Source organism: Actinoplanes oryzae (assembly GCF_030757795.1).
Classification (GTDB): domain Bacteria; phylum Actinomycetota; class Actinomycetes; order Mycobacteriales; family Micromonosporaceae; genus Actinoplanes.
This window is the reverse complement of sequence record NZ_JAUQWH010000008.1, coordinates 1-105132: the sequence shown is the minus strand read 5'-3', so window position 1 is coordinate 105132 and position 105132 is coordinate 1. Positions and strand designations below refer to the sequence as shown.

The window sequence follows — 105132 nt, the reverse complement described above, 5'->3', positions numbered from 1 at the left end:
GTACGGCCCGGGTGTCAACGGTCCGCTGGTGGTCGTCGTCGAGGGGGCCGGGAGCGGCGCCACCGCGGAGGCCGTCATGGACAAGGTCGGGACCATGCCCGGGGTCGCCGAGGTCAACGGGCCCATCCTGACCGGGGACGAGCGGGCCGCCCTGGTCCGCATCGTGCCCACCACCGGACCCCGGGACGGCGCCACCGCCGAGCTGGCCGACGACGTCCGCGCCGCGATCCAGCCGATCGGGGCCGGGACCGGTCACTACGTCGAGCTGACCGGCCTCACCGTGGTCAGCCTCGACGCCGTCGAGCAGATCGACAACGCCATGCTGCCCTTCGCGGTCGTGGTGGTCGGGCTGTCCCTGCTCCTGCTGCTGCTCGCCTTCCGGTCGTGGACCGTGCCGCTCAAGGCCACCGCGGGCTTCCTGCTCTCCGTCGGCGCGGCCTTCGGCGCCATGGTGGCCGTGTTCCAGTGGGGCTGGCTGGCCGGGCCGCTCGGCGTGCCCCTGGTGGGCCCGGTCCCGAGCTTCGCGCCCATCATCGTGATGGCGGTGCTCTTCGGGCTGGCCATGGACTACGAGGTCTTCCTGGTCTCGGCGATGCGCGAGCACTACGCCCGGCACGGCGACGCCCGGGAGGCGATCCTGGCCGGCAGCCGCGACGCCGGGCGGGTGGTCGTGGCGGCGGCGGTCATCATGATCACGGTGTTCGCGAGCTTCATGTTCTCCCACGACCCGAACGTGATGCCGATCGCCCTGGCGCTGACCGTCGGCGTGCTGGTCGATGCGTTCGTCGTCCGCCTCACGCTCGTACCGGCGGTGCTGAGGCTCCTGGGTGACCGGGCCTGGCGCCTGCCGCGCTGGCTGGACCGGATCGTGCCCAAGGTGGACATCGAGGGCCACCAGGTGGCGGAGACCAAGGACATCGAGATCCGCGAGCCCGAGCCCGAGCTCGTCTGAGAGGGGAAGACCGATGGACCGCGTGCTGGTGGTCGACGACGATCCGGGGATCCGGGGCCTGCTGACCTCCGCACTGCGGTTCGCCGGCTACGAGGTGGACGCGGCGGCCGACATCCCCGAGGCGCTGGAGGCCGTCCGCACCGCCCTGCCCGACGTCATCGTCCTGGACGTCATGCTGCCGGGCGGCACCGGTTTCGACGTCCTCGCGCTGGTGCGGGCGCAGTCGATCGGGGTGCCGGTGCTGTTCCTGACCGCCCGCGACGCCGTCGAGGACCGGGTGCGCGGGCTGCAGCTGGGCGGCGACGACTACGTGGTCAAGCCGTTCAGCGTCGTGGAGATCGGGGCCCGGATCGAGGCACTGCTGCGCCGGTCGCGCGGCGCGGCGGTGCCGGTCGGGTCGGCCCTGAGCTTCCGGGACCTGTCGGTGGACCCGCAGCGGCACGAGGTGCGCCGCGGCGACCGGCTGATCAAGCTGTCGCCGACCGAGTTCAAGCTGCTGCACCTGCTCATCACCCGGCCGGGCCAGGTGCTGTCCAAGGCGCAGATCCTCGAGCAGGTCTGGCAGTACGACTTCGGCGGCGCCTCGGTCGTCGTCGAGCGCTTCATCTCGAACCTGCGCCGCAAGGTCGACGAGGGGCACGAGCCGCTGATCCACACCGTCCGGGGCGTCGGCTACACCCTGCGGTCCGAGCGATGAGCCGCTGGTGGGCCGGCATCCGCGGCCGGCTGCTCGCGGGCTTCCTGATGCTCTTCGTCCTGGCCCTCGCCGCCAGCGGGATCATCACGGCGTTCCTGGTCGACGACTACATCAACGAGCGGTCCGTGACCAAGCTGCGCGACGACGAGCGGCGGATCACCGCCCTGGTCGGCTCCGGCCCGCAGACGATCAACGCCGACCAGTTCGAGACCATGCTCGGGCCGCCGCTGGGCATCATGGGCCAGGACCGGGGCGGCGACATCCTCTTCGCGATCGGGTCCAGCGCCGGCCGCGAGTACGAGCTGGCCCGGCTGGCGAGCACCGCCGCCCCGGGACAGATCCTCAAGACCAGCGACGACGTCGTCGCCGTGCGCATACCCACGCCCGGCATGCGGATGACCTACGACGACCGGGACCCCGACGCCGTCGCGCAGCTGATCCTGGTCAACGACGCCCAGGTCGACAGGCGGACCATCCTCGGCTACGTCGGCAGCATGGCGGTCATCGCGTCCGTCGCCGTGGTCGTCCTGATGGGCCTGGCCGTGGTCGTCCTCCACGTCGGGCTGCGGCCGCTGGCGGAGATGGCCCAGGCCGCCGACGCCATCGCCGAGGGCTCCAGGGACGAGCGGCTGCCCGTCTCCGACCGCCGCACCGAGACCGACGTGCTGGCGGCGGCGGTCAACCGGGCCTTCGACGCGCAGGCCCGCGCCGAGGACCGGGCACGGACCTTCGCCGCCGACGCGTCGCACGAGCTGCGCACGCCGCTGGCCACCATCTCGGGATGGCTCGAGCTGCACCGCCAGGGCACGCTCGGCGGGCGGGACCTGGACCAGGCCGTCGCCCGCATCGAGGACGAGGTGGGCCGCATCCGGCTGCTGGTCGACGAGCTGGGGTTGCTGGCCCGCCTCGACACCGGGCGGCCCCTCGACAGCCGGCCCCTCGACCTCGCCGAGCTGGCCGACAGCGTCGTCGAGGACGCGCGCGTCATCCACCCCGACCTCGACATCGAGCTGCAGGCGCCACCCGCCGGGCTGCCCGCGACCGGCGACACCGCCCGGCTGCAGCAGGTCCTGCGCAACCTGGTCGGCAACGCCGTGCAGCACAACCCCGCGGGGACGAAGATCCGCCTGACCCTGTACGCCGACCACGCCGGCGCCCGGGTCGACGTCACCGACGACGGCTCCGGCATCCCCGCCGCCGACCTGCCCCGCCTGTTCGACCGCTTCTGGCGCGCCGAGGCCAGCCGCAGCCGCGACTACGGCGGCTCGGGCCTCGGCCTGGCCATCGTCCAGGCGATCGTCCGCGCCCACGGCGGCCGGGTGACCGTCGACTCCCGCGTCGGGCAGGGCACCACGGTCAGCCTGCACCTGCCCGGGCCGCCGGTTCAGGGAGTGGTGCGTGCCGGGGCGGACCGGCCTCCCTCGGGTCCGACCGCCTCCACCTCGACGGTGCCCGGTGTGTCGAACCCCGCGACGAAGTAGGCGTCGTTCGTGGTGCCGCCGAGGTAGGTGCGGGTGCCGTCCGGGGCGCGGCGGAAGACGTCGTAGTGGTGGACCGGCCCCGGGGCGGGAGTCCAGGCCAGGCGCAGGGACCTGCGGCCGGCGGACACGTCGGTCGCCCCGATCACGGCCGGGTCGGCGGGGGCGGCGACGGCGTCCACCGCACCGTCGTACACGGCGAGTCTGCCGACGCGGACCGCGTAGTCGTCGACCGGCTCGGGGGCTGCCACGTGCAGGCCGAGCTGGGCGATCGTGCGGCCGGCGTACGGGGAAAGGTCGAGGGTGGTGGTCTCCCACCCGGTGCCGGCGGCCGGTGCGAGGTCGAGGGTGGTGAACGTGGTGGGGTCGTCGGTGAAGGACACCGCCGCAGCGAGGTGGGTGGCGCCGGGCTGCGGGCTCTTGACGGTGACGGCGAGCCTGGTGTCCGCGGTGACCGGCAGGCGGGTCTGATAGAGCCGGACGGTGTTCGCGGCATCGAGGCGGCCGGTCAACTGCAAAGAGCTGCCCCCCTCGTACGCGTCGGAGAAGTCGGCGGACGGCGTCAGCTTCGTGCCGGAGGACTGCACAACCCACCGGTACGTGGGCGGCACGTCCTGCAGCGACAGGTTGTTCCAGCCGCCGGTGCCCAGCCGCTCGCCGGCGATCGCGTAGAAGTCGCCGTGCCCGGCGTTGAAACTGGTCACGAACGGCTTCGCGGTCACCGGGCTCGACTCGGCGACATAGCTGGCCAGCCCCTTCCACGCCGAGGTGGTGGACGTGTCCGAGGGGTCGCCGTGGGCCCCGACCCAGTAGCGCGCGTCCCGGGCGTAGAAGTCCGCGCGCGAGGCCGACGACTTCCACGTCCACTCGGGGCGGTAGAGGCCGAGCCCGGTGACGTGCGGCTGACCGTCCGGGAAGACGGCGCTCCACGGCACCGAGGTGTTGTAGCCGTTGGCCTCCGTGTCGATGCCGGCGTAGAGGTCGTACTCGCTGCGGCCCAGCGCCCGGGCGTTGGCGCGCGAGGCGTTCTGCTTGCCCGCACTCCAGCCGAAGTCGAGGAACATGGAGTCGGCGCCCTCCTGCAGGAAGGCGTCGTTCGCCGCGGTGAGGCCGTCCTGCCAGGACACCGCGCCGCTCTCGGTCATGGCGTCGTACCACATGAAGTCGATCGGGCCCTTGCCCTTGGCGTAGGTCATGGCCCGGCGCAGCTCGGTCGCGAGGGCCGCGTCGCCGCCGCCGGTCTCCTGGTTGATGAACCAGCCCTCGAAGCCGTAGAACTGTGCGACCTGCACGAGCTTGTCGGCCACGGGATAGGTGTCACCGTCCTTGCGGACGAAGTCGCGGACCCACTGCAATTGGCCCCCGTACGCGGCGGGCGGGAAGAACACCGTGCCGTAGACCCGCACGCCGTTGCGGTGTGCGGCGTCGATGACCGTGGGATTGGGAGCGAGAATGAGCCCTTCACCCGCCGAACCGCCCCAGAACACGAGCGTGTCGATGTATTGCCAGTACGGAAAGGCGTAGTAGTTCGCGTCCGCCGAGCCCTGCGACGGATTGCCGGAGGTCGGCGCGAAGGACACCAGCGACGCGATTTTCCCCTCGCCGGAGCGGGCATTCGGGTTCGCCTTGAGCGCGGAATCGGCGGTCCGTGGGGCGAGCGGCACCCGGGACCGGTTGAAGCGGGCGTCCGGGTCGGTGGCCGGGTCCCAGGCGAGGATGCTGCTCGGATACCAGTAGGAGGCGAACGGCTGATCGCCCGGCGCCGCGGCGGGTCGGGTGCCCGGCGCTGCGGTGGCGGGACCGGGTGGCGCGCCCGCCAGGGCCAGCAACGCGATCAGGCCGGGCACCAGCAGGCGAAGCGCTCTCATCGGCGTCCCCTCCACTGTGGCAACGATGTCAACGCTGCGCCCCACGCTAGGGATCACATGCATGTCGGTCAATGTCAGTACTCGGGCAACTTGTCCCGGCCCCCGCATGGTGACGCAGGGCGCGGCGAAGGGCCGCGGCGAAGGGTCGCCGCGGCCCTTCTTGGACTACTTGAGGCCGAAGGCTCGGGTGATCGTCTGGGTGACGCTGTTGCCGTGCGTGTCCTTCGCTCCCGCGCGCAGCGTCACGTACTGGGCGTGGAGCGGGGCGTGCAGGTTCGCCGTCCAGCCGTTCCCGGTCCTGCGGAGGGGCTGGCTCAGCCAGGTGGCGCCGTCGTCGTAGGAGACGTCGAGGGTCGCCGAGGTGATCGAGCGCGAGCTGGGTGCTCCCGGCAGGTGCGACGGCAGGAGGGTGATGCCGGTCGAGCGCGGCGCCCGGTGCTCCGGGTCGGTGTCCACCTCGTAGTCGAGCTGGATCAGCGGGAGCCGGGTGGTCGTGGCGTCCGACTGGAAGTCCCACGCCGTCCGGGTCTCGTGGGAGTCGGTGGCGTTCTGCTTCGTCGTGGTGACCAGTCGGTAGGGGAGCCGGCGAGGGCTCAGCCCCGAGTTGCTGTCGATCCAGTTGTACGCGTTCTGCTCGATGATCGAGTCGCCCTGGGTGAGAGTGGCGGTCATCTCGCCGCCCTCGGGGAAGGCGACGCCGGCGTGGTCGGCGCCGGAGTCGCCCCAGCCGGGGATCTCGGCCACGATGCGGTCGCCGGCGCGGTACGGGAGGGTGACGGCGTCGTTGATGCGGGGGCGCTGGATCGCGCCGAGCCACTTCTCGGTGGTGCGGGTGCCCGGCCGGTAGGTCTTGGTGCCGCCGAGCTGGAACGAGTACAGGTCGTCCATGTCGGTCGACCACGTGACGCCGTCCTGCACGGTCACCCAGTCGGTACGGAAGCGGTCCGAGCGCATCAGCAGGGTGGTGCCCGTCTTCACCGGCAGGTCCGGATTCTGGTCGAAGCGCTTCTCGGAGATCTCGCGGCCCGAGGTGCGCTGGAAGTCGACGTCGACGCGGGCCAGCTCGCGCTCCGACGGCCGGTAGGTGACCGACCCGGGGACCGCGTTCTGCCAGTGGCGTACGAGGTCGTACAGGTAATCGGTGGTGGGGTGGGAAGTGACGCGCAGGGTCACGGGACCCTTGCCGAGCCTAGTGATCAGCCGTTCGCCCTCGTCCTTGGTCACCGACACGACCGCGAGCGCCGTCCGGGAGGTGGCGTCGAGGTAGCGGCCGGGTTCGTCGTTGACGATCAGGAGCACGGCGGCGCCCGCCTTCTCGGCCGCTTCCACCTGGGCGTCGAGGTCGCCGCGGCGGACGACCGCGATCTTACCGCGCAGATCGCCGGTGAGGGCGGCGCGGAGCAGCTCGGTGCCCTCGGCCGGTGCGGTCGAGCCGGGCAGCAGCGCCAGGTCGTCGTAGCCGTCGATGGCCAGCACCGGCTGGATCTTGCGCCAGCGCGCGGTGATCGACATCGTGCCGTCGCGGGACTTCTGGCCGGGGACGACCCACATGCTGTCGTACCAGCGGGAGAGGATGTACGAATCGGTGGCCGACGCCGTGTCGCCCAGCTCGCGGTGATAGTCCAGCCGCACCTCGGCGTCCGCCGTCTCGCGAGGCGTGACCGCCTTGAGCTCGCGGGTCGCCGCGGCGTCGAGCGACAGGGTCATGTCGTCCTCGACCGTCACGGTCGGCGCGGTCAGCAGCGCGACGCCCCGGGAGTTCGGGCCGTGCGTGCCCTCCACGTCGCCGTACATCCACACCGCGTAGCGGCCCTGCGGGAGCAGCACGTCGATCGGGCTGCCGTCCTGCGTCCAGAAGTTGTAGTAGCCGCCGGCCGGGTCGCCCTCGCGGATCAGGTTGATCGAGCCGGGCATGGGCTCGCCGTTCCGGCCGGTGGGCTTGATCACCAGGTGCCGCGGCTGGTCCTCGGTGCTCACGCCGACGATCGTGTCGGCCAGCCGGCTGCCGTCCGCGCCGGTCGCGACGACGCTGCCGGTGAAGTGGCCCTTCTGGGTGATGCGGCCCAGGTCGGCCGACACCGTGACCGAGGCGGTCCCGCCCGCGGGCACGGTCACGCCGGGTGCCGACAGCGCGAGCAGGTCGGTTCCCTCCAGGCCCAGCTCGAGTACGACGTCAGCGGCGCCCGTGTTCGTGTAGGTGATCTGCCGCTCGGCGGGCCCGGCCGGCTCCTCGTCGAGCGGGTGGATGCCCAGGTACGCCGACGCGGTGGCGAAGAGCGTCGCCCCGGTGGTCGCGGCGATGTCGAGGCGGCCGCTGCCCCCGTCGTACGGGCCGTAGTCCGGCGTTTCCCGCGCCGTGCTCACCAGGGCGTCCTTGAGCTGCGCCCCGGTCCAGTCCGCGTGTTGCGCGGCAAGCAGGGCCGCGGCGCCGGCCACGTGCGGGGTGGCCATCGACGTGCCGCTCATCGTGCGGTAGAGGCCCTCGCCCTCGGTCGAGAACTGCGAGCGGGCGGCCAGGATGTCCACGCCCGGCGCGGTGATCTCGGGCTTGAGCGCGCTGTCCACCAGGCGCGGGCCCCGGCTGGAGAAGTCGGCGACGTGGTCGGCGGCGTCCACCGCGCCCACGGTCAGCGCGGCGTCGGCGGCGCCGGGCGAGCCGACGGTCGTGGCGTCCGGGCCGCTGTTGCCCGCCGCGATCACGAAGAGGGCGCCGGTCTCGGCGCTCAGCTCGTCGACGGCCGCGCTCATCGGGTCGGTGCCGTCGGTGGGGCTGCCGCCGAGGCTCATGCTGACGACCTTGGCCTTGCGCTCGCGGGCGGCCCACTCCATGCCCGCGATGATCCACGAGTCCTGGCCGGAGCCGCCGTTGTCGAGCACCTTGCCGATCTCCAGGTCGGCGCCGGGGGCGACACCGCGCTCGAGGCCGTTCGAGCCGGCGCCCGTGCCGGCGATGGTGGAGGCCACGTGCGTGCCGTGGCCGTGGCGGTCGGTGACGTCCTCGCCCGGGACGAAGCTGACGCTCGACTCGACCCGGCCGGCCAGGTCCGGGTGTGCCGCGTCGACGCCGGTGTCCAGCACGGCGACGTCGACGCCCGCGCCGGTGTTCCCGCCGGCCCAGACCTGCGGGGCGCCGATCTGCGCGACGCTGTCGGCGAGGGCGGCGTGCACCTTGCCGTCCAGCCAGACCTTGTCGATCCCGTACGCGAAGCTCGTGCTCGTGCCGGTCAGCGACGTCCAGAAGTCCGCGGCGCGGCGCCGGTCGGTGGTCACCGCCCGGCCCCGGATGCTGGGCAGCGCGCGTACCTCGGTGCTGGCCTCCGGCAGCGTGTCGGCGCGCCGGCTCGTGGCCGCCGCCCGATAGCCGAGGATGACCGGCAGCTTCCCGGTCGCGCCGTCGCCGTAGCCCTCACGCAGCAGATAGGTGACGTTGAACAGCCGCTTGTCCAGCAGACCCTTGCCGACGTACGGCAGGGCGCTGTCCGGATACACGTAGGTGTCCGTGCCGACCGTGGTCACGTGCGCGCCGACCTGCTCGCCGTCCGGGCCCTGCACCGTGGTGACGCCCGGCCGGACCGTGACCTTGTCACCCGTGATCAACGTGATGGTCGTCCCGGCCGCTGCGCCGGCGCTGCTCGCGGCGGCGGGGGCAGTGGTGGTTCCTCGCGCGTGTGCGGGCGCCGGCGTCACGGCCAGCGCGGTGACGGCCGCCACGGTGAGCGGCACGGATCTGCTGAGGGAAAAGAGCGTCAACGGAACACCCCGACTCGATCAGAGGCTGGAAGTGCCGCTGACGCTACAAGCACGACCATCGATGTCCGTGGGCCCGAGCGGGACCCTTAACGGCCCCGAAACCGAACGTGTAGCCACCCGGAACATCCGGCGCCGGACCCGTGCCGGATCATTTCCCGCATGGCTGTGCTGGTGGAGATCCACGTTCCGTTGACCGGCGACGTCGTCGACTGGGTCGACGACATCGGCGACTACCTGATCGACCTCGAGGAGGAGCTGGGCATCGAGGAGTACGACGACGGCGAGGAGTACGGCGACGTCTACATCTTCTTCATCGCCGGCGTGAACGAGCGGACGCTGCTGAGGGCCGCCTCCCGGGTGGCCACCCGGAAGGGGGTGCCGGCCGGCGCCTTCGCCATGGTGACCAACACGAACGCGCCGCAGTTCGGCATGGGCCGCAAGGTGCCGCTGCCGGTGCGCTGAGCCCGGGCCGGGTTGATTAATCGACGTACGTTGATTTAATGGCGGGATGGGAATCGCGCGGAGAAGCGTGCTCGGTGCCGCCCTCGGCGGCGCGACGACGACGGTCTGGGGGCTGCCGGCGCGCGCGGGCGGGCCCCGGCGGACGGTCTTCGTGGCGGGGGACTCGACCGCCGCCACGTACGCCACGGCCGACGTCCCGCGGGCCGGCTGGGGGCAGGCGCTGCCGGTCTTCCTGCGGCCCGGGGTCGCCGTGCACAACGCGGCGCTGTCCGGGGCGAGCTCCAAGAGCTTCGTGGACCTCGGCCGGCTCGACCTGATCCTGGACGCGATCCGGCCCGGCGACACGCTGCTCGTGTCCTTCGGGCACAACGACGAGAAGATCGAGGATCCCGCCCGCTACACCGAGCCGTGGACGACCTTCCAGGACCATCTGCGGCTCCACGTCGACGGCGCCCGGGCCCGGCGGGCGCACCCCGTGCTGGTCACGCCGGTCGAGCGGCGCCGGTTCACCGCGGACGGCGAGCCGTACCTGTCGCACGGGGAGTACCCCGACGCCGTGCGCGCCCTCGCGACCGAGACGCGGACGCCGCTGATCGATCTCACGGCGCTGTCGTTCGAGCGGTGGGGCAGCCTCGGCACGGACGGGACCAAGGACGACTTCCTGTGGCTGGACCCGGGCGAGTCGGTCAACTATCCGGCCGGCGTGGCGGACAACACCCACTTCCAGGCGCACGGCGCGATCGAGGTGGCCCGGCTGGTCGCCGCGCACGGGGTGACGCTGCCCGGCCGCGACCTCCCGGCGATCCGCGACCAGCACATCCCGGACGACGTCCTGGTGTGGCCGGCGACCCGCCCGGCGGAGCGGGAGCCGGCCCGGTGACCAGGCCCGTTGCCGCCGGGCCCGGGAGCGACCGGCTTGGGTGACATCGTCATCGGGGCCGACGCCGGGGGCACGTCGACCCGCGTCGCCGTGGCCACGCCCGCCGGCGAGTGGCTGGCGACGGCGGAGGGCGGCGGCGCGAACCCGACCACGCACGGTCCCGACGCGGCCGCGCGGGAGCTCGGCGGGGTGGTGCGGCGGGCGCTGGCCGGGCTGGAGGCGCGGGACGTACGCGCCGTGGTCGTGGGGATCGCCGGGCGGGCCACGCTGGACGACCCGGCCGTGGCGGACCTGTTCGCCCAGGCTGTCGGGGTGCCGGTACGGCCGGTCTTCGTGGCCGACACCGAGGTGGCGTTCTGCTCGGCGACGCCGGCGCCCGACGGGACGGTGCTGGTGGCCGGGACGGGGGCCATGGCCGTGGGAATCCGGGACCGGACGTCCGCACGGACCTCGGACGGCCTCGGCTGGCTGCTCGGCGACGAGGGGTCGGCGTTCTGGCTGGGCCGGGCGGCCGTCCGGGCGAGCATCGCGGACCTCTGCCGGACCGGCCCGGCGACGGCGCTGACCGCGGCGGTGGCGAACCACCTGCTGGAAACGCCGCCGGGTGGCGGGCCGGCGGGGCGGTCGGCGCTGATCCGGGCGGTGGCGGCGCGGCCCCCGATCGCCCTGGCCGAGCTGGCGCCGCTGGTCACCGCGGCGGCGAGCGCCGGCGACGCGGTGGCCGGGCTGATCTGCGACGACGCGGCCGGGCGGCTGGTCCGGCTGGTCCGCGACGTGCGCGAGCCGGGGGAAGAGACACCGATCGTGCTCCACGGAAGTGTGGTGCGCGACCCCGGCTCACCGATCGGGCGCCGCGTCCGCGACCTGCTGGCGAAGCGGGCCGACGAGGCGGCGGCGAACGACGTGCCGGCGAGCGACGTGCCGGCGAGCGACGTGCCGGCGAGCGACGTGCCGGCGGGTGACGTGCCCGCGGGTGACGCGGTGGCGGGTGACGTGCCGGCGGGTGACGTGGTGGCGGCCGCGGACGGCGTCGTGGGGGCGGCGTGGCTGGCCGTGCGCGGCATGCGGCCCGGCTGGGCAGAGGACCGCCTGGCCGAGGTGCACGCCCGGCTCAGGAGCGGGGCTGCGTAGGGCGGCGCGGGGTGTGGCGGGTGCCGACGGCGGTGCGGGTGGCGTCGAGGGCGGCGACGGTCTGCCCGTACGAGCGCTGCGCCACCCCCACGAACAGATAGTCCACGACCGTGAGCTGCGCCAGCCGGCTGGCCATGGCCCCGGACCGGAACGTGGTCTCCCGGGCCGCGGTGGTGAGCACGTGCTCGGCGGCCGCGGCGATCGGGGAGCGGGGGAAGTTGGTCAGCGCGACCGTGGTGGCGCCGTGGGCGCGGGCCTCGGTCAGGCAGTCGATCGTGTCGGTGGTGGTGCCGGTGTGCGAGATGCCGAGGGCGACGTCGCCGGGGCGCAGCAGGGCGGCGCTGGTCAGGGCCACGTGGGTGTCCGCCGAGGCGAAGGCGACCCGGCCGATGCGCAGCAGCTTGTGCTGGAAGTCCAGGGCGACGAAGGCGCTGGCGCCCACCCCGTAGAGGTCCACGCGCTGCGCCCGGACCAGCGCCTCGACGACGCGCTCGAGGACGGCGAGGTCCATCTGGGCGCCGGTCTCCTCGACGGCGCGGGCGTCGGCGAAGGTGATCTTTTCGACCACGCGGGCGAGGTCGTCGCCCGGCTCGATGTCGGCCGCGAGCGCCCGGCCGTCGTGCCCGGCCCGGCTGTTGCGCCCGGACTCGGCGGCCAGCGCCAGCCGCAGCGGGGGATAGCCGGAGAAGCCGATCGCCTTGCAGAAGCGGATGACCGTGGCCTCGGAGACGCCGGAGGCGTGGGCCAGCTCGGTGACCGTCAGCGCGGCGGCGGCGTCGGTGTCGGCCAGCACCTGCTCGGCCACCTGCCGCATGGACGGCTGCAGGCTGGGCAGCAACGCCCGGATGTGGACGGCGGTGGCGGCGCCGGGCTCGGCCGCCTCGGGAACTCGTGCCATGGCGCTCAAAGCTAGCCCAAGCGCCCGCGCGGATGGGCGAAGGTGCTGCCCATCCGCGGGCCCCCGATGCCGATCACTGTCCCCCCGTCGACCCCTGAGCCGACAGGTAGGAAGGTTACGGACAGCCGCCGAGGACAGTCAATAAATTTCCTGCGCCGGATCGCCGACTGGTAAAACATTGACTCATTCGCGTCGATGGTGGGAAGTTTTCTACGTGACCGCGCAGACGCCTCCCTGGGTCGTCGCTCCGACCGAGGAGCGCCACCCCGGCACGGTCGGCATCGACCTGGCCGGGACCCTGGACATGCTCCGGATGATCAACGACGCGGACGCCACGATCGCCGCCGCGGTCCGCGCGGTCCTGCCGGCCCTGGCGACGGCGGTCGACTACGGGGTCGCCACGCTGCGGGGCGGCCGGCGCGTGCACTACTTCGGGGCGGGCACCTCGGGGCGGATCGCGGTGATGGACGCCGCCGAGCTGCGCCCCACCTTCGCCCTCGACCCCGAGCTCGTGGTCGCCCATCACGCCGGCGGCACCGACGCGACCGTCCGCCCGATCGAGAACCTCGAGGACGACGAGGCCCGGGGCGCCACCGACGCCGGCGGCCTGCAGCCCGGCGACCTGGCGCTCGGGCTGACGGCGAGCGGCCGCACCCCGTACGTCCTCGGGGCCTTGCGCACGGCCCGCGCCCGCGGCAGCCGCACCGTGCTGATCTCCGCCGATCCCGGCGCGCGCTTCGGCGCCGAGGTCGACGTGCACGTCGGCGTGGCGACCGGCCCCGAGGTCATCGCCGGGTCCACCCGCATGAAGGCCGGCACCGCGCAGAAGATGCTGCTCAACGCCTTCTCGACCGCGCTCATGGTGCGCATGGGCCGGACGTACTCCAATCTGATGGCCGCGGTCGGCGCCCGCAACGACAAGCTCCGCGGCCGGGTCGTGCGCATCCTGGTCGAGGCGACCGGCCTCGACCCGCGGGTCTGCGCCGACGCCGCCGACCGGGCCGGCGGCGACTGCCGCGTCGCACTGGTCTGCCTGCTCGCCGGCGTGCCCGTGGACACCGCGCGCCGGGCGCTCGCCGAGTCGGGCGGAGCGGTGCGCCAGGCGCTGACCCTGGTCGGCTGACCGAACCGACGGCTGCATCACCGAACGGAGATGGCCACGATGAGAACGCGCAACGGGTTCGCGGTTCTCGCGCTGGCGGCCACCCTGGCCGCCTCCGCCGCCTGCACCGCGACGGGTTCCCCCGACGACCGCACCACGCTCACGCTGTGGTCGTGGCGGCCGGAGGACGTCGCCGCCTACGAGCGGATCCTCGACACCTTCCACGACGCGCACCCGGACATCCGGGTCGAGGTCAAGGCCTACAAGTCCACCGAGTACAACACCATCCTGGCCACCGGGCTGACCCAGGCCGGCGGCCCCGACGTCATGCAACTGCGCGCCTACGGCGGCCCGCAGCCCCTGATCGACGCCGGCAACCTCGTGCCGCTCGACGACCGGGTCACCGGCCTCACGAACTTCGAGAAGAGCTCGCTGGACGGCGCCCGCGGCAAGAAGGACGGCAAGGTCTACGGCGTGCCGCTGGAGATGTCCACGTTCCAGATCTACTACGACAAGGACCTCTTCGCGAAGCACCGGATCACGCCGCCGGCCACCTGGGAGCAGCTGACCACGGCGGCGCGGAAACTGCTCACGCTGGGCATCACCCCCTTCGCCACGGCGGGCAAGGACACCTGGCTGCTTCCCCTGTACGCCGACACGTTCGCCGCCACCCGCTACGGCGGCCCGGCCTTCGAGAAGAAGGCGCTGGCGGGCGAGGCCACGTTCACCGACCCGGACTATGTGGCCGCTCTGGACGTACTCCAGCAGTTGAAGCCGTTCTTCCCCGAGGACATGATGGCGCTGGGCGAATCGGATGTGCAGACGTTGTTCGCCACGGGCAAGGCGGCCATGATCCCGGAGGGCTCCTTCGCGCTCGCCCCGCTGAAGGCCATCAACCCCCGGCTGAACCTGGGTGTCTTCAACGCACCGCCCCCGCCCGGCGCCGTGCTGGCCGAGCCGCTGCAGGTCGGCTGGGTGGACGCCTCCTACGGGCTCAACGCCAGGTCGGAGCACCAGGCCGAGGCGCTGCAGCTGCTGCAGTGGATGACCACCGCCGAGTTCGGGCAGCTGGTCGCCGACACGCTGAAGCAGCTGTCGCTCGTCAAGGGCGTCCGGCCCGCCGACCCGCTGCTGGCCCAGCTGGCCGAGGCCTACCGGGCGGCCCCGACGCCGTACCTGATGCTCGTGGACTTCCGCTACGGCACCCCGACCGGCAGCGACCTGCAGGCGGCCGGGCTGCAGAAGATGCTGCTCGGGCAGCAGACCGCCGCGCAGGTGGCCGCCGACATCCAGACCGGCGTCGCGCAGTGGTTCCGGCCGTGAGACGAAGGCTGATCGCCTTCTGGTTCGTGCTGCCGGCCTTCCTGCTCTACACCGTCTTCGCGGTCTACCCGCTGCTGTCGGCCCTGGCGAACAGCTTCTGGCGCTGGGAGGGCACCGCCCGCGCCGGGTTCGCCGGGGCCGGCAACTTCACCGGCCTCTTCACCACCTTCCCGCTCGACCAGCAGCTGTGGCCGGCCTTCTGGCACACCATGGCCTTCTTCGCGGGCACGATGCTGATGCAGAACACCGTCGGCCTGCTGATCGCGGTGCTGCTGGCCGAGCTGCCGGTCGCGCGGAGCTTCCTGCGTACGGTGTTCACCGTGCCCTACCTGATCGGCGCGCTGGTCGTCGGCTACCTGTGGAGCCTGCTGCTGAGCCCGGTCTTCGGCCCGGTCGGCGCGGGACTCGAGGCGGTCGGGCTGGACACGCTGGCCCGCCCCTGGCTCGGCGACCCGGCCACCGCCCTGCCGGCCGTGATCCTGGTCAACGCCTGGCACCACCTCGGCTTCCCGATCCTGCTCTTCGGCGCCGCGCTCGCCGGGCTGCCACCGGAGTACGCCGAGGCGGCCCGGGTGGACGGCGCCGGCGCGTGGCAACGCTTCCGCCGGGTCACCCTGCCGCTGCTCCTGCCGTCGATCGGCGTCGTCTCGATCCTCACGTTCCTCGGCTCGATGAACACCTTCGAGCTCGTCTACGCCCTGTCCGGCGCCCAGGGCAACCAGCCCACCGGGCCCGCCGGCGCCACCGACGTGCTCGGGCTGCTGTTCTACCGGATCGCCTTCGCCGAGGGCGGCAGCAACGCGATCGGCCAGTCGTCCGCGCTGGCCGTGCTGCTCTTCGTGGCCACCTTCGCCGTCGCCGTGCCGGCCGACCGGATCATCCGCAAGCGCTCATGAACCGGGCTCTGCGCCTGGGCGGCTACCTGCTGCTGTGGACGTACGCGGCGGTCGCGCTCGCCCCGATGCTCGTGATGGTGCTCAACTCGTTGCGCCCCAACGCCGAGGTGCTGTCCGCGCCGCTCGGGCTGCCCGACCGGGTGGACCTGACGAACTACGCGACGGCGTGGACCGAGGCGTCCTTCTCGACCTACGTGGGGAACTCGGTGCTGGTGACGGCCGGTGCCGTGGCGCTGGACGCGGCGGTGGCGCTGCCGGCGGCGTACGCGCTGGGGCGGATCGGCTTCCGGGGCCGGGGCGTGCTGATCGCGTACTTCCTCGCGGGTCTGATGTTGCCCGTCCGCCTCGGCATCCTGCCGACCTTCCACCTGCTCGGCACCCTGGACCTGATCGACTCGAGGCTCGGCCTGATCCTGGTGTACGCCGCCGGCGGCATCCCCTTCTCGCTCTTCGTCATGACCGCCTTCTTCCGCGGCCTGCCCGCCGAGCTCGACGAGGCGGCCCGCCTCGACGGCGCCGGCGAGCTGCGCATCTTCGCCCGCATCATGCTGCCCCTGGTCAAGCCCGCCGTGGCCACCGTGGTCGTCTTCCGCTTCGTGCCCCTGTGGAACGACTTCTTCTACCCGCTGGTCCTGCTCCGCGGCTCGGACCGCTACACCCTCCCGGTCGGCCTGACGCAGTTCTTCGGCGAGTTCCAGACCAACTGGTCGGCGCTCTTCGCGGGCCTGGTCATCACGACGGTCCCGCTGATCGTCCTCTTCGCGGTGGCCACCCGGCAGATCGTCGAGGGCCTGACCGCCGGGCTGCACCGCTGAACCCTGCGCTCAGAGCCTGCGGATCTCGGCGTCGCGGAAGGCGACGGTGCCGTCGGGGCTCTGGTCGTCGGTCTCGAGGCCGAGCTCGACGTGGCCGGTGCGCAGGCGGCGGTCGGTCACCGGGGCCCGGCCCACCGGCAGGCCGTCGACCTCGACGGTGGCCACGCCGCCCCGCAGGCGCAGCTCGACGCGGTGGTCGCCGCCGCCGGCGAGGACGGGGGAGCGCACGGTGCTCAGCGTCGACCGGTTGTCGTCGGCGTCGCGGGAGAGGGTGACGTGGCCGGCGCAGAGGAAGAGGTTGTAGCCGAGGTCGTCGCTGACCCGGCGGAAGCCGATCCAGCCGCAGCTGTGCGCCCCGAGCAGGGCGACCGTGACGGCGATCGACTGGTCGCCGGCGATCCGGTCCGCCGGGCCGGGGCAGGAGTTGGCGCCGGAGCCACGGGCGGTCACCACCATCCGGCCGTCGGCGAAGGCGCAGGTGCCCAGCTCGTCGGTGGCCGCGGACCAGCGGCCCGGCTGGTCGAGCCGGTCGCCGATCAGCAGCCGGCCGGCCGGTGTCGCCGACGGGGACGGTCCCGCCTCGGGGACGGGGGCGGCGGCCGGGTGGCGGTCCTTGAGGGCCCAGGCGCCGGCCGCGGCGAGCGCCACCAGCGCCGCGGCAGCCACCGTGAGGCCCCGGCCGCGGCGCCGGCGTGGGGCGGCGCCGGCCCGCGCTGCCTGGGCTGCCCGGCGCAGGTCGGTGCCGCCGGTCAGCTCCGCCGTGCGGTGCGAGCCGGTGTCGAGCAGCAGCTCCAGCAGCTGGGCCGCGGTCGGCCGGTCGGCCGGGTTCTTCGCGAGCGTGCGGGCCACGATCCCGCGCAGCGGCGCCGGGAGCCGGCCCAGCTCCGGCGGCTGGGTGAGGATGCGGGCGGCGGTCGCGGCGGGGGAGTCCGCGGCGAAGGGGGTACGGCCGGTGCCCGCATAGGTGATCAGCACGCCCCAGGCGAAGACGTCGGCGGCCGGCCCGGTGCCGGGGCCGTCGGTGTCGAAGCGCTCCGGCGCCATGTAGGACACCGTGCCCACCATCTGGTCGGTGCCCGTGTGATTGCTCGTGGCCTCGAACGGGCGCGCGATGCCGAAGTCGATGACCTTCGGGCTGCCCAGGGCGAAGAGCACGTTGCGCGGCTTGAGGTCCCGGTGGATGACGCCGGCGCCGTGGATCGCGGCGAGGGCCGTGGCGACGCCGATGGCCACGCTGTCCAGCTCGCCGCCGGACAGCGGGCCGCGATCGTCGATCACCTCGGCGAGGTCGGGGCCGTCCACGTACTCGACCACCAGGTAGGGCGTCGCGTGGTCCGGGTCGGCGTCGAGCACCGGCGCCGTGCAGAAGGACGGCACCGCGCGGGCCCGGTTGACCTCGCTGCGGAAGCGGCCCCGGAACTCGGCCTCGCTCGCCAGATCGGGCCGGATGACCTTGACCGCGACCGGCCGTCCGTCGCGGCCGCGGCCCAGGTAGACGGCGCCCATGCCGCCCGCCCCGAGCCGGCCGAGCAGACGGTAGCCTCCCAGCTCCGCGGGGTCACCGGGCTGAAGCGGTTGAGCGGGCATGACCCGGTACGGTACCGCCGCTCCACACCGGACGAAAGGTCAGAAGATGGCCAGCGGGTTGACGGGCAGGCCGGTCGTGCCGGTGATGCGGGGGACCGCGACGACGAACTGGAAGGTCCAGCGGCCCAGCCGCTCGCAGGTCTCCGCGAGCCCGGAGGGGTCGGCGCCGTCGATCAGGGGGATGGCCAGCCGGCCCAGGGCGAAGCGGTGCAGGGCGCCGGGCACCTCGCCGGGCAGCGGCGGGTGGGCGTCGCCGATGTCGCCCGCGTAGACGGCGACCCCGTGCTCGTGCAGCCAGCGCACCGCGTCGAGGGTCAGCCCCGGCAGGGCCTGGCCGCCGTCGCGGACGCGGTCCCAGCCGCCGCGCACCACCACGGCGTCGCCCGGGAGCACCTCGACGCCCGCGCGTGCCGCGGCGGCGTCCAGGACGGCGTCGGTCACGGCGGAGCCCGGGTCCAGCCGGCCGCCGGGCGCGAGGTCGAGCAGCACGCCGCGGGTGACGATGCCGCCGGCGTAGACGTCGGCGGCGCCGTGGCGTACGCCGGTCGGGCCGGAGCTGTCGGCCGCGGCGACGCCCGGGTAGACCTGGCCGCCCTCGGCCCAGTGGCCCAGGGCGTCGAGGTGGGTGACCTCCGGGTGGTGGGTGGTCACGATCATCACCTCGGCCATGGCGGGGGCGCCGGTGCCGGTGAACTGCATGACCGTCTGCACCGCGGTGGTGGCTGCCGAGGCGGCCGCCATCGGGCCGCCGGTCAGCGGGAACGGGACGGTGGCGCGGGCGATCGACACGGTGTGGCCGGTGCGGGCCTCGGCGGCGGCGCGGGCGCGTACCTCGTCGGTGATCAGGTTGACGGCGCCGCGCTGGTCGGCGGCGCCCCACCGGCCCCAGTTGCTCGGGAAATCAGACATGTCTTGATCGTCACCGGCCGGCCCGGGGGTCAAGTGCCCATTCCGGTGCCCATTCAGGCCCTGTGTCGAAGTGGGGACCGGGCTGCGGCGGGCCCAGACGCCGCCTGGCCGCACGCCGCGATCACCCACATCCAACACCGGGATGCGGGCGACCACGTCGCACACCCAGCCGACGCCTGGACCTCGCCTCGCCGTCGGCCCCCACTTCGACACAGGGCCTAGGGTCGGGGCATGACGCGGCTGGGGCAGACCCTGGACGATGTGCGGCGGCGCTCGCTGGTGGGCCGCGACGCCGAGCTGGCCCTCTTCCGGGAGGCGCTGGCCGGCCCGGGCCTTATTTTCGTGCACGGTCCCGGCGGGGTGGGCAAGTCCGCGCTGCTGGACGGCTTCGCGGGGCTCGCCGCCGCCGCGGGCCGCGAGCCGGTCCGGGCCGACGCGCGGCATCTCGCCCTGGCGCCGGAGGCCTTGCCCGTGCCGGCCGGGCCGCGCCCGGTGCTGATCCTCGACACGTACGAGCTGCTGGAGCCGATCGACGACTGGGTGCGCGAGCAGTATCTGCCATCGCTGCCGGGCGGGGCACTGGTGGTGCTCGCGGGACGCCGGGCGCCGGGGCCCCGGTGGCGCGCGGACCCGGCGTGGCGGGCGCTGACGCGGGTCGTCGAGCTGGGCAACCTGGCTGCCGGGGACGCGCGGGCGCTGCTGGCCGCCCAGCACGTCGCCGCCCCGGCGCGGGAGCGGCTGGTGGCGATCAGCCGTGGCCATCCGCTGACGCTGTCGCTGCTGGCCGACGCGGCCGGCCGGGGCGCCGAGCCGCGTACCCTCGCCGACGTGCCCGACGTGGTGGGGGCGCTGGTCGGTCAGCTGGTCGAGCAGGCGCCGAGCCCGCGGCACCGGGCGGCGCTCGAGGCGTGCGCGCTGGTGCCGGCCACGACCGAGGACTATCTGCGCGCGATGGTCGGGGGCGACGCCGGGGAGCTGTTCGGGTGGTTGCGCACGCTGTCGTTCGTCCGCGACAGCCCGTACGGGCTCTATCCGCACGACGTGGTCCGCGACGTCCTCGACGCCGACCTGCGCTGGCGCGACCCCGAGCGCTACGCCGAGACGTACGCCCGCAAGCTCGTCGCCTTCCGCGACCAGGTCCGGGCGATGTCCGACGAGCGGGCGCAGCTCGAGGTGGTCGTGCGCATGGTCGTGCTCAACGGCGCCCGCTCCCGGCTCGACCTGCTCAACGCGCTGCCGCCCACGATGGGCGCGTACGCCGACCGGCTGCGCCCCGGCGACGAGGCCGGAGTGCTCGCCATGGCGGCCGGGCCGGACCTGGTCGCGTACTGGCTGCGGCGGCAGCCCGAGGCGTTCCACGTCTTCCGGACGGCCGGCGGGCAGCTGTGCGGGTACGCCGCCTGCGTGGAGCTCGACGGCACCGACGCGGGCGTGGACCCGGTCGCCGATGCGATGTGGCAGCACGTGCTGCGCCAGGATCCGCCGCTGCCGGGGGAGCGGGTGCGGGCGTGGCGCTTCTTCGGCGACCGCGAGCGGGGGCAGGGCCCGTCGCCGTCGATGACGCTCTTCGTCGCCTGCCAGATGCTCGCCATCATGAAGCTCCGCGCCGACGTCGCGTGGACCCTGGTGGGCGGCCTCGATGACGCGGAGTCCTGGGCGCCCACCATGGAGTTCCTCGACTTCTGGCCGGCCGGCCCCGGCTACGCCCACGACTGGCGGCGCACCGGCGTGGACCGGTGGACCCGGCAGCTGCACGCCCGTCACCTGGGCGCGCCGGTGCGCCGGGAGCCGCCCGTGTCCCGGGCCGAGTTCGCCGACGCCGTACGGGCGGCCCTGCGCGCCCCCGGCAGGCCGGACGGCCGGCTGGAAGCCGGGATCGCCGCGCTCGACCCGGCGGCGCGGGAGCTGCTGACCCGGACCTACCTGCGGCCCACGATGACCCAGGAGCGGCTCGCGGTCGCGCTGCACCTGTCGTTCAACACCTATCGGCGGCACCGGGACCGGGCCGTCGACCAGCTCGTCGCCTGGCTGTGGGAGCACCGATAGGTCCACATCGGACGTGAAACCCGGGGGCACCGGCGCTGCGCCCGGTGCTCATCGACCGGACGACCCGTTCCCCGGATCGGCTGACCGGGGATCAGTCTCCCGCCGCGGCGTGCTGCGCGGCGATCACCCGCTGCCTCTCGACGGCGCGGAACCGGTCCGCCTCCCGGGCGTCCTGGAGGTGCTGCGAGGTGGCGACCCGTTGCGCCAGGATGAGCTGCTGCGTGACGGCGGGGTCGCCGGGCGAGGACGTGGTCATGGAGGCAACCTTCCTGGTAGCTGTTCGGGTGCAGGGCCCTCGCATCGGCCCCGCCGCCGCCCACGTGAGCCCCCTGAGCCGCCCTTGAGGCGATCCTGAGCAACCCTGCCCCCGCGCTGCTCAAGACCCCTGATCTCCCGGCCGGACCCCGCGCGGCGGTGCCGAACCGGTCAGGCGGGCGGGTTCGTGCCGTAGATCAGGCGGAGGATCGCGTCGGTGAGGGTGTCGAGCAGGGCGTCGTCGTCCCAGGCGGTGGGGTCGGCATAGGCCTCGGCGAACATCGTGCTGCGCAGGTGCACGGCCATGCGCGCGAGCAGGGCGGGCGGGCCGCCCACGGTCAGGCCGGCGCGGGCGTGGCGCTCGATGCGCTCGGTGAAGAGGGCGCAGCCCCGGTCGACGAGCCGGTCGCGGACCTCGCGCACCTCCGGGCCGGGGTCGGGCGCCACGAACGCCTCGCGGAGCCAGCGGCCGTCGACCTTCCAGCGGGCCAGGCCCGAGGCGAGGGCGCGGCGGAGGGCGTCGCGGCCGAGACCGTCGGCGGCGAGCCACTCGGCCGTCTCCAGGCCGGACTCCGCCATGCCCTGGTCCACCACCGCGGCGAGCAGGGCCGCCTTGGACTCGAAGTAGAAGTAGAACCCGGAGCGGGTGATGCCGGCCGCCCCGGCCAGCTCGTCGATCGTCACCTGGCTGATCGGCTTGTCGCGGAAGACGAGCCGGGCGGCGTCGACCAGGGCCTGCTCCCGCTGGTCGCCCTTGGTGGGAGCACGGCGACTCCGGATGGCTGGCACGCCGCGATCCTACTTGATTGACGTCACATCCGTAATTTTTGACGCTGCGTTGAAAACAGCCGTCACCGCGTCTAGCGTGGGGCGCATGCCTTATTCCGAGGCCTCCGCACACCGTGAGGAACGCGCCATGTTGACTGACAAGATCGCCCTCGTGACGGGCGGCAGCCACGGCATCGGCCGGGCGATCGCCGAGCGGTTCGCCCGCGACGGCGCGGTCGTCGGGGTCGGATACGGCCGGGACGGGGGCGCGGCGGCCGACACCGTCGAGGGCATCCGCGCGACCGGCGGCCGGGCCTTCGCCGTGCACGCCGAGCTGGGCCTCCCCGGGGACGCGGCCCGGCTGTGGGCGGCCTTCGACGAGGCGGGCCGCGAGCACGTCCCGGACGGCAAGCTCGACATCCTCGTCCACAACGCCGCCAAGGGCAGCTTCAGCCGGCTGGACGGGCTCGCCGAGGAGGAGTTCGATCAGGTCTTCGCCACGAGCGTCAAAGCGCCGTTCTTCATCACCAAGCTCGGGCTCCCGCGGCTGCGTGACGGTGGCCGGATCATCTCCGTCTCCAGCGTCGCGGCCACGCTCGCGAGCCCGCACCTGATCGCCTACGGCGCGAGCAAGGGCGCCCTGAACGCCTTCACGCTCAGCCTGGCCCTGGATCTCGGGCCGCGCGGGATCACGGTCAACGCGGTGTCGCCGGGCGTCGTCCTCACCCGGAACAACGCGCACCTGCTGGAGGACAAGGAAGCGGCGGCCCGGGCCACCGCGCGCGTCGCCCTCGGCCGGCTCGGGGAGGCGGCGGACGTGGCGGGCATCGTCGCCTTCCTTGCCTCCGAGGACGGGCGCTGGGTGACTGGGCAGGTCATCGACGCCTCGGGGGGCACCGCGCTCTGAGCGCGCGGACCGCCACCGCCGTCCGGGCCGCGGGTGCGGCCCGGACGGTGATCCCCCCTTGTGTGGTCCGCTGCGGGTTACGGGGTGGCGTTGTAGTAGTGCATGTCGGCGGGCGTGATGCCGTCCCAGTTGGTGCCGTCGGTCACGAGGGTGCTCCAGTTGGAGCCGTCGGACAGCAGGCCGGGCGTCCAGTCGATGTCCCAGTGCATCATGTGCGCGATGACCGGGCCGGCGTTGTTCCAGTTGAGGTCGTGGTGCATCAGCTGCGCGAGGGTGCCCCAGCTCATGTCGTGGTGCATCAGGCCGTCCGCGCCGGCCGTGACGATCCGGGTCCAGCGGCTGTCGGCCGCCGGGCTGAGCGCCGTCGCCGTGACCGGGGCGGCCAGGGCCGCCGCCGTGGCGGCCGCGAAGGCCGCGACCGCGGCTTTCCGGTGAATCTGTCGCATTGTCGTCCCTCCCCGTGGTGGTGCCGGACATTTCCGCGGACCAGTGTCGGATGCGGCGCTCCCGGGCCTGTCTCGGTGGGGTATCGGACACCCTCGGCGCGGTATCGGTGCGGGCCCGGGCCGTAGACTGGCGGCCATGGAGGACGTCGTCCACCTGCGACTTCTTGGTCAGTTCGAGGTTGTCGACGGGGCCGGGACCATCGAGCTCGGCGGCGGCCGGCAGCGGATCGCGCTCGCCGTGCTGGCGCTGGCGGCCAACCGGGTCGTCACCGTCGAGCGGCTGATCGAGAGCATCTGGGACGCGCGGCCCCCGGCCACGGCGCACCGGCAGGTGCACATGGTGATCTCGGTGCTGCGGCGGGCGCTGCGGGCCCTGGCGGACCGCGTGGAGATCCGCACCGAGCGGAACGGCTACCGGCTCGTGGTCGCGGACGGGTGTGTCGATCTGCTGCGGTTCGAGGCGGACGTCGCGGCGGGCCGGCGGCTGCTCGCCGAGCAGCGGACCAGGGAGGCGGCGCAGGCGTTCCGGTCCGGGCTGGCGTGGTGGCGGGGCCCGGCGCTGGGCGGGCTGGACGGGCGGTTCCGGCCGGAGGCGGCCCGGCTGGAGCAGGCTCGGGCCGACGCCTGGGAGTGGTGCCTGGAGGCCGAGGTCGCCGGCGGGGAGGCGCCCGGCACGCTGTCCGATCTGGAGCGTGCGCACGCGGAGCATCCGTTGCGGGAGGGCATCACGGCGGCGCTGATGCTGGCGCTGTACCGGGCGGGCCGGCAGAGCGACGCCATCGGGGTCTACCGGCGTACGGCCGCCCTGCTGGCCGAGGAGCTCGGGGTGGACCCGGGCCCGGCGCTGGCCGCCCGGTTCACCGAGATCCTGCGCGCCGACGCCGGGCTGACGGCGACCGCCGGTGCGCCCGCGCCGGGGCCCGAGCAGCTGCCGGTGGACGTGTCGTCGTTCACCGGCCGGCAGGATGAGCTGGCGGCGCTCGACGCGTTCGAGGCCGGGGTCGTGGTCGTCTCCGGCACCGCGGGCGTCGGCAAGACCGCCCTGGTCACGCGGTGGGCGCATCGGCGGCGCACGCGGTTCCCGGACGGGCAGCTCTACGCGAACCTGCACGGCTACGGGCCGGACGAGCCGACGGGACCCGCCGAGGCGCTCACCGGCTTCCTGCGGGCGCTCGGCGTGGCCCCGCAGGACATCCCGGTGGAGACCGAGCGGCTGGCGGCGGACTTCCGGACGCGCGTCAGCGGCCGCCGCATGCTCATCGTGCTCGACAACGCGGCGACGGTGGGTCAGCTGCGCCCGTTGCTGCCGGGGGCGCCGGGCTGCCTGGTGCTGATCACCAGCCGGGACAGTCTCGGCGGGCTCGTGGTGCGCGACGGCGCCCGGCGGCTCGACCTCGACCTGCTGCCCACGGCCGACGCCGTCGCGCTGCTGTCCGCGCTGGTCGGGCCCGGGCCGGTCGCCGAGCTCACCGAGCTGGCGGGGCTGTGCGCCCGGCTGCCGCTGGCGCTGCGGGTGGCCGCCGAGCTGGCGCAGTCGCGTACGGGGGAGCCGTTGTCGGGGTTGATCGCCGAGCTGGCCGGCGAGCAGGACCGGCTCGACCGGCTGGACCCGGGCGGGGACCCCTACTCGGCGGTGCGGGCGGTCTTCTCGTGGTCGATGCACCACCTGAGCGAGCCGGCCTTCCGGCTCTTCGCACTGCTGGGGCGGCATCCGGGCGCGGACTTCGACGCGTACGCCGCGGCGGCGCTGACCGGCGGCGACCTCACCGCCACGCGCCGGGCCCTCGACGAGCTCGCGCGGGCGCACCTGATCCGCCGCGAGCCGGGCGGGCGCTTCGGCATGCACGACCTGCTCCGGGCGTACGCCCATGGCCTGCTCCGCGACGACGAGGCCGCCGCCGATCTGCGGCGCCTCTACCACCACTATCTGGCGGCCGCGGCCGCGGCGGTGACGACGCTCTACCACTCGTTCGGCGGGCGGGCGCCGGCGGTGGAGCCGTCCGGCACGGTGCTGCCCCCGCTCGCCGATCGCCCGGGCGCGCTGGCGTGGTTCGACCGGGAGCTGTCCACGTTGCTCGCCGTCACCGCGCGTACGGCGGACAATGATCCGCCCGGGATAGCGGCCCGCCTGCCCGCCGTGGTGCAGGACTATCTGCTCTCCGGCCGCTATGCCGACGGGCTGACGATGTGCGAGCTGGGCCTGCGCGCCGCGCGGATGGCCGGGGACACCATGGCGGCGGCCCGGCTCGAGCAGGCCCTGGCCGTGCTCAACCTGCATCTGGGCCGCACGGCGATCGGGGTGCGGCACGAGGAGACCACGCTCGTGCTGCTGCGGCAGCACGGCGACGCGGTGAACGAGGGCCGCATGCTGTGCCATCTGGGCGACGTCCGCAAGTCGCGGTGCGAGTACCAGTCGGCGGCGGACTACTACGCGCGGGCCCTGGGCGTCTTCCGGCGCGAGGGCTACCGCAACGGCATCGCCGGGTCGATGACCTCCATGGGCAACGTGCTGCGCCGGATGGGCCGGCGCCGGCAGTCGATCGCCTTCCACGAGTACGCGCTGCGGCTCTTCCGGGAGGCCGGCGACGTCGCCGGCACCTGCATCGCGCTGCACAACCTCGGCCACACCCAGGCGGATCTGGGGCTGCTGCGGCCGGCCCTGGCGAACCAGCGGGAGGCCATGCAGCACGCCCGGGACGTGGGCCACCTGACCACGCAGGCGGTGGTGCTCAACGCCATCGGGGCGATCCTGGGCCGGCTGGGCGACCGGGCGGCTGCGGCCGACCACCACCGCCGGGCCCTGGAGCGGTGCCGGGAGCTGGGGGAGCAGCGCTTCGTGGCCGCGGCGCTCACCGGGCTGGGCGACACCGCCCGGGCGGCCGGGCAGCCTCGCGAGGCGCTCGCCCACCACACGGCCGCGCTGCACGCCGCCCGCGCCGGCAACTGGCGGGACGAGCAGGCGCTCGCCAACGCCGGCCTGGCCGCGGACCACGCCGCCCTGGGGGACGAGATCCGGGCCGCGCAGTACCGGGCGGCGGCCCTGTCACTCGACCCCTACCTCCGGCCGTGACATCGATGTGCATCAATGTTAACGTGCGCAGTCATGAGGCGCATCGTCCTGACTGTCACGACGGCGTTCGTGCTGAGCATCGCGGGCCTGACGAACGCGTCACCGGCCGCCGCGGCCACCGGTGACGGCTCGCCGTCCGACCCCAACATCAGCTTCACCGGGCGCTGGAACACCACGAACAGCGCCGCCTACGTGCCCTACTGGGCCGGGGCCTTTCTGCGGACCGGGTTCACCGGGCGGACCGTGAAACTCAAGCAGCGCAACACCGTCACCCTGTGGGCCAGCATCGACGGTGGGCCCTTCACGGCGTACGCCAATGTGTCCGGGACCGTGAACCTCACGCCCACCGCCCTCGCCGCCGGCAACCACACGCTGATCGTCAGCTACCGGCAGGTCGCCGGGTCGTACACCGGGGATGCGGTCTTCCAGGGTCTGGTGCTCGACCCCGGCGCTGCCACCTTCAGGCCGGCCGCGCGCCCGCGCCTCGTCGAGTTCGTCGGCGACTCGATCACCGCCGGGCAGACCAGCAGCAAGCTCGCCGTCACCGGCTACGGCTTCGTGGCCGGGGAGCGGCTCGGGATCGACCATACCCAGATCGCGATCGGCGGCATGTGCCTTGCTGAGACCTCGGACGGCTGCTGGGCGCACGAGACCCGCTATTGGCTGTCCAGCGGCGGGCAGGCCGGCACCGACCAGTGGACCTTCAGCCGCTACACCCCGGCTGCCGTCGTCATCAACCTCGGCACCAACGACAAGAGCCACGGCGTCACGGGCGCGGCCTTCCAGGCGAAGTACACGACCTTCCTGCAGCAGCTGCGCGCGAAGTTCCCGGACGCGACGCTCATCGCCCTGCGGACCTTCATCGGCAGGTACGCCGCCGAGACGCAAGCCGCCGTGCAGGCGCGCGCCGCCGCCGGCGACACCAAGGTCCGCTACGTCGACACCACGGGCTGGCTCCCGGCCGACGGGCTGAGCGACTCCGTGCACCCCAACGACAAGGGCCACGCGGCGATCGCCGACAAGCTGGTCCCGCTGCTAGGAGCGTTGTGATGAGACTGCTGACCCTGTTGCTGCTGCTCGTGGGATGCGTGGCCGTCACCCAGGCCGCCCCGCCGTCGTGCGCGTCCGCCGCCGCGTCTGCCCCGTCCTTCTCCCCGGCGGCTGCGACCACGGTGTGGATGGCGGGCGACTCGACGATGATGAACGCGAGCAGCTGCCCGATCGGCTGGGGCAGCCAGATCGGGCAGTTCCTCACCGCCGACGCGACCGTGCGGAACAGCGCGGTCGGCGGCCGCAGCATCCAGACCTGGCTGTACGAGGGCAACGTCACCGGCACCAAGAACAGCGCCGGCGAATGCGTGCTCAGCTCGGCCGCCTTCAGCACCCGCTGGACGACCATGCTCTCCGGGATGAAGGCGGGCGACCACCTGATCGTCCAGTTCGGCATCAACGACGGCGACAGCAGCTGTCCGCGCCATGTCGGCCCGGCCCGCTATCAGGAGCTGCTCGGCGTCATGGCCCAGGCGGCCAAGGCCCGGGGCGCCCATCCCGTCCTCGTCACCCCGGTCGCGGCCATCACCTGCAGCGGCAGCACCGCCGTCGGCAACCGCGGCTTCCTCACCGAGACGAGGAACGCGGCCGCCGCCAACGGGATCCCGCTGATCGACCTGCACGCCCGCAGCGTCGCGCTCTACAACTCGCTGCGGCTGTGCCCGAACAACGGCGACTACAGCTCGGGCGCGGTCGGCGCGTTCTTCTGCAACGACCACACCCACTTCGAGGCCGCGGGCGCCCGGCAGATCGCCGGCCTGATCGCCACGGCCCTGCGGGAACAGAACATCCCGCTGGCCGCCTACCTCAGATGACGCTGAACTCCACGGACGACGGATGCGCGTCGTCGTGGAAGACCTCGAAATCATTGGTACGCCCGGACGTGGCCGCACCGAACGGCTCGGCGGTGCCCATGTTGCGGGCGTACCGGGGGAAGGCGCCGCCGCTGACCTGCACGCGAATCCGATGCCCGGCCCGGAAGCGGTAGCCGGTGGGGAACAGCTCGACGGCCACCGCCAAGACGCCGTCGGCGCTGGGCGCGTCGCTCGTCCGCGAGTCGGACCGCTGGTCTTCGTCCGGGCCCGGTGCGTCGCTCGTCCGTGGATCGGGCCGCTGGCCTTCGACCGCGCCCGGTGCGTCGCTCGTCCGCGGATCGAGCCGCTGGTCTTCGTCCGGGACCGGTGCCTCGCTCGTCCGCGGATCGAGCCGCCGGATTCCGTCCGTGACGTTGCGGGAGACGCCCTTGTCGTCGACGTCGCAGACCCGGACGAACACGTCGGCGTACGGCAGCTCGGTGCGCAGGTGGATCGTCGCCCGCACCGGGCCGACCACGTCGAGCGGCTCGCTCAGCACCGGGCCGGTGAAGACCAGGACGTCGTTGCGGGCCTCGACCTCCCTGTTGTCGGCCTGCTTGCCCGGCGGCTGCAGCAGTGGGCCGCCGACCGTCGGCGTCGGGTCCGCCGGATCGTACGTGAACGTGCTGGACGTCCCCTCCTTGCGCAGCAGCAGCTGCCGGGGCCGCGCCTCCCGCGGCGGCCATTCGTCGAACTCCAGCCACTTGCCGGTCTGCTGCAGCTTGACCCGCACCGGGGCGCCCTTGGGAGCGGGCCCGCCGTTGAGATGATGATCGAGCCAGGCGGCGTCGGTCTGCGCCACGGCGCGCAGCTCGCCCGGCTCACCGTGCAGCCACGGCCCGACGACCAGCCGCGCCTCCACCCCGGCCGCGCGCAGGGCCGTGTAGTCGGCGAGGTTGCCGGCCAGGAACAGATCCCACCAGCCGGTGACGGTGCTGACCGGCGGCATCCGGCTCAGGTCGGCGCCGTCGTGGTCGGCCTGCTCCCAGAACGTGTCGCCCGGCCCGGCGTGGCCGACGAAGTCGCGCCAGAACGGCACCGGCGCCCCGGCCACCGCCACGTCGGCCGCCTGCAACGGCAGCTGCCGCAGCGCCTTCTGCACCCGCCGGCGTACCCGCGGATCCGGCACCGAGCTCAGCAGCCCCGGCGCCTCCTGCCGGCCGATCTGTGCCGACCAGCTCAGCGCCGTGTGGATCTGCGGCACGCCGTGCTCGTAGAACAGCCGGTCGGTGATGTTGGCGGAGGTGATGTGGGGCGAGACGCAGACCAGCGGCGGGTCCGCGTACGGCGCCAGGGCCCACTGGGTGTGCCCGAAATAGCTGCCCCCGGTCATCGCCACCCGCCCGTCGCACCACGGCTGCTCGCGCAGCCACGCGAGGGTCGCCAGCCCGTCGTCCCGCTCGGTCGTGAACGGCCGGAACTGCCCGCCCGACCCGAACGTCCCCCGCGTGGCCTGCACGAACACCTGAAAACCCCGGCGCGCCAGGGGCAGGGCGAACATCTGCTTGAAGCCGCCGGCCCGCCCGTACGGCAGCCGGACGAGCACCACGGGCAGCGGCCCGCTCACCCCGGCGGGACGATAATGGTCGCCGAGCAGCGTGACACCGTCCGGCATCGGCACCGCAACCCCCTCCCGCACCTCGTAGGGAGCCGCCGCCACCGGCAGCCCCAGCGCGACATCCGCGACGAGACCGGCCAACCGGGTGAGTCTGTCCATCCCCGCACCCTACGACCTTGCCGGAGGTCTCCGGTGGCAGCCGGGCCCGTTCAGTCCGAGACTGCCCGCCGCGGCCTCCACGGCGCGGGTGGCATGCCGGCCGGCTACCGGAGTGCATCGGACCTTGAAGGCTGGCACGATGTCCCCATGACCGCGACCGCCCGCCCGCACGGCCTCCTGACCGGGCGGATCAGACTCGAAGACCGAGCGGACCCGTGCGCCGGCCCGCGGCACCGGTTCGTGCCCATGGCCGGATGAGCGTCCTTCCGGAGCTGCTCGACCGGTTCGCAGCCGGATCGCGGCCGGTCGCCTCGCTGGACGACGCGGTGGCGGAGCTGGGCTGGGAGCCCACGACCCGGTCCGGCGGGACTTGGCGTGAGTGGATCAACGGGGACGTGGTCGCGTACAGCCACCGCACCGGCGGGGTGGAGAGCTTCACCCTCGTCACCCTCTCGTACGAGCCGGAGGACGGCGACGACCTCTCCCCGCTGTACGAGCGGTTCGAGGCCGGGCTGGCGGAGCTGACGGCGGAGGTGGCCGGTCGCCTGGGCCCCGCCACGGCGAGACATGCGTACGGGGACGCCGAGCTCCCGGTGCCCGAGGAGATCCTGGAAGCGGCACTGTGGACCGGCGGGGAGTGGACCGTCATGGCCGCCTTCCAGCACGAGGACAGGGAGGCCGCGATGCGTCTCGCCCTCTGGCTCTTCCGGGAGCGCCGTCAGCCGTGACACCGGGGCCGGCCACGTCACGCGGGCGCTGGTGACGGCGATCGCCATCCTCGCGGACGTGGCGGTGAACGCTCTTGAGGCTGTCGGGGACGAGCGGATCGTGCCGGGCGGGCGCGGTTCCGTCCGGCGGTGGGGCTCAGCCGGCCTGGGTGAGGATGTCGTTGACCATCTTCTGGACGACGGCCTTGGTCTTCGGCTGGCTGTAGACGCCGACCGCCACCTGCCACTCCGGGGTGCCGGTGGCGGGGAAGAAGTGGCTCATGCCGAGGGTGTAGCGGCCCTGGCTGTCGGTGCCCTGACCGTACGTGGTGCGGTCGCCGGCGGCCTTGGTGGGCGCGTCCTTGCCGAACCAGTCCTCGCTCAGCTCGGCGCGCTCGGCCTTGCCGCACGGGGCCGGGCAGGGGCGCAGCAGGAGCTGGAGGCGCTTGCCGCGGTCGGGTGCGGGGGCGCTCGCGTCGAAGGGGTTGCCCTCGTCGACGCAGACCCAGCCCTTGGCGTCCTCGATGTCGGTCTTGCCCGCCATGCAACCCCACGTCGGCGGGGTGCGGAAGGCGAAGGGGACGCCGGCGAGCGCCATCGTGTACGTCTTCTCGCCCGCCGCGTAGGAGGGGCCGACCAGGGTGCGGGCGGGCACCGGGCGGAGCGTGGCCTCCGGGGACTCTGATGCGGACGACGTGGGGGACGGCGATGGCAGAGCGAAGGAACGGGTGGGCAGTGGCGTCAAAGTGGGCAGCGGTACGGGTGCGGCCACCGGGTCGTCGTCGCCGGCCAGGGTGAGCGCGCCGACCAGGCCGCCGATGCAGCACAGCAGGAGCAGCGGGACCAGCAGGAACGCGATGGAGGCGCCCACGCCCCGGTAGCGCTGGGGCGCCGGGCCGATCGAGCCGCCGAGCCAGCCGATCACGGGCGCGCGGTACTCGACCTCGACGACCTGGCCGGGATGCACGGGGACGAGCGTGTCGGCCGTACCGATGCGGGGTGGGAGGAAGTAGGGCACGTGGACGTGGACGTGATATTGCCCGGGTGGCACCGGGACGACGGTGCGTCCCCAGCCGGCCGGGACCGGGTGCCCGTTGATCGCCAGGAAGGGCCGGAAAAGGCCCAGGACGAACGCCATCCACGAGTACTTCGCGGTCAGGGCGATGGCGCTCGGCGGTGGTTGCTGCTGGTGATCCATGGTGATCCTCCCCGTTCAAACCCGGAGAAGTGTACGTATCCCCAGCTCAGCACGCGACGCCCGGGCGGCCGCGGCCCCTCGGGCGGTCCTCATAGCGCGAAGGGCCGCCGACGGCGCCATGAGAAGTTTCACAGTTGTCGATGCAACCCGGCGATCCTGGTCAGCGGACCGGTGCGGAATACAGCAATCGGCGGGTGGATGTCGGCAAGGTGACTTCGGGCGGTTCTCACATGATCCTGTGCCATCATCCGCAAGGTGACAGTTGTCGCGGATCTGCTGCGCCGCCACCGGCTGGCGGCCGGTCTCACCCAGGAGGAGCTGGCCGGACGGGCCGGCGTGGCGGTGCGCACCGTGCGCAACCTCGAGCTCGGATCGGTCTCCCGGCCCCGGCGGCACACCCTGCAGCAGCTCGCCGACGAGCTGCGGCTGACCGGCCCCGAGCGCACCCGGCTGCTCGACACCCGCCAGGGCGTCGCGCCGGGCGCCTTCGAGCCGCTCGCGGGGCCGTCGGTCGTGTCACTGCCGCCCGGGCTGCCCGACTTCACCGGCCGGGAGGAGCCGCTGCGGCAGATCACCGCGCGGGCCACGGGCGCCGGCACCCCGTGGGTCGTCATCGCGGGGCCGCCCGGCATCGGCAAGACCAGCCTGGCCGTCCGGGCCGCCCACCGGCTCGCCCCGGCCTTCCCCGCCGGCGTGTTCTTCGTCAGCCTCCGCGGCATGGACGACGAGCCCACGTCCACCACCGACGCCCTCAGCCAGGTGCTCGCCGCGCTCGGCGTCGCCCGGATGCCCGAGGCCGCGGACGAGCGGATGGCCGCCTACCGTGCGCTCACGGGCAGCGGGCGAGGGCTGCTGGTGCTGGACAACGCGCGCGACGAGGCCCACGTACGCCCGCTGTTGCCCGCAGGCGCCGGATGGGTGACGTTGATCACCAGCCGCAGCCCGCTCGGCGGCCTGTCCGCGGCCGAGCGCATCGTGCTCGGGGTCCTCAGCGCGCAGGAGTCCTACGGCCTGCTCGCCCGGGCCGTGGGCGCCGACCGGATCAACCTCGAGCCGGCCGCCGCCACCGAGCTGGCCCGGCTCTGCGGCGGGCTGCCCCTGGCCCTGCGGGTCGCGGCGAACCGCCTCGCCGTGCGTCCGGAGTGGAGCGTCCAGTCGCTGGCCGAGCGGCTCCGCGACGAGCAGCACCGCCTCGACCAGCTGCACGTGGGCGACCTGGGCGTGCGCAGCGCGTTCGAGCTGTCGTACAGGCTGCTCGACGCCCCCGCCCGGCGCACCCTGCGCCTCCTCTCCGTCGCGCCGCTGCCGCTCTGGCCGATCCCGCTGGTCGCGGCCCTCACCGGCGTCGACGAGGTCACCGCCGAGCGGCACCTGGACACCCTCGTCGACGCCGGCCTGCTCGACCCGGCCCAGGCCACCGGGCAGTTCGCCCGGCACGACCTGCTGGCGCTCTTCGCGGCCGGCCGCTCCGCCGCCGAGGACGACCCCGCCGAACGGCTCGCGGCCCAGGACCGCCTGGCCGGCCACCTCCTCGGCCGCTGCACCGCCGCCGGCGCCTGGCTGGAGCCCGAGCCGTCCCGCCCCGACGGCGTCTTCCCGGACGCCCCCGCCGCCCTCGCCTGGCTGGACGGCTCGAAGGGCGCCCTGTGGTGGGCGGTCCGGCACGCCGCGGCCCAGGGACGCTACCGCGAGGTGCTGACGGCGGCCCGCGACCTGTACTGGTACTCCGATCGGCGCCACGGCGCGCTGCCGTGGTCCGAGTTCTTCCACCTGGCGGTGCACGCGGCCCGGGCCCTCGGCGACGTCGCCGCCGAGTCGCGCCAGGAGAACAATCTGGGCTGGGCGCTGCGGCTCGTCGAGGACAGGCCGGCGCAGGCGTACCCGCACCACGTCACGGCGCTGCGGCTCGCCCGCGCGGCCGGCGACCGGACGAGCGAGGGGTGGGCGCTCCGCTACCTCGGCGCGGTGCTGGCCCTGCGCGGCGACCTCGACGGCGCGATGGAGCAGCTGGCGCGGGCGCGGGACATCTTCGCCGAGCTGGGGGACCGGCTCGCGGGTGTCGTCGTGGCCCGGGCCCGGGCGGAGCTGCTGCGCTCGCGAGGCGACCTGGCCGCCGCGCACGACGTTCTGACGGCCGCCCTGGCCGGGTGGAACGACCTGGCGGGCCGGCTGTCCGGCCTGTCCGTCCGCGGTTATCTGCGCACGCAGCTCGGCCTGGTGCAGGTCGGCCTCGGCGAGCCGGGGCGGGCGCTGGAGACCCTCGAGGCGGCGCTGGCCGACTTCGCCGCGGGCGACGACGCGGGCGACTCCGGAACGGTCCACCTGACGCTGGCGCGCCTCGCCCTCGATAACCCGGATCCCGCAGCGTTGTCCGCTGCCGGAGCTTTGTCCACTCCCGCAGCGACGTCCGATCCTGCAGCGACGTCCGCTCTGCGAGCGGCGCCGGTTCCTGAAGCGACGTCCGCTCTGGGAGCGGCGCCGGTTCCTGCAGTGACGTCCGCTCTGGGAGCGGCGCGGGTTCCTGGAGCGATGCATGCTCCTGGGGCGCCGCCGGGCCCTGACATGGCATCTGGCCCGGGCGAGCCGCACACCTCCGAATCGGCGCCGCATCTCGGCACCGGGTCGTTCCCTGCACCGGCGTTGGCCTCCGGCATCGCTGCCGGCAACGTGTCGGAGTTCCGCGCGGTGGCGTCTGACGCGGAATCGAAGCGCGGCGTGGCGGCGGAGCACCTGGATCGGGCGGCCGCCTTCTTCTCAGCCGCCGGTTACCACGCCGGTCTGCTCGAGGTGCAGCGCCTCCGCGATTCCCTGCCGTCCGCCGCATCGACCAGCTGATCGCTCAGCGCGGCGCCGCCACGGGCTGAGCCGGCCGCTCGGCACACCGTCGTCGGCCCGCCCGAGGTCCTCGCGAGCCACTCCGCGACCGGCCCGGGAAGTCAGCGGCGACCGGCCCGGAAGTCAGCGCCTCGCCGGTGGCCCGGGAGATTAGCGCAGCGCCGGCGGCCCGGGAGGTCAGCGCCTCGCCGGCACGGGTCGGTCAGCCGCCTGACGGTGGAGGGCGGGTCAGCCGCGCAGTCACGGCACAACGGTCAGCGGAGGGACGGCGACGGGTGGGTCAGGCGCATGGTCAGGGCGCGGCGGGTCAGGTCGGCGGTGTTGCCGGCGGTCAGCTTGCCGCGCAGGCGGGTGACGTAGGAGTGGACGGTCGCCTCCGAGACGCCCAGCAGGCGGGCCGTCTGGGCGTGGGTGAGGCCCTGGGCGATGAAGTCGAGGGTTTCGCGCTCGCGGCGGTTGAGGACCGTGCCGGGCGTGGCCGTTGCGTGTTCGGTGCGCAGCCCGGCGGACAGGCGCCGGCACAGGTAGCCGCCGCCGGCGCGGGCGACCCGGAGCGCCATCCGCACCTCGTCGGTCCCGGCGGACGTGCTCACCACTGCGCGCACCCCGGCTCGCCACGCGGCGCGCACCTGCTCCGGGGCGGCGTCCGGAACCATGGCCACCGTGGCGAAGCGGCCGGCCAGCACGCTCATCGCGGTGGGCGACTGGCCCACCAGCACCACCACGTCGGGCGATCCGGTCACTGCCGCCGCCGAGTCCACCACCACGCAGGTCCGGACATTGTCGAGCTCACCTGCCAGTTGACGCATGCCCCGCTGCGCCAGCGGATCGGCAACCACCGCCCAGAGCTCCATGCCGGCCTCCCGTGCTTTCCCCCGAGACCGAGTCAACCGCGCCGACGCGGGGGGCGCGAGGCAACATCACCGGCAAGACCGAAGTCACATCGGCAGATAACCGAGCTCCGCGGCCTTGCGGGTCAGCTCGGCCTTGTTGGCGGCGCCCAGCTTGCGGCGGAGCCTTTTCGCGTACGTGTTGACCGTCTCCTCCGTCACGCCCAGCTCGCGCGCCGTCTGCCGGTGGGTGAGCCCCGCCACGATGTGCCGCAGCGTCTCGACCTCCCGCGGGCCCAGCCTTGGCGCCGGCGCTGCGGCCTCGTCCATCCTGGACAACACCGCCGGAGACAGGTACGAGCCGCCGGCCAGCACCGCCTCCCGGGCCGCCCCCAGCTCCTCGTCGCCGGCCACCACCGCGCGTGCCCCCGCCGCGACCAGCGCCAGGGGATCGGCCGCGACCCCGGCGGGCAGCACGACCACCGGCAGCGACACCCGCGTGAGCAGCGTCTCGTCGGTGACCGGCCAGCGGAGAACGGTCAGCTCACCAGGCGTCTCTGCGGGCATGGGGCCTCCCTGCTGCGGACTATGTCCCCGAACTGACGCCTACCATTGTCCCTCCCCGATCACCGACACTTGCCGGGCTGCCCCTCCGCGCCCGTTTTCTCCCCCCGACAAACGGCTCCACCACGGGCCCGCCGCCTCGAAAGGGAGAATGACGATGACGCTGCGCTGGTACTGCTTCGGCGGCTTCCGGGTCGAGGACGACGGCCGCGAGCTCGACCTCGGCGCCGTCCGTCCACGCAGCCGCGCCCTGCTGCGTTACCTGGCCGCCGCCGGCGACCGCGCCGTCCACCGCGAGCAGATCATCGACACCCTGTGGCCCGGGCTCGCCGAGTCCACCGCGGTCAACAGCCTGCACGTCGCCGTCTCCACCCTCCGTACCTTCCTGGAGCCCGGAGTCGCCCGGGGCGCCTCCCGCTACATCGTCCGCAACGGAGAGACCTACCGCCTCGCCGTCGGCGCCCCGGAGAATTCCGACGTGACGGCGTTCACGGAGGCCTTCCGCGCCGGCCGCCGAGCCGCCGCCGACGGCCGCACCGCCACGGCCACCGCCCTGCTCCGCACCGCCCTGCAGCACCACGACGGCGACCTGCTCCCCGAGGACGGCCCGGCCACCTGGGCCGTCGCCGAGCGCGACCGCTACCGAGCCCAGGCCACCACCGCCGCCGGCCTCCTCGCCGGCCTCGAGCTCGACCGCGGCCATCCCGATGCCGCTGCCACCGCCGCCCGGCGAGCCCTCGACCTCGACGACCACAACGACGCCGGCTGGCGCCTCCTCATCGCCGCCCAGCAACGCGCCGGCGACCACGCCGCCGCAGCCCGCTCCCGCCTGCGCTACGAACGTGTCCTCCACGCCCTCGACGTCCCCGCCGCCCAAGCAGCCCTCGACGGCCGAGCCGCCTGACCCCGCCCGCCCCGCAACCACGCTCCGCGCAACCACGCTCCGCGCAACGGTGCTGCGCGTGACCACGCTCCACGCATTGGTGCTCCGCGCGTTGGCGGCCTGCGCAACCACGCTCCGCGCGATGGTGCTTCGCGTGACCACGCTCCGCGCGATGGGCCTCTGCGTGACCTGCTCCCGCGCGATGGCCGTGCGCGCGATGGCCGTGCGCGCGATGGCCGTGCGCGCGATGGCGGTCCGCGCGATGGGCCTCTGCGTGACCTGCTCCCGCGCGATGGCCGTGCGCACGATGGCCGTCCGTGCGACTGGCCCTCGCGCGATCGCCGTCCGTGCGACTGGCTTGCGCACGGTGGCCGCCCGGGAGGCCGGCGTTCGCTGGGTCACCTTCCGCGCGGTCCTTTTCCGGGCGGTCCTTTTCCGGGCGGCGGGCCTGTTCGGAGTCGTCTCTTTCGCGGGTGTCACGGTCGCCGGAACACCTCGATCTCCGCGACGGCCGGCGCGCGGCCCTTGCCGAGTGCGTAGCCGGAGACGACCGTCACCCGCAGGCGCTTCGTGCCGCCCGCGGTGAAGGCGAACGTCTGCGGGCCGGCCCGGTCGGCGAGCGTCACCTGCTTGTCGGTGCGCACCCCTTCGGCGGTCCATGCCGACAGCTGGACGGTGGCGGGGCGGCCCTGCTTCAGATAGTCGTCCTGCTCCGGCGACGTGCCGCCGCTGATGATGACGTTGAGCACGCGGATCGGCTGGTCGTAGGTCAGCTCCACCCACTGCCCGGCGCCCTTGCCCAGCGCGGGCGACCAGTATCTGTTGTTCAGCCCGTCGGAGACCAGCGCCGGCTCGTGACCCTTCTCGGAACTCGACGCGGCGGCGCCGTCCGGCGTGGTCAGCGCGGGCTTGGCGAGCCGGTCGCGGACCGCGTCGATCGCGCGCGGGCCGTAGGTGAGGGCCGCCCACGCCGCCGCGACCGCCAGCGCCATGATGAGCAGCATCGCGAGCAGCCGCCGCAGCCACGACCAGCGCCGAGGCCACCGGAACCGGAACTTGCGGCGACCGCCCTCGACCGGCGCGACCGCGACGAGCGAACTGCCGCACTGCCGGCAGAAGGAGCGTCCGGCGGGGTTCGCGGTGCCGCAGACCGGGCAGATGACCTGCCCGCCGGTGCCGTCCTCGGTGAACTCGCGCAGCACCGGCCGCGGCGCCACGGGCTTCCCGGGCTGCACCGCCCCCGGCTGATCGGCGCCGGCCGGCCGCTGCGGGGCCTCCGGTTCCGTACGCACCGTGGCGCGCACATGCCCCTCCGCCACCGGCACGACGAGCGCCGCGGCCCGATTCCTGCGATCCGGCGTCACCGCGGGCACGTCCGGCGTCACCACAGGCTCGTCCGGCGTCACCACAGGCTCGTCCGGCGTCACCGCAGGCTCGTCCGGCGCCGCGATGGGCTCGTCCGCTGACGCTACGGGTTCGTCCGCCGGAGCAGCGACAGGCGACGCAGGCGTCTCGGCGGAAGGTTCCGGGTCCGCGGCGTCTGCGGGCGCTGGCGAAGAAGGAGCGGAAGTCCCCGGCGCAGCAGCTGACGGCTCGGGAGTAGAGGACACGGGAGCCGGCGGCGTGGAAGAAGAGGGCGTGGGAAGCGGCGACGCGGAAGAAGAGGGCGCGGGAGCCGGCGACGGTGACGAAGGCACGGATGACGAAGGCGCGGAAACCACCGGCGCGGGCGGCGCGGAAACCGCAGGCGCGGAGACCGCAGGCGCGGAGACCGCAGGCGCGGAAACCGCGGGCGAAGGCGCGGCAGCCGCAGCCGCCGGCGCGGACGTCTCCCCGGCGCCCCAGTCCAGATACGCCCCGCACACGCCGCAGAAGGCATCGCCCGGCGTCACCGGCGAGCCGCAGTTGTCGCACAAGGTCATGAGCCGGTCACCTCGACGGTGCAGGGCACGTGCGCCGGCCGGTTCGCCTCGACGAACTCGCGGACCCGGTCGGCGAAGGCGGGCGTCGCGCCGGGCGCCTGCACGCGTACCAGCAAATGGGCCTCCTCCCGGCCGGGCAGGGCGCTGCCCGGCGTGGCCGACCACGACGTGCCCCCGCTCTCGATGATCTCGGCGTCGACGCCGAAGGTGTCGTGCAGCGCCGACCGCAGGCCCGGCACCGTGCCCCGGATCCGGTGGCCCGCGACGGCGTTGACGACGGCGTGGCGGCGCTGGGCGGCCGGCCAGTCGCGGCCCGCGGCGGCGCCGACCCACTCGCCCAGCCAGTCGACGAAGTCGTCCGGGGCGACCGACGGCGTGAAGTAGGCCCACAAGTTGTCGAGCGTGGCGTGCACCGGCGCCAGCACGGTGTCGAAGCCCTCGGTGAGGCGTTGCGCCAGGTCGTCGCCGGCGTAGACGGCGGGCAGGCGGCGGCCGAGGGGGTCGGGGGTGCGCAGGCCGGGGACGGCGGCGCGGCGGCCGGCGACGTCGGCGACGGGGCCGGGCAGCGGTGCGGTCATCGTTCCTCCACGCGGACCTGGTGCTGGTGGGAGAAGACCAGCGCGTGCCGGTCGAGCTCCAGGCGGCTGACCTCGTCGCCGCGGCGGCCGGTGATCGGGTCGGCGGGGAACATGCGGACCTGCTCGACGACCTCGACGCCGGGCAGGCGCTGCAGGACGCCGAAGACCTCGCCGGAGTGCACGGGCCGGCCGAAGGGCCAGCCCCGGCCGTCGGGGCCGCCGCGCAGCGGGTCGAGGTAGGCGTAGAGGGCGGCCTCCGCCTGGGCGCGCAGCCGCACGGCCGAGGTGTCCGGGCGCGGCTGCAGCCGGGCGACCACCGTGACGCCCTGGTAGAACGGCGGCTCGACGACCAGGCGCGCGCCGATCGGGCGGCGTTCCTCGAGGTGGTCGGCGATGGTGGCGAGCATGGTGTCGCTCGGGACCAGGTCCTCGAAGGGGATGCGGCCGGTGTCGTCCGGCGCCACGGCGGGGACGACCAGCAGCCGTACGCCTCCCGCCTCGCTGCCGTCCCCCGCGGGCAGCGCGCGGACCCGGGCGGCGCCGGGGGCGGCCTGCCGGGCGAGCAGCTCGTAGTCGGCGGCGGTCACGGCCCGGTCCTGCGCGCGCAGCTGCACCGGCCCGCGCAGGCGCGCCTCGGCGACGGTCTCGCCGTCGACACCGCCGGCTGCGGGTCCGCGGTTCTCGACCACGCTCACGTACGGGATGGAGCTGCGTAGCACCGACAAAGCCCGCCGGGCCACGTTGCCGCCACGCCCGCCCCCGCTGCGGTATTGGCGCACGCGCACCCGCGAGCCGGCGGCGGGCACCGCCCCGTACTGGTGCAGTGTGCCGTCGGCCTGCCGCACCGCCGGGCCGAGCGTGATCTCGCCGCTGGTGCGCTCCACCATGAAGTGCCGGTCGGTGGGCTCGGAGCGCCCGAAGCCGTCGACCTCCGACCACGGCACCCAGCCGTCGCCGCTCGACACCTCGACCTGCAGGGGTACGGTGTCGGCCACGATCGGCGGCCGGGCGACGGTGAACCGCTGCCCCGGTACGCCCTCGGCCTCCCCGAGCAGCTCACCCGTGATCGTCTCGGCGTGCACGGCGGTGACCGTGCCCCCGATGGTCGAGACGATCAGGGACCGCACCGTCGGCGACTGCGAGTAGAACGGCTGACCGGGCTGGGCCGCCACGAGCCGCAGCCGCAGCCACGCGGCCTGCTGACCCCCCTGTACGGAACTCGCATGCCCCCCGGGCACGTGCAGCACCACGTCCCCGGGCCGGTTGAGCCCGCCCGTCTCGTCGCGGTCGACCTCGCACGCGGTCCAGCCGTCGCCCGTCCACGCCTCCCACACGATCGGCGGCTGCCGCGGGTCCACGCCGACGCCCTCGACCCGGCTGTCCAGCTCGAGGAGCACCGCGCAGTGCGGGACGGGCGCGGACAGCCCGACGAGCATGCTGTCGCCCACGGCCGGCGTCTCCTGGAACACCGCGGTGTCCCGGCCCTCGGCCACCCCGTCGAGCAGGTCCGCCGGCGCGCCCGCGTTCGGGTGGCGGCGCAGCCGGGTCAGCTCGCTCGGCACGATCGCCAGGTCGGTGACGGTGGTGAAGACCACTCCCTCGTCGGTGACCGTACGCTCGGTGGACACCTCGGTGCCGGCCGGCACGACGACCGGGTTCTCCTGCGCGCCCGACAGCCAGAACGTGACGTCGCCGCGGGCCGGCGCGGGCGGGAACAGCTTGACGCCGATCAGGTCCAGGAACGCCAGGTAGTTCTTGTCGGGCACCCTGTTCAGCCGGTAGAGCAGCTGGTCGGTCATGTGCGCGAACGCCTCGATCAGCGTGACGCCGGGGTCGGAGACGTTGTGGTCGCTCCACTCCGGCGCGCGCTGCTGGATGAATCTCTTGGCCTCGTCGACCAGCTGCTGGAAGCGCCGGTCGTCGAGGTGGGGTGCGGGCAGCGGCATCAGGCGGCGCTTTCCTGGGCGGCGTCGTCGTGCGACGGGATGACGTAGAACGGGAAGACGAGGTTGCGCGGGTCGTTGGTGCCGCGGATGGCGTAGCGCACGTCGATGTAGAGCACCCCGGTGTCCTCGTCGTCGAAGCCGACGACGACGTCGGTGACGTCGATGCGCGGCTCCCAGCGGTCCAGGGCGCGGCGCACCTCGAAGGCGATGCGCCCGGCCGTGTTCTCGTCGGCCGGCGCGAACACGTAGTCGTGCACCCCGCAGCCGAACTCGGGGCGCATCGGGCGCTCGCCCGGCGCGGTGGCCAGGATCAGCCGGATCGCCTCGGCGATCTCCTTCTCCCGGCTGACCAGGGCAATGCCGCCGGTCGCGTCGACCCGCAGCGGGAAGGCCCAGCCGTTGCCGATGAACTGTTCCGCCATCTCAGCCCCCGATCAGCACTTTGCGGGGGAGGGCGGCGTCGGCCGGGGACGGCACGATGACGGCCAGGCAGGTCGCCTTGTCGCCCATCCGCGCGGCGGGGAAGCCCCCGATCAGCACCTGACCGCCGATGCGTGGCGGGATCGGCGGCAGCAGCGGGTTGGGCTGGATCGCCGCGCCGTCGATCGCGCAGGTGACGAGCGTGCCGACCACGGCGGCGGGCCGGCCGTTGATGCGGACGTTGCTGATGCCCAGCGTCGGGTTGCGCGTCGGCACGGGCGGCGCGGCGATCATGGCCAGCGCCGGCGGCGTGCCGACCGTGCCGGTGGGCATGAGCGGGTTGGCGGTCTGGCTGATCGGGTCGCCGATCTTCGCGGCGGGCAGGTGCGGCACGGTCGGCGTCTCCTCAGTTCAGCTTCACGATCGGCGCGTGGATGTCCACATCGATCCGGCCGTCGATCTCCACCTGGGGCGCGCTGAGCGTCAGCTTGCGCCCGGCCGTCAGGTTGATGTCGCGGCCACGGATCTCGACGTCGGCCATCGCATCGATCTCGATGTTGCCCTTGCTGTCCACGACGATCTTCTCGCGGAACCGGTCGAGGAAGATGAACAGCCGGTCCTTCTCGGTCGCCAGCCGGATGCCCTGCGGCTTGAGCCGGAAGTCGAGCAGCTCGATGCGGTCGTTGCTGCGCGAGGCGATCGACCGGCGGTTCACCTTGCCGGTGGTCCGGTCGATCAGGTCGCCCTCGTGGTCCCGCGACGGGTTGTCCTTGCCGTTGTAGAGGCCCCCGATGACGTACGGCCGGTCGAGCAGCCCCTGCTCGAAGCCGACCAGCACCTCGTCGTTGAGCTCGGGCACGAAGACGCCGCCCCCGCCGACGCCGCCGAGCTGCACCGTGCGTACCCAATCGGTCTGGTACTCGCTGTCGTCGGTCAGCCAGGGGAACCGCAGCCGGACCCAGCCCTGGTTCTTGCGGTTGCCCGACCGGCCGCGCGAGCGCGGATCGGCGTCGACCTTGGTGTCGGTGACGATGCCGATCGCCATCCCCGGCACGCGCACCGGCCGCACCGGCGCCGAGCTGCCCCCGGCCAGCCCGTAGACCGTGCGGTCCTGCCGGCCGCTCACGGTCACCCACGTCTCGTACGACTCGGCCTGCTGGAAGACGTGCCGGCTCGACGTGATCGTGTACTTGCCGTCGAAGTCGGGCCCGAGCTTCTGCAGCGACATCGCCACCCCGGCCCGCAGCTCCGGCCGTCCGCGCACGCCGACCTCCAGCTCCGCCAGCGCCGCGGTCACGTCGGCGGCGACGGCGTTCGCCACGGTCCGCGTCTCGGCGTCGGTCTCGTAGGGCACGTCGGTGATGTTCAGCCCGGCGGTGCTGCGGAACTGCTTGATGGCGTCCGCGGGCTTCATCTTGATGTCGAGCTCGGTGCTGGGTGCGGTCTTGACCTCGGTCTTGACTGCCTTTTTGCGTACGGGATCCCAGCCGCGCACGGTCACGTTCGGCACCTGCCCCACCGACGTCACGGTCGACCGGACGGCGAGCACGTTCTTCTGCACGTCGACGACCTTGGGGCTCTGCTCGGGCGTCAGCCCCGCACCCGGTCCCGTGGACGCGCGCTCGCTCTTGCGGAAGTAGAACTTCCCGTCGACCATCACCGCCTCGGCCTCGTTGTCGACGGCAAGCATCTTGAGGAACTCCCAGTCGCTGACGTTCGGCTGGGTGATCATGTCGTACGAGCGGGGGAACGAGTCGATCCGGCCGACCGGCACCCCCGCGGACGTCGCCAGGGTCCGGGCGATCACCGACGCCGTCTGCTTGACGAAGCTGCGCACCCGCTGGCCCCGCATCAGGCGGTGCGACAGGTCCAGCGCCCGCACCACCGCGAACGAGCCGTGCCCGTCGAACTGGCTCTCCACCGTGACGACCTCGCCGACGAACAGGTCGACGGCGGCGAGCTGCGCGGGCTTGACCTGCAGCTTCAGGTCGGTGCCGATCGTCACCCCGGTCTTGGTGAAGAACACGTGGTCCGGGTCACGGAACCGCAGCTCCGCGACCGCCGCGAGGTTGCTGCTGTCCTCCACGACCGTCTCGACCATGGTGGCGTTCCACTGCGGCGTCAGACCGGGCAGGGTGATGACCAGGTTGTAGACGTGCTCGGTGCTCACGGTCAGCCCTCCCCGCCCAGGCCGGCGACGCCGTCCACCGCCGGGATCAGCAGCTGCCGGCCGGGGCGCAGCCGCACAGGGTCGTCGATGTCGTTGGCCTCGGCGATGACCCGCCACTCCGTCGGGCTGCCGTACTCCCGGTACGCCAGCATCTCCAGCGTGTCGCCCGCCACGAGCCGGTGCACCCGCTGCGCGCTCAGCGAGCCGGACGTCGGGTTCTGCCCCGGCGTCGACCCGCTGATCTCGGTCAGCGTCATCGCGCAGGTCGCCCGCAGGGGCGTACCGTCCGGGTCGAACAGCTTGTAGGTGGCGTCGACCGAGCTCACGTACGAGTAGAAGCTCACGGTCTGGAACTGGCCCCACACGAACTTGACCCACGGCGGTGACGGTGCCTTCGCCGCGATGCTCGCCTTCGTGGGCACGCAGGTCGTCAGCAGCTTCTCGACCCGCTCCTGCACCGACCGGTCGTGCGTGTCGGTCGCGTCGAGGAAGACGGTGAGCGACAGCTCCCGCGGGCCCGACCCGCTGAACTCCGCCACGCCCACGTCCTGGGCCGACCGCGCCACGTGCGGGATCCAGTTGGCCGACTTGCGCAGCGACAGCTCGTTCGGGTTGAACGTGAACGACACCGGCCCGCCGAGCGGCCCGCCCGGCTGGTTCCCGCCCGCGGGCGGCGGATTGAACAGCTGCAGCCCCGCGGGCACCTTCCCGGTCTGCGCCATCAGTCGTCCACTTCCGAGAAGCCGTGGTACGCCAGCTCGATGCTCTCCGAGGCGACCTCGGAGCGGCTCGGATCGAACGTCGGCCCGGACCAGCGCACGAGCACGACGTCGGCCAGCCCCCACTGCACCAGCAGCTCCCGGTTCGGCTTGAGCGCGGCGATCTGCGCGGTGCCGCGGCGCACCATGCGCGGCAGCTTGGACAGATACTTGAAGACCTTCTCGGTGTCGTCGGTCAGCGGCCGGGTGAGGGTGACGTTGGAGTAGACGAGCCGCGACGGCAGCTGCCAGACGAAGTCGTTGTTGCCGCCCTCCTGGTGCTCCTCCAGCTCCACCTGGATCCCGAGCCCGTCGCAGCTGTTCCACTCGCCGAGGTCGATCCCGTCGATCTGCAGCCGGAAGTGGACGCTGGTCCCCGGATCGTCACTCATCTCGTCCCCCGCCGCATCGTCGTCGTGCTCGTCCTGGTCCTCGTGCCGGTCGTCGTCCCGGCTCTGCCGGCTGGCGCGGTCATCGCCAGCCGTCCCGGAGCCGCGCCGAGCGTTCCCGGCTGGCGCGCATGTCGGCCCGCAGCATCCGCTGCAGCGGATCGTTGAGCCGATGGGCGAGCGCGTCGATGTGCTCCCGCTTGAACTTCCCCAGCAACGCCATCAGCGTCGAGTCGTCCAACTGATCGACCAGCGAGCCGATCGTCACCGGCGGCTGCTGCGCCGCCCGCTGCCCGCCGGAGGTCGCCGCGGCCTGCCCGCCGGAGGCCGCCGCGGCGCCGTTCGAGGGGGTTCGCCGGGCGATGACCCCGGACCGCGGCACGGGCGCTTTCGCGGGTGCCGCCTGCTGCTGAACCTGGGCCTGCGGCGCGGCAGCCCGCTGCACGACCGGCGCAGGCTGTGCGGCCGCAGGCGTCGGGGCCGCCCGCGTAACTTGTACGACCGGCCGCGCCCCGGTGCTGTCCACCGGCCCGGCGTCGCCTGCCCGCCGGCTCGTGTCCGCCTGGTACGCAAGTGGACGCCACGTCACCGCCGGACGCCCTGCGGTATCCGCCGGGCGGTCCCGAAGAGCCGCCGGCGCCGCCGTGGCCCGCTGCACGGCCGCCGCCTGCCGCTGAACCAGAACAGTCCGAGGCTCGACAGCCGCCGGCCTCACCTCACGCAATACCGGCCTGCCGTCCGATCTGGATGTTCCGTCGGCCGCTTCCGCCCGACGCGGCGCTTCGGCCGGAGCGGTCGTGGATCGCGGCGTGACCGTTGGCGAGGTAGCGCTGCGCTGAACGACCGGCGCAGTCGCTGCCCTGGCCGGGCGAGCGGTGTCGGAAGGCCCCGCCGGCGAAGGCGCATCGCTACGCCGCGGAGTCACCGGGGCCGGCGCGATGGGCGGCCCGGTCAGCGGAGCCGGGGCGCTGGGCGGCGCGGTCAACGGGGTAGGCGTGACAGGAGGCGCCGTGACCGGCTCGGGTCCCGGCCGAGCCGGCAAGGGCTCCGGCTCCGGGCGGCGGCGGAGGGGGACAACGGGACGCGCACTGGTCTGCGCCCGCTGCACGGTCCGGGCGTCCTGCGCGGTCGGAGCGGGCTGCGTGCTCTGCGTGCGCTGGGCGGGCTCACCCTGGACCGCCCGAGGAACAACCGGCGCCGGGGCCGCGGCCGGCTCGTGCTGCCCAGCCTGCGACTGCACCACCGGGGCAGGCACACCAGTCTGCGCCGGCCGTGGCTGCCGCGTCGGCTGCGCAGGCTGCGTGCGCTGCGCAGATTGCGTGCGCTGTGCGGGCTGCGTGTGCTGGGCGGGTTCCGACTGCGCGCGTTGCACGAGCGAGGGGGAGTTGCTGCCTTGCGCTTGCCCACCCGAGGGTGGCGCCGGCTGCACGACCCGAGATCGGGAGCCGGTGTCCGTGCGCAACACAGTGTCGGGTGCCGGAGGGCTGGGATTCGCGCGCAGCACGGTCTCCGGAGCCGGGGAGGTGGCTGAGACCGCCGTGTCCGCGGCAGGGGAGGTCACCGCTCGCTGCACCGGTCCGGCCGCCGCCGAGGGCTGTGCCGGACCGACGGAAGGCCCCGCCGGGCGACCAGCGCCGGCCGTCGCATCCGGCACCGCCCGTGGGGTCACGACGGGCGGCCTGGCAGACGGTTCCGAGGCCGCGGACGGCCTGATGGACGAATCAGCTCCCGCCGGTGGCGTCGCGGACACCGAGGGAGGAGTCGCCGGCAGAGGCGCGCCCAGGCCCGCCCGGCGCGGTGTCTGCGCGCGCTGCACGGTCGACTGCTCGCTCGCACCAGTCCCAGCCGATCGATCGGTCCCGCGTGCCGCCGGCTGGCCGGTCACGGACGGCGCCAACGGTTGGCCGGTCCCGAACGGTGCCATCGGTTGGCCGGTCGCAGACGGTGCCACCGGTTGGCCGGCCATGGGCGGCCCTGCCGGTCGGCCGGTCGTGCGCGGCGGAGGAGTCTGCTGCGGATCGGCGGCTTGGCGCTGCACCAAGGGCTCGGCGGAACGAGGCGAAGCGCCCCCGCCCTGGGCCGACCGCGCCGAAGCAGCGCGTGGCTCCACCGGGCGCGGCGCGGTGCGTGGCTCCACGGGACGCGGCGCAGTGCGTGGCTCCACGGGCTGCGGAGAGCTGGCACGGCGAGGTGCACGGCCGGCGTCCTGATGGCTGAACCGGGCCGACGGCGGCGGCCCCTCCATGGGCTCACCGAGGCCAAGCGCCCGGCTCCGAACCACCGGCGTAGGAAGCGCTGGCGTAGCAACCGCCGGCGCAGGAATTGCTGCCGGAGGAACCGTCGGCTTGGCACCAGCAGGCGACGACGTGTCCCCGCGCCGCCGATCGTCGCGCGGTGACTCCGGCGCACGTGGCGAAACGGCGCGCTGGACCGCTGCAGCTGCCTGCGCGGCAACTCCCGAAGCCGCGAGCGGTTGCGCAGGAGAACCCGCAACCTTCGCCGCCCCCGCAGACGTTACCGGCGCAACCTGCGCAGGCGCTGCGTCGCCCGGTGCGGATGCTCGCGCGGATGCGGGCTCACCTGACGACTCGACCGCGGCACGCTGCGCCAGCACGGGAGCCTCCTGCGGCGCGCCCGTAGCAGGCGAGGCCGGAGAGACCGCCGCACGCTGGACAGTCGCCGGCGGCGCCGCCTGAGCACCCGAGTCGCCGGCAACGACGGGAACGGCGGGCGCCGGTCGGCCGGCCGGCTCACTCACCTGCCGCTGCACGGCTCCCGAAGCCGACGCACCGGAAGGCGCACTGCCTGAGGCCGACGCACCGGAAGGCGCACTGCCCGACGACGCGCCGCCGGAAGAACGGGAAGGGCCGGAAGAGCTCGAAGAAGGGGCGTCCCTGGCAGCCGAGGGAAGGGCAGGGGCACTGCGGGGAGCCGGCGGGCGCGGGCGCACCGGGAGACGGCGAGCCGGCTCGGCGGGCCGGGAGGTGACCAGTGACCTGCCGCGCGTCACCGCTCGCGGCGCCACCACCGCACGCGGGGCAGCCGGGGCCGGATCGGCCGCGGGCGCCGCGTCGGAAGCGTCGGGCGAGCCGGTGAGGTCCGGGGGCGGCGTGCGCACCGGCAGGGGGGAGTCGGCGGGGGAGCGCTGAGCGGAACCCCGTGCGGAACCCCGTGCCGGGCCCGCCGGCTGCAGGAAGTCGCGCACCACGCCGACCGGCCCGTCGTGCCGGGTCTCGACGCCGGTGTGGAACGACGGGTTGCGCTGGGTGCTCAGCTGCGCCGTGAACCGGTTGCCGTCGCTGAGCAGCCGGGGGCTGTCGGCCAGAGCCGGCCGCAGCGGCGGCAGCGAGGCCCAGCCGGGATCCCGCGGCGCCGGGGGCGGTGCCGGCTCGGACGAGGCCGGAGCGGAAGGCAGCGCCGACGCGTCCGACGCGTCCGACGCGGGCGCGGCGGGTGAGGCGGGCACGGAGGAGAGCGCGGCGGGGCGACGCCGCCGCAGCCTGTCCCATACCGCCATGGTGTTACCGACCCTCGTTCATCCTTGTGTTGATCCGCGCGATCTCCTCGACGTGGCGGACGCGGTCCGCGTGGGTGAGGCTCATGATCTCCGCGCGCGGCCAGTGGAAGTGATAGGCGACGTACGCGACCTCCTCGTGGAGCCGGTCGGCCCCGTACGTCACGATTCCCCCGGGCGACCACCTGCCAGGTCGACGTCGAAGGCGGTGTCGCAGTGCGGGCAGGTCACCTCGGCGAGCGTGTGGCCCTCCGCGTTGATCCGCCTGTACATGTCCTGCAGGAAGGCCAGGTCGGAGGCGAAGAGCCGCTCGATCGTCTCGGTGCGGATCGTGGTCACGGTGCCGATCCGGGTGACGACGAGGCTGAGCAGCACCACCGACAGGTAGGCCGGGTTCTGCTTGACCCGCACGTCGATGAGCGGCGCCAGCTCGTCGCGGGCCGTGGCGAGACGCATGCTGCCCTCGCGGTGGACGGTGCCGTCCTCGTCGACATAGCCCCGGGGGAGCCGGAAGGTGAACTCGGTCTGCAGCCGCGGGGGCGGCGCCGGGGTGACCGGCGCCGCTTCCTCGTCCTGCCCGCTTTCCCGGGACTCAGCCGCCAGGAGGGTGTCGAGATCTCCGGCGGAGACACTGCGGCGCCTCATGACGTGGTGATGTCCTCGTAGACCACGGTGACCTTCTCGGTGGCGGGCGTGGAGTCGCCGGCCTTGAGGCTCGGGCCCTCCCACTTGTTGACCCACGCGTTGGTCAGGTCGAACCGGCGGCCCTCGTTGCGCTCCGAGTCGTTGATGATGATGCTGATGTTCTGCCGGGCTTCCTCGACCGCGCCGCCGACGAACGTCTTCTTGATCCACTCGGTGAACGCGCTGCTCTTGTCGAGGCCGCGGGTGATCGTGCACTCGCCGCCCTTGCGCGAGCCGGGGATCTTGCGGATGACCAGCTCGCCGGTCGGGGTGACCTGCTGGACCTCGATCGCGTCCAGCTCGAAGGTCAGCCCGCTGACCTCCTGCACGTATTCCACCTGGATGCCACCGAGCTCCACGGCGAAGCTGTGGACGATAAGGGTGTCGCCACCGGCCATTTTCTATTCCCCTTACTCGTTGACCAGGCTGGTGCTGTCGCTGAACTGCGACAGCCGGAAGACCACGAACTCGGCCGGCTTGACCGGGCACAGGCCGATCTCGGTGATGACCTGACCGCGGTCGATGACCTCGGGCGGGTTGGTCTCGGCGTCGCACTTCACGTAGAAGGACTCCGCGGCGGTGGCGCCGAAGAGCGCGCCGTTGCGCCACTCCTCGGTCAGGAACGCCGTGATGTTGCGCCGGATGGTGCCCCAGAGCCGCTGGTCGTTCGGCTCGAAGACGATCCACTGGGTGCCGAGGAGGATCGACTCCTCGATGTAGTTGAACAGCCGGCGCACGTTGATGTAGCGCCACGCCGGGTCGGAGGAGAGCGTGCGGGCGCCCCACACGCGCACGCCGCGGCCGGGGAAGGCGCGGATGCAGTTGACCCCGATCGGGTTGAGCAGGTCCTGCTCGCCCTTGGTGACGTTGTTCTGCAGGTCGACGACGCCGCGCAGCACCTCGTTGGCCGGGGCCTTGTGCACGCCGCGCTCGGTGTCGGTGCGCGACCACAGGCCGGCGACGTGACCGCTCGGCGGCATCATGATCGTGCGGCCGCCCGCCGGGTCGAAGACCTTGACCCAGGGGTAGTAGAGCGTGGCGAACTTCGAGTCGTAGCCCGCGGTCTCCTGCCGCCAGACGCGCACCTGCTGGGCGGTGAGGTCCGGCGGCGGGTCGAGGATCGCCATCCGGTCGCCCATGTTCTCGCAGTGGGCGATGAGCGCGAGCTGGGCGGCCTTGACGTCGTCCATGCCCAGGGCGCCCTGCTGGTAGGCGCCCATCAGGTCGGGAGCGACCACCATGGTGATCTCGTCGATCGCCTCGAGGCCGCCGAGGCCCGAGCGGGCGTCGACGTCGCCGGCGAACTCGTCGACCGACAGGCCGGCCGGGACGATGTCGGCGGACGGCGCGGGGGCGGGCAGCGTGACGGACTGGTTGGCGGGCCGGGCCAGCGCGTTGGCCGGGGCGGCCTCCTCGAGGGTGATGACCTTCGAGTGCTCGCGGACCTGGGCGACCACGTTGCGGTCGGCACGGCGGCGGAACGAGCCCTCGAAGGCCTCCACCTCGTTGCCGTTCTGCCGGACGATCAGCTTGAACCGGTCGTCCCCGGCGCCCTCGGCGTCGGAGTCGACGACCTCGACGGTGACCTCGCCGTTGCCGGCCGCGCTGCCGAGCGCGGCGGCCCGGAAGGTGCCGAGCTGCGCGGCCTCACCGTTGGCGATCGCCTTCTGGGCGTTGCCGCCCGACGAGCGGCCGGTGCCCGAGGCGCCGACGCGCACCACATAGGCGATGCCGCCGCCGTTGTTGAAATAGCCGTAGACGGCGTTGGCGAGATAGGTGCCCTCGACCATGCCACCGAACAGCTGAACGTACTGGCTCCAGTTGGTCACCAGCGTGGGCGTGTGGAAGGGCCCCTTCTCGGCGAACCCCACGAACGCGGTCACGGCGGTGCCGACACCTTCGATCGGGCGCGATCCGCTCGGCGCCTCCTCCACATACACGCCCGGGGAAAGGTACGTCGGCATGCAGCACTCCTTCAGACCCAGTTCGACGGACCTTTGCAGCCTGTCTCGCGTGCGAGGGGACGCCAAGGTCCGCACGGGCGGCCGGGCGGGCACACTCCTTGCCCCTGCGGTCTGCCGGGCCACGGGGGCCCCGCGAGGCGGTAGGGTCGGGTGCAGCCGATCGATCATCGGAGTGTGAGATGCGTACCCATGTCGGGCCGAGCTCAACCACCGGCGAGCGTCCGATGCGGACGGCCCCGGTGGCCCGCCCGGCGTCGCCCCTGGTGGGCCTGCAGCGCGCCGTGGGCAACCAGGCGGTCGAGGCGATGCTGACCGCGCAGCGCACCGGGCACGAGCACGGCGCGGGCTGCGGGCACGGCGAGGAGTTCGCCGACCCGGCCGCCGCCCGCCAGGCCGTCAGTGACGTGCTCGGCTCCGGTGGCCAGTCCCTCTCCGGCTCCCGGCTCGACACGATGCAGGACGCCTTCAAGACCGACATGACCGGCGTGCGCGAGTTCACCGGCCCGCTGGCCCAGCGCGCCACGTCGCTGCTCAACGCCGACGCGTTCACCGTGGGGCAGAACATCGTCTACGGGCGCCGCACGCGCGAGATCGAGTTCCACGAGATGACCCACGCGGCGAGTCCCACCACGGAGTCCGCCACGGACCTCGGCGGCGGCCTGGGCGTGACCAGCCCGGCTCAGTCCGGCGAGCGGCTGGCCGCGGAGAACGGGCGCCGCCTCGCCGCCGGCGGGCCGAGCCTGGTGACCGGCGACCTCGTCCAACGGGGAGTGGACGAGACGGCGTAGCGTGCGCCGAGCGGCACGGCTTCCGGGGGCGTGACCGCCGTCCGGGATGGCCGCAGCCCGGTGGACGAGACGGTGCAGCGTGCGCCGGCCGGCAGGGCCTCCGGGGGCGGGACCGCCGTCCGGGCGGGCCGGGGTTCGGTGGACGAGACGGTGCAGCGGGCGCCGTCGGCCGGGGGCAGCACCTCGCAGGGCGTGGCGACCGGCCAGGAGGCCTGGCAGCATCCGGAGTCCGAGTTCCGGCTCGGCACGGCGGCCAATCTGCAGCAGATCATCGCCGACCAGCTCGCGGGCCTGGGGCTGCGGGCCGAGGTGAGCCTGGGCGGCGGTGGCGGCGTCGCCGCGCACAACATGCAGCGCGGCGTGCACGACCTCGACCTGAGCACGGCGGAGGGCGGGACGCCGGACGCCGCCCAGCGCGGTCAGGCGCTCGAGGCGGCGGCGAACCTGTTCGAGCAGCGCACGAGCACCACCCCCACGACCGCGCGCGGCGTCTACGGCGGTGTCGAGGTGAGCGTGACCCTGGCCCCGGTGGAGTCCGAGGTCAAGGCGATGTCCATCGTGCAGGACGGCTGGGCCGCCGACCCGGCGACGGTCGACCTGCGGCTCGTGCCGGGCGGCCGGCTGATCTTCGACAAGGTCATGGCGTTCGCGGCGCGCAAGGACGACGACGGGACCCAGGTGGAGAAGCGCTCCCGGGACGCGAGCGACATCGCGAGCCTGCTAGTGGCCGACCGGATCGAGGAGCAGGCGGGCGCGGTCAGGGCGGCGCTGGCGCAGGACACGAAGGGCAAGAACAGCCTCAACCGGGTCAAGCCCGACTGGGACAGGCTCAAGAAGGTGCCGGTCACGGAGGCCGCCGACGACAACCGCATGTCCGGCCATCCGCTGCTGACCGGCGACGTCCGCAGCCGGCTCGACACCTTCTTCGGCCTCATCGACCGGCTCAACAAGGAGGCGAAGCCCAAGAAGGAGGGCGGCCCGAAGCCTCCGTCGGCCAAGCAGCAGCGGCGCCAGGCCCGGCTGCAGAACCCGGGCGAGAGCTCGACCGCGCCGACCGAGTGACACCCCACCCCCGACGCGACACCCCGGCGGTGCGACACCCCGTCCGGCCGCGCGATTCTCCGCCAGCCGCGGGATACCCGCGTCGGCCGAGTGATACCCCGCCGGCCGCGCGGGCCAAGGGACACCGCGCCGAGCGCGTGATCAGGCGGCCGGCAACAGGCGGCCCAGCTTGCGATATTCGCGCTGGGCCGCGGCGATGAGGTGGGCCATGGTGACCGGGCTGTCATCCGCCGCCGCGAGGTAGCCCGCCGTCACCGCGCAGGCCCGGATCGCGCCGCCGGAGAGTTCGTACACCCGGGCGCAGCGGTCGAGGTCCAGGTCGTCCGCGCGGGGCAGGTCGCGGCCGAGGCAGTGGTCCCACAGGGCACGGCGCTGGGCCTGGTCGGGCACCGGGAAATCGACGATGACGTCGAGGCGGCGGATGAAGGCCTCGTCCAGATTGGCGCGCAGGTTGGTGGTGAGGATCGCCACGCCGTCGAAGGACTCCATGCGCTGCAGCAGGTACGCGCTCTCCATGTTGGCGTACCGGTCGTGGGCGTCGGCCACCTCCGAGCGCTTGCCGAAAATGGCGTCGGCCTCGTCGAAGAGCAGGACGCCGTTGACGCCGGCCGCCTCGGTGAAGATGCGCTCGAGGTTCTTCTCGGTCTGGCCGACGTACTTGTCGACGACCGTGGACAGGTCGACGACGTAGAGGTCGAGGCCCAGGTCGGCGGCGACCACCTCGGCCGACATGGTCTTGCCCGTGCCGGAGTCGCCCGCGAAGAGGGCGGTCACCCCGCGCCCGCGGCCGCCGCCGGGGCGCAGCCGCCAGCGGCCCAGCACCTGCTCGCGGTGCCGCACCCGGGCGGCGAGGTCGTGCAGCTGGGTCGCGGCGTCGTCCGGCAGGACCAGGTCGTCCCAGGTGACGGCCGGCTCGACGCGGCGGGCCAGCTGTTCGAGCCCGGCGGCGTTCTGCGTACGCACCCCCGTGCGCAACGCCCCGGCGTCCACGACCGGCGACCCGGCCACCAGCGCCTGCTGGGCGGCGGCGACGGCGGCCCGGCGCAGCTGCGGGGCGGTCAGCGTGTACGGCGCCAGCTCCCGCTCCACATCGAGCGTGGCCTCCGCCCCGGCCCCGTACGACGAGAGCGCCGCCCGCCACGACCGCACCCGCTGCTCCACTCCCATCCGGGGTGCCGTGGCGAGCACGGGCGAGGTCGCCGCCCAGAACGGGTCCCAGCGCGACCGCCCGCTCAGCAGCACCGGCACCGGGGCTTCCAGCAGCGCGCGCAGCGACGGCAGGTGAGCCGGGTCGAGGGGACCGGCGATCAGCCCCGCCCCGGTCAGCCGGGCCTCGCGGACGGCGGCCGTGACGGCCTCGGCCGGGGCCGGATCGGCGGCGAGCAGGTCGAGGTCGAGCCGCAGCGCCGGGCGCCCCGAGGCGAGCAGGGCGGCCGCGGCGAGCTCGTCGGGCGACCCCGCACCCGGATCGTGCAGATAGAACAGCCGGTGGCCGGCGTCCAGGGCGGCCGCGAGCCCGGCGCTGCCCTCCGGCTGCCAGCCGGGGTCGGGCACCGCACCGACCAGGCCGGTCAGCCGGGGGTCGGGGCGGGGGTCGCCGAGCAGGTGCCCGATCAGCCGGTCCGGCACTCGCAGCGTCCGGGTCAGGAACGGGCGGTCGGTGTCCTCGGGCAGCAGCAGGCCGCCGTCGACCAGCGGGCCGCCGGCGGTCAGGCGGGCGCGCGCGGCACCGAGCACCGGCGGCAGCCCGCACAGCTCGAGGGCGAGGCTGACGGTCGCCCGCGGCCGGGTCACGTCGTCGTTGAGATAGCCGTAGAGCTTCTCGTAGCGCCGGTCCAGGTCCGGCAGCAACGCCACCAGCAGCAGGTCGACGTCGAGGGGCGTCAGGTCGAAGGCCCGTTCCAGCAGGCGCAGCGGCAGCGGCCCGGGGGCCCGGTCGGCGGCCTCCTCGACGGCGGTGAAGGCCGCCGGGTCCATCAGGTCGGGCAGCGCGCCCGCGGCGGGGTCGTCGAGCAGGCGCTGCACGTGCTCCGCGGACAGGTGCAGCCCGCGCAGCGGGTCGTCGGGCTCGGGGTCACTGGCCTGCCGGACGGCCACCGCCTGCCGGACCCGCAGCTCCACCAGGGACAGCCGCAGCCGGAAGTGCTCGGGGCCGTCCACGCGCAGGTCGTCGGTGGCCGGGGCGCTCATCGGAGCGGCCCGCCCCGGCGCCGGCGGGCCGAGGGCAGGTCGCGCTCGCGCTCGGCGCCCAGCGGCGCCGCCGGGTCGGCAGCCGCGCCGGCGACCCGCAGCCGGCGCGTCTCCTCGGCGGCACTGTCCTGGTCGCGCACCCGCAGCCGCATGCCGTCGGTGACCACGGCGCCGATCCGGACGACGGACGCCGCGAGCGGGGCGAGCACGACCAGGTCGAGGGAGGGCTTGAGGTTGCCGCCGACCGCGGTCCAGATGTCGGCGAGGCCACGGTCGCGGGCGGGCGGCACCGCCACGGACAGGCGTACCGGAATCTCCATCGTGGCCAGCGTGCCGCCCAGCCGGTCGGGCGGCACCGCGTCGTGCTGCACCAGCCCGGCCAGGAGGATGGACAGGATGCGGTGCTCGTCCTGCGCGCGGTTGGTCCAGGCTGTCACCAGGTACGACAACGCGAAGTACCGTGGCGGCTCGTGCTCGGCCACCAGCACGCCCTCGTCGTCGTACTCCGCCATCGTGCCGTGCTGCCGCAGCTCGGTGTCCTCCTGGATGTCGTAGAGGAACAGGTTGACGGTCGGGGCGGTGCGGCGGGCGGCCCAGTCCTTGGTCGGCGCGTCGAAGGCCACCTGGATGTCCGTGCCGGCCAGCGTCTCCTCGGTCAGCAGCCCCTGCAGGGCGGTGTCCACCTCGTCGATCATTTGCGCAGCACCGATCCGGGCGGCTGCTGGGCCGGGAGGATCACGAGGAAGTCCGTGGTGACCTGGCGGAAGCCGGTGCCCGTGCCGATGACCTTGCGCGGGCCGAGCTCGTCGCGGAAGAGCACCTGCAGCTGCGCGTCGAACCTGCCCCGCGCGTTGGGCACGGCCGGGTTGGCCGCGAGGGTGACGCCCTTGTCCCACTTGAGCCGGACGCGCACGCCGGGCGGGAAGTCGGTGCCCCGGATGATCGTGACGAAGCCGGGCGGCCCCACGGCGGGGACAGCCTCGATCTTCGGCTGCAGCACCCGCAGCGGCGCCTGCACCGTCCGCGGGACCAGGGCGGTCGCGGTGATGGTGCCCCGCACGGTGGTCGTGACCTTCTTGCCGGGCACGAGGACGAAGACCAGCGTACGCACGGTGCCCGGCGCGAACGTGCCGAGCTCGCACGTCGTCGTGGTGCACACCCCCGGCCGGCTCACGACCGGGATGCCGGCCGGCAGTTGCGGCCGGATGCTCACGTTCGTCGCCGTGCCGTCGCCGACGTTGCGGATCGTGTAGGTGACGGTCGTGCGGTGCCCGATCCAGGTGGGCGTCGGGTTGACGACCACGCTGCCCCGGATGTCCGGTGCGGTCGCCGGCGGCGGGACCGGCGGCGTCGTGGCCGGCGGGGCGGTGGTCGGCGGCGCGGTCGTCGGGGGAGCGCTGCTGGGCGGCGCGCTCGACGGCGGCGGGCTGGACGGCGGCGGGCTGGAGGCCGGGGGACTCGACGGCGGCGGGCTGGTCGGCGCGGCCTCGAACACCAGCTGCACCTCGGCGGTGTTGTCGCCCGGCACCGCGTCGGCGAGCCAGCCGGCGGCGGTCCAGCTCAGCGGGGCGGTCACCGGCGTGGACGCGGTCAGCTCGGCGCGGATCACCCGCTGGTTGCCGATGCCGATCGTGCCGAGTTCGCACGACTGCCGCACGACGTCGCACGTGGTGCCCTCGTCGGCGCCGGTCAGGCCGGTCAGCTCCACGCCGTCCGGCACGGTGAGGTCGACATGGATCCCGTACGCGGGCGTGGGCCCCTTGTCCGTCACGGACAGCTCCACCGTGGCGGTCTCGCCGACCTGCACCGGGCCCGGATCGCGCACCACCGCCGTGGCGACGTCGTTCGCCCGCTGCCACGCCGGCCACATGTGCCGCCCGGGAATCTCCCAGGTCAGGCCGTTCGGAAAGTCGGTCTCGAGGTCGTACGTCTTGAGGTACTCCGGCGAGGTGAGGTCACCGAAGCGCCGGGACACGTACGCCAGCTGGCTGCCGTCCGGCGACCAGTCGATCTGCGCGGGCCGGTGCGGCGCGACTGTCGGCGGCGTCGAGAGGTCGTCGCCGCAGGCCCTGTCCTCGGGCTCGAGGACCCGGCAGTTGTCGCCGCGCACGTCGGTGACGACCATGCCGTCCGGCGACCGGCCGAAGGCGAGCTGCTGGCCGTCGGGCGAGAAGGCGGGGCTGTAGTCGCTGCGGCACTGGCAGCCGGACGCCTCGCTGATGTTGCGCGCGTCGCCCGTGCCGTCGGCGGCGATGACCCAGACGTGGCTGCTCGGGGTCTGGGTGTGCGGCTGGCCGCGGGTGAAGGCGATCTCCGTGCTGTCGGGCGACCACGCGGGCTCGGTGTCGCCGTAGCCCTCGGCGACCGCGGGCAGCTCCGCGACCTGGGCGCCCGTCGCGGCCTCGATCACCCGGATCTGGGCGGGCTGCCCGGGCTCACGTCGCGAGTACGCGATCCGCGTCCCGTCCGGCGACCAGACCGCCTCGGTCTCGCTGCTCGTGGCCGTGCGGCCGGCGACGGTCAGCGGCTGCGGGTTCGTGCCGTCGGCGTTGACCACCCACAGCCGCGCGACCCGGGCCGCGCCCACGCCCTCGAAGACGCTCACGAGGATCTGCTGCGCGTCGGGGGAGTAGGACGGGCGCGACCACCACGGGTCGCCGTTGCTCGTGGCCCACAGCAGGTCGGGGTTGGTCTCGGCCGCCGGGTCCTCGCGCCCGAGCGTCACGCCCAGGTCCCGCGGATCGACGGCGCCGGGGCGGATGTCGGAGAGCCGCACGGTGTATTGATCCGGGGCGGTGGTGCGGGTGATCAGCAGCTCCTCGGTGCCGCCGTCGGGCGTGTACCACCCCGGGTTGGAGGGCAGCCGGTCCTCGGCCGAGTGCAGGATCGCGGCGCAGGTGCAGCCGTTGTCGGGCGGCACCGCGGTGTAGACGCGCTCGATGCCGTCGGGGGCGGTCTCGCCCGTGCCGACGCTGCGGCTGAGGAACGCCACGGTCGTGCCGGTGGCGTTCCAGGACGGCTGGCGGCCCTGCCACGGCTCGTTGAGCATCGGCCGGTCGTTCTGGCCGTCCCGGGTGGCGATGTGGATCCGCTGCGCGCCGGCCGTCTGCGGGGCGAGCGTGTAGGCGATGAGGTCGCCCCGGCCCTCGCCGGTGTTCCACGACGGCTCGCCGGCCCCGGCCCCGCCGCCGTCGGTGACGAGCTCCGGCGGGGTGTCGCCACCGACCGTGACGCACCACACCTTGGGCAGGTTGTCCTCGCTGCGGCGGCCCTCGAAGTCGATCTCGGTGCCGTCGGGCGACCAGGTCGGCCAGTAGTTGTCACCGGTGCCGTCGGTCACCCGGGTCGGCGAGCCGCTGCCGTCCACGGCGGCGACCCAGATGTCGCGCTGACTGCCCACGCCCTCGCGGGTCAGGGCGAACGCCACCCGCGACCCGTCGGCCGAGATCGCCGGGTGGCTGGCCACGTCGTCGACGGGCGTGGGGATCCGGCGGATCGGGCCGTCGCCGACCCGCACGAAGACCTGCGCCCGGTACGTCTCGCGGCGGCTCACCCAGGCGACCGTGTCGCCGCGCGCGGACGCCTCGTCGTCGAAGTGTTGTTGGGCGGTGCCGAACAGCGGCCTCGTGACCGTCTCGGCGAGCCCGGCCACCCCGATGGACCGGTGCTGGGTGCCCGCATAGGCCACCCGGAGCTGGTCGGCGGCGGGCGGTGGGTCGCCGGGGGCGGCGTCGGCGTCGCCCGCCACCACCGCCCACGCCGTGAGCGACGCCACGACCACGGCCAGGGGCGCGGCGAGCAACTTCCGCGGAAAACGCACGTGTGCACCTCAGGACAACAGGCGGAAAGGTCCAGCATTTCGCCGCCGGGCGCGGCTGACACCGGCCATCGGGGCAGCATCGGGGGCAGACCGGCTGCCCTCAGATCAGGTCGTGCCGCAGGGCGTAGGCGACCGCGTGCGCACGGTTGCGCAGCTGCAGCCGGGTCGTCAGCTCGTGCAGGACATTCTTGACCGTACGCTCCGAATAGGACAGCTTCGACGCGATGTCCCGGGTCTCCAGCCCATCGGCCACCAGGCGCAGCACGTCGGTCTCCCGCGTGGTCAGCCCGTGCAGCGTGAGCCCGTGGGTGGGCAGGACGTCGCGCTGCAGCCGGCCCATCTGCTCCAGCAGGCGGCCGAGCAGGTCGCCGGGCACGCTGCCCTCGCCCCGCGCCGCGCCCGCCACGACCTGCGCCAGCCGGGCGCTCGTGGCGTCGGCCCGGCGCACCACGCCGACGATGCCGCACTCGACGGCGCGGGTGAGCTGCCCGTCGTCGATCGCCGACGGCACGAGCACCGCGCGGCTGGGCCCCCGGCGCAGCTCGCGCAGCAGCGCGAAGGTCTCCTCCGTCACGCCGTCGGTCACCACCACGGTGACGGACGCCACTGCCCGTTCGTCGTCACCCACCACCCGGATTTCGGGTCGCGAGCCGAGCAGACCCGTCATACCCTGAGCCGTGACCGGGTCCGAGGCCTGAACATGGACCGCTATCCGTTGCATGATTCCGTTCCCCCCTGGGCATAGCTATGGTCCTCAGTGTCCGGACGCGGCTTAGCAACGACTTAACGGGCGGTCGGACGGGCAACAGGTTTGCCCCGGACGCTTCCCCGACGGCTCCTGCCCCGGCGCCGCGATCTCCCTAGGCTCGGCTCCATGCGTGCATCGGCCTCCCTGGGTTCCACCGCCGTCTCCGTGACACCTGGCTCCACGGCCGCCGTGCCCGTGACTGTGCGTAACTCCAGTGACACGGTCGAGGCGTACACCCTCGAAGTCCTCGGCGAGCCCGGGGAGTGGGCGGCCGTCGAGCCGGCGGAGATCACGCTCTACCCGGCCGGCAGCGCGACCGTCACGGTCACGTTCGCGCCGCCGCGGTCGTCGCGGGTCCCGGCCGGCGAGCGGGCCTTCGGCGTGCGGGTCGTGCCGGCCGAGCACCCCGACGCGACCGTGGTGGAGGAGGGCACGCTCACCGTCGAGCCGTTCAGCGAGCTCGCCACCACGCTGCAGCCGGGCTCGCAGTCCGGCTACAAGCAGGGCCGCTACCGCATCGACACCGACAACCACGGCAACGTCAGCGAGGAGCTGAAGTTCGCCGCGGCCGACGGCACCGACCAGCTGACCTTCGCGCTGCAGCCGGCGGCCGTCGTCGCGGGCAACGGCACCCGCACCGAGACCCGGCTGACCGCCCGGTCGCGCCGCTGGATCTGGTGGGGCGCCCCGCGCGAATACCCGTTCACCGCCGAGGTGCGCGGCACGGACGACCAGCCGCTGACCATGGAGGGCGTGTTCGTGCAGCGCCCGGTCATCTCGCCGGGGCTGCTCAAGCTGCTCGCCGCGCTGCTCGCCCTGATCCTGCTGCTGCTCGCGCTCTGGTTCGGCCTGGTCCGCCCGGCCGTGAAGTCGGCGGCCAAGGAGGCGGTCGACGCCGAGGCGGTCGCCGCCCAGCAGGCCGCGGAGCAGGAACTCGCCACCACGCCGCCCGACCCGACCCCGACCCCCACGACGGGCGCCAACGGCGGCAACGGCACCCCGGGCGGCGGCAACGGCTCGCAGGCCGGGGGCTCCGGCACCGGCACCGGGACGGGCGCGGCTGGCGCCACGGGCGGCCAGCAGTTCTCCGCCGCGGTGACGTTCCGCACCAACACCGGCGGCTCGGCCGAGCGGTCGTTCACGGTGCCCGCCCGCAAGACGTTCCTGCTCACCGACTTCCTGGTCGACAACGTGCAGGGTGACGAGGGCACGCTGCGGGTCACGGCCAACGGCGTCCCGGTGGTCACCTACGCCCTGGAGAATTTCCGCAACCAGGACTACCACTCGGTGACCCCGATCCGGGTCCCGGCCGGTGCCGAGGTGAGCATGCTGGTGGTCTGCCGCCGGCCCGGCACCCCGGCCAACGCGCAGCCCGCGAGCCAGTGCCGCGAGTCGCTCTACCTCAACGGCCTGCTCCAGTCCAACCCGGCGCCGAAGAAGACCACGCCCGCCCCGGCGGGATGAGCCCGGCCGGCCCGGGGCAGCCCGGGCCGGAGAAGACCACGCCCGGGCCGGCGGACCGATCCTCGGCCCGGGGGCGGCGGCGGCCGGGTCCTTCGGCGTGCGGTGCCTCCGGCAGCCCGGCGCCGCACAAGACCACGCCGGAGCGGTCGCATTTCTGTCAACAATCCTTTTCATTGACATGCATCGATGCCAGGGCCTACGGTGCGGAAAGCGCTTACCTGAAGGACTTTCCCCCCGCCGCGGGCACTGCCCGGCGGGGAGGCTCCGCGGTCCCAGGGGCGCAGTGCCGGTCCCGCCGTCTCCACCGGCGGCGGAGACAGCCGGTCCATCTGCATCCGCTCCCCTTGGAGGAAGAGCTCATGTCCATGTCACGAAGAAGGGTCATCGCCGCCGCCTCGGCCGCCGTCCTGGCCGTCGGCGGTGCCCAGATCGCGGGCGAGTCCACGGCCGTCGCGGCCGAGTCCAGCCCCGTCGGCTTCGCCAGCCTGAACGGCGGCACCTCCGGCGGCTCGGCGAGCACCGTCGTCACCGTGAGCAGTGCGTCCGCGCTGCAGTCGGCGATCGGCTCGAGCACGTCGCAGACCGTGCGGGTCTCCGGCCTGATCTCGGTCTCCGGCATGCTGAACGTCGCCTCGAACAAGACCATCATCGGCGTCGGCTCGGGCTCCGGCATCACCGGCGGCGGCCTCAACCTGTCCGGAGTGCGCAACATCATCATCCGCAACCTGGTCTTCCGCAACGCGAGCGACGACTCGATCAACGTGCAGACCAACACGACCAACGTGTGGATCGACCACAACGACCTGGCCAACGGCTACGACGGCCTGATCGACATCAAGCGCGGCTCCGACTTCATCACCGTCTCCTGGAACCGCCTGCACGACCACGACAAGTCGATGCTGCTGGGCCACAGCGACGACAACGGCTCCCAGGACATCGGCCACCTGCGCGTCACCTACGTGCACAACTGGTTCGAGGGCACCAACCAGCGGCACCCGCGCGTGCGCTTCGGCAACCCCGTGCACGTGCTGAACAACTACTACAGCAACATCGGCTCCTACGGCGTCGCCTCCACCGAGAACGCGGGCGTCTACGTCGAGCGCAACTACTTCGAGAACGTCGACAGCCCGACGGTCACGCAGACCGGCGACTCGGCCGAGGGCAACCTCAAGGTGCTCAACAACTACAAGGTGAACTCCGGCACGGAGGAGGTCCGCAACGGCGCCAGCGTCGCCGCGATCCCCTACTCCTACACGCCGGAGGCGAACAACACGGTCAAGGCCACCGTCACCGCCGGCGCGGGCACCGGCAAGATCTGATTTCCCGGGTACGAGGTCAGCACCCGGCCGGTCCGCGGATCGGCCGGGTGCCGGCGTCTCAGAGGTGGGCGCGCAGGGTCAGGGCGTGCGGGCAGTCCAGGTAGGGCTTCCAGAACGCCTTGCCCAGCGCCTCGATGCCACTGTCGGTGACCAGCGGGCCGTCCCACGTGATGCCGGTGAACCCGGCCCGGCTGAGGGCGGTCTCGAGCGCCCCGGTCGACCAGGTCCAGGCGGCGATCGTCTCGTCGAGGTCGTCGTACACGAGATCAAGCGTGACCGGGTCGGGATCCTTGCCGCTGCTCTCCCCGTGCGTGCGGAAGCCGTAGCGCTCGTAGTAGTCCCGCTCCCGCCGCAGTCCCGGGTTCGCCGGCAGGGCGAGCAGCCGGCCGCCGGGGCGCAGGGCGCGGGCTGCCTGCAGGCAGAAGCCCTCGAGCTCGGTGTGGTCCGGCACGTAGGGCAGCACGTAGACGGCGAGCACCACGTCGAACACGCCGTCGAGCTCCTCGGGCAGCGGGCCGGCGAGGTACTCCGTACCCAGCGGCTGGTTCTCCTCGATCGTGCGGGCGTGCTCGATCATGCCGGGGGTGAGGTCGAGGCCGACGGCCCGGCTCGCTCCGCGCTGCTTGACCAGCCGGGTGTAGACGCCGCTGCCGCAGCCGACGTCGAGCACCGCCAGGCCCGTCACGTCGCCGAGACGGCTGAGCACCGTGGGGAACTCCAGATAGCGCCGGAAGGGCGAGCGGGAGAACGTGTCGTACGCCGTGCCGAGCTCGTCGAACTGCGCGGCCGCCTGCATGCCGGGAGAGCCGGGGTCCTGGGTCATGGCTTCCAGCAAAGGCAAAAGCCCGGCCGATCACCAAGGAACGGCCGGGCTTTTCAGGTGACGCGGAATCAGGCCAGGTCGAACCGGTCGTTGTCCATGACCTTCACCCACGCCGCGACGAAGTCCTTGACGAACTTCTCCTTGGCGTCGGCGCTGGCGTAGACCTCGGCGAGGGCGCGCAGCTGCGAGTTCGAGCCGAAGATCAGGTCGACCGCGGTGGCGGTCCACTTGACCTCGTCGGTGGCCAGGTCGCGGATCTCGTACCCGTGCTCCTGGGTCTTCGACGCCACCCACCGGGTGCCCGGCGAGAGCAGGTTGGCGAAGAAGTCGTTGGTCAGCACGCCCGGCTTGTCGGTGAGCACGCCGTCGGCGCTGCCGCCGACGTTGTTGCCCAGGGCGCGCAGGCCGCCGACGAGCACGGTCATCTCCGGCGCGGTCAGGTTCAGCATGTACGCGCGGTCGACCAGCAGGATCTCCGGCTGGGTCTTCTCGCCCGGGCGCAGGTAGTTGCGGAACCCGTCGGCCCGCGGCTCCAGGACGCGGAACGACTCGACGTCGGTCTGCTCCTGGGTGGCGTCCGTGCGGCCCGCGTGGAACGGCACGGTCACCTCGACGCCGGCGTCCTTGGCGGCCTTCTCGACCGCGGCCGAGCCGGCCAGCACGATCAGGTCCGCGAGGGAGATCTGCGCGCCGCCCGCGGCGTTGAAGTCACGCTGGATGGCCTCGAGGGTGCTCAGCACCGACGCGAGCTGCTCCGGCTGGTTGACCTCCCAGTTGCGCTGCGGCTCGAGGCGGATGCGGGCACCGTTGGCGCCGCCCCGCTTGTCGGTCGAGCGGAAGGTCGCGGCCGACGCCCACGCGGTGGAGACCAGCTGCGCGGTGGTCAGGCCGGACTCGAGCACCTTGGCCTTGAGCGCGGCCACGTCGGCGTCGGTGACCAGCGGGCCCTCGACGGCCGGCACCGGGTCCTGCCACAGCTGCGGCTCGGCGACCCACGGGCCCAGGAAGCGGCTGACCGGACCCATGTCGCGGTGCAGCAGCTTGTACCAGGCCTTGGCGAACGCGAGCTGGAACTCGTCCGGGTTCTCCAGGAACCGGCGCGAGATCTTCTCGTACGCCGGGTCGACGCGCAGCGACAGGTCGGTCGTGAGCATCGTCGGCTTGTGCTTGCGCGCCGGGTCGTGGGCGTCGGGGATGATGTCCTCGGCGTCCTTGGCGACCCACTGCTTGGCCCCGGCGGGGCTGGTGGTCAACTCCCACTCGTAGCCGAACAGGATCTCGAAGAAGCGGTTGCTCCACTGGGTCGGCTTGTCGGTCCAGGTCACCTCGAGGCCCGAGGTGATCGTGTCGCCGCCCTTGCCGCTGCCGTGCGTGTTGAGCCAGCCGAGACCCTGGGCCTCGAGCGGCGCCGCCTCGGGCTCGGGGCCGACGTGGTTGTCGGCCGGCGCCGCACCGTGCGTCTTGCCGAAGGTGTGGCCGCCGGCGATCAGCGCGACGGTCTCCTCGTCGTTCATCGCCATGCGGGCGAACGTCTCGCGGATGAAGTGCGCCGCGGCGAGGGGGTTCGCGTTGCCGCGGGGACCCTCGGGGTTGACGTAGATCAGGCCCATCTCGGTCGCGCCGACGCCCTCGGCCATCGTGTTGTCCGAGACGTAGCGCTCGTCGCCGAGCCAGGTGTCCTCGGGGCCCCAGAAGATCTCCTCGGGCTCCCAGACGTCCTGGCGGCCGAAGCCGAAGCCGAAGGTCTTGAAGCCCATCGACTCCAGCGCCACGTTGCCGCCGAGCACGAGCAGGTCGGCCCACGAGATCTTCTGGCCGTACTTGGCCTTGACCGGCCAGAGCAGGCGGCGCGCCTTGTCGAGGTTGGCATTGTCGGGCCAGCTGTTGAGCGGCGCGAAGCGCTGGCCGCCGTCGCCGGCGCCACCGCGGCCGTCCTGGATGCGGTAGGTGCCCGCCGCGTGCCAGCTCATCCGGATCATCAGGCCGCCGTAGTGCCCGAAGTCGGCCGGCCACCAGTCCTGCGAGGTGGTGAGCACCTCGGTGATGTCCCGCTTGAGGGCCTCGACGTCGAGCTTGGCGAACTCCTTCGCGTACTCGAAGTCGTCGCCCAGCGGGTTGCCCTTGGAGGAGTGGGCGTGCAGCACCGACAGGTCGAGCGAGTTGGGCCACCAGTCCCGGTTGGTGTGCGGGCGGCCGCCGGTCTTCGGCTTCGGCGAGTCGATCGCCGGGTTCTCGCTCTCGCTGCCGTGCGAGGTCACGGAGTCGTGGGCGACCGGGCAACCGGCCGCCGCCTTCTCGTCCACGCCCTGCGCGCTGGCGGAGACGTTGTCCTGGGTGTCGCTCATGCGGTTCCTTCCGAGCTGGTGGATCGTGGGGCGATGCGCGTGGCCGCACAATCGGGGCAGGTGCCCCAATAGACGACCTCCGCCTCGTCGACCACGAAGCCGTGATCGTCGGAGGCAGTGAGACAGGGGGCCTGGCCGGTCGCGCAGGCGACATCGGCGATCGCGCCGCAGGAGCGGCACACGATGTGATGATGGTTGTCGCCGGCCTGGGTCTCGTATCGTGCGGTGGCGCCGGCGGGCTGGATGCGGCGCACCAGACCGGCGTCGGTGAGCGCATGCAATACGTTGTACACCGCCTGGTGCGACACCATGGGCAGTTCGGCGCGGACCAGGTCGATCACCGAGTCGGTGTCGACGTGCGGATGGTCCCGGAGCGCGGCGAGCACCGCCAGCCGGGGCCGCGTGACGCGCAACGAGACCGCCCGGAGCTGCGCTGCGAGATCGGACGGCACCCGACGACCATAGGCCCTTTTCTGGAACAGTTCAAGTTTATCCCGCCCGGAAACGGCCGAATGCTGCCCATAGCGCCGACGAAACGCCGGATTCGCCCCCGTGCCCGGCCCGTCAGCCGAGCCGGTAACTCCAGCCCTCGGACTGCCAGCTGAAGTCGGCGGCGACGAGGTCGCGGACGGGGCGGCCGGTGGTGACGTGCTCGAGGGCCCGGTAGGTGGACAGGTGGCCGATCAGCAGGACGCGGCGGCCGGACCAGCGGGTCGGCAGGTCGGCGAGGGTGCGCACCACCCGGGCGATCGCCTCCTCGTGACTCTCGCCACCGGGGTAGGGGCGGTCGACGTGGTCGAGGCGGTCGCGCTTGATCTCCTCCGCGGGGGAGCCGTTGCGGGTGCCGAAGTCGCACTCGCGCAGCCGCCAGTCGTACAGGATCGGGATGCCGCTCCCGCCGAAGGCGATCTCCGCCGTCTCCGCCGCGCGCCGCAGATCGGAGGTGAAGACCGCGGCCAAGCCTTCATCGCGGCGGCGCCGGCCCAGGGCGGCGGCGTTGGCGCGGCCCTGCGCGCTCAGGCGGCCAGGCAGCCAGCCGGTGGCGATACCGCGCTCGTTGTCCTCGCTCAGGGCATGGGTCTCGAGGACCACGTCGATCGGCATCGCTTCAGATTAGGTCGGCTACGGCGGGTCGCGGCCCAGTGACCTGCGTACGGCGGCGAAGAGCCGGAATGCAATGGACCAACGGGTGCAGCGCTTATCGGATACCGGACAGCGCGTATCGGCACAATTACTGCATTCGGGACTCCCTTGAATCCGGAAACCTCGCAATGATGCATTGCTACGGCTCACTTTCCTCCCTGTCCGGAGATCGCTTCGATGACTGCTGCCCTCGGTACGTCCGCTCGCCAGGCCTTGATCGCACTGATGGTGCGAGTGACGCAGGCGTCCAACCCTGACCTGCGCAAGAGCTATCGCATGGAGATCGATAAAGCGACGCGTGAGGAACTGACGAACGCCAAATTGATCACCTGGACCAAGGGTCCGCGAAACGCGATCTTTCACGAATTGACCGAAGCGGGCTGGGTCCGGGCCCGGCAGGAGTTCACCATGCCCCCGCCGGACAAGGTTTCGGGAGCGTGGCTTCTGCACTACGCCACCCTGCGACACCTGGCCCGGCTCATGGAGCGCTCCGACTACAAGCTGGCTGACGTCTATGCCGAGATCGATTCAGGGCCGCAGGAGCATGTCGAGGAGTCGCCGAAGTCCGGGAGAGAGGGAGCCGGCGAGCTCACAAACAGGGTGAAAATGGCCTACCTGGACTTGGCTGCCCACTCGGGCGACCTGGTCAGCTTGCACTTGGTCAGGGAACGGCTCTCCGATGTGCGACGGGCCGATCTCGACCGGGTGCTCCGCGAGATGGATCGGCACCGAGACATCCACCTGGACCCGGATCCTCGCCGTAACGCCCTGCCGCGGGAAGCTCTGGACGGCGCGATCACCATCGGAGGCGAGGAGAAGCATCTGATCACCCTGGGCGACGCGTGATAGAGGCGGACCAGCGGCGGGCTCTTAGTGAATTGCGCCGGCTGGACTGGGCACCGACGCCCGAGGACGTCTGGACCTCGCTGGACATTCATCTCGATGATTTGAACGGCGCAGCAGGCGAGGCAGTGCTGCGGTCCTTCGACGACGCCACCCGAAGCCGGAGCGGCAGCCCGCTCGGGCTGGTGGTGGAAGGTCAGCACGGTTCGGGCAAGACGCACTTGTTGCGCTGGGCCCGGGAGAAGGTGCAGCGGCAACACGGCTACTTCTTTCTCATGGGAGTGGCCGACGGCCGCACGTTCTGGCCGAACATCGTGCACACCTTCATGCGGGGTTTGCGGCGGTCGGGGTCCTACCGTCATCCACAGCTGGCGGTGCTGCTCGAGCGACTGAGCGAGAAGACCAGCATCGTCTTGTCGTTACGTCAGCAGGTGCGGGGTGACGCCGCGCTGACACCGGCCGCACTTGACGCCTTCGTGTCCGCGCTCCGGCTCGCAGAGCCGGAGATCGGCCGCGAGTGTCGTCACACATTGCGGGCGCTCGTCCTGCTGGCTGCCGCTGACGACGACACGGCGGACCTGGGCGAGTCGTGGTTGTTCTCGCTGCCGAATCTCGACGCGGCCGATCTGGCGCGCTGGGGGCTGCCGGTGAAGACCAAGACCCCTCAACAGGTGGCCGAGGAGATGTCCCGGTTGCTCGCCTGCACCGGCCCCAGCATGATTGCCGTGGACCAGATCGACGTCATCTTCGCGCAGGCCCGGCCGGGTCCCGGCGGCTCCGTCCAGGCCGGCGCCGCGACGGCGGCCCTGGCCGAGGACCTCGGCAACGGCCTCATGGATCTGCGGGAAAAGCTGTCTCGGACCGTGACAGTGGTGTCTTGCCTGCCCGCTTCCTGGATCATGATCAAAGAGCGGGCGCTCATGTCCGTGGCCGGTCGCTTCCGCCAGGAGACGCGGTTGCACCGGCTCCCGTCCCGCGAGACGGCGGAACGGCTCATCGCTGCTCGCTTCGCCCCGCTGTTCGAAGCCGCCGAGTTCAAGCCACCTCACCCCACCTGGCCGATTCTCCCGGAGGCCTTCGAGAAGGCGCTCGACTACACCCCTCGCCAGCTCATCGAGCGAGCCGACGAGCACGTTCGCATCTGCCTCGATCGTGACGAGGTCGTACTGCTGGCGGACCTTGATGATCACCGGGAGGAGGCCGTCCCGGCAGTACGAGACGTCGAGCCCGAGCGGCTGGGACAGTTCGACGAGCACTTCGACCGTTTGCGGGCCGGGGCGGACACCGACGTCGCAGCAGCCCTTGATCCTCGTACGGAGGACACCGCGATGGCCCGTCTGCTGGAGGCCGGACTGCGAGCGTGGACCATCGAACAGGGTGAGCGTGCGAGCCGTTACAAGGTGCAGCCGGTCGAGCCGGGGCGCCCGTCCGCGCACGGCTGGCTCCGGGAGACACTCGACGAGGAGACCGAGGACGAGGCGCACTGGTCCTTCCGCGGCCTTGCTCACCCCCATCACCGGGCAGTGCAGGCCCGGATGGAGAGGTTGCGCGGCTTCGTCAACCTGGACCCGGCCATCCGCAAGCGGCGGGCGATTCTGCTGCGCAATGTGCCGTGGCCGACGGGACCGGTGAGCCAGCGCGTTCTCGACGAATACCTCGACGTCGGCGGCATGGTGACCGAAGTGTCCGAGGAGGATCTGCGTACGTATGCCGCCCTGGCGGAACTCCTGCAGCAGAACGACGCGGACCTGCCGGACTTCCTCCGCCGGCGTCGTCCGGCGAGCTTGACCACACTGTTCACCAAGGTCTTCGGTGAACCTTCCGGAACCGTGGCCGGCGCGCCTGCATCTGCTGAGCCGATCGCGGCCGAGGAGGAGGGATCCTCGGACGGAGAAGATGCCGGAGACTTGATGCTCGGCCGGATGACCGAGTCCGGGGTGGAAGTCCGCGTCCCGCTGGAGTCGCTGAGAAAGCACTCGGTGATCTTCGCTGGTTCGGGATCCGGCAAGACGGTGCTGATTCGTCGGCTCGTCGAGGAGTGCGCTTTACGGGGCGTCTCTGCGATCGTGCTGGATCCGAACAATGACCTCGCCCGTCTCGGCGATTCCTGGCCAGAACCGCCCGCGTCGTGGGCGGCGGGCGACGCCGGCAGGGCCAGGGAGTATCTGGACAACGTGGACGTGGTCGTCTGGACGCCACGCCGCGAATCCGGTCGGCCGCTCAGCCTCCAGCCGCTGCCGGACTTTGCAGCTGTTGCGGATGAGCCGGACGAGTTCGCCTTGGCCGTCGACGCGGCGGTAGCAACGCTGGCTCCCCGGGCGCGGATGGCTGCGAATACAGCCAAGGCCGATCGCGGTCGTGCTGTCCTCCGCAGAGCCTTGGAGAGCTTCGGCCGCGACGGCGGCGGTGGTCTTGGCGACTTCATTGATCTGCTGGCTGATCTGCCCGACGAGGTGACGTCGCTCGGCCGCGCCCGGGAACTGGCCGCGGACATGGCCGAGACGCTGAAAGCCGCCATGGTCAACGATCCGTTGTTCGGCGGCGCCGGCACGCCGCTCGACCCCGGCGTGCTGCTGACCCCGGGCGCCGGCCGCAGGGCGAGGGTCTCGGTCGTCAGCTTCATCGGCCTGCCGAATGATGTGCAGAGACAGAGCTTTGTCAATCAGCTTCAGATGGCGCTTTTCGCCTGGGTCCGGCAGAACCCGGCCGGTGACAGGCCACTCGGCGGTCTTTTCGTCATGGACGAGGCACAGAATTTCGCCCCCTCCGGTGCCATGACGGCCTGCACGGAAAGCACCCTGGCCCTGGCCAGCCAGGCCCGGAAGTACGGCTTGGGCCTCATTTTCGCGACCCAGGCTCCGAAGGGCATCCACAACCGCATCGTCGGCAATGCGGCAACCCAGTTCTACGGCTTCCTGAACAGCCCGACCCAGATCGCTGCGGCGAAGGAGGTCGCCCAGGCCAAGGGCAGCTTTGTCCTCGACATCTCCAGGCTGCGGGCCGGCCAGTTCTATGCGGTCACCGAGGGCGCGCCGTTCCGCAAGCTGTCGACCTCGATGTGCTTGAGCCACCACCCCACCAGCGCACTGACTGCGGAAGAAGTTCTGCTCCGCGCCCGTCCCTGACCTAAGCGAGGAGCACGCAATGGATATCGTCATCGACAGCCTGCTCAAGAAATTTCAGGATGATCACGGCCTGACGGCGTTGCCCGAGGACGAGGCATTCGAGGCGTTCGCCGGCTACTGCGTGCTCAGCTCGTACTACGAGAGCGACTTCGATCCCGATGCGTTCCGCATGGGCGGAGGAAATGACCTGGGCATCGATGCCGTCGGCATTCTGGTCAACGGCATGCTGCTGCACGATGCGGCCGAGGTCCGTTTCGCCACGGAGCAGGCCAGGCAGCTCGATGTGCGCATCATTGTGGTGCAGGCCAAGACGAGCTCGAAGTTCGAGGCGAAGGTCATATCCGATCTGGCCGACAACCTGTCCCACGTCGTCGCCCGGGAGGATCTGCCGTACCCCGCTTCGGCCGACGTGGAGAACCTCCGGGAGGCGTTGGGCGCCATCTACGCCAACATCGCGAAGTTCTCCGGCGGAAGGCCCCGGCTGCACGTTCACTACGCCACTACGGGCACGCAAGTCGCCGACCTCCTTCGCCGGAAGGCGGCATCGGCTGTACGTCTGCTGATGAAGTCGGGGCTGTTCGACGAGGCCGAGGTGCTCTGCGTTACGCGAGACGATCTGCGAGACCTCTACAAGCGGGCCACCCAGGCCGTACCTGCCACCTTCGAGATGCCGAAGAAGATCTCCCTGTCGCGCATGCCCGGTGTCGAGGAGTCGCTGTTGGGCTTGCTGTCCGCGCAAGAGCTGGTGCAGAAGGTGCTGACCGATCCGACCGGGCACATCCGCAAGGCCCTGTTCCACGAGAACGTCCGCGACTTTCAGGGCTACAACGGCGTGAACGCCCAGATCCGGGACACGATCCGGGATGCGCACGGCCGCCGGCGTTTCGCTGTCCTGAACAACGGCATCACCATCGTCACCCGGAATCTTCGCGTGGTCGGCGATGAGGTGCACATCCGTGACTTCCAGGTGGTTAACGGCTGTCAGACCTGCCATGTGCTCTTCGATGAGCGGGACCGGCTGTCCGATGACATCCAGGTCAGCGTCCGGGTCGTGCACAGCGAGACGGAGGACGTCATCGCGGGCATCATCGCCGCCACCAACCGGCAGACCGCCGTGAGCGAGGAGGATCTCTCCACCCGGGAGGACTTCCACAAACAGCTGGAGGACTGGTTCGCTGCCCAGGAGCCGGACCGCCGCCTCTATTACGAGCGCAGGTCCAAGCAGTACGCCGCGCGGCAGGACGTCGAGAAGACCAGGGTCGTCAATCGGAGTCAGCTCACTCGCGCCTATGCCGCCATGTTCCTCGGAGAGCCGTCGGCGGTCGGGCACTACCGGGACCTGACGACGCGACGGCGGGACGACTTGTTCCAGGCCGGCCAACTGCCGGACGCCTATTATGCTGCTGCGGCGGCGTATTACCGCCTCGAGTGGCTGCTGCGCACCAGGCGTGTCCGTTCCGCTCTCCGCCCGGTCCGTTACCACTTGATGGCGGCACTGCGATGGCAGATCCTCGGCGTGGATCGTCTTGCCTCGGCTCCCAAGAAGGCGGCTGATCAGTGCCGTCGGCTGACGGACGTCGTCTGGGATTCCGGAGCGGCGGAACGCGCCGTTCTCAAGCTCATCCCGCTCATTACGGAGATCATCGAAAAGGAGGAAGCCGCCGGAGTGCCGCTTGGCGAGATGGTCCGCAATCGGCGTTTTGCTGATGCGGTACGAACAGCCGTCACCAGGGCCTGAGAACTGCGACAGCCGTACGCGGCACAGCGGGTCGGCGACCGCACGAAGTAGCCGCCAACCCCGAGAGCTGCGCCGTGCGGGCGGCTGGGGTCACAGCTTGAACACCGTGCGGGGCTGGTCGGCGACGAGGGCGTGCAGCGTGTCGTGGGCCTCGTCCTCGTCCAGGCGGTGCTCGGCGACCAGCGAGGCGAGGTGGCCCGCATCCAGTCGACGGGACATGTCGTGGCGGGCGGGGATGGACAGGAGGGCTCGGGTGTCGTCGATGAAGCCGGACAGCCGGCTGAACCCGGCCGTCTCGGTGACCGCGCGCTGGAAGTTGCGGATCTCGGACGGGTTGTCGAGGAACCACCAGGGCGCGCCGGCGTAGACCGACGGGTAGAAGCCGGCGAGGGGCGCGATCTCCCGGGCGTACGCCGTGGGGTCGACCGTGAAGAGCACCAGGTGGAAGCCGGGGTACGTGCCGAAGCGGTCGAGCAGCGGCTGCAGCGCGCGGGTGAACTCCGTCGCGACCGGGATGTCGTGGCCGGTGTCCGGGCCGTACCGCGCGAAGGTGGCGGGGGAGTGGTTGCGGTAGACCCCCGGGTGCAGCGTCATGACCAGCCCGTCGTCGCAGGACATCCGGGCCGACTCGAAGATCATGTGCCGCCGGAAGGCCGCCGCCTCGGCGGCCGTCACGGAACCGTCGAGCCCGGCCCGGTAGATGCGTGCGGCCTCGTCGGACGACAACGGCGAGGTGCCCGCGTCGACATGTCCGTGATCGGCGGAGACGGCGCCGTGCGCGATGAAGTACTGCCGGCGCTCCGCGAGCCACGCCAGGAAGGACGCGTAGTCGCCCAGCGCGGACACCAGCGCGGGCCAGCCGGGCTGGTCGATCAGGAAGTAGCGATCGGGGCGGAAGGTGGGTGCCACCCGCACCACCGGCTGCAAGGCGTCATGCACCGCCAGGTCGGAGGCCGGGTCGTCCGTGGTCGCCAGGAAGGAGAGGCCGAAGCTCGCCAGGGCGGAACGCGGCCGCAGCGCCTGACCGGCGATCTGGTCGTAGAGAGCGTCGGCATTGCCGGCCGAGGGCCGCGACGTGATCCCGAAGAACGACGCGAGCGACGACGACAGCCAGTAGTGCACCGGCGTCCCCCGCAGGAGATGCCAGTGTTCGCAGAGCGTCCGCCACGCCTCCCGGGATCGCGCCGGCGACAGGGACGAGCCCACCCCGAGCGCGGACAGGCTCACCCCGCCGGCGTGCAGCAGCCGCGTCACGTAGTGGTCGGGCTGGATGAACAGCGCCGCCGGGTCGGTGAACGGGAGATCGTCCAGCAGCAGCCGCGGATCGACGTGCCCGTGCGGCGAGATGATCGGCAGGTCGCGGACCGCGGTGTAGAGGCGGCGGGCGATGTCGCGCACCGCCGGGTCCGGGGGCAGCAGCCGGTCGGGATGGGGTGCCATGCCGGCCAGCGTCCACACGGTCCGAAGCCCGGGCAAGCGGTTGCCGTTTGTTGCCACGCATCGAAGGAAACAAATGGCAACTCGTTGCCTTTCGCTGACCCGGGGGCGAAACCTTCTCGTAACCAAGGGAGGGGCGATGAGCCGGAGAACAAGGCACGCGGCCGTGGCGCTGGTACTCGTGGCGGGGCTCGCCGGCTGCGGCGGGGGCGACGGCGGGGGCGGCGACGGCGCGACCCTCGACGTGCTGATCGGGGCGAACACGCAGTACCCCCAGGAGTTCAAGGCCTGGCAGCAGTCGATCGCGGAGCAGTTCAAGGCGCAGACCGGCGCGTCCGTGCGGTTCGAGGAGTTCGCCAGCGCCAACGACGAGCTGACGAAGATCCAGACCTCGGTCGTCTCCGGTACGGGACCCGACGTCTACGCCGTCGGCACCACGCTCACCCCGACGGCGTACTCCACGGGCGCCTTCGTGAAGCTCGACGACGAGGCGTGGGGCAAGGTCGGGGGCAAGGACAAGTTCGTGCCCGCCACCCTGGGCATCTCGGGGCCGGACGAGCGGAACCAGGTCGGCGTGCCGTTCGTGAGCCGCCCGTTCGTCATGGTGTGCAACACCGAGCTGTTGCGGGCGGCGGGGATCAGCGAGCCGGCGACCACCTGGGACGAGCTGCGCGACCACGCGAAGAAGCTGACCAGGGACGGGCAGTACGGCCTCGCGGTCGCGTACAAGGACAACTACGACCCCTGGAAGTTCGTCTGGGGCATGTCCGCGCAAGCCGGCAACCCGCTCGTCGACGGCAGGACGGCCAAGGTGCAGGATCCGATCGTCAAGCAGGCGTACGAGACCTACTTCGGCTGGCTGACGACCGACAAGGTCGTGGATCCCGCCGCCGTCGGCTGGACCAACTCGCAGGCGATCGCCGCGTTCGCCGAGGGCAGGACCGGATACATGGCGCTGACCTCCACCACGTCGGCGAAGGCGCTGGACAGCGGGGCGACCAAGGGCAAGTGGACGTTCGCGCTGCTGCCGACCGTGCCGCCCGGCGCGACCGCCCGCCCGGCCGGCGGCGTGGAGGCCGCGAGCATCCTGTCCGGAGACAACCTGCTGGTCGCCGACTACTCCGACGACCAGGACCTCGCGTTCCAGTTCGTCAAGCTGGTCACCGATCAGCAGGCGCAGCTCGACTACTACAAGGCCGCCGGCAACCTGCCCGCCAACGCCGCCGCCCTGCAGAGCCTGCAGTCGGACCCGAAGCTCGTGCCGGTCGCGCAGGCGGCGCAGAAGTCGGTGGCGACCCCGTTCACCGGCGCGTGGGCCGACATCCAGCTGGCCCTGACCAACGTGGTCGTGCAGTCGATCCCCGACCTGGCGAAGGGCGGCGTCCCGCAGCTGGACAGCCGGCTCGCCGACGCGCAGAAGGCGGCCCAGTCGGCCCTGGACCGGGCCAAGTAAGTGGCGAAGCGGGAACCGCGAAGGGACCTGTGGCTGCTCACCCCGGGCGGCCTGCTGATGACGCTGATCATCGTCGTCCCGCTGCTGCTGGCGTTCTACCTGTCGCTCATCGACCTCGACCAGTACACCTTGCGCCGCTGGCTGGACGCACCCTTCGCCGGCCTGGACAACTTCGCCGAGGCGTTCGGCTCGGGGTTGCCGCACGCGATCGGGATCAGCGTCTCCTTCGCGGTGCTGTCCACGGTCGCCACGGTCCCGTTCGGCATCGCCGCGGCGCTCGCCACGCAGAACGCGTACCGGGGAAGGGGTCTGGTCCGGGCCCTTTTCCTCGTGCCCTATGTGCTGCCGTCGTTCGTGGTGGCGACCGTGTGGCGCACGATGCTGCAGCCCGACGGCATCGTCAACACGGTGCTCGCGACGGTGAACATCGACGGCGGGCTGTGGCTGAGCGGGCCGAAGTCGTACTGGACGCTGGTGCTGGTGGAGATCTGGGCGGCCTGGCCCTTCCTCTACCTGATGGCGCTGGCCGGGCTGCAGAGCGTCGACAGCGAGGTCTACGAGGCCTCCGCGATCGACGGCGCCGGCTGGTGGCCCAAGCTGACCCGGGTCGTGCTGCCCTACCTGCGCGGGCCGGTCCTGCTGGCGTGCCTGCTCGCGACCCTCAACCACATCAACAACTTCACCCTCCCGTACGTCCTCTTCGGCGCACCCGCCCCCGACGACGTCAACGTGATGCCGATGATCGTCTACGTCACCAGCTTCCAGAGCCTGCGCTTCGGGCTCAGCGCCGCCATGGCCATCGTGTCGCTGCTGCTCATCGCGATCCCGCTGTTCGTCTATCTGCGCGCCCTCCGGCTGGACGTGCACGAGGAGGGAGGTCGCCGATGAGTGCCTCGTCCGAGGCGCACCGGCTGTTGCCCCGGCCGCTGCTGGTCGCCGTCACGGTGATCCTGTGCGCGATGGTGCTGGTGCCGACCCTCTACATCTTGCTCGCGTCGTTCAACACCGACCTGGGCGTGGCCTCCGGCGAGTTCTGGCCGGGCAGCTTCTCGCTGGACAGCTACGGCAGGATCTGGACGACGGCCGGCCTGGCGACCGGACTCCTCAACAGCATGCTGGTGTGCGCCCTGGTGGCGGTCGCCTCCGCGCTGCTGGGCACCGTGACCGCGTACGTCCTGGTGCGCCACACCTTCACCGGCCGGCTCACGATCCTGCGGGGTCTGGTCGGGCTGCAGAGCATCCCGGGCACGCTGATGCTGCTGCCGGTGTTCGTGCTGTTCTCGTCGGCCGGCAACTATCTCGGCGTCACCGTCGTCGGCACGCGGTGGGGGCTGTTCCTGGCGTACCTGACCTTCGCGCTGCCCTTCTCGACCTGGGTGATGGTGACCTATCTGCGCGGGCTGCCCCGCGAGCTGGAGGAGGCCGGCCGGATGGACGGCGCCTCCACGCCGCGGATCCTGGCCCGGATCATCATGCCGCTGAGCCTGCCGGCGATCGTGGTGTCCGGGATCTTCGCGTTCCTGCTGGGCTGGAACGACGTGCTGTTCGCCTCGGTCCTGACCCGCCCGTCGACGCGGACCGCGGCGGTGGCGCTGTCGGCCTTCGGAGCCACGCAGGAGGGCGGCGCGGTGCCGGTCTACTCGCAGGTGATGGCGGCGGCGCTGGTCTCCGCGGCGCCGGTCGTCCTGCTGTACCTGGTGTTCCAGCGCTATCTGGTCGGCGGCCTGACCGCGGGCGGCGTCAAGTGATCCGGGCCGCGGTCGTCGGCTGCGGGGACGTGTCGGTCGTCCACCTGCGGGCGATCGCGAACCTTCCCGGCGCCGCCCTGGCCGGGGTGTGCGACACCGACCCGGCGCGCACGGCGGCGCTGCCGGCCCCCGCCTTCACCGACGTGGACACCCTGCTGCGGCAGGTGCGTCCCGACGTCGTCCACGTGTGTACGCCGCACGACCAGCACGTCCCGGTGGCGCTCGCCGCCCTCGACGCCGGGGTCGCCGTGCTGCTGGAGAAGCCCGTCGCGCACACGGTCGCCGAGGCGGAGAAGCTGATCGACGCGGCCCGGCAGACTCACCTACCAGTGGGCATCTGTCTGCAGAACCGCTACAACGCCACCAGCCGTGCGGCCCGCGAGCTTCTCCGGGCCGGGGAGCTCGGCGCGGTCAAGGGCGCGTCGGCCACCGTGCTGTGGCACCGGGATCCGGCCTACTACCGCGCCCGGCCGTGGCGCGGACAACGGGCCCGCAGCGGCGGCGGGGTGCTCATCAACCAGGCGATCCACACCCTCGACCTGCTCGAATGGATCCTCGGCGACGTCGAGCGGATCCGCGGGCACGCCGGCCGGTACGCGCTCGACGGCATCGACGTGGAGGACACGGCGAGCGTGATCCTCGACCACGCCGGCGGGGTGCGCAGCGTGCTGTTCGCCACGGTGGCCCACGCCGTCGACTCGCCGGTGACCATCGAGATCGTCACCGAGCGGGCGACGCTGCTGATCCGGGGCGACCTGACCGTGCGGCACGCGGACGGGCGCGTCGAGACCGTCGCCGAGCCGGCCGCCGCGGGCGGGGGACGCGCGTACTGGGGCGCCTCGCACGAACTGCTCATCGCCGACTTCTACCGGTCGCTGGCGGGATCCGAGCCGTTCGGGATCGGACCCGCCGAGGGCGCCCGGTCCCTGCGCCTGATCCAGCAGCTCACCTCCTGAAAGGACCGGATCCATGTGGACCCTCTCCGGATTCGTCGACGAGATCTCGGCCGACTTCGCCGAGCAGTGCCGGGTGGCCGCCGGTCTCGGGCTGCGGTACGTGGAGCTGCGCAGCGCCTGGGACGTCAACATCCTCGACCTGGATCCCGGGCGGCTCGCCTCGATGCGGCAGACGCTCGCCGGGCACGACCTGCGCGTGTCGAGCATCGGGTCGCCCATCGGCAAGATCGGGGTCGGTGACCCGTTCGAGCCCCACCAGCGCCGGATGCGGCACGCCGCCGAGGTCGCCTACTTCTTCGAGGCCCCGTACGTGCGGATCTTCTCGTTCTTCCTGCCGGACGGCGCGGATCCGGGCGCGTACCGGGACGAGGTGATCGACCGGATGCGCGAGCTGGCCAAGGTCGCCGAGGACGCCGACGTGGTCCTGCTGCACGAGAACGAGAAGCGGATCTACGGCGACGTGCCCGCCCGGTGCCTCGACATCGTGCGTTCGGTCGGCTCCCCGCACCTGCGGCTGGCGTGGGATCCGGCCAACTTCGTGCAGGTGGGCGTCCGCCCGTACACCGAGGGGTACGGCATGCTCCGCCCGCACGTCGCCTACGTGCAGATCAAGGACGCCCTGGCCGCGGACGGCACCGTCGTGCCGGCCGGCGAGGGCGACGGCGAGGTCGCCGAGACGGTCCGCGCGCTGCGCCACGACGGGTTCGACGGGTTCTTCTCGCTCGAGCCGCACCTGGCCGCCGGGCATGCCACCGGCGGTTTCTCCGGGCCGGAGCAGTTCGGCCGCGCCCACCGGGCCTTCACCGGCCTGCTGCAGACCGAGGGGATCGAGTACGCGTGACCAAGCCCAAGTTCGCCCTGGTGGGCGCCGGCGTCATCGGCAAGCATCACAGGCTCGTCGCCGGTCAGCTCGCCGACCGCCTGGACCTCGTGGCCGTCGCCGACCTCGACCTGTCCCGCGCTGCCGCGCTCTCCGGCCGCGCCTACCCCTCGCTCACCGAGCTGTTGCGGAAGGAGGACGTCGACGTGGTCGTCGTGTGCGTCCCCACCGGCCACCACGGGGCGGTGGCCATCGAGGCGCTGCGGGCCGGCAAGCACGTCATCGTGGAGAAGCCCGCCGAGACCACCGTCGCCCGCACCGACGAGATCATCGCGGCGCAGCGGGCGGCCGGCACGCTGGTCACGGTCATCTCCCAGCACCGCTTCGACCCGTCGACCGAGACCGTGCTGGCCGCCATCGAGCGCGGCGACCTGGGACGCATCACCTCCGGGATCGCGTCCGTCGACTGGTGGCGGGGGCAGAGCTACTACGACTCCGGCGACTGGCGCGGCACGTGGGAGCTCGACGGCGGGGGCGCGCTGATGAACCAGGGCGTGCACACCGTGGATCTGCTGGTCGCGGCGCTGGGCCGGCCCGTCGAGGTGTTCGCCTGGACCGGCACCCTGGCCCACGAGCGCATCGAGGTCGAGGACGTGGCGGCCGGCGTCGTCCGCTTCGCGAGCGGATCCCTCGGCGTGCTGCACGCGTCCACGGCGGCCAGCCCGGGACTCAGCGCGCGGCTGCAGGTGCACGGCGACCGGGGCTCGGCGGTCATCGACAACGATCAGCTGGTGTTCCTGGAGACCTCGTCCGAGGAGCGCCTGATGGGTACGACCCGGAGCCGCTCGGTGGCGAGCGATCCGGCCCAGCTCTCCGACTCCCACCGGCTGCAGTACCTCAACTTCCTCGACGCGCTCGACGGCAAGGCCCCGGTGCGGGTGACCCTCGAGACGAACCGGCAGTCGATCGCGGTCATCACGGGCGCCTACGAGTCCGCCCGGACGGGGAAGCCGGTGACGCTGTCGTGAACCGCATAGCCGCCAATCCCATCCCGTACTGGCTCGCGGGCGGCAAGACCGTCCCGGTGTTCGAGGAGGCGTTCCGCGACTTCCAGGAGATCGGGTTCACCGCCGTCAAGGCCGACGTCCCCGAGCACATGACCGCGCCCGCCTACGCGCGCTGGATCGCCGAGTACGGGCTGGCGCCGGCCCTGAGCCTGTTCAGCTCGCCCTTCGACGCCGACCTGCCGGGCGAGATCGAACGGGCCAAGCAGTTCGCGGCGACCCAGACCGCCCTCGGCCTGGACCGCACGATGATCTCCTCCATGGCCGTCCCCGCCCGGCTGGACACCCCGGCGGTCGGCGCGGACTTCGACGAGGGCCGGCTGACCCGGGCGATCGACATGTGCGGGGAGGTGTGCCGGGTGCTGCGGTCCGAGGGGCTGCGGCCGCTGCACCACTCGCACGTCGGCGGCGTCTTCGAGACCGAGGCCGAGATCGTCCGGCTGCTCGACGACCTCGGCCCGGACGTCATCGGCTTCGGCCCCGACACCGGGCATCTGCGCTGGGCCGGCGTGGATCCCGCGGCGCTCGTCCGGCGCTACGCCGACCGGCTCGGCGGGATCCACATCAAGGACGTGTACGCCGACCATCTCGCCGGCTCGGCGCTCAGCTACCAGCAGGCGCAGCGCACGAAGCGGCTGTGGGCCGAGCCCGGCCGCGGCGTCATCGACTTCGACGCGGTGCTCGCCGCGATCCCGGACGGCTACGACGGCGACTTCATGATCGAGGTGGACGAGCCGAGCGTCACCTCGGCGCGCGAGTCGCACCGGATCTCGTACGAGTGGGCTGTCTCCGGTGGGTTGTCGACTGCCGCACGACCAGGCGGACCGGCAGCACCAGGGGAGCGGCGCTGAGGTGGGCCCCCTGGGCGAGGGCGATGCAGTTCTGCACCCCGGTCAGCCCCATCCGGTAGAGCGGCGCCGCCACCGTGGTCAGTGCCGGCTCGACCAGCTCGTCGAGCAGGATGTTGTCGAAGCCGACCACGCTGACCTCGGCCGGCACGGTCACGCCCAGCTTGCGCAGGCCCTTCATGACCCCGATCGCGAGGGCGTCGTTGTAGGCCAGCACCGCGGTCGCGTCGGCCCGGGCCACCCGCCGGGCCGCGCTCAGCCCGGCCAGCACGGTGGGCTCGTGCGGGCCGGTGCGCCGCACGTCCAGGCCCAGCCGGGTCGCGGCCTCCCGCAGCGCCCGCCAGCGCGTGCCGTCGGACCAGCTGGTGCCCGGCCCCGCCACGTAGCAGATCCGCTCGTGGCCCAGGGCGGCCAGATGCTCCGCGGCCCGGTGGATCCCGCGGGCGGTGTCGTTGACGACGCAGCTCGCCTCGGGCAGGAGCCGGTTGAGCAGCACCACCGGCCGCTGCTTGGCCGTCATCCGCAGCGCCGAGTCGGTCATCCGGGAGCTGGCGATCACGATCCCGTCGACGTGGGCGAGTTCCCGCTCGATCGTGCGCCGCTCCTCCTCCGGCGACTCGTTGGTGTGCGACAGGACCAGCTGGTATCCCGCGCGGCGGGCGGCCTCGTACGCGCCCTTGATGATCTCGCCGTAGAACGGGTTCGTGACGTCGGCGATCACCAGCGCGATGGCCTCGCTCGCCGCCCCGGGGCCGGGAGGCCGCCCGCCGGCGGGCCGCGCGGTGCGGTAGCCGAGCCGCTCGGCCGCCTCGAAGACCCGGCGGGCGGTGTCGGTGTTCACGCGGCCGGGCCGGGCGTACGCCCGGGACACGGTGGACGCCGCCACGCCGGCCTCGCGCGCGACGTCGTAGATGGTGGGACGCTGTCCCATGACGGCCATGCTAACGGAGATATCGATGACTGACGATGATTTTGCGGCGACGACCGTGATCCGGGCGGAGCGGCTGCTCACGGGCGTCGGCCGGCTCGGGGTCGCGTTCTCCGGCGGGGTGGACTCGTCGGTGCTGCTCGCGCTGGCCGCCCGGGCGCTGGGCGGCTCCCGGGTGGTCGCGATCCTCGGGGTGTCGCCCAGCCTGGCCGCCGACGAGCGGGCCGCCGCGCACGACGTGGCGCGGCACATCGGCGTACCGGTGGCGGAGGTCCGCACCCGCGAGGGCGAGCGTGCCGAATACCGCGCCAACGGCCCCGACCGCTGCTTCCACTGCCGCGACGAGCTGTTCACGCGCATCGACGCGGAGCTGGTCGACGGCCACCGGCTCGACGCGATCGCCTACGGCGAGAACGTGTCGGACGCCGCCCGTCCGGACCGCCCGGGCGCGCGGGCCGCCACCGAGCACCGGGTGCTGCGGCCGCTGGTGGACCTGGGCCTGGACAAGGCGGCGGTACGCCGGATCGCCCGCGCCTTCGCGCTGCCCAGCGCCGGCAAGCCCGCCGCGCCCTGCCTGGCGTCGCGGATCCCGCACCACTCGATCGTGATCCCGGAGAAGCTGCGGCAGATCGAACAGGCGGAGGCGGCCCTGCGCCGGTTGGGCTTCACCGATCTCCGGGTACGCCACCACGGCGACATCGCCCGCGTGGAGCTCCCACCGGAAGAGCTCGTCCGCGCCGTGACGCCGCCCCTGCGCTCGCGGGTGCACGCGGCCGTGACGGCGGCCGGCTTCCGCTACGCCGCCGTCGACCTGGCCGGCATCCAGTCCGGCGCCTTCACCCTGCCCCTGGTGACCCGTGACTGAGTTCGACCTGGACCTGGGCCGTGCCGCCCGGCGCGGCTACCCGGAGGCCGTCTACTGCGAGGGCAAGACTCCCGCGCAGGTGGCGGCCATCGCCGAGCGGATCCGGCAGGCGGCTGTGGTCACGCTCTTCACCCGGGCCTCCGCCGGGCACGCGGCCGCCGTGCTGGGCGTCCTGCCCGACGCCTTCCACGACGACGCGGCGCGGCTGCTCGCCTGGCCGCCGCGGCCACCGGCGGCGACCGGCGGGCGGGTCGTCGTGGTCGCCGCGGGCACGTCCGATCTGCCGGTGGCCCGCGAGGCCGAGCTGACCGCGCGCTATCTGGGCCGGGACACCGAGCTGATCGTGGATGTCGGCGTCGCCGGACTGCATCGCATCCTCGCCCACCTGGACACCCTGCGCCGGGCCCGGGTCGTCGTCGTGGCGGCCGGCATGGACGGCGCCCTGCCGAGCGTCGTCGCCGGGCTGATCGCCGCGCCGGTGGTCGCGCTGCCCACGTCGGTCGGCTACGGCGCGGCCTTCCAGGGCGTCGCGCCGCTGCTGACCATGCTCAACGCCTGCGCGCCCGGCGTCGGCGTGGTCAACATCGACAACGGCTACGGCGCCGGGCACCTCGCCGCCCAGATCGCGGCGCCCGCGTGAGCCGGGCCCGGCACCTCTGGATCGACGCGTCCGCCGGCATCGCGGGCGACATGCTGCTGGCCGCCCTGATCGACGCCGGCGCCGACCCGGCCGCCGTGCAGCGCGCGGTGGACACGGTCGTGCCCGGCGCCGTGCGCATCACCACGGCGACCGTGACCCGGGCCGGCCTGCGCGCGGTGAAAGCGGATGTCGCCGTGCTCGTCGAGGATCCGCCGCACCGCACCTGGGACACCATCGAGGGGATGCTGGGCGGCCACGCGCGGGCCCGGGCCGTCTTCCGCCGGCTCGCGGAGGCCGAGGCCCACGTGCACGGCATCCCGCCCGGCGAGGTGCACTTCCACGAGGTCGGCGCCCTGGACGCCCTCGCCGACGTCGTGGGCATCTGCGCGGCGCTCGACGACCTGGGCGTCGCGACCGTCTCGGCGGGGGAGGTGGCGCTCGGCTCGGGCACCACCCGCTCGGCGCACGGGGAGCTGCCCGTGCCCGCCCCGGCCGTCGCCCACCTCGCCCGCGGCTGGCGGGTCCGCGGCGGCGGCGGGCGCGGGGAGGCGGCGACCCCGACCGGCCTGGCCGTCCTGCGCACGCTGGCCACCGCCTGCGAGGACCTGCCGTCGCTGCTCGTCGAGGCCGTCGGCGTGGGTGCGGGCACCCGCGACACCCCGGGCCGCGCCAACGTCGTCCGGGCCGTCATCGGCACGACCACCACGCCGGGACACCCGGCCACCACCCCGGGGCACGCGGCCGTGCTCCTCGAGGCCAACGTGGACGACCTCGATCCGCGCCTGTGGCCGGGAGTGCTGGCCCGGCTGCTCGAGGCGGGCGCCGACGACGCGTGGCTCGTGCCGATCCTCATGAAGAAGGGCCGCCCGGCGCACACCCTCAGCGTGCTCTGCCACCCGGCCCGGGCGGACGCCCTGCGCGAGCTGGTCTTCGAGCACACCACCACGCTCGGCGTCCGCGAGCACTCCCTGCGCAAACACCCGCTCGACCGCTACTTCGTGGACGTCCCGGTCGCCGGCGGCACGATCGCGGTCAAGGTCGGCCACCGCGACGGCGTCATCGTGCAGGTCATGCCCGAGTTCGAGCAGGTCGCCGCGCTGGCCCGGGCCCGGGACCGCCCCGAGCGTCAGGTGCTGCGGGAGGCGGTGGCCGCCGCCGCGGAGCAGGGGCTGGTCATCGGAGCCGGAACAACGTCTCCCCGGCCCTGGGCACGACCAGGGTGTCCGGATCCCGCGCGTACGAGGCGACATCCACCGCCGCCGGATCCAGGTAGCCCAGGTTCGCGGCCCGGCACACCTCCTCCGGGATCGAGGTCGCCAGCGTGACCCGGACGCGCAGCCGCTCCTGCCCGGTCGCCGCGTCGTAGGTCCCGGCCCCGCGCAGATGCGTCGAGTGCGCCAGCACGCCCCACGGCACCCGGGCGAAGCGGTCCCACTGCGCCACGAAGTAGTCCCGGCAGTGGTAGCCGATGTCGTAGATCTCCGGGTGCGTGCTCGACAGCTGGGTGACGTGCGGGGCGTACAGGATGACCTCGCCGCCGTCGGCGACCACCGGCTCGACCTTGTAGAAGCCCTTCGCCGCCGTCCAGATCTCCCCGTACATCGCGGGCACGACCGACAGCACCCGGGGCATCGGGCGGTCCCGATAGGTCACGTGGGTCGCGGCGCACACCTCGGCGGCCGACGCCCACGAGGCGCGGGTGTCGCCGAAGGACACCGAGTGCAGCCCGCTGGACGCCACGGGGGTGGCCACCTGGTCGTCCACGGCGGTGTCGGCCTCGCCGTCGGCCACCTCGGCGGTGACCACGCTCAGCGCCAGCTTCTCCGCCGGGATCAGCGCGGCGCCGTCGTCGATCAGGGCCCGGACGGGAGTCTGCGCCAGCGTCCCGATGATCTCCGCCGACGTGATCAGCGCGCCCAGCCAGTGCGACACGTCGATGATCGTCTTGCCGCCGACCCCGGGGAAGAAGTACTTGTTGCCCCCGGACATCCCGACCACCTCGTGCGGCAGCACCGGGCCCACCACGAGCGCGACGTCGTGCTCCACCACCGCCCGGTTGAGCAGCACCGGCACCTCGGCGCTGAGCCGGCCGCCGGAGAGCTCCGCGACCCGTGCGGCGGGAATCGTGCCCAGATCCGCGAAGGTCTCCGGCAGCCACCACTCGTGGTTGGCCACCACCGTCGAGGGATAGGTCTCCGCCAGCCGGCCCGGCCCATAGCCGAGATGCCGCGCGAGCGCCTCCTCGCTCATCGGCGCGTGCGTGCCGAGCGCCACGAGCACGGTCAGCCGCGTCACCCGCCCGTGCAGCGCCGCGTGCACGGCCCGCATCAGCAGCGGCAGCGGGCACGTCCGCGTCGCGTCGGGCACCAGCACGCACACGCTGCGCCCGTCGAACGCGTACGCCGCGAGCTGGTCCTTGACGAACGCGGTGACCTCCTCCGCGTCGAGCACCCGGCCGGCATCTCCCACGCGCACCGCCATTCACCCAGCCTGCCCCCGCAGCCGCCCGTTGTCGACCCTGGCCCCGACCTGCTTGACCTGGCGCAGCGTGGGGCTGACCTCCAGGTGCTCGACCCCGGGCAGCGCATCACCGGCTGAGCGGGTCCAGCGCGGCCGCGACGAGGCCGGCGAGGACGGGGGCGATGTCCGCGCTGTCGTCGAGGGCCCCGGGCGTACGGGCGTAGATGTTGAGCGCTCCGAGGGGGCGGCCGCCGGCGGTGAGGCCGATCGACAGCACGCACCGGGCGCCGGCGGCGAGGGCCTGGGCGGTCCAGGCGTACCACCGGATGTCGGTCGTCAGGTCGGGGGCCAGCACCGTCGTCTCCTCCTCGGTCGCCTCCAGGCAGGGGCCGAGTCCGTGCCGGTACTGCCGCTCGTCCAGCTCCCGGGCCAGCCGCCCGGTGGCCGCGACGGTGTGCGCCCGGCCGCCGGTCACGAGGGTCAGGGACGCCTCCCCGGCCCCGGGGACCGCGCGGAGGGCCAGCCGCAGCACCGCGGCCGTCAGATCGTCACCCGTCGTCGTGGCGTCCCGCTCGCCGGTGCGCGGGGACAGCCGGGGTGACGTCGACGGCGGGGTGCCGGCGCTGGTCGCGGTCATGAGCGGGTTCCTTCCTCGGGGGAACCGCGCCGCTGCTTGACGCGGTCCCGCCATACCCCGGCCCCGATCACCGACACGGGTGACCTTGGCCCCGGGCGGCCACATGATCCGCCGCGCGCCGGGTAAGCGGCCGCGTCGGACACCCCAGCGAGCACGAGCGAGGCAGCCATGACGAACCCGCAGCAGCCCGAGATCCGTCGCAGCGACGAGTCGCCCACGACCAAGCAGCGCACCGAGGACGCCGACCCGACCACCCCGCCGCACGGCAGCCACGACCGTGCCGAGGACCGCCCGGTCCCGGAGGGTCAGGTCTCGCCGTACGGCCCGGCCGGGAACACCGCGGCCGACAACTCCTGACGCGGGAGTCGTAACCGTGGTGTAACCGAGGGTCGGCTAGGTTGGAAGGATCTTGGAGAACATTGATCCTTTCATCGGCACCGCGGCGACCGACCTGCCCGCGGCGCGGGGGCTCGCGGCGTCCTGGTGGTGGCCCAAGCCCCAGGTCGGCAACACCCACCCCGGCGCCACGTCGCCGCTGGGCATGGTGTCGGCGTGCGCCTACTCGGGGGCCTACCCGACCGGGTACGGCCGCTACGCCAAGGGCACGGAGGGCGTACCGGAGGAGATGTTCGATCGTCTCCAGGCGTCCGGCTTCACGCATTTCCAGCAGTCGGGCACCGGCGCGATCCGCAAGTACTACAACTACGTGCGCGTGACGCCGATGGTGCAGCCGCTCGAGGCGCTCGGGCAGTCGTGGGCGTTGCACGACGAGCAGGCCAGCCCCGGCTACTACGCGGCGACGCTGGACACCGGGGTGCGCAGCGAGGTGACGGTCGGGGAGAAGGTGGCCGTGCACCGGTACACCTTCCCCGAGCAGCGCAACGCGCGGGTGGTCGTCGACCTGTCGCTCGGCGGGCTGGCGATCGACCTCGGGCAGACCGTGCCGCTGCGGGCGCAGGTCGAGAGCCTGGGGCACGGCCGCGCGCAGGCCACCGTCGTCATGGAGGGCGTGCCGCTCTCGGTCTTCCTCGAGGTGGACAGCCCGGGCTGGCGGCAGTCGGTCTGGTACGACAAACGGCTCGTCGACGGCGGCACGCGGCTCGATTTCGACAGCATCCGGCAGACCACCCTCAAGCCGTTCGGGCTGGCCTTCTCCGGGCCCGCGAGGGCCGGGCAGACCATCGAGGTGCGGCTCGGCTTCTCGCTGCGCGGCTGCGACCAGGCCCGCGCCAACCTCGAACGGGAGTGCGGCACGACCGGGTCCGCCTTCGACGCCGTGCACACCGCGACCCGGGCCCGCTGGCGCGAGCTGACCGGCAAGGTCAGCGTCGACGGCGGCACCGGGAACCGGCGCACCATCTTCTCGACCGCCCTCTACCACTCGCTCATCAAGCCGTGCGTCGCCGAGGACGAGAGCCCGTTCTGGCCGGCCGGCGGCCCGTACGCCTTCGACATCTGCACGATGTGGGACATCTACAAGACGCAGTTGCCCCTGCTGGCCGCGATCGCGCCCGAGCAGCATGCGGCCGTCCTCGAATCGCTGGTCCGGGTCTGTGAGGAGGAGGGCAACTTCCCGATCGGCTATCGGATGGCGCGGGGCGCGGACCGGTTCTTCCGGCAGGCCAGCGCCCTCGCACACACGGCGCTCGCCGACGCGCACGCCCTGCGCACGCCGGGCATGGACTGGTCGTGGGCGCTGGTGCACATGGTCGACGACCTGCACCGCATGTACGGCGAGGACTTCTTCGCGCACGGCGTGGTGCACCCGATCACGCACACGCTCGACCTCGCGTACGGGCATCACTGCACCGCCCTGGTGGCCCGCGCTCTCAACGACCACCGCCTCGCCGCCGACCTGGCCGAGCGCAGCCGGGGCTGGATCAACGCGTTCGACCCGGCGACCGGGCTGCTGCGCGACTCGGAGTTCTACGAGGGCGGCAAGTGGAACTACTCGTTCCGGCTGGTCCACGACATGGCCGCGCGCATCGAGCTGGCCGGCGGGGAGAAGGCCTTCGCCGTGATGCTCGACAAGTTCTTCGGGTACGGCGCCGCGCCCGTCACGCAGCCCGGGGTGCGCCCGGGCCCGGACGAGATGCGGCGCGGCTTCGCCCTGAACCGGTTCGAGGGGCTGAACAACGAGCCGGACATGGAAGCGCCCTGGGCCTACCACTACGCGGGGCGCCCCGACCGGACGGCCGAGGTGGTGCAGTCCGCCCTGACCTGGCAGTTCGGGACCGGGCGCGGGGGACTGCCGGGCAACGACGACTCCGGCGGGCTCAGCTCCTGGTACGTGTGGGCGTCGCTGGGCCTCTTCCCGGTCGCCGGGCAGAGCCTGTTCCTCGTCAACGCCCCGGCCTTCGAGCGGGCGGCGCTGACGATCGGCGACCGCGAGTTCGTCATCGAGACGAGCGGTCACCGAGAGACTCCGGTGAGTGCCGACGGGCTCGATCGCGACGCGCCGACACAATATGTTCAAGCCGCGACACTCAACGGGAAACCTTTACGTGGTACACATCTGTCCGCCGCTGACGTGCACAAAGGCGGACGGTTGCACCTGGAGCTGGGTCCGGAGCCGTCCGCGTGGGCATCCGGCGCGCGACCACCTTCGGCTTCTCTTTAGGACCCGCCATGGAACAAGCTCCCCGCCGGCTCGTCATCGCCGTCCGGGCCGACCCCGTCATCTGCGGTCACTCCGGTGAGGCCCGCAACCTGGCGGAGGTCGCGCTCACCCGCGGCTTCACCGACGTCCGGCTGCTGACCTGGCCGATCGACGCCCTGGAGGCGGCCGGCCTGCCGCTCAAGCCGCTCGACCGGCTGCTGCCGTACAGCGAGGGCATCACGGTCGAGCGGCCCGGGCCGGTCGGCGACTACCGCGTCCCGGACGGCCGGCACCTCGCGGGCCTCACCGGGCGCCTGGTCGAGCTGCTCGCCGAGCCGATCCCCACGGTGTGCCTGTCGATGTACCTCGTGCCGCACATGAACGTGATCATCGACGGCGTCACCGCGGCCAGGGCCGCCGGCTTCGACCCGGACGTGCACACGATCGCCAAGGCCGTCGGCTCCGACGTCACCAACGTCATCAAGTCGTGCCTGCGCGACGGCAGCTTCGGCGCCGCGATCGCCCTGTTCACGACGTTCCTGGCGAACGACGAGGTCACGGCCGTCTCGGAGTACACCCGCGACGAGATCATCGCCGCCGCCGAGCAGGTCGACGCCCAGTGCGGCACCCGCTTCGCGCCGCAGTGCCGCGAGCGGGTCACGGTCAGCTACCCGCCGATCGACACGAGCGCCTACCTCGACCTCGACGACGACGCGGTCGACGCCGCGCTCGCCGCGCGGGGCCTGGAACGGGACGGCTACATCCTGTTCCTGTCCCGGGTCGCCCGGGCGAAGGGCATCTACGACCTCATTCCCGCGTACGGGCAGATGCGCTGCCGGGACGACGTGAAGCTGGTCGTGGCGGGCACCGGGCCGGCGCTCGAGCACGTGCGCGCGATGGCGGCCGAGGACGAGCGGATCCTGTTCTTCGACGACGTCGACGACACCGAGAAGGCGCTGCTCATGCGCGGCTGCGCGGCGTACGTGCTGCCGACCAAGCCGGAGCCGGAGTTCGTCGAGACGTTCGGCATCGCGCTGACCGAGAAGATGCTGGCCGGCGGCGGCCCGATCGTCACCACGATCACCGGCGGCACGGGCGAGGCGGTCGGCGACACCGCGATCATCGTCGAGCCCGGCGACGTGGTGGCCCTCGCCGAGGCGGTCGACGCCGCGGTGCTCGACATGTCCGCCGAGGAGCGGCTCGAGCGGGAGAAGCGGGCGCGGGAGCACGCGCTGGCCTTCGACCGCGGCCGGGTCTTCGACGACCTGTTCGGGCTCGGGCGCTGACGTTCAGCGGGCTTTCAGGTCACGTCCGCGATGATGGGTCTTTCCCCCGGGAGGACCCATCATGCGCGTGCTCGTCGTCGACGACGAGAAGCTGCTCGCCCGTACCCTCAAGCGGGGTCTGGAGGCCGAGGGCTTCGCGGTCGACGTCGCCCACGACGGCACCGACGGGTTGTGGCTCGCGCGGGAGAACCCGTACGACGCGATCGTGCTCGACCTCATGCTGCCCGGCGTCAACGGCTACCAGGTGTGCGCGACGCTGCGCGCCGAGCGGAACTGGACGCCGATCCTCATGCTCACCGCCAAGGACGGCGAGTGGGACCAGGTGGAGGGCCTCGACACCGGCGCGGACGACTACCTGACGAAGCCGTACTCGTTCCCGGTGCTCGTGGCGCGGCTGCGCGCGGTGGCCCGGCGCGGCGCCCGGGAGCGGCCGACCCGGATCGAGGTGGGCGACCTGCGCGTCGACCCGGCCGCGCGCCGGGTGTGGCGGGCCGGCACCGAGATCGAGCTGACCGCCCGCGAGTTCTCGCTGCTCGCCTTCCTGGCCCGGCACCACGGCCAGGTGGTCTCCAAGCGCCGGATCCTCGACGCGGTGTGGGACAACGACTTCGAGGGGGACCCCAACATCGTCGAGGTGTACGTCCGCCACCTGCGCACCAAGATCGGCCGCGACGTCATCGAGACCCTGCGCGGGGCGGGATACCGGCTCGATGGCTAGGGCCTCGGTGCAGCTGCGCACCACCTCCGCGGCCGTGCTGGTCGTGGCGGTCGCCCTGGTCGCCGGGGCGTTCGCGCTGGTGTTCCTGGTCCGGTCGTCGCTGCGCGAGGGCGCCGAGACGACGGCCGAGCAGCAGGCCGCCGCGCTGGCCCGGCAGGTCTCGGCCTCGGGGCTGCCGTCGGTGGAGGAGGACGACTTCCCGTGGCGGATCCTCGACTCCTCCGGTGCGACGGTGCGCTCGTCCGAAGACGAGCTGCCGGATGTCGTCGCCCGCGAGGACGCCGGTTCCTACACCGTCGAGGTCGGCGCGTCCCTCGACGAGGTCGACGACTCCACCGAGGCCCTGACCACCCCGCTGGTGGCCGGCGTGCCCCTGCTCCTGCTCCTCGTCGGCGCCACGACCTGGGTGGTCGCCGGCCGCGCCCTCGCCCCGGTCGAACGCATCCGCCGCGAGGTCGAGGAGATCACCGGCGACCGCCTCGACCGCCGCGTCCCCGAGCCGGCCTCCCGCGACGAGATCGGCCGCCTGGCCCGGACCATGAACCAGATGCTCGTACGCCTGGAAACCGCCGCCACCCGCCAGCAGCAGTTCGTCGCCGACGCCTCCCACGAGCTGCGCTCGCCGCTGGCCGGCATCCGCCAGGCCGCCGAGGTCTCCCGCGCCCACCCGGACGCCCTGCCCTCCGGCGAGCTCGCCGACGCCGTCCTGCAGGAGTCGGCCCGCCTCCAGCGCCTGGTCGAGCAGCTCCTGACCCTGGCCCGCACCGGCTCCGCCCGACCCGCCACCGACGTCGACCTCGACGACCTGGCCCTCGCCGGCGCCCGCCGCATCCCCCGCCACACCGTCGACACCACCGGCATCGGCCCGGCCCGCGTCCGCGGCGACGCCACCGCCCTCTCCCAGGTCGTCCGCAACCTGACCGACAACGCCGCCCGCCACGCCACCTCCACGGTCGCCGTGGCCGTCCGCACCCGCGGCGACGTGGCCGAGCTGGTGGTGGACGACGACGGCCCCGGCATCCCCCCGGACCAGCGCGCCCGCGTCTTCGACCGCTTCGTCCGCCTCGACGAGGCCCGCGCCCGCGACGAGGGCGGCAGCGGCCTGGGCCTGGCCATCGTCCACGACATCGTCACCGCCGCCGGCGGCACGGTCACGGTCTCGACCTCCCCACGCGGCGGCGCCCGCTTCACCGTCACCCTCCCGGCCGCCTGAGCCTCCCGCTTGCCCGCCCCCTCACGACCCCAGCCAGGGTCCAGCTGCCCGGCAGGCCGCCACCGTCACCGGCGCCGAGCCACCTGAGTGCACGGCGGGCGGGACGGGACGGTGGCGGGGCCGCCTCCTTGCCGAGGGCCGCGAGGACATCGGGACAAACCCGGGAGATCGCCGGATCAGGCGGCGGCCAGGCCGTGGTCCCGCCGGGCGGCGCCGGCGTCGCGTTCCTCGATCAGGCGGGTCAGGATGGACATGTTCTTGCTGATCACGCCCGTGACGCCGGCGCGGCGGGCGTGGGCCAGGGCCTCCTCGGTGTCGACGGACCAGGCAAGCACCAGGTCGGTGGCGCGGCGCAGCTCGGCGACGATCGGCGCCGTGAGGAGGCTCAGGCGGATGGAGACGCCGTGGACCGGGCCGCGGCGGAGGCGGGCGCGGAGGCGGGCCAGCTGCAGCGGGTCGCCGGCGGAGTAGACGCGGCGGACGTTCGGGTCGTCGGTGAAGGCGTCGAGCATGCGCCACTGTTTGGTGCAGACCGCGACCGGGACGCCGGGGGCCTCGGCGCGCAGCAGGGACGCGACGCGGGGGGCGACGGCGAGGGACGGCCCCTTGAGGTCGAGCAGCAGGCGAGGGTCGCCCGCGGCCACGGCCAGGAGCTCGGGCAGTTCGGGGACGACGAGGTCGCGGCGGCGGGTGAGCTCGGTCCACTTCTCGTAGTAGAGGTGGGGGCCGAGGGCCTTGCGGTGCCGGACCTCGAGGACGTCGCGATAGAGGTGGATGTCGGCCTCGACGAGATCGACCCCGGCCGCCAGCGCGGCCCGCAGGTCGTCGATGCGGTTGCCGGCGCGGTGGGCCACGGCGAGCAGCGGGCGATCGTCCATGCCTCCGACGGTAGCGGGCGCCAGGTGAACAGATCAGCCCTCGAAGTGCGAATTCCGAGCCATTCTCCGGTACGCGGCCAGCGCGCCCGGCGTGCTGTCGATGCGGAAGTTCGTGTCGTTGTGCGTGTCGGTGTCGAACCAGACGAGCGCGCTGATCTCCGGGGTCTTCCGCGCGTACGCGTTCAGGTCGTCGGTCCAGTCCGCCTTCGTCGAGCCGCCGAAGTCGATCGCCGCCGTCTCGCTGATGATGATCGGCTTCTTCGGCCCGTAGGCGCCGACGATCGGGTCGAACAGCGTCGACGGCTTCTCCCGGTAGAAGTCGTAGCCGGACACGCCCACCCAGTCGACGTAGTCGTCGCCCGGGTAGTAGTTGCGCATCTTGTTCCAGGAGACGTCCGGGCTGTCGTTCCAGTTGGGGCTCCACACCCAGGACACGTTGTCCGCCCCCTCCTCGGCGAAGATGCGGTGGATGCGGCGCCACGCGGACACGTACCCGTCGGGGTCCTTGCCGTTGTTGGCTCCTCCCCACTCGAACCAGTCGCCGTTCATCTCCCACGCCCAGCGCACCAGCAGCGGCTTGCCCTGCGCCCCGAGGTTGCGCGCGGCCGCGGCGATGAGCTTGTCGGAGCCGCCGCCGGTGATCCGGGACCAGGCCGGCGCGTGCCACGAGATCATGAGCGTGCTGTCCGACGGGACGCCCGAGCGGGTGCGCGGCAGCGTCTCGTCCCACGCCCAGAACTGGTGCACGATCCGCTGGTCGCGCCCGAGCTGCGAGCGGCGCAGCGCCAAGCTCTCGCTCGCCGACCGCCCGCTGAGACTGAGGTACGCCCCGAGCATCACCTTGCCGCTGACCGGCGACACGGGCCCGCCCCGCGTCGTGTCCTTCTTCGCGACCTGCGCCGCAGCGCTCTCCTCGGTCTCCGACGGCGCCGGCTTCGGGGACGCGGTGACGGTGGCAGCGGGGCCGAGACTGGAGAAGGCGGACGGCGACGGCGAGGCGCTCGCGGACGCGGGTGCCACCGAGGGCGCCGCGGACGACGTGGGCGCCTGCCGCGAACAGGCCGCCGGCAGCGCAGCCAGCCCGGCCAGTGTGAGCATTCCCCGTCGCGACACCATGCGCCGGCTCCCTCCGTCGATGATCAGCGTCGGACGCTACCGCCCTGACCTGCGGAAACCCAACCGTCGCGCCCGATCCGCCCGCTTGCTGCCCGGGCGTCCGGGACGAATCAGTCAGCCACGACCGGGCCGGCGCCGGGGCGGGGTGGGACCCTGGGGGAATGGTGCAGCGGATCGAGGTGACCGGGGACGGCATCACCGTGACGATGGTGACCGAGCCGTTGCGGTCGGTGTTCGGAGCCGTCGACGTCGTCGAGCTCGCCTGGGAGGACATCCTGCGCGTGTCGCTGACGGCCGGCGAGTTCGTGGCGGCCGATCCGGGCCTGGCCCTGATGACCGTGGACACCACGTGGGGCGAGTTCCTGGAGGTGACCGCGGACGCCGAAGGCTTCACCGATGCCCTGCGCGACCTGTGCGCGAGATCGGCGATCGCCGTCCCCGATCTGCGGGTGCCGGCCGGCGCCCCCGTGGAGATCTGGCGCATCGCCGGTCCCGGCTCGCCCACGGCTGCCGCCTCCGGCAGGTGAGCGAGGACGAAACGGCTGATTCGGCCACGGCCCGCCGGAGGGCGTGAGAGCGTCGGGGGAGGCCGGGGAGCGCGGGAGGCAGCCATGGTCACGGTGCTGGCGGGGAGCACGCTCACGTTGCGGTGCCCGGGGGACGAGAGCCTGGTGCTCATCTCGCTGGCCGAGGTGCGGGCGGAGTTCGTCGCCCAGCTGCCGCCCGTGCCGGTGCTCAGCCTCGACGGGCCCGGCACCCGGCGGTACGGGATTCTCGAGCTCGTCAGCAGCGCCGGCGTCACGTGGGTCGAGGCGGAGCTGCGGGACGGGCTGCTGACGGTCAGCGGGGATCCGGACACCGACGTGGTGCAGCGGCGAGGGGCGGCGCGGAAGGCGGGGACGTACCCGGCGACCGGCACGGTGCAGCTCGACGCCGAGCCGGGGCGGCGGCTGGTCAAGGTGAGCGGGCGGGTCGAGGACGTGTCGACGACCGGGCTGTTGGTGCGGGCCACTGGGCCGGACAGTGCGCATCTGCCGGCGGGCATCGTGCGTACTCTGCTGCACATCAGCATGCCGTGGGGCGACATGAGCGCGGCGGTCATTCCGGTGGAGCAGCGGGCCGACCAGTTGCGCGGCACCTATGAGTGGATCGACCCGGTGGACGCCGCCGCGCTGCGGGAGTACTGCCGAGTACCATCGGCCGGTGGCTGACGCCGACGACGTACGCAGGATCGCCCTCTCCTTGCCCGATGCGGTCGAGATCGACAGTCCCGGGTTCGACTTCCGCCGCAACGGGCACGGGTTCGTGTGGTCCTATCCGGAGCGGCGGCCGGGGCAGCCGCGCGTCATCCGTACCGACATCGCGGTGTTGTACGTCGGCGACGAGGCGGAGAAGCAGGCCCTCGTGCTCGAGGAGCCGCAGCTGTTCTTCACCGTGCCCAGCTACGAGGGGCTGCCGCTCGCCATGCTGCGACTGCCCGAGGTGAGCGTCGACCGGCTCACCGAGCTGATCACCGACGCGTGGCGGATGCGAGCGTAGACACGTCGACGCCCAGGGCGCGCAGCAGCCGTACGGATCGGTTGTCCTCGTGGGCGAGCAGCCGGCTCAGCAGCTCCGCCGTGCCGGAGGGCCAGTTCCGGCCGTACTTGAGCAGGGTCTTGACCTCGACGGCGTCGGAGCCGAGGTCGCGCGTCCGCGCCGCCTCGACCAGCGTCCCGGCGTCGAGCCCGGCGCCGGCGAGGGCCCGCGCGCCGTCGTACTCTCCCGCTTCCGCCTCGGCCAGCAGATGGGGGTACGCCCGCGCGACCTCGTAGGTGGTGAGCAGCGCGACGAGCAGGTCGTCGGTCCGGGGCCGGGCGGCGGTCCGCTCGGCCTCCAGCTTGGCCCACAGCACCGGCGTCCGCGCCCAGTTGGGCCGGGTCGCGACGGCGATCGCCAGCGAGAGGTTGCGCAGCCCGGGATTGCGATACTTCGTGCGGCCGATCAGGTGGTCCCGCACCGCTTCCAGCCGGGCCGGTACCCGCGCCGGCCGCAGATCAACGTCAACCCCGCATTCCCGGACCATCTGTACGGCCAGCGAGTCCGCATCGCCGAGCACGGCCGCCAGCAGCGTCTCGGGCTCCGGCCGCCCGTCCGCGAGGTAGCGCTCCAGCGCCGCGGCCGCCGCCTCGCTGACCTGCTCGGTCTTGCCGATCTCGGGGAAGCGCACCGGGACAGCGGCCCCCTCCGAACGGGCGGAGAAGCCGGTGCGCAGCAGGGTGACGAGCACGGTCCGGGTGAGCCCGGCGGCCTCGAGCCGTTCGCGCGCGCCGGACTTGGCGCTCGCCAGCCCGACGAGCAGGTGGTGCGTGCCGATGACGGCGGGACCCTCGGGATTGCCGCTGTGGGCCCGGGCGGCGCCGACGGCATCATTGGTGCGGGCATCCCCGGTGAACTCGTTCAGCATGCGCACCAAGCTAGGGCCGCCGGGGTCCCGCCCGCCTCCGGCCGGGGACCGGTTTCGGCCTATGCCCTGGGATAGAGACAATGGGACCGTGAAGACTGCGACTTTCGTGTACGACGGTGACTGCGCCTTCTGCACCACCTGCGCCGAGTTCATCCAGAAGCGCATCCCGACGCTGGCGACGGTCGTGCCGTGGCAGTTCGCCGACATCGAGGCGCTCGGGCTGACGCAGGAGCAGTGCGAGGAGGCCGTCCAGTGGGTCGGGTCCGACGGGGTGCACGCCGCCGGGCCGGACGCGATCGGGCTCATGCTGCGCGACGCGGGCCGGTGGTGGGAGCTGGCCGGGGCGACGCTCGGGTGGAGCCCGGTGCGGGCGGTGGCGTGGCCGGCGTACCGGTGGGTGGCCGAGCACCGGCACATGATGCCCGGCGGGACCGCGGCGTGCGCGCTGCCGCAGGCGCAGCGGGAGGCGCTCGGCTACACCGGTAAGTAGGCCGCGCTGAGTTTGCGGGCCGCGCTGAGTTTGCTGGCCGCGCTGAGTTTGCGGGCCGCGCTCAGCCTGCGGTGCCCGCCCCGGCTGCGCCCGGCGACGGCTCGGCGGCCTCGCCCGTGGACGGCGCGTTTGCGGGCGGCTCGGTCGCGGACGGTGCTTTGCCGCGGCGGGCGAAGGCGGGCAGGTGCAGCTTCTCCAGCGGCAGGAAGCTGCCCATGGCCGCCAGGTGCGGCGCGAAGGAGATGGTGATCGCCGAGAAGGTCGCCAGGTGGAACGTGTAGAAGAACGCCACGATCCGCGTCCGCCACCGCGGCGGCACCACGAAGACCAGCGGGCTCAGCAGCTCGAAGGCCATGATGCCGAACTGCGACAGGATCAGCAGCCCCGGCACCCCGGCGATCTGGTCGGCGAGCCAGGTGCCGCGCCGGATGATGGCCTGCGCGAGCACCGAGCTGGTCACCCAGTCGAGGCCGCCGAAGCGCAGTTTCGCGAAGGCCGCCAGGAAGTACGTGGCGATCACCGCGAGCTGCGTGACCCGCAGCGCCCACCCGCCGGCCTCCGTCGGCTCGGGGTCGCGGTGCCGGGCCCGTCCCGCCGTCGGCAGCACCGCCAGCGCGACGAGCAGCCCGACCCGGTCGTGGTCGACCTTGCCGTAGCTCATCGCGATGATCATCCACTCGAGGTACAGCAGGAAGACCGGCCAGCCCAGCAGCCGCGGCGCCCGCCCGCTCGCCGCCGCCAGCGCCAGGACCAGCAGCACCCAGAAGATGCCGTGGACGAGCAGCGGGGTGGGCGTCGGCAGTGGCAGGATCCGGCCGATGAGCAGCGGCTGGTAGAGGTCGCCCGGGGTGTCGGCGTGCGAGCGCACCCACGGCGTGAAGACGACCAGGTCCGCCGCCACGAACAGATAGACCAGCGTACGGAACGCCGCGATGCGTCCCTTGGGCACGGGCTCGGTGAGCCACCGGGTCAGCCGCCCCGTCACGGCCGGACCCAGTCCGCGACGACCTCGTCCCGCCACGTCCCGACCGGCCGGCTGTCCTCGACGTCGTGCCACCGGATGACGATCCGCACCTCGCGCAGCGGCGGCGCGGCGGGACTGCTTTCGGCGTACGCGTCGGCGACCTGCCGCAGGCGTGCGGGCTCCCGCTCGTACGCGGCCTGCTGTCCCTCGATCTCGGCCCGCCGGATGCCGGTGTTCGCCTCGGTGAGCGCCACCGTCCGCCCGGTCGCGTCGACCCCCTCGACACGCGTGTCCTTGGCGTCGCCGTCCGGGTCGGGCGCCGTCGAGTACATGCGGAACGGCCCGAACGGGAAGTCGTCGTCCTGCCCCCAGAACGTGCCCGCGAGCAGCAGAACCACCCCCGCCAGGGTGCAGGTCACGCGGAGCCGGCGGCCCCGCTCGGTCAGGTCGGACATCTTCGCCAACCTAGTGCCCACCGGCAAATTCTCCGCACCTGACCGGCGACCTTCACTGTTCCGTGATGAGATCGGTGATGGTCCGGCTGAGGTCTGTGACGCGGCTCGCGGTCCGCCGGCGCTGATGCACCACCCACGCTCGCGCCAACGCCGGTCCCCCTTCGACGACGTCGTGCGCTTCGAGCACGACGGCTGCGACGAGTTCGAGGACACGGGGGACTGGGTCACCCCCGGAGTCCGTCTGACCGCGGCTCGCCGCCGGTGGTGGCGCGGCCGGCAGGGTTCGCGGCGGGAGTGATCTACGCCGCTTTCGGGGCGATGCTGGCCACAGCCGCCCCCGGCGCGTGCCGGTGGCGGGCTGGGCGTCGTAGCCTCGGGGGCGGAGAGTTTCCACCACTGCTCCCGAAGGAGAAATGATGCCGGAAGCGCAGTCGCGTACCGACCTCGTCGAGGACCTGATGGGCCGCTTCCCGCACGTGCCGCGGGAGGCGGTGATCAAGGAGGACCTGCTGCGTGGCGGCCTGGCGTTCGACGACTCGGCGCTGACCGACAACGAGCACGGCGAGGTCAAGCCGAAGTCCTACTTCATCTTCTCGTTCGACCACCGGACGCTGCCCGAGCTGGGCACTGCGGCGCTGCGCCGGCCGCCGGAGGAGATCGTGCTCACCGGCGGGCCCTACGAGCTGCGGCGCACGGTCGTGTCGGTGCGCACCAACCCCGACTCGCCCTACCGCGTGCAGAGCGGGGAGGACGGGCGGCTGCAGCTCTTCCTCGACGGGCGGCCGATCGCCGACGTCGGGCTGCCGCCGATGCCCGACTATTACCGGCACACGCTGGCCAACGGCAAGCAGGTGATGGAGGTCGCCCCGACGATCCAGTGGGGTTACCTGATCTATCTGACCGCGTTCCGGGTCTGTCAGTACTTCGGCGCCAAGGAGGAGTGCCAGTACTGCGACATCAACCACAACTGGCGCCAGCACAAGGCGGCCGGGCGCCCCTACACCGGGGTCAAGCCGGTCGACGAGATCCTCGAGGCGCTCGCGATCATCGACAAGCACGACACCGCCAAGGCGTCGCAGGCCTACACGCTGACCGGCGGCAGCATCACGTCGACGGTGCAGGGCAAGGCCGAGGCCGACTTCTACGGGCAGTACGCCCAGGCGATCGAGGAGCGCTTCCCCGGCCGCTGGATCGGCAAGGTCGTCGCCCAGGCCCTGCCCAAGGCCGACGTGCAGCGCTTCAAGGACTACGGCATCCAGATCTACCACCCCAACTACGAGGTGTGGGACAAGCGGCTGTTCGAGCTCTACTGCCCCGGCAAGGAGCGCTACGTGGGCCGCGAGGAGTGGCACCGCCGCATCCTCGACTCCGCGGAGATCTTCGGCCCGCGCAACGTCATCCCCAACTTCGTGGCCGGCGTCGAGATGGCCGCCCCGCACGGCTTCACCACCGTGAACGAGGCGATCGACTCGACGGTCGAGGGCCTGCAGTACTTCATGTCGCGCGGCATCACGCCCCGCTTCACGACCTGGTGCCCGGAGCCGACCACCCCGCTCGGCAGGACGAACCCGCAGGGCGCGCCGCTGGAGTACCACGTCCGGCTGCTCGAGGCCTACCGGGCGACCATGGAGGCCAACGGGCTCAGCTCGCCCCCCGGCTACGGCCCTCCCGGCCCGGGCCGCGCGGTCTTCTCGGTCAGCTCGTTCATGGACAGCCTGCCCGCCAAGGAGGAAGCGGAGGCCGCCCCCGCAACCGCCTGACCCGCCTGCGCCGAGCCAGGCCGGGTAGCCCGGCCTGGCTCGCTTGCGCCAGAGTCAACGGGACCTGGGCGCCGGCACCCTGGCGGGAGCCCCCGCCGGGCGCGCGGGCGCCGCCGAGCACTGGGGCGTTACCCGTCGAAGAGTGCAGATACTTTCTGCCCTTCGGCCGAGGGGGTTTTCGACAGCACGTTCTCGTGAACGGCCTGCTGGACTACGACGAGCTTTGAGCGGGGCTGGCGCGTGCGTCATTGCAGGGTGCGGGCGATGCCCTGGGCGGCGACCTGGAGGGCGGCGACGAGGCGGGGGCGTTCGCGGCGCAATGTGGGGACCACGATGCCGAGGGCGGCCACCACCTCGTCGGCGGGGCCGCGGACCGGGACGGCTACCGAGCAGGCGCCGAGGCTCATCTCCTCGCCCGTGGTCGCGTAGCCGTCGGCGCGGATGCGGCGCACCTGGGCGAGCAGGCGCGCCGGCTCGGTGAGCGTGTAGGGCGTGATCCGGGTCAGCCGGGTCAGTGCCGCGGCCACCACGTCGTCGGGGGCGTGGGCGAGCAGCACCTTGCCGACCCCCGTGGCGTGCAGGGGCAGCCGCGATCCGACGTCGCTGACGATGGGCACCGAGACGTGGCCGGCCAGCCGGTCGATGTAGAGCGCGGACACCCCGTCGCGCACGGCCAGGTGCACGGTGGCGAGCGTGGCGCCGTACAGATCGTGCAGGAACGGGGACGCCGCCTGGCGCAGGCCGGTCTGCACCGGGGCGAGCAGGCCCAGGTCCCACAGGCGCCGCCCGATCACGTACTCCCCGTCGGGCCGGCGGTCCAGGGCGCCGCAGCGGCGCAGGTCGGCGACCAGCCGGTGGGCCGTGGCCAGCGGCATCCCGGCGCGGCGGGCCAGCGCGCTGAGCGTGAGGCTGCGATGCCCGGCGTCGAACGCTCCGAGCAGGTCGAACACCCGGGAGGTGACGCTGGCGCCCACCGCACCCCTTCCGTTCAGCGGAAGGCAAGTATCGCGCCCGGCCGGGAAAAATCCTAGCGTCACGCTCGTGACCACTCAGGCGGACATCAGCGCGGAGATCGCGGCGCTGGCCGGGCAGCCCGGGCAGCAGCCGCAGAAGGACTACCCGCCCTACCGCAGCAGCGTGCTGCGGCACCCGGCGCAGGAGCCGGTCCTGGCCGACCCGGAGGGCGTCGAGCTGTGGGCGCCCGCCTTCGGCCATCGCGACGTCGACGACGCCGAGGCGGACCTGACCAACCGGCACCCCGGCGAGCCGATCGGGGAGCGGATGGTCATCACGGGCCGGGTGCTCGACGGCGCCGGCCGGCCGGTCGCGCACCAGCTGGTCGAGATCTGGCAGGCCAATGCCGCCGGCCGCTACTGGCACCAGCGCGACCAGCATCCCGCCCCGCTGGACCCCAACTTCACCGGCGCGGGGCGCTGCCTGACCGGGGCGGACGGCACGTACCGGTTCCTGACGATCAAGCCGGGCCCCTATCCGTGGCGCAACCATCTCAACGCGTGGCGGCCGGCGCACATCCACTTCTCGCTGTTCGGCACCGACTTCACGCAGCGGCTCGTGACGCAGATGTACTTCCCGGGCGACCCGCTGTTCGGGCTGGACCCGATCTACCAGTCGATCACCGACCCCAAGGCCCGGGACGCGCTGCTCGCCACGTACGACCACGAGGTCACCGCGCCGGAGTACAGCACCGGCTACCGCTGGGACATCGTGCTGACCGGCAGCCACCAGACGCCGTTCGAGTCCGAGGAGGCGCCGTGATCCCGGCCCCGGGGCAGACCGTCGGCCCGTTCTTCCACCTCGGTCTCCCGTACGCCGGGGGCAACGAGCTGGTCCCCCCGGCCGAAACGGCGGCGATCCGCCTGGGCGGGCGCGTCCTCGACGGCGACGGCAACGGCGTGCCGGACGCGCTGATCGAGATCTGGCAGGCCGGCCCGGACGGCGAAGTCGTCCGCGAGCAGGGCTCCTTCCGCCGGGACGGCTGGACCTTCACCGGCTGGGGGCGGACGGCGACCGAGGCCGACGGCAGCTACTGGTTCTCCACGTACGCCCCCGGGGGCCCGGTGCCCTTCTTCGCGGTGACCGTCTTCGCGCGCGGGTTGCTCGACCGCCTCTTCACCCGCGCCTACCTGCCGGACCCGGACCCCGCCGACCCGTTCCTCGCCGCCCTGCCGCCCGCACGGCGGGACACGCTGATCTGCGCCCCCCAGCCGCGGGGCCTGCGCTTCGACATCCGCCTCCAGGGCGACGACGAGACGGTGTTCCTCGCCTATCGCTGAATGTTCTCGAGGTCCTCGAGCAGGCTCGGGTGGACCGGCTTCCAGCCGAGCTGTTCCTGGGTGTACGTGCTGGTCGAGGGCTGGTCGGCGGCGAAGATCGGGCCGAGCGCGCCGAAGCTCTCCGTGGGTATCTGCTGCACGGGCAGACCCAGCCGCCGGCCGATGACCGTGGCGATGTCGCGGACCGCGTCGCCCTCGTCGGCGACGGCGTGCCATGCGGTGCCGGCGGGTGCCTGCTCCAGCGCCAGCCGGAAGAGCGAGGCCGCGTCGCGCGCGTGCACGGCGGGCCAGCGCTGCGTGCCGTCGCCGGGGTAGCCGGAGACGCCGGTCTGCCGGGCGATCTGGGTGAGCAGGCCGGCGAAGCCGCCGTCGCCGTTGTCGTGCACCGTGCGCGGCATGCGGACGGCCGAGCTGCGGACGCCTTGCGTGGCCAGCCCGAGCGCCGCCTCGACGGCGCGGCCGCGGGCACCGACCGGGCCGTCGGTCGGGGCGGGGTCCTGCTCGGTGGAGGCGCGGCCGGGGATCCACGGCGTGCCGGCGACGACGGCGTAGGGGCGGTCGCTGCCGATCAGGGACTCGCCGAGCACGCGCATGGCCGCGCCCTCCTCGGCGAGGCAGCGCCCGAGGGCCTCGGGGCTGCTGAAGTCGTTGCCGAAGGCCAGGTGGACGACGCCGTCGGCGCCTGCGGCACCCGCGCGCAGGACGTCGAGGTCGGCGAGGCCGCCGCGGACCACCTCGGCGCCGGCCTGCCGCGCCTTGGCCGCCGAGGCGTCGGAGCGGGCGAGCGCGAGGACGGTGTGGCCGTGGCCGAGCAGCTCGGCGACGACGGCGGAGCCGATCAGGCCGGTGCCGCCGGTGATGAAGACATGCATGGCGCTTCTCCCGTAGTGATGGGACTCTTGTCCCATCACGCTAGCACGTGATGGGACAAAGGTCTCGTCACTATGATGGTCGGCATGGCTCGCTGGGAACCCGGAGCGCGGGAACGCCTCGTCATCGCTGCCGTCGATCTGTTCGTCGAGCAGGGCTACGACGCGACCACGGTGGCGCAGATCGCCGAGCGCGCCGGGGTCACGAAGAGCACCTTCTTCCGGCACTTCCCCGACAAGCGGGAGCTGCTCGTCGCCGGGCAGGAGACGCTGAGCCGGCTGCTGGTGGAGGGCATCGCCGGGGCGCCGGCGGAGGCGGCACCGCTCGAGGCGGTCGCCGCGGGGCTCGAGCGCGCGTCGGGGGCGATGGGGCCGCTCAACAAGGAGATCGCCCCCCGGATCAAGGCGGCCGTCGCCGCCAACGCCGAGCTGCAGGAGCGCGACGCCCTCAAGAGCGTCGGGATGGCGGCCGCGATGACGGCCGCGCTGGTCGCCCGGGGCGTGCCCGACCCGGTTGCGGCGCTCGCGAGCGAGCTGGGCGTGCTGGCGTTCAAGCGCGGCTTCGCCGAGTGGTCGGTCAGCGAGAAGGACGACCTCGCGCCGTACGTGCTGGCCGCGCTGGCCGAGCTGCGCGCGGCCGGCGCCGCCCTGGGCTGACCTGGGCTGACCTGGGCTGACCTGGCCGCCGCGCCGGGCGGTTCACCCGGGAGGGGCGAGCCCGGGAGGAGTGGGCCTGGGAGGAGTGAGCTCGGGCGAGGGGAACCCGGGCGGGGTGGGTCCGGGCAGGCGATAGCCGAGCTGCACCCGGGTGCCCGTGTCGTCGGTGACGACGGCGACGCTGGTGCACACCCGCCGGATCAGCGCCAGGCCCCATCCGGTGGACCAGTCGCTCTCCGGGTCCGGGACCCGCCGCTCGGCCAGCGCGTTGTGCGGGATGCCGGGTCCCTGGTCGGCGATCTCGCACCAGAGCGTCCGGCCCGCCCGCCACAGCAGCAGCTGCCCGAGCCCGCCGCCGTGGCCGACCGCGTTCGCCGCCGCGGCGTGCACGGCGAGCAGGAAGCGGTGCAGGTCGGTGCCGGTCAGGCCCTGGCCGGCGCCCGCGGAGCGGACCTGGCGCCGCAGGACTTGGAGCTGGGCGCGCCCGAACCAGCGCACCAGCAGGGCCGTGCCCCCGGTGCCCGGGTCGTGCGGCGGGGTCACGGTGTCGCCCCCGGCCGCTCCGGGGCGCCGGGCCTCGGTGAACACGCCGGACAGGTCCAGCTCGTGCTGTTCGAGGGCGAGCAGTTCGGTGGTCGCGGCGGCGAAGGCGAGCGCCTCGGCCTGGTGGTCGTCGGCCCAGCGGCCCGGGGTCTCGCGGTAGAGGTCGAGCGCGCCGGTGTGGTGGACGCCGCCGGCGTGCAGGGGCAGGGCGTGCAGCGCGCGGGCGCCGGCCGCCAGGGCGCCCTCGGTGAAGCGGGGCCAGCGCCGCTGCCACGTCCTCGCGCCGAGGTCGGGTGCCAGCAGGGGGGTACGGCGGGCGGCTGCGTCGCGGCACGGGCCCACGTCGTGGACGTACTG

Annotated in this window: 91 protein-coding genes and 2 pseudogenes; 48 read left to right on the top strand and 45 right to left on the bottom strand. The window is 73.0% G+C overall.

The features are described 5' to 3' along the window. From RBH18_RS05065 to RBH18_RS05055, 3 genes are all read left to right on the top strand, one after another. A partial coding sequence (locus RBH18_RS05065; protein ID WP_306204751.1) for an MMPL family transporter occupies positions 1-952 on the top strand: 952 nt, incomplete at its 5' end. A gap of 13 nt (positions 953-965) precedes the next feature. Continuing rightward, complete coding sequence (locus tag RBH18_RS05060; RefSeq protein ID WP_306204750.1) at positions 966-1649, top strand: response regulator transcription factor; 684 nt, start codon at positions 966-968, stop codon at positions 1647-1649. Next, positions 1646-3130, top strand: coding sequence for a sensor histidine kinase (locus RBH18_RS05055; protein WP_306204749.1), 1485 nt, complete (start codon positions 1646-1648; stop codon positions 3128-3130). Before RBH18_RS05060 ends, RBH18_RS05055 begins: the two co-directional genes overlap by 4 nt. On the opposite strand, the pseudogene RBH18_RS05050 reads toward RBH18_RS05055, so the two are convergent. Next, positions 3040-4995 (bottom strand): annotated as a pseudogene (locus RBH18_RS05050) (endo-beta-N-acetylglucosaminidase); the annotation flags it as partial. The gene RBH18_RS05055 and the pseudogene RBH18_RS05050 overlap by 91 nt on opposite strands. 165 nt (positions 4996-5160) lie before the next feature. After that, positions 5161-8745 (bottom strand): S8 family serine peptidase, encoded by a 3585-nt coding sequence (locus RBH18_RS05045; protein ID WP_306204748.1) that lies wholly within the window; start codon positions 8743-8745, stop codon positions 5161-5163. 159 nt (positions 8746-8904) lie between these two features. Here RBH18_RS05045 and RBH18_RS05040 point away from each other — a divergent pair, with 159 nt between their 5' ends. Genes RBH18_RS05040 through RBH18_RS05030 form a run of 3 tightly spaced genes read left to right on the top strand, consistent with a single transcriptional unit; the run spans position 8905 to position 11218 of the window. Further along, positions 8905-9207 (top strand): hypothetical protein, encoded by a 303-nt coding sequence (locus RBH18_RS05040; RefSeq protein ID WP_306204747.1) that lies wholly within the window; start codon positions 8905-8907, stop codon positions 9205-9207. Positions 9208-9253: 46 nt separating this feature from the next. Then, entirely contained in the window at positions 9254-10087 is an 834-nt protein-coding gene (locus tag RBH18_RS05035; protein ID WP_306204746.1) for a rhamnogalacturonan acetylesterase, read from the top strand. Between the two features lie 36 nt (positions 10088-10123). After that, a complete protein-coding gene (locus RBH18_RS05030; protein WP_306204745.1) occupies positions 10124-11218 on the top strand; it encodes an N-acetylglucosamine kinase in 1095 nt (364 codons plus the stop codon). On the opposite strand, the gene RBH18_RS05025 is transcribed toward RBH18_RS05030, so the two are convergent. Continuing rightward, complete coding sequence (locus RBH18_RS05025; RefSeq protein WP_306204744.1) at positions 11199-12116, bottom strand: MurR/RpiR family transcriptional regulator; 918 nt, start codon at positions 12114-12116, stop codon at positions 11199-11201. The two genes, RBH18_RS05030 and RBH18_RS05025, sit on opposite strands and share 20 nt — an antisense overlap. A 214-nt stretch (positions 12117-12330) precedes the next feature. Between RBH18_RS05025 and RBH18_RS05020 the strand changes: the two genes are divergently transcribed. From RBH18_RS05020 to RBH18_RS05005, 4 genes are read left to right on the top strand one after another with little or no spacing between them, the layout of a single operon-like run. Further along, on the top strand, positions 12331-13239 hold the full coding sequence (locus RBH18_RS05020; protein ID WP_306204743.1) for an N-acetylmuramic acid 6-phosphate etherase: 909 nt from the start codon (positions 12331-12333) through the stop codon (positions 13237-13239). A gap of 39 nt (positions 13240-13278) precedes the next feature. Continuing rightward, positions 13279-14541 (top strand): extracellular solute-binding protein, encoded by a 1263-nt coding sequence (locus RBH18_RS05015; protein ID WP_306204742.1) that lies wholly within the window; start codon positions 13279-13281, stop codon positions 14539-14541. Further along, entirely contained in the window at positions 14538-15437 is a 900-nt protein-coding gene (locus RBH18_RS05010) for a carbohydrate ABC transporter permease (protein WP_306204741.1), read from the top strand. Before RBH18_RS05015 ends, RBH18_RS05010 begins: the two co-directional genes overlap by 4 nt. Next, the gene (locus RBH18_RS05005) at positions 15434-16252 is read left to right on the top strand and encodes a carbohydrate ABC transporter permease (protein WP_306204740.1); all 819 of its coding nucleotides are present in this window, start codon (positions 15434-15436) and stop codon (positions 16250-16252) included. The genes RBH18_RS05010 and RBH18_RS05005 overlap by 4 nt, the downstream gene beginning before the upstream one ends. A 9-nt stretch (positions 16253-16261) precedes the next feature. On the opposite strand, the gene RBH18_RS05000 is transcribed toward RBH18_RS05005, so the two are convergent. Beyond that, complete coding sequence (locus RBH18_RS05000; RefSeq protein ID WP_306204739.1) at positions 16262-17839, bottom strand: serine/threonine-protein kinase; 1578 nt, start codon at positions 17837-17839, stop codon at positions 16262-16264. A 39-nt stretch (positions 17840-17878) separates the two neighbouring features. After that, entirely contained in the window at positions 17879-18748 is an 870-nt protein-coding gene (locus RBH18_RS04995) for a cyclase family protein (protein WP_306204738.1), read from the bottom strand. 231 nt (positions 18749-18979) lie between these two features. Between RBH18_RS04995 and RBH18_RS04990 the strand changes: the two genes are divergently transcribed. Continuing rightward, a complete protein-coding gene (locus RBH18_RS04990) occupies positions 18980-20794 on the top strand; it encodes an ATP-binding protein (protein WP_306204736.1) in 1815 nt (604 codons plus the stop codon). A 91-nt stretch (positions 20795-20885) separates the two neighbouring features. Here the strand turns inward: RBH18_RS04990 and RBH18_RS04985 are convergent, their stop codons facing one another. Together RBH18_RS04985 and RBH18_RS04980 are read right to left on the bottom strand one after the other, a co-directional pair. Beyond that, positions 20886-21050: a hypothetical protein gene (locus RBH18_RS04985; protein WP_306204735.1), complete on the bottom strand. Its 165-nt coding sequence runs from the start codon at positions 21048-21050 to the stop codon at positions 20886-20888. Positions 21051-21220: 170 nt separating this feature from the next. Next, positions 21221-21838: a TetR/AcrR family transcriptional regulator gene (locus RBH18_RS04980; protein ID WP_306204733.1), complete on the bottom strand. Its 618-nt coding sequence runs from the start codon at positions 21836-21838 to the stop codon at positions 21221-21223. A 127-nt stretch (positions 21839-21965) separates the two neighbouring features. Between RBH18_RS04980 and RBH18_RS04975 the strand changes: the two genes are divergently transcribed. Next, the gene (locus tag RBH18_RS04975) at positions 21966-22724 is read left to right on the top strand and encodes an SDR family oxidoreductase (protein WP_306204731.1); all 759 of its coding nucleotides are present in this window, start codon (positions 21966-21968) and stop codon (positions 22722-22724) included. A gap of 77 nt (positions 22725-22801) precedes the next feature. Here RBH18_RS04975 and RBH18_RS04970 read toward each other — a convergent pair whose 3' ends face one another. Beyond that, positions 22802-23170, bottom strand: coding sequence for a hypothetical protein (locus RBH18_RS04970; RefSeq protein ID WP_306204729.1), 369 nt, complete (start codon positions 23168-23170; stop codon positions 22802-22804). 136 nt (positions 23171-23306) lie between these two features. On the opposite strand from RBH18_RS04970, the gene RBH18_RS04965 reads away from it, so the two are divergent. The 3 genes from RBH18_RS04965 to RBH18_RS04955 are packed head-to-tail and all read left to right on the top strand — an operon-like array spanning position 23307 to position 28105. Continuing rightward, positions 23307-26240: an AfsR/SARP family transcriptional regulator gene (locus RBH18_RS04965; RefSeq protein ID WP_306204728.1), complete on the top strand. Its 2934-nt coding sequence runs from the start codon at positions 23307-23309 to the stop codon at positions 26238-26240. A gap of 33 nt (positions 26241-26273) precedes the next feature. Beyond that, positions 26274-27290, top strand: a complete 1017-nt coding sequence (locus RBH18_RS04960) for an SGNH/GDSL hydrolase family protein (RefSeq protein ID WP_306204727.1) — start codon at positions 26274-26276, stop codon at positions 27288-27290. Continuing rightward, positions 27290-28105 carry an SGNH/GDSL hydrolase family protein gene (locus tag RBH18_RS04955; protein WP_306204726.1) on the top strand — a complete coding sequence of 272 codons (816 nt, stop codon included), beginning with the start codon at positions 27290-27292 and terminating at the stop codon, positions 28103-28105. Before RBH18_RS04960 ends, RBH18_RS04955 begins: the two co-directional genes overlap by 1 nt. Here the strand turns inward: RBH18_RS04955 and RBH18_RS04950 are convergent. Beyond that, a complete protein-coding gene (locus tag RBH18_RS04950; protein WP_306204725.1) occupies positions 28098-29861 on the bottom strand; it encodes a CocE/NonD family hydrolase in 1764 nt (587 codons plus the stop codon). The two genes, RBH18_RS04955 and RBH18_RS04950, sit on opposite strands and share 8 nt — an antisense overlap. A 254-nt stretch (positions 29862-30115) precedes the next feature. Here RBH18_RS04950 and RBH18_RS04945 point away from each other — a divergent pair, with 254 nt between their 5' ends. Then, the gene (locus RBH18_RS04945) at positions 30116-30589 is read left to right on the top strand and encodes a hypothetical protein (RefSeq protein ID WP_306204724.1); all 474 of its coding nucleotides are present in this window, start codon (positions 30116-30118) and stop codon (positions 30587-30589) included. Positions 30590-30725: 136 nt separating this feature from the next. On the opposite strand, the gene RBH18_RS04940 is transcribed toward RBH18_RS04945, so the two are convergent. Then, positions 30726-31766, bottom strand: a complete 1041-nt coding sequence (locus tag RBH18_RS04940) for a hypothetical protein (RefSeq protein ID WP_306204723.1) — start codon at positions 31764-31766, stop codon at positions 30726-30728. A 255-nt stretch (positions 31767-32021) separates the two neighbouring features. On the opposite strand from RBH18_RS04940, the gene RBH18_RS04935 reads away from it, so the two are divergent. Further along, the gene (locus RBH18_RS04935; protein ID WP_306204722.1) at positions 32022-34601 is read left to right on the top strand and encodes an ATP-binding protein; all 2580 of its coding nucleotides are present in this window, start codon (positions 32022-32024) and stop codon (positions 34599-34601) included. Positions 34602-34855: 254 nt separating this feature from the next. Here RBH18_RS04935 and RBH18_RS04930 read toward each other — a convergent pair whose 3' ends face one another. Both RBH18_RS04930 and RBH18_RS04925 read right to left on the bottom strand, forming a co-directional pair. Then, positions 34856-35455 carry a response regulator transcription factor gene (locus tag RBH18_RS04930; RefSeq protein WP_306204721.1) on the bottom strand — a complete coding sequence of 200 codons (600 nt, stop codon included), beginning with the start codon at positions 35453-35455 and terminating at the stop codon, positions 34856-34858. Between the two features lie 84 nt (positions 35456-35539). Beyond that, the gene (locus RBH18_RS04925) at positions 35540-35998 is read right to left on the bottom strand and encodes a response regulator transcription factor (RefSeq protein ID WP_306204720.1); all 459 of its coding nucleotides are present in this window, start codon (positions 35996-35998) and stop codon (positions 35540-35542) included. A gap of 154 nt (positions 35999-36152) precedes the next feature. On the opposite strand from RBH18_RS04925, the gene RBH18_RS04920 reads away from it, so the two are divergent. Beyond that, positions 36153-36899, top strand: a complete 747-nt coding sequence (locus RBH18_RS04920; protein WP_306204719.1) for an AfsR/SARP family transcriptional regulator — start codon at positions 36153-36155, stop codon at positions 36897-36899. A gap of 455 nt (positions 36900-37354) precedes the next feature. Here the strand turns inward: RBH18_RS04920 and RBH18_RS04915 are convergent, their stop codons facing one another. From RBH18_RS04915 to RBH18_RS04855, 13 genes are all read right to left on the bottom strand, one after another. Continuing rightward, entirely contained in the window at positions 37355-38305 is a 951-nt protein-coding gene (locus RBH18_RS04915; RefSeq protein WP_306204718.1) for a zinc ribbon domain-containing protein, read from the bottom strand. Between the two features lie 491 nt (positions 38306-38796). After that, positions 38797-39378, bottom strand: a complete 582-nt coding sequence (locus tag RBH18_RS04910) for a phage tail protein (protein ID WP_306204716.1) — start codon at positions 39376-39378, stop codon at positions 38797-38799. Then, positions 39375-41324 carry a putative baseplate assembly protein gene (locus RBH18_RS04905; RefSeq protein WP_306204714.1) on the bottom strand — a complete coding sequence of 650 codons (1950 nt, stop codon included), beginning with the start codon at positions 41322-41324 and terminating at the stop codon, positions 39375-39377. The genes RBH18_RS04910 and RBH18_RS04905 overlap by 4 nt, the downstream gene beginning before the upstream one ends. Continuing rightward, a complete protein-coding gene (locus RBH18_RS04900; protein WP_305783844.1) occupies positions 41324-41746 on the bottom strand; it encodes a GPW/gp25 family protein in 423 nt (140 codons plus the stop codon). The genes RBH18_RS04905 and RBH18_RS04900 overlap by 1 nt, the downstream gene beginning before the upstream one ends. Before the next feature lies 1 nt (position 41747). Further along, positions 41748-42137 carry a PAAR domain-containing protein gene (locus RBH18_RS04895; protein WP_306204711.1) on the bottom strand — a complete coding sequence of 130 codons (390 nt, stop codon included), beginning with the start codon at positions 42135-42137 and terminating at the stop codon, positions 41748-41750. A 13-nt stretch (positions 42138-42150) separates the two neighbouring features. After that, positions 42151-43914, bottom strand: coding sequence for a VgrG-related protein (locus RBH18_RS04890; protein ID WP_306204709.1), 1764 nt, complete (start codon positions 43912-43914; stop codon positions 42151-42153). A gap of 2 nt (positions 43915-43916) precedes the next feature. After that, positions 43917-44636 carry a CIS tube protein gene (locus RBH18_RS04885; protein ID WP_306204708.1) on the bottom strand — a complete coding sequence of 240 codons (720 nt, stop codon included), beginning with the start codon at positions 44634-44636 and terminating at the stop codon, positions 43917-43919. Next, on the bottom strand, positions 44636-45064 hold the full coding sequence (locus RBH18_RS04880) for a phage tail protein (RefSeq protein WP_306204707.1): 429 nt from the start codon (positions 45062-45064) through the stop codon (positions 44636-44638). The genes RBH18_RS04885 and RBH18_RS04880 overlap by 1 nt, the downstream gene beginning before the upstream one ends. 79 nt (positions 45065-45143) lie before the next feature. Next, positions 45144-45506, bottom strand: coding sequence for a hypothetical protein (locus tag RBH18_RS04875; RefSeq protein WP_306204705.1), 363 nt, complete (start codon positions 45504-45506; stop codon positions 45144-45146). A 3076-nt stretch (positions 45507-48582) separates the two neighbouring features. Then, positions 48583-48741 carry a DUF6760 family protein gene (locus RBH18_RS04870; protein ID WP_306204703.1) on the bottom strand — a complete coding sequence of 53 codons (159 nt, stop codon included), beginning with the start codon at positions 48739-48741 and terminating at the stop codon, positions 48583-48585. After that, positions 48738-49220 carry a hypothetical protein gene (locus tag RBH18_RS04865; RefSeq protein ID WP_306204701.1) on the bottom strand — a complete coding sequence of 161 codons (483 nt, stop codon included), beginning with the start codon at positions 49218-49220 and terminating at the stop codon, positions 48738-48740. Before RBH18_RS04865 ends, RBH18_RS04870 begins: the two co-directional genes overlap by 4 nt. After that, positions 49217-49657, bottom strand: a complete 441-nt coding sequence (locus RBH18_RS04860) for a phage tail protein (RefSeq protein WP_306204700.1) — start codon at positions 49655-49657, stop codon at positions 49217-49219. The genes RBH18_RS04865 and RBH18_RS04860 overlap by 4 nt, the downstream gene beginning before the upstream one ends. A gap of 12 nt (positions 49658-49669) precedes the next feature. Beyond that, entirely contained in the window at positions 49670-51223 is a 1554-nt protein-coding gene (locus RBH18_RS04855; RefSeq protein WP_306204699.1) for a phage tail sheath family protein, read from the bottom strand. A gap of 224 nt (positions 51224-51447) precedes the next feature. On the opposite strand from RBH18_RS04855, the gene RBH18_RS04850 reads away from it, so the two are divergent. Together RBH18_RS04850 and RBH18_RS04845 are read left to right on the top strand one after the other, a co-directional pair. Further along, entirely contained in the window at positions 51448-52011 is a 564-nt protein-coding gene (locus RBH18_RS04850; protein ID WP_306204698.1) for an eCIS core domain-containing protein, read from the top strand. A 60-nt stretch (positions 52012-52071) separates the two neighbouring features. After that, a complete protein-coding gene (locus RBH18_RS04845) occupies positions 52072-53073 on the top strand; it encodes a hypothetical protein (RefSeq protein WP_306204697.1) in 1002 nt (333 codons plus the stop codon). A gap of 141 nt (positions 53074-53214) precedes the next feature. On the opposite strand, the gene RBH18_RS04840 is transcribed toward RBH18_RS04845, so the two are convergent. From RBH18_RS04840 to RBH18_RS04825, 4 genes are all read right to left on the bottom strand, one after another. Then, a complete protein-coding gene (locus RBH18_RS04840; protein ID WP_306204696.1) occupies positions 53215-55263 on the bottom strand; it encodes an ATP-binding protein in 2049 nt (682 codons plus the stop codon). Further along, complete coding sequence (locus RBH18_RS04835; protein ID WP_306204695.1) at positions 55260-55958, bottom strand: DUF4255 domain-containing protein; 699 nt, start codon at positions 55956-55958, stop codon at positions 55260-55262. The genes RBH18_RS04840 and RBH18_RS04835 overlap by 4 nt, the downstream gene beginning before the upstream one ends. Next, entirely contained in the window at positions 55955-59083 is a 3129-nt protein-coding gene (locus RBH18_RS04830; protein ID WP_306204694.1) for a hypothetical protein, read from the bottom strand. The genes RBH18_RS04835 and RBH18_RS04830 overlap by 4 nt, the downstream gene beginning before the upstream one ends. Positions 59084-59183: 100 nt before the next feature. Further along, complete coding sequence (locus tag RBH18_RS04825; protein ID WP_306204693.1) at positions 59184-59711, bottom strand: helix-turn-helix transcriptional regulator; 528 nt, start codon at positions 59709-59711, stop codon at positions 59184-59186. 246 nt (positions 59712-59957) lie between these two features. Between RBH18_RS04825 and RBH18_RS04820 the strand changes: the two genes are divergently transcribed. Further along, positions 59958-61295: a COG1470 family protein gene (locus RBH18_RS04820; RefSeq protein ID WP_306204692.1), complete on the top strand. Its 1338-nt coding sequence runs from the start codon at positions 59958-59960 to the stop codon at positions 61293-61295. A gap of 359 nt (positions 61296-61654) precedes the next feature. Further along, a complete protein-coding gene (locus tag RBH18_RS04815; protein ID WP_306204691.1) occupies positions 61655-62614 on the top strand; it encodes a pectate lyase family protein in 960 nt (319 codons plus the stop codon). A gap of 58 nt (positions 62615-62672) precedes the next feature. Here RBH18_RS04815 and RBH18_RS04810 read toward each other — a convergent pair whose 3' ends face one another. From RBH18_RS04810 to RBH18_RS04795, 4 genes are all read right to left on the bottom strand, one after another. Further along, a complete protein-coding gene (locus RBH18_RS04810; protein ID WP_306204689.1) occupies positions 62673-63437 on the bottom strand; it encodes a class I SAM-dependent methyltransferase in 765 nt (254 codons plus the stop codon). Positions 63438-63505: 68 nt separating this feature from the next. Beyond that, positions 63506-65782, bottom strand: a complete 2277-nt coding sequence (gene katG / locus RBH18_RS04805; RefSeq protein WP_306204688.1) for a catalase/peroxidase HPI — start codon at positions 65780-65782, stop codon at positions 63506-63508. Continuing rightward, a complete protein-coding gene (locus RBH18_RS04800; RefSeq protein ID WP_306204687.1) occupies positions 65779-66234 on the bottom strand; it encodes a Fur family transcriptional regulator in 456 nt (151 codons plus the stop codon). The genes katG and RBH18_RS04800 overlap by 4 nt, the downstream gene beginning before the upstream one ends. Positions 66235-66346: 112 nt before the next feature. Then, positions 66347-66886 carry a histidine phosphatase family protein gene (locus tag RBH18_RS04795; RefSeq protein WP_306204686.1) on the bottom strand — a complete coding sequence of 180 codons (540 nt, stop codon included), beginning with the start codon at positions 66884-66886 and terminating at the stop codon, positions 66347-66349. Positions 66887-67102: 216 nt separating this feature from the next. On the opposite strand from RBH18_RS04795, the gene RBH18_RS04790 reads away from it, so the two are divergent. The 3 genes from RBH18_RS04790 to RBH18_RS04780 are packed head-to-tail and all read left to right on the top strand — an operon-like array spanning position 67103 to position 72631. Further along, positions 67103-67771 (top strand): hypothetical protein, encoded by a 669-nt coding sequence (locus RBH18_RS04790; protein WP_306204685.1) that lies wholly within the window; start codon positions 67103-67105, stop codon positions 67769-67771. Continuing rightward, a complete protein-coding gene (locus RBH18_RS04785; RefSeq protein ID WP_306204684.1) occupies positions 67768-70893 on the top strand; it encodes an ATP-binding protein in 3126 nt (1041 codons plus the stop codon). Before RBH18_RS04790 ends, RBH18_RS04785 begins: the two co-directional genes overlap by 4 nt. Positions 70894-70912: 19 nt before the next feature. Beyond that, positions 70913-72631 (top strand): AIPR family protein, encoded by a 1719-nt coding sequence (locus RBH18_RS04780; RefSeq protein ID WP_306204683.1) that lies wholly within the window; start codon positions 70913-70915, stop codon positions 72629-72631. A 90-nt stretch (positions 72632-72721) separates the two neighbouring features. Here the strand turns inward: RBH18_RS04780 and uxaC are convergent, their stop codons facing one another. Next, positions 72722-74071, bottom strand: coding sequence for a glucuronate isomerase (uxaC, locus tag RBH18_RS04775; protein ID WP_306204682.1), 1350 nt, complete (start codon positions 74069-74071; stop codon positions 72722-72724). A 136-nt stretch (positions 74072-74207) separates the two neighbouring features. On the opposite strand from uxaC, the gene RBH18_RS04770 reads away from it, so the two are divergent. Genes RBH18_RS04770 through RBH18_RS04740 form a run of 7 tightly spaced genes read left to right on the top strand, consistent with a single transcriptional unit; the run spans position 74208 to position 80960 of the window. Then, complete coding sequence (locus RBH18_RS04770; protein ID WP_306204680.1) at positions 74208-75521, top strand: ABC transporter substrate-binding protein; 1314 nt, start codon at positions 74208-74210, stop codon at positions 75519-75521. After that, positions 75522-76409 carry a carbohydrate ABC transporter permease gene (locus RBH18_RS04765; RefSeq protein ID WP_306204679.1) on the top strand — a complete coding sequence of 296 codons (888 nt, stop codon included), beginning with the start codon at positions 75522-75524 and terminating at the stop codon, positions 76407-76409. It abuts the gene before it with no gap. Beyond that, positions 76406-77269, top strand: a complete 864-nt coding sequence (locus RBH18_RS04760) for a carbohydrate ABC transporter permease (RefSeq protein ID WP_306204678.1) — start codon at positions 76406-76408, stop codon at positions 77267-77269. The genes RBH18_RS04765 and RBH18_RS04760 overlap by 4 nt, the downstream gene beginning before the upstream one ends. After that, on the top strand, positions 77266-78225 hold the full coding sequence (locus tag RBH18_RS04755) for a Gfo/Idh/MocA family protein (protein ID WP_306204677.1): 960 nt from the start codon (positions 77266-77268) through the stop codon (positions 78223-78225). Before RBH18_RS04760 ends, RBH18_RS04755 begins: the two co-directional genes overlap by 4 nt. 13 nt (positions 78226-78238) lie before the next feature. Beyond that, on the top strand, positions 78239-79066 hold the full coding sequence (locus tag RBH18_RS04750; RefSeq protein WP_306204676.1) for a sugar phosphate isomerase/epimerase family protein: 828 nt from the start codon (positions 78239-78241) through the stop codon (positions 79064-79066). Next, positions 79063-80073: a Gfo/Idh/MocA family protein gene (locus RBH18_RS04745; protein ID WP_306204675.1), complete on the top strand. Its 1011-nt coding sequence runs from the start codon at positions 79063-79065 to the stop codon at positions 80071-80073. Before RBH18_RS04750 ends, RBH18_RS04745 begins: the two co-directional genes overlap by 4 nt. Continuing rightward, positions 80070-80960, top strand: coding sequence for a sugar phosphate isomerase/epimerase family protein (locus tag RBH18_RS04740; protein ID WP_306204674.1), 891 nt, complete (start codon positions 80070-80072; stop codon positions 80958-80960). The genes RBH18_RS04745 and RBH18_RS04740 overlap by 4 nt, the downstream gene beginning before the upstream one ends. On the opposite strand, the gene RBH18_RS04735 is transcribed toward RBH18_RS04740, so the two are convergent. Continuing rightward, complete coding sequence (locus tag RBH18_RS04735) at positions 80851-81888, bottom strand: LacI family DNA-binding transcriptional regulator (protein ID WP_306204673.1); 1038 nt, start codon at positions 81886-81888, stop codon at positions 80851-80853. The two genes, RBH18_RS04740 and RBH18_RS04735, sit on opposite strands and share 110 nt — an antisense overlap. Before the next feature lie 25 nt (positions 81889-81913). Between RBH18_RS04735 and RBH18_RS04730 the strand changes: the two genes are divergently transcribed. From RBH18_RS04730 to larC, 3 genes are read left to right on the top strand one after another with little or no spacing between them, the layout of a single operon-like run. Beyond that, positions 81914-82750 carry an ATP-dependent sacrificial sulfur transferase LarE gene (locus tag RBH18_RS04730; protein WP_306204672.1) on the top strand — a complete coding sequence of 279 codons (837 nt, stop codon included), beginning with the start codon at positions 81914-81916 and terminating at the stop codon, positions 82748-82750. Continuing rightward, complete coding sequence (gene larB, locus RBH18_RS04725) at positions 82743-83390, top strand: nickel pincer cofactor biosynthesis protein LarB (RefSeq protein ID WP_306204671.1); 648 nt, start codon at positions 82743-82745, stop codon at positions 83388-83390. Before RBH18_RS04730 ends, larB begins: the two co-directional genes overlap by 8 nt. Next, complete coding sequence (gene larC / locus RBH18_RS04720) at positions 83387-84715, top strand: nickel pincer cofactor biosynthesis protein LarC (protein WP_306204669.1); 1329 nt, start codon at positions 83387-83389, stop codon at positions 84713-84715. Before larB ends, larC begins: the two co-directional genes overlap by 4 nt. A 604-nt stretch (positions 84716-85319) precedes the next feature. On the opposite strand, the pseudogene RBH18_RS04715 reads toward larC, so the two are convergent. Both RBH18_RS04715 and RBH18_RS04710 read right to left on the bottom strand, forming a co-directional pair. Then, positions 85320-85871, bottom strand: a pseudogene (locus tag RBH18_RS04715) (lactate racemase domain-containing protein); the annotation flags it as partial. A 106-nt stretch (positions 85872-85977) separates the two neighbouring features. Continuing rightward, on the bottom strand, positions 85978-86487 hold the full coding sequence (locus RBH18_RS04710) for a GAF domain-containing protein (RefSeq protein ID WP_306204667.1): 510 nt from the start codon (positions 86485-86487) through the stop codon (positions 85978-85980). Between the two features lie 168 nt (positions 86488-86655). Here RBH18_RS04710 and RBH18_RS04705 point away from each other — a divergent pair, with 168 nt between their 5' ends. From RBH18_RS04705 to RBH18_RS04685, 5 genes are all read left to right on the top strand, one after another. After that, positions 86656-86844, top strand: coding sequence for a hypothetical protein (locus RBH18_RS04705; RefSeq protein ID WP_306204665.1), 189 nt, complete (start codon positions 86656-86658; stop codon positions 86842-86844). A 52-nt stretch (positions 86845-86896) separates the two neighbouring features. Then, the gene (locus RBH18_RS04700; protein ID WP_306204664.1) at positions 86897-89107 is read left to right on the top strand and encodes a GH92 family glycosyl hydrolase; all 2211 of its coding nucleotides are present in this window, start codon (positions 86897-86899) and stop codon (positions 89105-89107) included. An 8-nt stretch (positions 89108-89115) separates the two neighbouring features. Beyond that, positions 89116-90372, top strand: coding sequence for a glycosyltransferase family 4 protein (locus tag RBH18_RS04695; protein ID WP_306204663.1), 1257 nt, complete (start codon positions 89116-89118; stop codon positions 90370-90372). Between the two features lie 61 nt (positions 90373-90433). After that, positions 90434-91090 carry a response regulator transcription factor gene (locus tag RBH18_RS04690; protein ID WP_306204662.1) on the top strand — a complete coding sequence of 219 codons (657 nt, stop codon included), beginning with the start codon at positions 90434-90436 and terminating at the stop codon, positions 91088-91090. Then, positions 91083-92303 (top strand): sensor histidine kinase, encoded by a 1221-nt coding sequence (locus RBH18_RS04685; protein ID WP_306204661.1) that lies wholly within the window; start codon positions 91083-91085, stop codon positions 92301-92303. The genes RBH18_RS04690 and RBH18_RS04685 overlap by 8 nt, the downstream gene beginning before the upstream one ends. A gap of 176 nt (positions 92304-92479) precedes the next feature. Here the strand turns inward: RBH18_RS04685 and RBH18_RS04680 are convergent, their stop codons facing one another. Both RBH18_RS04680 and RBH18_RS04675 read right to left on the bottom strand, forming a co-directional pair. Next, positions 92480-93181, bottom strand: a complete 702-nt coding sequence (locus RBH18_RS04680) for a glycerophosphodiester phosphodiesterase (RefSeq protein ID WP_306204660.1) — start codon at positions 93179-93181, stop codon at positions 92480-92482. 33 nt (positions 93182-93214) lie between these two features. Further along, on the bottom strand, positions 93215-94297 hold the full coding sequence (locus tag RBH18_RS04675) for a glycoside hydrolase family 26 protein (RefSeq protein ID WP_306204659.1): 1083 nt from the start codon (positions 94295-94297) through the stop codon (positions 93215-93217). A 161-nt stretch (positions 94298-94458) separates the two neighbouring features. Here RBH18_RS04675 and RBH18_RS04670 point away from each other — a divergent pair, with 161 nt between their 5' ends. From RBH18_RS04670 to RBH18_RS04660, 3 genes are all read left to right on the top strand, one after another. Then, on the top strand, positions 94459-94824 hold the full coding sequence (locus RBH18_RS04670) for a hypothetical protein (protein WP_306204658.1): 366 nt from the start codon (positions 94459-94461) through the stop codon (positions 94822-94824). A gap of 84 nt (positions 94825-94908) precedes the next feature. Next, positions 94909-95508, top strand: a complete 600-nt coding sequence (locus RBH18_RS04665) for a hypothetical protein (protein ID WP_306204657.1) — start codon at positions 94909-94911, stop codon at positions 95506-95508. After that, the gene (locus RBH18_RS04660) at positions 95501-95836 is read left to right on the top strand and encodes a hypothetical protein (protein ID WP_306204656.1); all 336 of its coding nucleotides are present in this window, start codon (positions 95501-95503) and stop codon (positions 95834-95836) included. The genes RBH18_RS04665 and RBH18_RS04660 overlap by 8 nt, the downstream gene beginning before the upstream one ends. Here the strand turns inward: RBH18_RS04660 and RBH18_RS04655 are convergent. After that, positions 95808-96743, bottom strand: coding sequence for a Clp protease N-terminal domain-containing protein (locus tag RBH18_RS04655; protein ID WP_306204655.1), 936 nt, complete (start codon positions 96741-96743; stop codon positions 95808-95810). The genes RBH18_RS04660 and RBH18_RS04655 overlap by 29 nt on opposite strands. Positions 96744-96831: 88 nt before the next feature. Here RBH18_RS04655 and RBH18_RS04650 point away from each other — a divergent pair, with 88 nt between their 5' ends. Continuing rightward, a complete protein-coding gene (locus RBH18_RS04650) occupies positions 96832-97233 on the top strand; it encodes a thiol-disulfide oxidoreductase DCC family protein (RefSeq protein ID WP_306204653.1) in 402 nt (133 codons plus the stop codon). Between the two features lie 61 nt (positions 97234-97294). Here RBH18_RS04650 and RBH18_RS04645 read toward each other — a convergent pair whose 3' ends face one another. Further along, positions 97295-98218, bottom strand: a complete 924-nt coding sequence (locus tag RBH18_RS04645) for an MFS transporter permease (RefSeq protein ID WP_306204652.1) — start codon at positions 98216-98218, stop codon at positions 97295-97297. Continuing rightward, on the bottom strand, positions 98215-98652 hold the full coding sequence (locus RBH18_RS04640; RefSeq protein WP_306204651.1) for a hypothetical protein: 438 nt from the start codon (positions 98650-98652) through the stop codon (positions 98215-98217). The genes RBH18_RS04645 and RBH18_RS04640 overlap by 4 nt, the downstream gene beginning before the upstream one ends. Before the next feature lie 416 nt (positions 98653-99068). Here RBH18_RS04640 and RBH18_RS04635 point away from each other — a divergent pair, with 416 nt between their 5' ends. After that, positions 99069-100412, top strand: a complete 1344-nt coding sequence (locus tag RBH18_RS04635; protein ID WP_306204650.1) for a radical SAM protein — start codon at positions 99069-99071, stop codon at positions 100410-100412. A 245-nt stretch (positions 100413-100657) separates the two neighbouring features. Here RBH18_RS04635 and RBH18_RS04630 read toward each other — a convergent pair whose 3' ends face one another. Further along, complete coding sequence (locus tag RBH18_RS04630; protein ID WP_306204649.1) at positions 100658-101386, bottom strand: IclR family transcriptional regulator; 729 nt, start codon at positions 101384-101386, stop codon at positions 100658-100660. 67 nt (positions 101387-101453) lie between these two features. Here RBH18_RS04630 and pcaH point away from each other — a divergent pair, with 67 nt between their 5' ends. Both pcaH and pcaG read left to right on the top strand, forming a co-directional pair. Further along, on the top strand, positions 101454-102188 hold the full coding sequence (gene pcaH / locus RBH18_RS04625; protein ID WP_306204648.1) for a protocatechuate 3,4-dioxygenase subunit beta: 735 nt from the start codon (positions 101454-101456) through the stop codon (positions 102186-102188). Beyond that, positions 102185-102706: a protocatechuate 3,4-dioxygenase subunit alpha gene (gene pcaG, locus RBH18_RS04620; RefSeq protein WP_306204647.1), complete on the top strand. Its 522-nt coding sequence runs from the start codon at positions 102185-102187 to the stop codon at positions 102704-102706. Before pcaH ends, pcaG begins: the two co-directional genes overlap by 4 nt. On the opposite strand, the gene RBH18_RS04615 is transcribed toward pcaG, so the two are convergent. Further along, complete coding sequence (locus RBH18_RS04615; protein ID WP_306204646.1) at positions 102697-103578, bottom strand: SDR family oxidoreductase; 882 nt, start codon at positions 103576-103578, stop codon at positions 102697-102699. The genes pcaG and RBH18_RS04615 overlap by 10 nt on opposite strands. A gap of 84 nt (positions 103579-103662) precedes the next feature. Between RBH18_RS04615 and RBH18_RS04610 the strand changes: the two genes are divergently transcribed. Further along, on the top strand, positions 103663-104232 hold the full coding sequence (locus RBH18_RS04610) for a TetR/AcrR family transcriptional regulator (protein ID WP_306204645.1): 570 nt from the start codon (positions 103663-103665) through the stop codon (positions 104230-104232). Positions 104233-104274: 42 nt separating this feature from the next. Here RBH18_RS04610 and RBH18_RS04605 read toward each other — a convergent pair. Beyond that, a partial coding sequence (locus RBH18_RS04605; RefSeq protein WP_306204644.1) for an ATP-binding protein occupies positions 104275-105132 on the bottom strand: 858 nt, incomplete at its 5' end.

What these genes read in the sequence shown, in the direction of transcription:
- RBH18_RS05060 (WP_306204750.1), top strand. Translation starts at nt 966, where the DNA reads ATGGACCGCGTGCTGGTGGTCGACGACGATCCGGGGATCCGGGGCCTG.
- RBH18_RS05055 (WP_306204749.1), top strand. Translation starts at nt 1,646, where the DNA reads ATGAGCCGCTGGTGGGCCGGCATCCGCGGCCGGCTGCTCGCGGGCTTC.
- RBH18_RS05040 (WP_306204747.1), top strand. Translation starts at nt 8,905, where the DNA reads ATGGCTGTGCTGGTGGAGATCCACGTTCCGTTGACCGGCGACGTCGTC.
- RBH18_RS05035 (WP_306204746.1), top strand. Translation starts at nt 9,254, where the DNA reads ATGGGAATCGCGCGGAGAAGCGTGCTCGGTGCCGCCCTCGGCGGCGCG.
- RBH18_RS05025 (WP_306204744.1), bottom strand. Translation starts at nt 12,116, where the DNA reads ATGGCACGAGTTCCCGAGGCGGCCGAGCCCGGCGCCGCCACCGCCGTC.
- RBH18_RS05015 (WP_306204742.1), top strand. Translation starts at nt 13,279, where the DNA reads ATGAGAACGCGCAACGGGTTCGCGGTTCTCGCGCTGGCGGCCACCCTG.
- RBH18_RS05005 (WP_306204740.1), top strand. Translation starts at nt 15,434, where the DNA reads ATGAACCGGGCTCTGCGCCTGGGCGGCTACCTGCTGCTGTGGACGTAC.
- RBH18_RS05000 (WP_306204739.1), bottom strand. Translation starts at nt 17,839, where the DNA reads ATGCCCGCTCAACCGCTTCAGCCCGGTGACCCCGCGGAGCTGGGAGGC.
- RBH18_RS04995 (WP_306204738.1), bottom strand. Translation starts at nt 18,748, where the DNA reads ATGTCTGATTTCCCGAGCAACTGGGGCCGGTGGGGCGCCGCCGACCAG.
- RBH18_RS04990 (WP_306204736.1), top strand. Translation starts at nt 18,980, where the DNA reads ATGACGCGGCTGGGGCAGACCCTGGACGATGTGCGGCGGCGCTCGCTG.
- RBH18_RS04985 (WP_306204735.1), bottom strand. Translation starts at nt 21,050, where the DNA reads ATGACCACGTCCTCGCCCGGCGACCCCGCCGTCACGCAGCAGCTCATC.
- RBH18_RS04975 (WP_306204731.1), top strand. Translation starts at nt 21,966, where the DNA reads ATGTTGACTGACAAGATCGCCCTCGTGACGGGCGGCAGCCACGGCATC.
- RBH18_RS04970 (WP_306204729.1), bottom strand. Translation starts at nt 23,170, where the DNA reads ATGCGACAGATTCACCGGAAAGCCGCGGTCGCGGCCTTCGCGGCCGCC.
- RBH18_RS04965 (WP_306204728.1), top strand. Translation starts at nt 23,307, where the DNA reads ATGGAGGACGTCGTCCACCTGCGACTTCTTGGTCAGTTCGAGGTTGTC.
- RBH18_RS04960 (WP_306204727.1), top strand. Translation starts at nt 26,274, where the DNA reads ATGAGGCGCATCGTCCTGACTGTCACGACGGCGTTCGTGCTGAGCATC.
- RBH18_RS04955 (WP_306204726.1), top strand. Translation starts at nt 27,290, where the DNA reads ATGAGACTGCTGACCCTGTTGCTGCTGCTCGTGGGATGCGTGGCCGTC.
- RBH18_RS04950 (WP_306204725.1), bottom strand. Translation starts at nt 29,861, where the DNA reads ATGGACAGACTCACCCGGTTGGCCGGTCTCGTCGCGGATGTCGCGCTG.
- RBH18_RS04945 (WP_306204724.1), top strand. Translation starts at nt 30,116, where the DNA reads ATGAGCGTCCTTCCGGAGCTGCTCGACCGGTTCGCAGCCGGATCGCGG.
- RBH18_RS04940 (WP_306204723.1), bottom strand. Translation starts at nt 31,766, where the DNA reads ATGGATCACCAGCAGCAACCACCGCCGAGCGCCATCGCCCTGACCGCG.
- RBH18_RS04930 (WP_306204721.1), bottom strand. Translation starts at nt 35,455, where the DNA reads ATGGAGCTCTGGGCGGTGGTTGCCGATCCGCTGGCGCAGCGGGGCATG.
- RBH18_RS04925 (WP_306204720.1), bottom strand. Translation starts at nt 35,998, where the DNA reads ATGCCCGCAGAGACGCCTGGTGAGCTGACCGTTCTCCGCTGGCCGGTC.
- RBH18_RS04920 (WP_306204719.1), top strand. Translation starts at nt 36,153, where the DNA reads ATGACGCTGCGCTGGTACTGCTTCGGCGGCTTCCGGGTCGAGGACGAC.
- RBH18_RS04910 (WP_306204716.1), bottom strand. Translation starts at nt 39,378, where the DNA reads ATGACCGCACCGCTGCCCGGCCCCGTCGCCGACGTCGCCGGCCGCCGC.
- RBH18_RS04905 (WP_306204714.1), bottom strand. Translation starts at nt 41,324, where the DNA reads ATGCCGCTGCCCGCACCCCACCTCGACGACCGGCGCTTCCAGCAGCTG.
- RBH18_RS04900 (WP_305783844.1), bottom strand. Translation starts at nt 41,746, where the DNA reads ATGGCGGAACAGTTCATCGGCAACGGCTGGGCCTTCCCGCTGCGGGTC.
- RBH18_RS04885 (WP_306204708.1), bottom strand. Translation starts at nt 44,636, where the DNA reads ATGGCGCAGACCGGGAAGGTGCCCGCGGGGCTGCAGCTGTTCAATCCG.
- RBH18_RS04880 (WP_306204707.1), bottom strand. Translation starts at nt 45,064, where the DNA reads ATGAGTGACGATCCGGGGACCAGCGTCCACTTCCGGCTGCAGATCGAC.
- RBH18_RS04865 (WP_306204701.1), bottom strand. Translation starts at nt 49,220, where the DNA reads ATGAGGCGCCGCAGTGTCTCCGCCGGAGATCTCGACACCCTCCTGGCG.
- RBH18_RS04860 (WP_306204700.1), bottom strand. Translation starts at nt 49,657, where the DNA reads ATGGCCGGTGGCGACACCCTTATCGTCCACAGCTTCGCCGTGGAGCTC.
- RBH18_RS04855 (WP_306204699.1), bottom strand. Translation starts at nt 51,223, where the DNA reads ATGCCGACGTACCTTTCCCCGGGCGTGTATGTGGAGGAGGCGCCGAGC.
- RBH18_RS04850 (WP_306204698.1), top strand. Translation starts at nt 51,448, where the DNA reads ATGCGGACGGCCCCGGTGGCCCGCCCGGCGTCGCCCCTGGTGGGCCTG.
- RBH18_RS04840 (WP_306204696.1), bottom strand. Translation starts at nt 55,263, where the DNA reads ATGAGCGCCCCGGCCACCGACGACCTGCGCGTGGACGGCCCCGAGCAC.
- RBH18_RS04835 (WP_306204695.1), bottom strand. Translation starts at nt 55,958, where the DNA reads ATGATCGACGAGGTGGACACCGCCCTGCAGGGGCTGCTGACCGAGGAG.
- RBH18_RS04820 (WP_306204692.1), top strand. Translation starts at nt 59,958, where the DNA reads ATGCGTGCATCGGCCTCCCTGGGTTCCACCGCCGTCTCCGTGACACCT.
- RBH18_RS04815 (WP_306204691.1), top strand. Translation starts at nt 61,655, where the DNA reads ATGTCCATGTCACGAAGAAGGGTCATCGCCGCCGCCTCGGCCGCCGTC.
- RBH18_RS04810 (WP_306204689.1), bottom strand. Translation starts at nt 63,437, where the DNA reads ATGACCCAGGACCCCGGCTCTCCCGGCATGCAGGCGGCCGCGCAGTTC.
- katG (WP_306204688.1), bottom strand. Translation starts at nt 65,782, where the DNA reads ATGAGCGACACCCAGGACAACGTCTCCGCCAGCGCGCAGGGCGTGGAC.
- RBH18_RS04795 (WP_306204686.1), bottom strand. Translation starts at nt 66,886, where the DNA reads ATGCCGATCGACGTGGTCCTCGAGACCCATGCCCTGAGCGAGGACAAC.
- RBH18_RS04790 (WP_306204685.1), top strand. Translation starts at nt 67,103, where the DNA reads ATGACTGCTGCCCTCGGTACGTCCGCTCGCCAGGCCTTGATCGCACTG.
- RBH18_RS04780 (WP_306204683.1), top strand. Translation starts at nt 70,913, where the DNA reads ATGGATATCGTCATCGACAGCCTGCTCAAGAAATTTCAGGATGATCAC.
- uxaC (WP_306204682.1), bottom strand. Translation starts at nt 74,071, where the DNA reads ATGGCACCCCATCCCGACCGGCTGCTGCCCCCGGACCCGGCGGTGCGC.
- RBH18_RS04770 (WP_306204680.1), top strand. Translation starts at nt 74,208, where the DNA reads ATGAGCCGGAGAACAAGGCACGCGGCCGTGGCGCTGGTACTCGTGGCG.
- RBH18_RS04760 (WP_306204678.1), top strand. Translation starts at nt 76,406, where the DNA reads ATGAGTGCCTCGTCCGAGGCGCACCGGCTGTTGCCCCGGCCGCTGCTG.
- RBH18_RS04750 (WP_306204676.1), top strand. Translation starts at nt 78,239, where the DNA reads ATGTGGACCCTCTCCGGATTCGTCGACGAGATCTCGGCCGACTTCGCC.
- RBH18_RS04735 (WP_306204673.1), bottom strand. Translation starts at nt 81,888, where the DNA reads ATGGGACAGCGTCCCACCATCTACGACGTCGCGCGCGAGGCCGGCGTG.
- RBH18_RS04730 (WP_306204672.1), top strand. Translation starts at nt 81,914, where the DNA reads ATGACTGACGATGATTTTGCGGCGACGACCGTGATCCGGGCGGAGCGG.
- RBH18_RS04710 (WP_306204667.1), bottom strand. Translation starts at nt 86,487, where the DNA reads ATGACCGCGACCAGCGCCGGCACCCCGCCGTCGACGTCACCCCGGCTG.
- RBH18_RS04705 (WP_306204665.1), top strand. Translation starts at nt 86,656, where the DNA reads ATGACGAACCCGCAGCAGCCCGAGATCCGTCGCAGCGACGAGTCGCCC.
- RBH18_RS04695 (WP_306204663.1), top strand. Translation starts at nt 89,116, where the DNA reads ATGGAACAAGCTCCCCGCCGGCTCGTCATCGCCGTCCGGGCCGACCCC.
- RBH18_RS04690 (WP_306204662.1), top strand. Translation starts at nt 90,434, where the DNA reads ATGCGCGTGCTCGTCGTCGACGACGAGAAGCTGCTCGCCCGTACCCTC.
- RBH18_RS04685 (WP_306204661.1), top strand. Translation starts at nt 91,083, where the DNA reads ATGGCTAGGGCCTCGGTGCAGCTGCGCACCACCTCCGCGGCCGTGCTG.
- RBH18_RS04680 (WP_306204660.1), bottom strand. Translation starts at nt 93,181, where the DNA reads ATGGACGATCGCCCGCTGCTCGCCGTGGCCCACCGCGCCGGCAACCGC.
- RBH18_RS04675 (WP_306204659.1), bottom strand. Translation starts at nt 94,297, where the DNA reads ATGGTGTCGCGACGGGGAATGCTCACACTGGCCGGGCTGGCTGCGCTG.
- RBH18_RS04670 (WP_306204658.1), top strand. Translation starts at nt 94,459, where the DNA reads ATGGTGCAGCGGATCGAGGTGACCGGGGACGGCATCACCGTGACGATG.
- RBH18_RS04665 (WP_306204657.1), top strand. Translation starts at nt 94,909, where the DNA reads ATGGTCACGGTGCTGGCGGGGAGCACGCTCACGTTGCGGTGCCCGGGG.
- RBH18_RS04655 (WP_306204655.1), bottom strand. Translation starts at nt 96,743, where the DNA reads ATGCTGAACGAGTTCACCGGGGATGCCCGCACCAATGATGCCGTCGGC.
- RBH18_RS04640 (WP_306204651.1), bottom strand. Translation starts at nt 98,652, where the DNA reads ATGTCCGACCTGACCGAGCGGGGCCGCCGGCTCCGCGTGACCTGCACC.
- RBH18_RS04635 (WP_306204650.1), top strand. Translation starts at nt 99,069, where the DNA reads ATGCCGGAAGCGCAGTCGCGTACCGACCTCGTCGAGGACCTGATGGGC.
- RBH18_RS04615 (WP_306204646.1), bottom strand. Translation starts at nt 103,578, where the DNA reads ATGCATGTCTTCATCACCGGCGGCACCGGCCTGATCGGCTCCGCCGTC.
- RBH18_RS04610 (WP_306204645.1), top strand. Translation starts at nt 103,663, where the DNA reads ATGGCTCGCTGGGAACCCGGAGCGCGGGAACGCCTCGTCATCGCTGCC.